General features: G+C 47.7%; 103 protein-coding genes (2 of these 103 cut by a window edge). 31 read left to right on the forward strand and 72 right to left on the reverse strand.

Translation table 11 applies throughout. The features are described from left to right. A protein-coding gene (locus NYE45_RS29055) for an aldo/keto reductase (RefSeq protein ID WP_340014946.1) crosses the window boundary here: on the forward strand, window positions 1-748 show its 3' portion. It extends 227 nt beyond the left edge of the window; only the last 748 of its 975 coding nucleotides appear in the window; its start codon lies off the left edge, out of view; its stop codon occupies window positions 746-748. Window positions 749-892: 144 nt separating this feature from the next. Here the strand turns inward: NYE45_RS29055 and NYE45_RS29060 are convergent, their stop codons facing one another. The 3 genes from NYE45_RS29060 to NYE45_RS29070 all read right to left on the reverse strand — a co-directional run bounded on the left by NYE45_RS29060 (window position 893) and on the right by NYE45_RS29070 (window position 2,556). Beyond that, window positions 893-1,354, reverse strand: coding sequence for a MarR family transcriptional regulator (locus NYE45_RS29060; RefSeq protein WP_062836692.1), 462 nt, complete (start codon window positions 1,352-1,354; stop codon window positions 893-895). A 132-nt stretch (window positions 1,355-1,486) separates the two neighbouring features. Continuing rightward, window positions 1,487-2,164 carry a TIGR00266 family protein gene (locus tag NYE45_RS29065; RefSeq protein ID WP_340014947.1) on the reverse strand — a complete coding sequence of 226 codons (678 nt, stop codon included), beginning with the start codon at window positions 2,162-2,164 and terminating at the stop codon, window positions 1,487-1,489. Then, a complete protein-coding gene (locus tag NYE45_RS29070; RefSeq protein WP_062836690.1) occupies window positions 2,161-2,556 on the reverse strand; it encodes a winged helix-turn-helix transcriptional regulator in 396 nt (131 codons plus the stop codon). The genes NYE45_RS29065 and NYE45_RS29070 overlap by 4 nt, the downstream gene beginning before the upstream one ends. A gap of 164 nt (window positions 2,557-2,720) precedes the next feature. Between NYE45_RS29070 and NYE45_RS29075 the strand changes: the two genes are divergently transcribed. Then, entirely contained in the window at window positions 2,721-3,914 is a 1,194-nt protein-coding gene (locus NYE45_RS29075; protein WP_340014948.1) for an MFS transporter, read from the forward strand. 215 nt (window positions 3,915-4,129) lie between these two features. Beyond that, complete coding sequence (locus NYE45_RS29080; RefSeq protein WP_340014949.1) at window positions 4,130-4,987, forward strand: aldo/keto reductase; 858 nt, start codon at window positions 4,130-4,132, stop codon at window positions 4,985-4,987. 159 nt (window positions 4,988-5,146) lie between these two features. On the opposite strand, the gene NYE45_RS29085 is transcribed toward NYE45_RS29080, so the two are convergent. The 9 genes from NYE45_RS29085 to NYE45_RS29125 form a co-directional block, all read right to left on the reverse strand. Next, window positions 5,147-7,246, reverse strand: a complete 2,100-nt coding sequence (locus tag NYE45_RS29085; protein ID WP_340014950.1) for a glycosyl hydrolase family 18 protein — start codon at window positions 7,244-7,246, stop codon at window positions 5,147-5,149. Next, window positions 7,247-8,824 (reverse strand): glycosyl hydrolase family 18 protein, encoded by a 1,578-nt coding sequence (locus NYE45_RS29090; protein WP_340014951.1) that lies wholly within the window; start codon window positions 8,822-8,824, stop codon window positions 7,247-7,249. Window positions 8,825-9,203: 379 nt separating this feature from the next. Next, entirely contained in the window at window positions 9,204-10,259 is a 1,056-nt protein-coding gene (locus NYE45_RS29095) for a pectinesterase family protein (RefSeq protein WP_340014952.1), read from the reverse strand. Continuing rightward, window positions 10,256-11,368 carry a glycoside hydrolase family 88 protein gene (locus tag NYE45_RS29100; RefSeq protein WP_340014953.1) on the reverse strand — a complete coding sequence of 371 codons (1,113 nt, stop codon included), beginning with the start codon at window positions 11,366-11,368 and terminating at the stop codon, window positions 10,256-10,258. The genes NYE45_RS29095 and NYE45_RS29100 overlap by 4 nt, the downstream gene beginning before the upstream one ends. Window positions 11,369-11,438: 70 nt before the next feature. Then, window positions 11,439-12,404: a LacI family DNA-binding transcriptional regulator gene (locus NYE45_RS29105; RefSeq protein WP_340014954.1), complete on the reverse strand. Its 966-nt coding sequence runs from the start codon at window positions 12,402-12,404 to the stop codon at window positions 11,439-11,441. 32 nt (window positions 12,405-12,436) lie between these two features. Then, the gene (locus NYE45_RS29110; protein WP_340014955.1) at window positions 12,437-14,032 is read right to left on the reverse strand and encodes an extracellular solute-binding protein; all 1,596 of its coding nucleotides are present in this window, start codon (window positions 14,030-14,032) and stop codon (window positions 12,437-12,439) included. A gap of 70 nt (window positions 14,033-14,102) precedes the next feature. After that, window positions 14,103-14,984: a carbohydrate ABC transporter permease gene (locus NYE45_RS29115; RefSeq protein WP_062836682.1), complete on the reverse strand. Its 882-nt coding sequence runs from the start codon at window positions 14,982-14,984 to the stop codon at window positions 14,103-14,105. A 31-nt stretch (window positions 14,985-15,015) separates the two neighbouring features. After that, a complete protein-coding gene (locus tag NYE45_RS29120) occupies window positions 15,016-15,936 on the reverse strand; it encodes an ABC transporter permease subunit (RefSeq protein ID WP_340014956.1) in 921 nt (306 codons plus the stop codon). A 329-nt stretch (window positions 15,937-16,265) separates the two neighbouring features. Continuing rightward, window positions 16,266-17,069: a helix-turn-helix domain-containing protein gene (locus tag NYE45_RS29125; RefSeq protein ID WP_340014957.1), complete on the reverse strand. Its 804-nt coding sequence runs from the start codon at window positions 17,067-17,069 to the stop codon at window positions 16,266-16,268. Window positions 17,070-17,186: 117 nt separating this feature from the next. Here NYE45_RS29125 and NYE45_RS29130 point away from each other — a divergent pair, with 117 nt between their 5' ends. Both NYE45_RS29130 and NYE45_RS29135 read left to right on the forward strand, forming a co-directional pair. Continuing rightward, on the forward strand, window positions 17,187-18,410 hold the full coding sequence (locus tag NYE45_RS29130; protein ID WP_340014958.1) for an MFS transporter: 1,224 nt from the start codon (window positions 17,187-17,189) through the stop codon (window positions 18,408-18,410). Between the two features lie 78 nt (window positions 18,411-18,488). Beyond that, complete coding sequence (locus NYE45_RS29135; protein ID WP_340014959.1) at window positions 18,489-19,271, forward strand: ABC transporter ATP-binding protein; 783 nt, start codon at window positions 18,489-18,491, stop codon at window positions 19,269-19,271. 199 nt (window positions 19,272-19,470) lie between these two features. Here NYE45_RS29135 and NYE45_RS29140 read toward each other — a convergent pair whose 3' ends face one another. The 5 genes from NYE45_RS29140 to NYE45_RS29160 all read right to left on the reverse strand — a co-directional run bounded on the left by NYE45_RS29140 (window position 19,471) and on the right by NYE45_RS29160 (window position 24,439). Then, entirely contained in the window at window positions 19,471-20,199 is a 729-nt protein-coding gene (locus NYE45_RS29140; RefSeq protein WP_340014960.1) for a class I SAM-dependent methyltransferase, read from the reverse strand. Between the two features lie 153 nt (window positions 20,200-20,352). Continuing rightward, entirely contained in the window at window positions 20,353-21,648 is a 1,296-nt protein-coding gene (locus NYE45_RS29145; RefSeq protein ID WP_340014961.1) for a glycosyltransferase, read from the reverse strand. A gap of 155 nt (window positions 21,649-21,803) precedes the next feature. Beyond that, window positions 21,804-22,679 (reverse strand): diguanylate cyclase, encoded by an 876-nt coding sequence (locus tag NYE45_RS29150; protein WP_340014962.1) that lies wholly within the window; start codon window positions 22,677-22,679, stop codon window positions 21,804-21,806. Between the two features lie 128 nt (window positions 22,680-22,807). Continuing rightward, on the reverse strand, window positions 22,808-23,920 hold the full coding sequence (locus NYE45_RS29155; RefSeq protein WP_340014964.1) for a glycosyl hydrolase family 8: 1,113 nt from the start codon (window positions 23,918-23,920) through the stop codon (window positions 22,808-22,810). A 78-nt stretch (window positions 23,921-23,998) separates the two neighbouring features. Continuing rightward, on the reverse strand, window positions 23,999-24,439 hold the full coding sequence (locus NYE45_RS29160; protein ID WP_248278100.1) for a MarR family transcriptional regulator: 441 nt from the start codon (window positions 24,437-24,439) through the stop codon (window positions 23,999-24,001). Between the two features lie 224 nt (window positions 24,440-24,663). On the opposite strand from NYE45_RS29160, the gene NYE45_RS29165 reads away from it, so the two are divergent. Continuing rightward, window positions 24,664-25,104, forward strand: a complete 441-nt coding sequence (locus NYE45_RS29165) for a GNAT family N-acetyltransferase (RefSeq protein WP_340014965.1) — start codon at window positions 24,664-24,666, stop codon at window positions 25,102-25,104. A 164-nt stretch (window positions 25,105-25,268) separates the two neighbouring features. Here the strand turns inward: NYE45_RS29165 and rlmN are convergent, their stop codons facing one another. The 3 genes from rlmN to greA form a co-directional block, all read right to left on the reverse strand. After that, window positions 25,269-26,363, reverse strand: coding sequence for a 23S rRNA (adenine(2503)-C(2))-methyltransferase RlmN (gene rlmN, locus NYE45_RS29170; RefSeq protein WP_340014966.1), 1,095 nt, complete (start codon window positions 26,361-26,363; stop codon window positions 25,269-25,271). 179 nt (window positions 26,364-26,542) lie between these two features. Further along, window positions 26,543-27,898, reverse strand: coding sequence for a sodium-dependent transporter (locus NYE45_RS29175; RefSeq protein ID WP_076332077.1), 1,356 nt, complete (start codon window positions 27,896-27,898; stop codon window positions 26,543-26,545). A gap of 282 nt (window positions 27,899-28,180) precedes the next feature. After that, window positions 28,181-28,657 (reverse strand): transcription elongation factor GreA, encoded by a 477-nt coding sequence (greA, locus tag NYE45_RS29180; protein WP_076332078.1) that lies wholly within the window; start codon window positions 28,655-28,657, stop codon window positions 28,181-28,183. A gap of 287 nt (window positions 28,658-28,944) precedes the next feature. On the opposite strand from greA, the gene NYE45_RS29185 reads away from it, so the two are divergent. Further along, window positions 28,945-29,817, forward strand: a complete 873-nt coding sequence (locus NYE45_RS29185) for an arylamine N-acetyltransferase (protein WP_340014967.1) — start codon at window positions 28,945-28,947, stop codon at window positions 29,815-29,817. Window positions 29,818-29,881: 64 nt separating this feature from the next. Beyond that, the gene (locus NYE45_RS29190; protein WP_340014968.1) at window positions 29,882-30,565 is read left to right on the forward strand and encodes a 4'-phosphopantetheinyl transferase superfamily protein; all 684 of its coding nucleotides are present in this window, start codon (window positions 29,882-29,884) and stop codon (window positions 30,563-30,565) included. A gap of 149 nt (window positions 30,566-30,714) precedes the next feature. On the opposite strand, the gene NYE45_RS29195 is transcribed toward NYE45_RS29190, so the two are convergent. The 12 genes from NYE45_RS29195 to NYE45_RS29250 all read right to left on the reverse strand — a co-directional run bounded on the left by NYE45_RS29195 (window position 30,715) and on the right by NYE45_RS29250 (window position 49,782). Then, window positions 30,715-32,196, reverse strand: coding sequence for an MDR family MFS transporter (locus NYE45_RS29195; protein ID WP_340014969.1), 1,482 nt, complete (start codon window positions 32,194-32,196; stop codon window positions 30,715-30,717). Beyond that, entirely contained in the window at window positions 32,193-32,429 is a 237-nt protein-coding gene (locus tag NYE45_RS29200; RefSeq protein ID WP_062836669.1) for an MbtH family protein, read from the reverse strand. The genes NYE45_RS29195 and NYE45_RS29200 overlap by 4 nt, the downstream gene beginning before the upstream one ends. Before the next feature lie 21 nt (window positions 32,430-32,450). Further along, a complete protein-coding gene (locus tag NYE45_RS29205) occupies window positions 32,451-39,668 on the reverse strand; it encodes an amino acid adenylation domain-containing protein (protein ID WP_340014970.1) in 7,218 nt (2,405 codons plus the stop codon). Window positions 39,669-39,682: 14 nt separating this feature from the next. Then, window positions 39,683-40,681, reverse strand: coding sequence for an isochorismatase family protein (locus tag NYE45_RS29210; RefSeq protein WP_340014971.1), 999 nt, complete (start codon window positions 40,679-40,681; stop codon window positions 39,683-39,685). Between the two features lie 37 nt (window positions 40,682-40,718). Beyond that, window positions 40,719-42,335 carry a (2,3-dihydroxybenzoyl)adenylate synthase gene (locus NYE45_RS29215; protein WP_340014972.1) on the reverse strand — a complete coding sequence of 539 codons (1,617 nt, stop codon included), beginning with the start codon at window positions 42,333-42,335 and terminating at the stop codon, window positions 40,719-40,721. 3 nt (window positions 42,336-42,338) lie between these two features. After that, on the reverse strand, window positions 42,339-43,682 hold the full coding sequence (gene dhbC / locus NYE45_RS29220; protein ID WP_340014973.1) for an isochorismate synthase DhbC: 1,344 nt from the start codon (window positions 43,680-43,682) through the stop codon (window positions 42,339-42,341). 26 nt (window positions 43,683-43,708) lie between these two features. Next, entirely contained in the window at window positions 43,709-44,494 is a 786-nt protein-coding gene (locus NYE45_RS29225) for a 2,3-dihydro-2,3-dihydroxybenzoate dehydrogenase (protein ID WP_340014974.1), read from the reverse strand. A 187-nt stretch (window positions 44,495-44,681) separates the two neighbouring features. After that, window positions 44,682-45,542, reverse strand: a complete 861-nt coding sequence (locus NYE45_RS29230) for an alpha/beta hydrolase-fold protein (RefSeq protein WP_340014975.1) — start codon at window positions 45,540-45,542, stop codon at window positions 44,682-44,684. 274 nt (window positions 45,543-45,816) lie between these two features. After that, window positions 45,817-46,866: an ABC transporter substrate-binding protein gene (locus NYE45_RS29235; protein WP_340014976.1), complete on the reverse strand. Its 1,050-nt coding sequence runs from the start codon at window positions 46,864-46,866 to the stop codon at window positions 45,817-45,819. A 51-nt stretch (window positions 46,867-46,917) separates the two neighbouring features. Further along, on the reverse strand, window positions 46,918-48,132 hold the full coding sequence (locus tag NYE45_RS29240) for an AraC family transcriptional regulator (protein WP_340014977.1): 1,215 nt from the start codon (window positions 48,130-48,132) through the stop codon (window positions 46,918-46,920). Between the two features lie 306 nt (window positions 48,133-48,438). Continuing rightward, window positions 48,439-49,185 carry a Bax inhibitor-1/YccA family protein gene (locus NYE45_RS29245; RefSeq protein ID WP_047841093.1) on the reverse strand — a complete coding sequence of 249 codons (747 nt, stop codon included), beginning with the start codon at window positions 49,183-49,185 and terminating at the stop codon, window positions 48,439-48,441. A gap of 240 nt (window positions 49,186-49,425) precedes the next feature. Continuing rightward, window positions 49,426-49,782, reverse strand: a complete 357-nt coding sequence (locus tag NYE45_RS29250; RefSeq protein WP_062836662.1) for a nucleotide excision repair endonuclease — start codon at window positions 49,780-49,782, stop codon at window positions 49,426-49,428. A gap of 673 nt (window positions 49,783-50,455) precedes the next feature. Between NYE45_RS29250 and NYE45_RS29255 the strand changes: the two genes are divergently transcribed. From NYE45_RS29255 to NYE45_RS29265, 3 genes are read left to right on the forward strand one after another with little or no spacing between them, the layout of a single operon-like run. Then, the gene (locus NYE45_RS29255; RefSeq protein ID WP_340014978.1) at window positions 50,456-51,907 is read left to right on the forward strand and encodes a PLP-dependent aminotransferase family protein; all 1,452 of its coding nucleotides are present in this window, start codon (window positions 50,456-50,458) and stop codon (window positions 51,905-51,907) included. 12 nt (window positions 51,908-51,919) lie between these two features. Next, window positions 51,920-52,840: a D-alanine--D-alanine ligase gene (locus NYE45_RS29260; RefSeq protein WP_340014979.1), complete on the forward strand. Its 921-nt coding sequence runs from the start codon at window positions 51,920-51,922 to the stop codon at window positions 52,838-52,840. Next, entirely contained in the window at window positions 52,837-53,295 is a 459-nt protein-coding gene (locus NYE45_RS29265; protein WP_248278238.1) for a GNAT family N-acetyltransferase, read from the forward strand. The genes NYE45_RS29260 and NYE45_RS29265 overlap by 4 nt, the downstream gene beginning before the upstream one ends. A gap of 143 nt (window positions 53,296-53,438) precedes the next feature. Here the strand turns inward: NYE45_RS29265 and NYE45_RS29270 are convergent, their stop codons facing one another. From NYE45_RS29270 to NYE45_RS29285, 4 genes are all read right to left on the reverse strand, one after another. Beyond that, window positions 53,439-54,902 carry a GNAT family N-acetyltransferase gene (locus NYE45_RS29270; RefSeq protein ID WP_340014980.1) on the reverse strand — a complete coding sequence of 488 codons (1,464 nt, stop codon included), beginning with the start codon at window positions 54,900-54,902 and terminating at the stop codon, window positions 53,439-53,441. A 244-nt stretch (window positions 54,903-55,146) separates the two neighbouring features. Beyond that, window positions 55,147-56,655: a copper amine oxidase N-terminal domain-containing protein gene (locus NYE45_RS29275; RefSeq protein ID WP_340014981.1), complete on the reverse strand. Its 1,509-nt coding sequence runs from the start codon at window positions 56,653-56,655 to the stop codon at window positions 55,147-55,149. Window positions 56,656-56,862: 207 nt separating this feature from the next. Next, on the reverse strand, window positions 56,863-56,991 hold the full coding sequence (locus NYE45_RS29280) for a hypothetical protein (protein ID WP_340014982.1): 129 nt from the start codon (window positions 56,989-56,991) through the stop codon (window positions 56,863-56,865). Between the two features lie 136 nt (window positions 56,992-57,127). After that, window positions 57,128-57,595, reverse strand: coding sequence for a DUF1877 family protein (locus NYE45_RS29285; protein WP_340014983.1), 468 nt, complete (start codon window positions 57,593-57,595; stop codon window positions 57,128-57,130). 95 nt (window positions 57,596-57,690) lie between these two features. On the opposite strand from NYE45_RS29285, the gene NYE45_RS29290 reads away from it, so the two are divergent. Then, entirely contained in the window at window positions 57,691-58,155 is a 465-nt protein-coding gene (locus NYE45_RS29290; protein WP_340014984.1) for a DUF4385 domain-containing protein, read from the forward strand. 140 nt (window positions 58,156-58,295) lie between these two features. Continuing rightward, complete coding sequence (locus NYE45_RS29295; protein WP_340014985.1) at window positions 58,296-59,603, forward strand: VWA domain-containing protein; 1,308 nt, start codon at window positions 58,296-58,298, stop codon at window positions 59,601-59,603. Between the two features lie 22 nt (window positions 59,604-59,625). Here the strand turns inward: NYE45_RS29295 and NYE45_RS29300 are convergent, their stop codons facing one another. After that, complete coding sequence (locus tag NYE45_RS29300; RefSeq protein ID WP_340014986.1) at window positions 59,626-60,441, reverse strand: SDR family oxidoreductase; 816 nt, start codon at window positions 60,439-60,441, stop codon at window positions 59,626-59,628. Window positions 60,442-60,691: 250 nt separating this feature from the next. Here NYE45_RS29300 and NYE45_RS29305 point away from each other — a divergent pair, with 250 nt between their 5' ends. Then, window positions 60,692-61,351 (forward strand): TetR/AcrR family transcriptional regulator, encoded by a 660-nt coding sequence (locus tag NYE45_RS29305; protein ID WP_340014987.1) that lies wholly within the window; start codon window positions 60,692-60,694, stop codon window positions 61,349-61,351. A 137-nt stretch (window positions 61,352-61,488) separates the two neighbouring features. On the opposite strand, the gene NYE45_RS29310 is transcribed toward NYE45_RS29305, so the two are convergent. The 5 genes from NYE45_RS29310 to NYE45_RS29330 form a co-directional block, all read right to left on the reverse strand. Next, entirely contained in the window at window positions 61,489-62,550 is a 1,062-nt protein-coding gene (locus NYE45_RS29310; RefSeq protein ID WP_340014988.1) for an LLM class flavin-dependent oxidoreductase, read from the reverse strand. 154 nt (window positions 62,551-62,704) lie between these two features. Beyond that, on the reverse strand, window positions 62,705-63,091 hold the full coding sequence (locus NYE45_RS29315; RefSeq protein ID WP_340014989.1) for a retropepsin-like aspartic protease: 387 nt from the start codon (window positions 63,089-63,091) through the stop codon (window positions 62,705-62,707). Then, window positions 63,088-63,345: a hypothetical protein gene (locus NYE45_RS29320; RefSeq protein WP_340014990.1), complete on the reverse strand. Its 258-nt coding sequence runs from the start codon at window positions 63,343-63,345 to the stop codon at window positions 63,088-63,090. Before NYE45_RS29320 ends, NYE45_RS29315 begins: the two co-directional genes overlap by 4 nt. Window positions 63,346-63,455: 110 nt before the next feature. Continuing rightward, on the reverse strand, window positions 63,456-64,268 hold the full coding sequence (locus NYE45_RS29325) for a class I SAM-dependent methyltransferase (RefSeq protein ID WP_340014991.1): 813 nt from the start codon (window positions 64,266-64,268) through the stop codon (window positions 63,456-63,458). 149 nt (window positions 64,269-64,417) lie between these two features. Next, the gene (locus NYE45_RS29330) at window positions 64,418-64,759 is read right to left on the reverse strand and encodes a zinc ribbon domain-containing protein YjdM (RefSeq protein ID WP_062836648.1); all 342 of its coding nucleotides are present in this window, start codon (window positions 64,757-64,759) and stop codon (window positions 64,418-64,420) included. Window positions 64,760-64,998: 239 nt separating this feature from the next. Here NYE45_RS29330 and NYE45_RS29335 point away from each other — a divergent pair, with 239 nt between their 5' ends. Continuing rightward, window positions 64,999-66,150, forward strand: coding sequence for a VanZ family protein (locus NYE45_RS29335; RefSeq protein WP_340014992.1), 1,152 nt, complete (start codon window positions 64,999-65,001; stop codon window positions 66,148-66,150). Window positions 66,151-66,321: 171 nt separating this feature from the next. Here the strand turns inward: NYE45_RS29335 and NYE45_RS29340 are convergent, their stop codons facing one another. The 9 genes from NYE45_RS29340 to NYE45_RS29380 all read right to left on the reverse strand — a co-directional run bounded on the left by NYE45_RS29340 (window position 66,322) and on the right by NYE45_RS29380 (window position 74,774). Continuing rightward, window positions 66,322-67,779: a carboxylesterase/lipase family protein gene (locus NYE45_RS29340; protein WP_340014993.1), complete on the reverse strand. Its 1,458-nt coding sequence runs from the start codon at window positions 67,777-67,779 to the stop codon at window positions 66,322-66,324. Between the two features lie 177 nt (window positions 67,780-67,956). Continuing rightward, window positions 67,957-68,616, reverse strand: coding sequence for a type II CAAX endopeptidase family protein (locus tag NYE45_RS29345; RefSeq protein WP_340014994.1), 660 nt, complete (start codon window positions 68,614-68,616; stop codon window positions 67,957-67,959). Between the two features lie 65 nt (window positions 68,617-68,681). Then, window positions 68,682-68,867, reverse strand: a complete 186-nt coding sequence (locus NYE45_RS29350; protein WP_340014995.1) for a hypothetical protein — start codon at window positions 68,865-68,867, stop codon at window positions 68,682-68,684. 364 nt (window positions 68,868-69,231) lie between these two features. Continuing rightward, window positions 69,232-70,326, reverse strand: coding sequence for a metallophosphoesterase family protein (locus NYE45_RS29355; RefSeq protein ID WP_340014996.1), 1,095 nt, complete (start codon window positions 70,324-70,326; stop codon window positions 69,232-69,234). After that, window positions 70,326-70,664, reverse strand: coding sequence for a multidrug efflux SMR transporter (locus NYE45_RS29360; RefSeq protein ID WP_062836644.1), 339 nt, complete (start codon window positions 70,662-70,664; stop codon window positions 70,326-70,328). Before NYE45_RS29360 ends, NYE45_RS29355 begins: the two co-directional genes overlap by 1 nt. Beyond that, window positions 70,661-71,431 carry an HAD family hydrolase gene (locus tag NYE45_RS29365; protein ID WP_340014997.1) on the reverse strand — a complete coding sequence of 257 codons (771 nt, stop codon included), beginning with the start codon at window positions 71,429-71,431 and terminating at the stop codon, window positions 70,661-70,663. The genes NYE45_RS29360 and NYE45_RS29365 overlap by 4 nt, the downstream gene beginning before the upstream one ends. Before the next feature lie 151 nt (window positions 71,432-71,582). After that, window positions 71,583-72,956, reverse strand: a complete 1,374-nt coding sequence (locus tag NYE45_RS29370; RefSeq protein ID WP_340014998.1) for an ABC transporter substrate-binding protein — start codon at window positions 72,954-72,956, stop codon at window positions 71,583-71,585. 37 nt (window positions 72,957-72,993) lie between these two features. After that, window positions 72,994-73,839, reverse strand: a complete 846-nt coding sequence (locus tag NYE45_RS29375) for a carbohydrate ABC transporter permease (protein WP_235599520.1) — start codon at window positions 73,837-73,839, stop codon at window positions 72,994-72,996. Window positions 73,840-73,898: 59 nt separating this feature from the next. Then, entirely contained in the window at window positions 73,899-74,774 is an 876-nt protein-coding gene (locus NYE45_RS29380; RefSeq protein ID WP_340014999.1) for a sugar ABC transporter permease, read from the reverse strand. A gap of 198 nt (window positions 74,775-74,972) precedes the next feature. Between NYE45_RS29380 and NYE45_RS29385 the strand changes: the two genes are divergently transcribed. Further along, on the forward strand, window positions 74,973-75,545 hold the full coding sequence (locus NYE45_RS29385; protein ID WP_340015000.1) for a transcriptional regulator: 573 nt from the start codon (window positions 74,973-74,975) through the stop codon (window positions 75,543-75,545). A 207-nt stretch (window positions 75,546-75,752) separates the two neighbouring features. Here NYE45_RS29385 and NYE45_RS29390 read toward each other — a convergent pair whose 3' ends face one another. After that, window positions 75,753-78,518: a DUF4073 domain-containing protein gene (locus tag NYE45_RS29390; protein ID WP_340015001.1), complete on the reverse strand. Its 2,766-nt coding sequence runs from the start codon at window positions 78,516-78,518 to the stop codon at window positions 75,753-75,755. A 204-nt stretch (window positions 78,519-78,722) separates the two neighbouring features. Beyond that, the gene (locus NYE45_RS29395) at window positions 78,723-79,466 is read right to left on the reverse strand and encodes an SDR family oxidoreductase (RefSeq protein WP_340015002.1); all 744 of its coding nucleotides are present in this window, start codon (window positions 79,464-79,466) and stop codon (window positions 78,723-78,725) included. A 240-nt stretch (window positions 79,467-79,706) separates the two neighbouring features. On the opposite strand from NYE45_RS29395, the gene NYE45_RS29400 reads away from it, so the two are divergent. Together NYE45_RS29400 and NYE45_RS29405 are read left to right on the forward strand one after the other, a co-directional pair. Further along, on the forward strand, window positions 79,707-80,084 hold the full coding sequence (locus NYE45_RS29400) for a helix-turn-helix domain-containing protein (protein WP_340015003.1): 378 nt from the start codon (window positions 79,707-79,709) through the stop codon (window positions 80,082-80,084). Between the two features lie 135 nt (window positions 80,085-80,219). Then, window positions 80,220-81,266, forward strand: a complete 1,047-nt coding sequence (locus tag NYE45_RS29405) for a sugar diacid recognition domain-containing protein (RefSeq protein ID WP_340015004.1) — start codon at window positions 80,220-80,222, stop codon at window positions 81,264-81,266. Window positions 81,267-81,483: 217 nt separating this feature from the next. On the opposite strand, the gene NYE45_RS29410 is transcribed toward NYE45_RS29405, so the two are convergent. From NYE45_RS29410 to NYE45_RS29420, 3 genes are all read right to left on the reverse strand, one after another. Continuing rightward, on the reverse strand, window positions 81,484-82,662 hold the full coding sequence (locus tag NYE45_RS29410; RefSeq protein ID WP_340015005.1) for a glycerate kinase: 1,179 nt from the start codon (window positions 82,660-82,662) through the stop codon (window positions 81,484-81,486). A gap of 30 nt (window positions 82,663-82,692) precedes the next feature. Further along, window positions 82,693-83,988, reverse strand: a complete 1,296-nt coding sequence (locus NYE45_RS29415; protein WP_340015006.1) for an SLC13 family permease — start codon at window positions 83,986-83,988, stop codon at window positions 82,693-82,695. 118 nt (window positions 83,989-84,106) lie between these two features. Then, entirely contained in the window at window positions 84,107-84,541 is a 435-nt protein-coding gene (locus NYE45_RS29420) for an Lrp/AsnC family transcriptional regulator (RefSeq protein WP_340015007.1), read from the reverse strand. A gap of 160 nt (window positions 84,542-84,701) precedes the next feature. On the opposite strand from NYE45_RS29420, the gene NYE45_RS29425 reads away from it, so the two are divergent. Continuing rightward, on the forward strand, window positions 84,702-85,169 hold the full coding sequence (locus tag NYE45_RS29425; RefSeq protein ID WP_340015008.1) for a VOC family protein: 468 nt from the start codon (window positions 84,702-84,704) through the stop codon (window positions 85,167-85,169). A gap of 91 nt (window positions 85,170-85,260) precedes the next feature. On the opposite strand, the gene NYE45_RS29430 is transcribed toward NYE45_RS29425, so the two are convergent. Further along, complete coding sequence (locus tag NYE45_RS29430) at window positions 85,261-85,815, reverse strand: hypothetical protein (protein WP_062836632.1); 555 nt, start codon at window positions 85,813-85,815, stop codon at window positions 85,261-85,263. Between the two features lie 96 nt (window positions 85,816-85,911). Here NYE45_RS29430 and NYE45_RS29435 point away from each other — a divergent pair, with 96 nt between their 5' ends. Next, window positions 85,912-86,829, forward strand: a complete 918-nt coding sequence (locus NYE45_RS29435; RefSeq protein WP_062836631.1) for a phosphatidate cytidylyltransferase — start codon at window positions 85,912-85,914, stop codon at window positions 86,827-86,829. 107 nt (window positions 86,830-86,936) lie between these two features. Here the strand turns inward: NYE45_RS29435 and NYE45_RS29440 are convergent, their stop codons facing one another. Together NYE45_RS29440 and NYE45_RS29445 are read right to left on the reverse strand one after the other, a co-directional pair. After that, window positions 86,937-87,512 carry a hypothetical protein gene (locus NYE45_RS29440; protein ID WP_340015009.1) on the reverse strand — a complete coding sequence of 192 codons (576 nt, stop codon included), beginning with the start codon at window positions 87,510-87,512 and terminating at the stop codon, window positions 86,937-86,939. 370 nt (window positions 87,513-87,882) lie between these two features. Beyond that, entirely contained in the window at window positions 87,883-88,260 is a 378-nt protein-coding gene (locus NYE45_RS29445; RefSeq protein ID WP_340015010.1) for a LysM peptidoglycan-binding domain-containing protein, read from the reverse strand. A gap of 315 nt (window positions 88,261-88,575) precedes the next feature. Here NYE45_RS29445 and NYE45_RS29450 point away from each other — a divergent pair, with 315 nt between their 5' ends. The 3 genes from NYE45_RS29450 to NYE45_RS29460 all read left to right on the forward strand — a co-directional run bounded on the left by NYE45_RS29450 (window position 88,576) and on the right by NYE45_RS29460 (window position 91,048). After that, window positions 88,576-89,628, forward strand: a complete 1,053-nt coding sequence (locus tag NYE45_RS29450; RefSeq protein ID WP_340015011.1) for a trifunctional transcriptional activator/DNA repair protein Ada/methylated-DNA--[protein]-cysteine S-methyltransferase — start codon at window positions 88,576-88,578, stop codon at window positions 89,626-89,628. Between the two features lie 77 nt (window positions 89,629-89,705). Further along, window positions 89,706-90,479 carry an isocitrate lyase/phosphoenolpyruvate mutase family protein gene (locus NYE45_RS29455; RefSeq protein ID WP_340015012.1) on the forward strand — a complete coding sequence of 258 codons (774 nt, stop codon included), beginning with the start codon at window positions 89,706-89,708 and terminating at the stop codon, window positions 90,477-90,479. A 50-nt stretch (window positions 90,480-90,529) separates the two neighbouring features. Then, on the forward strand, window positions 90,530-91,048 hold the full coding sequence (locus NYE45_RS29460; RefSeq protein ID WP_340015013.1) for a hypothetical protein: 519 nt from the start codon (window positions 90,530-90,532) through the stop codon (window positions 91,046-91,048). A gap of 187 nt (window positions 91,049-91,235) precedes the next feature. On the opposite strand, the gene NYE45_RS29465 is transcribed toward NYE45_RS29460, so the two are convergent. The 7 genes from NYE45_RS29465 to NYE45_RS29495 all read right to left on the reverse strand — a co-directional run bounded on the left by NYE45_RS29465 (window position 91,236) and on the right by NYE45_RS29495 (window position 97,306). Then, window positions 91,236-91,934: a hypothetical protein gene (locus NYE45_RS29465; protein ID WP_340015014.1), complete on the reverse strand. Its 699-nt coding sequence runs from the start codon at window positions 91,932-91,934 to the stop codon at window positions 91,236-91,238. Then, the gene (locus NYE45_RS29470; RefSeq protein ID WP_340015015.1) at window positions 91,931-92,806 is read right to left on the reverse strand and encodes an ABC transporter ATP-binding protein; all 876 of its coding nucleotides are present in this window, start codon (window positions 92,804-92,806) and stop codon (window positions 91,931-91,933) included. Before NYE45_RS29470 ends, NYE45_RS29465 begins: the two co-directional genes overlap by 4 nt. Next, window positions 92,803-93,183, reverse strand: a complete 381-nt coding sequence (locus NYE45_RS29475; RefSeq protein ID WP_062837083.1) for a GntR family transcriptional regulator — start codon at window positions 93,181-93,183, stop codon at window positions 92,803-92,805. The genes NYE45_RS29470 and NYE45_RS29475 overlap by 4 nt, the downstream gene beginning before the upstream one ends. Window positions 93,184-93,282: 99 nt before the next feature. Continuing rightward, window positions 93,283-93,453 (reverse strand): aspartyl-phosphate phosphatase Spo0E family protein, encoded by a 171-nt coding sequence (locus NYE45_RS29480; protein WP_340015016.1) that lies wholly within the window; start codon window positions 93,451-93,453, stop codon window positions 93,283-93,285. Between the two features lie 241 nt (window positions 93,454-93,694). Next, the gene (locus tag NYE45_RS29485) at window positions 93,695-95,077 is read right to left on the reverse strand and encodes a transcriptional regulator (protein WP_340015017.1); all 1,383 of its coding nucleotides are present in this window, start codon (window positions 95,075-95,077) and stop codon (window positions 93,695-93,697) included. 273 nt (window positions 95,078-95,350) lie between these two features. After that, window positions 95,351-96,268, reverse strand: a complete 918-nt coding sequence (locus NYE45_RS29490) for an aldo/keto reductase family oxidoreductase (protein WP_076213731.1) — start codon at window positions 96,266-96,268, stop codon at window positions 95,351-95,353. 147 nt (window positions 96,269-96,415) lie between these two features. Next, window positions 96,416-97,306, reverse strand: a complete 891-nt coding sequence (locus NYE45_RS29495) for a diacylglycerol kinase family protein (RefSeq protein WP_340017453.1) — start codon at window positions 97,304-97,306, stop codon at window positions 96,416-96,418. Between the two features lie 363 nt (window positions 97,307-97,669). On the opposite strand from NYE45_RS29495, the gene NYE45_RS29500 reads away from it, so the two are divergent. From NYE45_RS29500 to NYE45_RS29510, 3 genes are all read left to right on the forward strand, one after another. Further along, window positions 97,670-99,178 carry a leucine-rich repeat domain-containing protein gene (locus tag NYE45_RS29500; protein WP_340015018.1) on the forward strand — a complete coding sequence of 503 codons (1,509 nt, stop codon included), beginning with the start codon at window positions 97,670-97,672 and terminating at the stop codon, window positions 99,176-99,178. A 273-nt stretch (window positions 99,179-99,451) separates the two neighbouring features. Then, the gene (locus NYE45_RS29505; protein ID WP_340015019.1) at window positions 99,452-100,792 is read left to right on the forward strand and encodes a glycoside hydrolase family 30 protein; all 1,341 of its coding nucleotides are present in this window, start codon (window positions 99,452-99,454) and stop codon (window positions 100,790-100,792) included. Window positions 100,793-101,103: 311 nt separating this feature from the next. Next, complete coding sequence (locus NYE45_RS29510) at window positions 101,104-102,282, forward strand: MFS transporter (protein WP_340015020.1); 1,179 nt, start codon at window positions 101,104-101,106, stop codon at window positions 102,280-102,282. A 123-nt stretch (window positions 102,283-102,405) separates the two neighbouring features. Here NYE45_RS29510 and NYE45_RS29515 read toward each other — a convergent pair whose 3' ends face one another. After that, a complete protein-coding gene (locus NYE45_RS29515; RefSeq protein WP_340015021.1) occupies window positions 102,406-103,368 on the reverse strand; it encodes an endo-1,4-beta-xylanase in 963 nt (320 codons plus the stop codon). 252 nt (window positions 103,369-103,620) lie between these two features. Between NYE45_RS29515 and NYE45_RS29520 the strand changes: the two genes are divergently transcribed. Further along, window positions 103,621-105,885 (forward strand): 5'-nucleotidase C-terminal domain-containing protein, encoded by a 2,265-nt coding sequence (locus NYE45_RS29520; RefSeq protein WP_340015022.1) that lies wholly within the window; start codon window positions 103,621-103,623, stop codon window positions 105,883-105,885. Between the two features lie 142 nt (window positions 105,886-106,027). Here NYE45_RS29520 and NYE45_RS29525 read toward each other — a convergent pair whose 3' ends face one another. Together NYE45_RS29525 and NYE45_RS29530 are read right to left on the reverse strand one after the other, a co-directional pair. After that, on the reverse strand, window positions 106,028-106,354 hold the full coding sequence (locus NYE45_RS29525) for a hypothetical protein (protein WP_340015023.1): 327 nt from the start codon (window positions 106,352-106,354) through the stop codon (window positions 106,028-106,030). Continuing rightward, the gene (locus NYE45_RS29530) at window positions 106,355-107,287 is read right to left on the reverse strand and encodes a macrolide 2'-phosphotransferase (protein WP_340015024.1); all 933 of its coding nucleotides are present in this window, start codon (window positions 107,285-107,287) and stop codon (window positions 106,355-106,357) included. 429 nt (window positions 107,288-107,716) lie between these two features. Between NYE45_RS29530 and NYE45_RS29535 the strand changes: the two genes are divergently transcribed. Together NYE45_RS29535 and NYE45_RS29540 are read left to right on the forward strand one after the other, a co-directional pair. Further along, complete coding sequence (locus NYE45_RS29535) at window positions 107,717-108,073, forward strand: hypothetical protein (protein WP_340015025.1); 357 nt, start codon at window positions 107,717-107,719, stop codon at window positions 108,071-108,073. A 216-nt stretch (window positions 108,074-108,289) separates the two neighbouring features. Then, entirely contained in the window at window positions 108,290-109,735 is a 1,446-nt protein-coding gene (locus NYE45_RS29540) for a DEAD/DEAH box helicase (RefSeq protein ID WP_340015026.1), read from the forward strand. A 78-nt stretch (window positions 109,736-109,813) separates the two neighbouring features. Here NYE45_RS29540 and NYE45_RS29545 read toward each other — a convergent pair whose 3' ends face one another. Then, the gene (locus tag NYE45_RS29545; protein ID WP_340015027.1) at window positions 109,814-111,226 is read right to left on the reverse strand and encodes a DKNYY domain-containing protein; all 1,413 of its coding nucleotides are present in this window, start codon (window positions 111,224-111,226) and stop codon (window positions 109,814-109,816) included. Between the two features lie 297 nt (window positions 111,227-111,523). Between NYE45_RS29545 and NYE45_RS29550 the strand changes: the two genes are divergently transcribed. After that, a complete protein-coding gene (locus tag NYE45_RS29550; RefSeq protein ID WP_340015028.1) occupies window positions 111,524-113,392 on the forward strand; it encodes an AbfB domain-containing protein in 1,869 nt (622 codons plus the stop codon). A 137-nt stretch (window positions 113,393-113,529) separates the two neighbouring features. Here the strand turns inward: NYE45_RS29550 and NYE45_RS29555 are convergent, their stop codons facing one another. Then, entirely contained in the window at window positions 113,530-114,141 is a 612-nt protein-coding gene (locus NYE45_RS29555) for a flavin reductase family protein (RefSeq protein ID WP_340015029.1), read from the reverse strand. Window positions 114,142-114,290: 149 nt separating this feature from the next. Here NYE45_RS29555 and NYE45_RS29560 point away from each other — a divergent pair, with 149 nt between their 5' ends. After that, window positions 114,291-114,647 carry a helix-turn-helix domain-containing protein gene (locus tag NYE45_RS29560; protein WP_223868866.1) on the forward strand — a complete coding sequence of 119 codons (357 nt, stop codon included), beginning with the start codon at window positions 114,291-114,293 and terminating at the stop codon, window positions 114,645-114,647. 70 nt (window positions 114,648-114,717) lie between these two features. On the opposite strand, the gene NYE45_RS29565 is transcribed toward NYE45_RS29560, so the two are convergent. Further along, window positions 114,718-115,343: the end of an InlB B-repeat-containing protein gene (locus NYE45_RS29565; protein WP_340015030.1), read on the reverse strand. The gene runs 6,442 nt beyond the window's last position; the window shows 626 of its 7,068 coding nt (coding positions 6,443-7,068); the start codon falls outside the window, past its right edge; its stop codon occupies window positions 114,718-114,720.

The raw sequence follows: 115,343 nt of genomic DNA on the forward strand, positions 1-115,343 counted from the left end.
TACCAAAGCCGGACTTCCCCGGCATGATGGTCCCCATGGGCGGGGTTCCTCCCGCTACCATTTGCAACAAGAGCTGGAACATAGCCTGCGGCGTCTGCAAACAGATTATGTGGATCTGTACCAGATCCATACCTTTGATCCGCATACACCGCTGGATGAAACACTGCGCACACTGGACGATATGGTCACTTCCGGCAAAGTCCGTTATATCGGAGCCTCCAACTACGCAGCCTGGGAGCTGATGAAAGCTCTGGGGATCAGTGAACAGAAAGGTTATATGCGCTACATCTCCACCCAAACCAGCTACTCTCTGGCAGACCGTACACCTGAGCTTGAACTGGTTCCGATGTGTCTCGATCAGGGGGTAGGCATTATTCCGTATTTCCCGCTGGCAGGCGGTATTCTGACTGGTAAATATAACGGACAGACCCGTGTGCCTTCCGGTTCCAGAGCAGACACCGATCCGTCCTTCAACCGTTTCCTACTGGAGCATAATATCCAACTAAGTGAACAAGTGAGTGCAAAAGCTGCCTCATATGGCTGCTCCCCGAGTGTGTTGTCGCTCGCATGGCTACTGACACGTCCAGCTGTATCCACAGTGATTGTCGGGGCTACACGCACCGATCAATTGGAACATAATCTCGCTAGTCTGGACATGTCACTGCCCGATGAGCTGTTGGCCGATCTGGATCAGATCAGTGACTCTTTCCGTCGCCGCGAGCCATTTGCATCCTATCGAATCGATTGAAACAACTGAAATAAACCTCCTGACGGATAAAGTCAGGAGGTTTATTTGTATTTTGTAGTGGTGCAATAATTATTAGTAATTAGAAAAACTTCCAGTTCCACTACATAATGTAGTTTAATAAAATAAAAAAAATTATATTATGGATTAACCCTCTGTTTTTTGGCGAAGAAACTCCTGCATGATCTCCAAATACTCTCCCTTACGATCATCCAAAGTTTCGAAGAATGCCTTGTCCGATTCCTCGACAAGATGAATTCCCTCCACAGCCAATCGGGTTCCTTCTTCCGTTGTTGTGATAATATTGGCACGCGTATCCGTCTGATGACGAGCGCGGGTAATTAATCCTCTCTTTTCAAGCGCACGCAGAACCTGAGAAGTCACGTTAACATCCACCTTGGCAAACTGAGCAATCTGAACCTGAGTTACTCCTTTGCCTTCCTCATCGTGTTCATTGAGCCATAAACAGGCGTGCAATAATACAAATTGGGGCTGTGTTAGTTCGAGTGGCTCCAACACCCGACGTACTTCCTTTTGCCACATCGCTGTAACCTGCCATAGCAGGTATCCCGGGCTTTCTTGTGCGTTTTTATACTGTGAGCTTGTCATCTCATACCTCCATGATGTGCGACCTTGTGCAACAGAATATGTATCCATCAGACATTACAGTAAGTCCGTTATTCATATAACGATGATGGAAACACATCCGTTGCAACTCTGTGTGTACTTCTGCAAAAATATTTAGCGCGTAGGGATGAACTGCTTCACCCATTGTCCGAATCCTTGCGGATTGCGGCTCTGTATAAGAATGGTTCCTTCTCCCCGGAACCGACATACCAATCCTTCTCCACTTGTAACACTGGATAACCAGCCCTGTGAAGCTTTCTCAATGCGGTAATCTACATAATGAGGCCATGCCACCAAATGGGCATTATCCACGATCATTTCTTCACCCGCGGCCAGATTGATCGCATGGATTGCACCATAGGAAGACAGAAATACGGTTCCACGCCCACTAATCTCAATAATAAAGAAACCCTCTCCCGAAAAGAGACCTTTCTTCAGGTTTTGCATTTTGGTATTCACCTGAATGCCTTCAGTTCCTGCCAGAAATCCGTCTTTCTGCACATAGAGTGAATAGGAACCGTCCAATTCAACGGCTTCCACATCGCCCATGCTTGAAGGTGAGAGCAGAATCTCTGCCGCTCCGCCTGCAGCCGTCAATTCCTGAAAGAAGAACTTCTCCCCGCTCAGCATCCGACCGAACCCGGCAAACATTCCACCTTCTGCTGAACCCTTCAGTTCAACCGTCGGAGTCATGGATACCATCGCACCACTCTCGGCCTTGAACCGCTCTCCCCGCTGCAAATGTACTTTAAGCATCGCAAAAGCACCATCATATAGAATCTCATAGTTCACGGTTGCACCAGCTCCCTATTGTCTGAGTTAAAATCATTGAGCCCATTGTCCTCCAGCACTGCTGATTTATCTCCGTATTCCTTTACAATATGCTGATCTCCCCAATTACAGAGCGCATTGAGAATCGGTTCCAAACTGCGGCCGTAATCACTCAATTCGTACTCCACTTTGGGAGGGACCTGATTATATACAATCCGGTTCACGATCCCGTCGTTCTCAAGCTCCCTCAGTTGCTGTGTTAACATTTTCTGTGTAATTGCGGGCATAATACGCTTGAGATCACTGGTACGCTTTTTCCCATGTGTCAGGTGACAGAGAATGACGCATTTCCACTTGCCACCGATCACCTCAAGGGTAGCTTCAACCGAGATGTTATATTTTTTTCGAACCATATCTTGCTTCCTCCCTGATGAATTGGATTACATCCGTCGCATGCTGTATAGGCACCAAAAAGTACGTAGGGTACTAAAAAGTACGTACTATTCAATCTATACCGAATAACTCATAATAGCATTTGCCGGTACGTAAATCTACATTCTGGGGAGTTGAGCAAGAAATGTTACAAGATTCAAAACGCAGCACGTGGGCGCTACTAGCGCTGGCCATTAGTGCGTTCGCTATCGGTACCACAGAGTTTATCAGCGTTGGGCTACTGCCCCTTATTGCGGATGATCTCGGCATTTCCGTAACTACAGCGGGACTGACCGTTACTTTATATGCCTTAGGCGTTACCTTTGGGGCTCCTATCCTAACCTCACTGACGTCTACCGTATCACGCAAAACGTTACTGCTTGCCATCATGGTTGTCTTCATTGCCGGTAACACGATGGCTGCACTATCGACGGGTATCACCATGTTACTCATTGCACGAGTGGTATCCGCTCTGGCTCACGGCGTATTCATGTCCATCGGCTCGACTATTGCAGCCGATCTGGTACCTGCCAATCGTAGAGCAAGCGCCATTGCCATCATGTTCTCCGGGCTAACGATCGCCACGGTAACTGGCGTACCTCTCGGTACACTCATCGGTCAACATTGGGGCTGGCGCGCTGCCTTTATCCTCATTGTCGTGGTTGGCATCATTGCGATGATCGGGAACCTGATACTCGTGCCATCCACGTTGAAACGTGGTACACGAACGGCATTTCGGGATCAGCTGAAGCTGGTTACAGGCGGGCGCTTACTGCTTGCTTTTGCCATTACTGCTGTTGGGTACGGAGGAACATTTGTTGTCTTTACGTATCTGTCCCCGTTATTGCATGATATCAGCGGCTATTCCGAGAAAACGGTAGCGTTCATTCTATTGTTGTACGGAATCGCCATTGCAGTCGGTAATATCATCGGCGGCAGAGCAGCCAATCGCAACCCGCTCAAGGCGCTCTTCTACATGTTCATCATTCAGACCATCATTCTGGGCATCATGTACTTTACGGTCCCATTCAAGTTGGCAGCACTGCTCACCATTATGGGCATGGGCCTGCTCGCCTTCATGAATGTTCCTGGTCTTCAGATGTATGTAGTAACCCTGGCTGAACGATATGCACCACAAGCCAAGGATGTAGCCTCAGCCTTTAATATCGCCGCATTTAATGCAGGGATCGCTATAGGTGCCTATTTGGGTGGCGTGATCAATGACTCCATCGGTCTGATTCACACGACATGGGTCGGCGCCTTGATGGTTCTCGTAGCTGTAATCCTGACTGCATGGGCTAAAATGCTGGAAAGCAAGGATCAACAAGTACCAGCCTAAATGGAGAAAGTTTCGTTCTAAGTTTCATTCCGACCACAGGCGCAGCCTTTTGTGTATCGGTTCCAGCCAATGAAGGGAACCGGTTTCAAATCGTATTTTACTATACTATATACGTTGAGCCCTATTTGATCTAGTATGATTTGATTTTGTATGATGAAATAACGGCAATTCAGCTTGAAATGACTGATTTTTACACATTTGAAGGAGGAACTCTCATGACAACAGCTCAAACCGCACAACATTTACAATCTACAGTCACTTTGCATAACGGTGTTCATATGCCTTGGTTTGGACTTGGCGTATTTAAGGTAGAAGAAGGATCTGAATTAATTGAAGCTGTGAAAAATGCGATTAAACATGGCTACCGCAGCATCGATACTGCCGCAATATACGGCAATGAAGCTGGCGTGGGCCAAGCCATCGCCGAAGCTTTGAAAGAAAACAACCTGAAACGTGAAGAGTTGTTCGTGACATCGAAAGTATGGAATGCAGACCTCGGATATGAAGAGACACTTGCCGCTTTTGATACCACATTGAATAAACTGGGACTGGAATACCTGGATCTATATCTGATTCATTGGCCTAAGGCAGGCAAATACAAAGCAGCCTGGAAAGCGATCGAGGAGCTGTATGCAGCCGGCCGCATTAAGGCTATTGGCGTAAGTAACTTCCAGATTCATCATCTCGAAGACCTGATGCAGGATGCCAAAGTGAAGCCGATGATCAATCAGGTGGAATACCACCCTCGCCTGACTCAGGTTGAGCTTAAAGCCTTCTGCGAAAAGCACGGTATTCAGCTTGAAGCTTGGTCACCTCTAATGCAGGGTCAGTTACTGGACAATCCAGTGCTTACGAAGATTGCTTCAGCCAAAGGCAAATCGGTTGCACAAGTCATTTTGCGTTGGGATCTGCAAAATGGGGTCATTACCATTCCGAAGTCGACCAAAGAACCGCGGATTATCGAGAACTCCTCCATCTTCGACTTTGACCTTTCAAATGAAGAGATGGATCAGATCAGCGCCCTGAACGAAGATGTTCGCGTTGGACCTGATCCAGATAATTTCGATTTCTAATAGATAGCCTTTTTGGAGGCTGCTTTGTTTGTCATTGAGATAGCATAGCGAAAACCACCGGAACAGGAGCCGGTGGTTTTTTGTTATATTCTCTTCACTGTAGCCAAGACCCGTTAACACTGCAGGCTTCAATTTAAATTGTTGTAATTCATATTTTAACTATTGGACCTGCCACAATGCAGGAACATTGGATGGTTCCCACCCAGGCAAGGATGTGTGGGATTGCAAGCATTTATACGTCTTTCCGCTATACGTCACCAGCTGTCCAACAGTATAGGCTGTATTGGCCTGCCAGGCGGAAACGCCCGGATTCATCGTTCCGGTTGCCGTTTTTACAGTCACAGCACTACTCGCAGCAGACGTATTTCCCGCCGCATCTTTTGCTTTCACCGTAAATGTGTACGAGGTATCTGCTGCAAGCCCGCTGATCGTTGCCGTCGTTCCGGTCACCGTTGTCGCCAATAGCGTTCCGTTGTATACATCATAACCCGTTACACCCACGTTATCCGTGGATGCCGACCAGCTCAGCGTTATGCTGGATGTCGTTTGCGCGGTGGTCACAAGGTTCGTTGGTGCAGTTGGTGCTTGCGTATCGCCTCCCGGCTGAGTCGTTGTGCTTACGGTTACAGCATTACTGGCTGCAGACAGATTACCTGCAGCATCCTTTGCTTTTACCGTGAAGGTATATGAGGTACCCGCTGTAAGTCCACTAATTGTTGCTGTCGTTCCGGTGACGGATGTCGCAAGATTAGCGCCATTATAGACGTTATAACCGGTAACGCCTACATTATCCGTTGAAGCATTCCAAGCCAGCGTCACCGAGTTAGCCGTCACGCCTGTCGAACGGGCATTTCCTGGAACGCTCGGCGCTGTCACATCTACTGGCGGCAAGGTACCCCCATTGGACAGATCGGATTGCAGCTTGTTTTGGAGTGTTTTGTTACGATCGCCGCTGAGCTCCCAGAACATCGCACCACCGAGTCCTTTGCTCTTGATATAAGCCGTTTTATACCCAATAGACTCTGCATCGTCATAGCTGATAAAGCGCTTGTTGGTTGCATTATAGAGATATGGCACCTTGGCCGTGTCATTCCAGTAACGGGTATACCCGTTTTTGTTGATGTAATTTGCCTCCAGATCGTAGAAATCAAAGGAGCCTGCTTCCCATGTTCCAACGGAAGAACCACCCGTGCACGTCTGATACTGGCCGCTATTTGCCTGTGCGCATCCATCCCAGCCACGTCCATAGAACGGAACACCAAGCACAAGTTTAGCAGCTGGTACGCCTGCATTCAGATGCCCTTGTGCTCCGGCAGCCACATTAAATGTATTGGCATCCGGCACCCCAGCAGTCGAAGCCGCAGGGTCATAGTTCAACGGCGCGTTATGCGCGCTGACTTTTTGCCAAGCCCCGTTAAAATCGTATGTCATAATGTTAATCCAGTCGACGATGGCCGCAATGTTTGCAAGCTCCGTATTGGCAGCATAGGTCGTCGATGCACCGCTTGCAATCGTAAGCAGATACCTCTTGCCGTCTACAGCTCCTGCTGCATCCAGCTTTTCACGGATTTTGCTCAGGAGCAGGGTATAGTTCTGCTTATCCTCAGGACGTTTGCTGTTACCATCCAGCCCACCCGATACCGGATACTCCCAGTCCAGGTCCACTCCGTCAAAATTGTATTTTCGCAGAAAGTCCACGGCAGAGTTCGCAAAGACCTCTCGCGTTGCAGCCGTCGCGGCTACATCGGAGAAGCGGTTGGACCACGTCCATCCTCCCACGGAGATGATTGTCTTCAGATTAGGATTGATTTGTTTTAGCTTGTTCAGCTGATTGATATTGCCTGCGATGGGCTGATCCCACGTATCCCCTGCAAATGTCTTACCCGTATCAATCCATGGATCGCCAAGCACGATTGTTCCGTTGGGTACATTGATCGTCTGACTTTTTTCATTCTGACAGGTCCATGTCACCGGATTTGGCCCCGAAGGGTCCGGATTGCCATGAATGCCGTTCCAGCAAATATCTGCAAAAGCATAGTTGATATGCGTCACTTTGTTCGGATCAATATCGGTTACATTGTAATTTCTCCCGTAAGCGGCCCAGGACGGGTAATAACCAACAATTTTATACGCATCTGCTGCTTCTGCCGTAGCAGGTTGGAGTGTAAATGAGGGAACAATAACAGATAAGAGCAGGGACAGACCTAGGAAAAACGTTGCGGTTTTCTTCAAAATAGTGTGTTTGTTTACATTGGGCATTTAGTACACAACCTCCTTTGTTGTTTGCGTGCTAAAACCATTCAGGAATGAACGATGTGCATTTGAGAACTGGTTGTTTGTATATGCATCCCAGTTGATGGACCAGGTCATAATCCCCTTAAGATCCGTATAACCTGCAGGTTGGCGAAGGGTATAGGAACCGCCGTATGACACACCTTTGATCAAATAATTCAATGCCTTTTGCAGCTCGGCTGGTGTCGTATAACCACCTCCGGCAGCCTGCTGGGAAGCCGGTACACCGATTGCAATCTGATCTGGTCGCAAGGGACTAAAGAATGGGCCTGAGCTTCCGCCTACATGAAAGCCTTGAAGCAGCATTTCAGCCATAGCCACATGAAAATCGGCTGTCCCTTGGGCGTAGGAGCGCCCATCCAGTCCCACCATGGAGCCCGTGTTATAGTGCTGTACATGAAGCAGGGTCAGGTCATTACGCAAGGCATGGATGACTGGTAGGTATGCTCCCCAAGGGCCGCCATAGCTCAGATATCCGCCCTGTACATAGGCCGTCTCCGGTGCTGCCGTCAGAATGAAATTAGTGCCAAAATGAGATTTAACCGCTTTTACGCCATTGATAAGGTTAACGATCTTCGGTGTCGTTGGGCTACGGAAGTCGATATCCCCTGCATTCAGAGACAGGGAACTTCCTTCCAGATCGATATCAAGACCATTGAAACCATAGGTGGAAATAATCGATTTTAACGAGTCCTCGAACTGCTGTCTCTTGGTCGCATCGGTGAGCTCAATGGTGCCATTGGCTCCCCCCATGGAAAGCAGCACTTTTTTTCCTTGGCTTTGAAGGTAGGCGATATCGGATTTGAATTCGGCTACCGTCGCATTATACGGAGTAAAAGCAAGCGTTCCGCTGCCATGTGAAATCGGTTCGGCAAAGGAGACATTAATGACGTCATAAGCTGTTGATACGTTACGAAGTCTGATATTGGTCGAACCATTGTCGAAATTGTGCCAGTAGCCGATCAGCCATTTGCTGCCGGTTGGCCCAGGATTAGAAGATCCGTTGGAAGTCGTTACACTGAGGGAGGTGCTCGCAGCGGATGTATTGCCTGCGGCATCTTTTGCTTTTACCGTAAAAGCATAAGTTGTGCCAGCTGTCAGTCCCGTGACTACAGCCGTTGTAGCTGAGGTGCTTGTCACGAGAACACCGTTTCGATACACCTCATATCCTGTTACGCCCACGTTATCCGTGGATGCATTCCAGGCCAAATTGACTGAGGTGTCCGTGATAAAGGAAGAGTTTAGACCAGCGGGAACAGAAGGGGGTGTCGTATCAGAGCCGGGAGTCTCTCCCCCTCCGCCGGTATTTTCACCGACGTATTTCCACAATGCAGGAACATTGGAAGGCTCCCAACCCGTCAACGCCGTATGGGGCTGAATACACTCATAATCTTTATTTTGATATGTTACTAGATCTCCCTTCTTGTATGCGGTGCCTGCCTGCCATAGGGCAGCGGCGTCAACTCTTGGTGCAAACCACGAAATAATCAGAAGAAATGCCAAAGCGAATGTAATGACCGGGCGGAATTGAACAGCTTTATTCAAGCAAAATCCCTCCTGTACTAGGTTATTCTCACCTTGCAAACAAAGCTTCAATGGTACACTTACATGTGAGCCGCGATCGATTCGTGCCTTATCCAACCGTCTGACGCTGAGTGTCTTCTTCACTCCCTTCCTTACCAGAATGGACCTTCCCTCTCGTTCTTTTTTAATAAACACCATCCAAATTTTACAGGGAATTTACAGATCCTCACCCTGTATTTAATCAGTAAAATGCAAATCAGATAAGGGATAAATTATTTCTATGGGGGGCGAAAAATGTAAGATACCGCACAAAAAAGGCTCTCTACCAAGTCTTTAAGAGACTTGAAAGAGAGCCTTTCATCTTTGATTTTGCACAGTAGATAGCATGACTTTCCCCCGATTAACCCTTCTCCTCACCGAAAGGTTGCCACCCGTCCACACCGGACAGAATAAGAGGTATCGCGTATTCGGCCGCTTCCTGATCACTTAGTGTTTTTGCCCAGGGAACCCGTACCATCGCATTTCCGGCCCCAGGTCCGGCACTGTTATATTCGGCGTACTGAACGGTCTGCTCCGCATCTGCCTTGTTCCAGTTATGCCAGCCCTCCTGTTTCACATGAGCACCGATCCAACAGTTCAAGAAACAGACTTTGGCATGATTACGCCATGGCCTGCCGAGGTATACCGACTGGGGAGGTGCATTGCTGGTGAGATCACAATCGATAAATACATACCCATAACGTACATCCTCGGGTGTAGATGCTGCGGTAATCCAGCCGTTCACTTCGCCGTTCGCAATCGCCGTATCAGACAAACGGTTCTTCGCAAAGATCTCACACCCCTTGAACACCGCCGTAGCCGAGCCAAAAATAAAATCGATGTCGCCCTCAATGTAGCAGTGCTCATAATATTGACGCAGCTTCCGCCGCTCCGCCCCATCCCGTGGCCCGCCAAAGTAGCTGCGATCCAGCGGCTGCTCCGGCAATGGTCCGGTAAAGATCGTATCCTGATGGCCGATGAAGCGACAACTGCGGAACGCTGCCCGATCTCCATCCACGTACACAGCCAACGCCTGACCTACTACCTTGCCCGGCCCAGCTGAGTTAACGAAGGATATTTGCTCTGCTGTAAAATCGTCTGCTCCGATGAAAGCTGTGTAGGAATGAAAGGTATGATACTGCGACCCATCCGGGAACTTCTTGAGCGCATAATCATCATATGTAATGACCGTATGCTCCGCCCCCTCACCGATCAAATGAATCATAGGCTTCTCAATATCCAGCTTCTCGTAATATACGCCAGCCTTAATTCGGATCGTGAAGCTTTCGGTTCTGTCGTCCGGAGCGGCATCAATTGCAGCCTGTATGGTAGCATAATCACCCGTCCCATCCGGAGAAACGGTATAATAACGCATCGATTGACCCAGATTTGGATCTGGTGACACCTGCTTGCTCATGGCAATCGCTCCATTTCCAGCGCAGCCAGCAGTAACGGAGCCGTCCCCATAAAGGAATCGCTTACAATTGCTTCACTCACGTAGTAGCTGTACGATCCGTCCCGGTCCAGACTGAGTCCTGCCCCATGGCAGATTCCATTCAGCTTCACTCCGGCAGCGGTTTCTTCCACCAATCTGGAGGTGAGTCCGTTCCAGCCTTTTTCTGCTGCTTCTCTGAAATGTGGCTCCAGATAACGCAACCGTACACCCTTCGCGAGTGCATACACGAACATGCTAGAGCCGGAAGCTTCCAGATAATTGCCTTTGCGGAAACCCTGATTAAGCACTTGGAACCACAGCCCGCTCTCCTGTTCCTGTACCCGAACCAACGCGTGACACATCCGCTCGAAGATGCCAATAATCGTTCCGCGCTTTGGATGATGCACAGGGAAATGCTCCACGCTGTCTACAATAGCCATCGCATACCAACCCATGGCACGACTCCAGAAATGTGAGGAGCATCCGGTCAACGTATCGGCCCAGACCTGTTCCTTCGATTCATCCCAGCCATGATAAAGCAGTCCGGTGCGTGGATCACGTGTCTTGCGTTCAATCAGCAGAATCTGATGAGCTACCTCATCCCATAATTCAGGTCGGTTGAACTGCTTCGCATACTGAGCCAGAAAAGGCGATGACATATACAATCCGTCCAGCCACATCTGGAAAGGATAGATCTTTTTGTGCCAGAAGCCGCCCTCAGATGTTCGGGGCTGCCCTGCAAGTTGCGCCGCCAGTAGATGTGCGGCTTCCGCGTAACGCTGATCTTCGGTAGTATCCATCAGCCCAAACAGGTTTTTGCCCTGATTGATCTGATCCAGATTGTATTCTTCAAGTGAATACATCGCAATGGAACCCTCTTGCTGCACATACATATCCATATGTCTCTTCATAAAAGCAATATACTCGTCCTTACCGTACTGTTTCCCCGTTTGCGCCATTGCCATTAGTGTCATACCCTGAACATAAGCCCATCGTTCAGAAGGAAACGCATGATACCCGTCCCCATCACATTGCTGGATAATCGTCTCTGCTATTCGCTCAGACCAGGATAATTGCGTCTGTACTTGCATAACGGACACCTCCTTGAATGTTGTATCATCCTTAACGTGCACATGTGCGTCTAATCATTCTTGTTCGTCGTTACTGACACTTCGCCGTTGAATTACGATGATTCAGCTTCGGCTGAATGACCACCGGATAGTCCACCTGTTCATCACGGATCAACGATACAATCAGCTCTGCCGCCTGTGCAGCCAGTTCATCCAGCGGTGGTCCGATGGTTGTCAGTGCGACCTCAGCGTATTGCATATCTGGCAGATCATCGTAACCGATTAATGAGATATCCCCTGGGACGCTGTAACCTGCTTCAAGCAAAGCCCGCAGCGCTCCCCGGGTCACCAAGTTGTTCAATCCGATAAAAGCTGTGGGCGACTCCGGGCCAAATATATGATGACGTATGGCAAAATATCCGTCCTCCCAAGAGGAGTGTGCTGGCAGTACATGGTCTTCGTTGAACATCAGGCCTGTGCGCTGCATAGCCTCCCTGTATCCTTCCAGTTTGATATTTTGCGAGTTGCCAATAAAACCGATTCGGGTATGACCCAGTGATTGCAGGTGCTCGACTGCTTTGAAGATGCCCTCTTTCCGATCAATCTTAATGTATGGGGAGTTCGGCGTTTCATCTGTACCGAGCACGAAACATGGCATGTTGAGCGTCGCAAACTTTTTCCAAAATACATCCCGATTGTCCAAGGCATAATCCCACAGGATACAACCGTCCACGCGCAGCTGGCTGAAGACGTCCACCCCGTCATCGGCGACGACCAGAATCATCTGGTATCCCCGTTTCTTCAGTTCCGCGTGCAGACTGCCAGATATGTTCGAGAACAACGGATTACTCAGCTCATCCAGCACAAAACCGATGATATTACTTCTGCCTGTGGAGAGCTGCCGGGCCAACATGTTTTTCCGATACTGGTGTTTCTCCGCAACGGCGAGCACCTTCTGTTTCGTCGCCGGTTTGATCCGCGGATCATCGTTAAGGGCTTTGGATACCGTGCTATAGCTCACCCCCGCCAATTTGGCAATGTCTTTAATGGTTATCAAAATCAATCAACACCCTTCATACCTTGGGAAACTTATTGCTGTGCAGCTTTATATCGATCATACTGCGCCTGTCTGCCTGCAATAACCTGCTCAATATTCATCTTTTTCAATGTTTCAATATAACTGTCGAACTGATCCAGACTGGCATCTCCGCTAATAAATTTGAAGTTCATCTCTTCCACATAGGTCGTGATGTCAGGCATCGCCATACTCTCTACACTCGCCTCATCCGGAAGCGCGTAGACAAACGGGAATGGTTCACGGATGTACGGCTCCAGCTCCTTGTCGAGCTTGGCATGCCATTCGGCTACGACAGAATCAGCAGAGTCGGTGGATTGAATATTAGGCAGATTAACCGGTCCGATGCCGAGCTTCTGAATGTATTCATTGTCTTTGCCTTTGTCCGTGAAGGTCTTCACGCCGTTCTCTTCCGTATACGTATCATCCTTGATGCCCCATGTATAATACGTCTGCGCTTCCTCACTTACGGCATAGTCCAGGAAACGGAAAGCAAGCTCCGGATTTTTGCTGTCACGTGTAATGCCGAAGATGCCACTTACCGGTGTACGTCCTACATAGAACTGATCGCCATGCGGTCCTTTTAGTGGCAAGATGCCTTTGAAGATGGGCTCTGCCGGATCATAATCCTTGAAGAGCGGGCTGTAGACCATCGACATGTACCAGCTAAAATTAAACGTCGCTCCCGTCACATCCTGAGAGATGCGCGAGGTCACCTGATCACTTGTCGTACTGGCATAATCCACGCCAAGCAGGCCTTCTTTGTACAGTCCGTTTAAATAGGTGAGATATTCCTTATAGGCAGGCTCATAATAGCTGAAATGTACCTTGCCCTGATCGTCTGCATAGAATTGATTGGACAGATCCAGACCAAAGGCAGGGCCAAAGGCCATCGACACAAATTTCGATTCCATGGACAGTGGAATTTCATCAGCCTGCCCGTTGCCATTCGGGTCATCCGTCTTGAATTTGCGCAGCATCGCCGTGAACTCATCCAGTGTGGTTGGTTCGTTCAATCCCAGCTGCTTCAGCCAGCGCTGATTGATCATAAACACTGGCATATAGTTTCGGGTGAGCGTCTGCTGCGGGATATAATACATTTTACCATCTGGCGTCGTTAAACTGGCTTTAACCGAAGGGGACTTTTCATATATTTTTTTGAGATTCACGCCGTACTTATCCACCAGTTCGTTAATCGGGATAAACAGACCACTGTTGATGTATTTCATAAGCTGATCCTGATCCGGCAGATAAACGATATCTGGCAATCCCGTACCCGCAGCCAGCCTCGGATTCACAGCATCCGCGTAATTCTGTGGTGGAATCAGATCCCAATTGACCTCAACACCAGCATTACTCTCGATTTTCTTCACGATTGCGGCGGTAGACAAATCCACATTGGTCGTCCATGCGTTGGTGCCGAGAACAGACAATTTAGCATCCGGCCGATCGGTTACAGGACCTGCACCAGTGTAATTAAATGCTGGTTCCGAGCTGGTTGGGGTACTTCCGGGATCAGTCCCCGCCCCTGTTCCACCGCTACAACCCGCAAGGCTGATTGCCAGTATCGCTGCCATTACACTTTTTCTTCCTGCCCCTTTAAATCTCATCCATCATTCCTCCTTAGGTATGAACAATCCTGAACAACCCTGGTCAATCCTGATGCTCGGGTAAAAAAGGCTATCCTTTCACGGCTCCGAGGGTGATTCCCTTAACGAAGTACCGTTGGATAAATGGGTAGATCGTAACAATCGGCAGAATGCTGACCACAATGGATACATAACGAACCTGAAGAGAGGAGACCGCCAGTGCGCCCGAAGTCATCGTGCCTCCCATCTTCTGCATCACTTCCGGCGAAGCCATGATCAGCACTCTTCGCAGGAACATCTGTAAGGGCTGCATATCCTGTTTGCCCAGATATAGTAGGGCCGAGAAAAAGTTGTTCCAGTGGAATACCGCATAGTACAGCGTAAGTACTGCCAGTGTTGGCTTGATGATCGGAACCGCCAGACGGTACAGCATCGTCAGCTCGTTGGCCCCGTCTATACTGGCACTCTCAAAGATCTCATTCGGAATGCCTTCAAAAGCCGAGCGGCAGATCATGACGTTAAACGTAATGACCAGCACAGGCAGCACCATTACCCAGCGGGTATTGTATAGCCCCAGTGAGGTAATGAGCATATAGACCGGAATGAGTCCCCCCGAGAAATACATCGTGAAGGCGATGAAGAAATTCAGCTTGCGACGTAAGAAAAACTGCTGTCTCGATAACGGAAAGGCGGCGAGGCATGTTGCCACAATGTTCAACAGCGTGCCAACCACGGTGTACCAGACGGTATTGTAGAAAGACACCCACAACTCCTTGTATTGCAGGACCATTTGATAACCTGACAGGGTGAAACCGACAGGCCACAGCACGACTTTTTGTTTGTCGATGGCATCCACCGAGCTGAATGAAATACTGATCACGTACAGGAAGGGATACAACGTAATCACGACCGCCAGTATGGTCAGCAGGTAGACACATCCGTAGAACAACCGGTCACTACTCGATTTTTGCATACAGGATCTCCTTTGGGGTTCGGTTATGGTGTTACCAGAGTGACATCTTGGTCAGGCGTCGGGTCATGGAATTGGCTGCAAAGACAAGCACAAATGTGATAATGGAGTTGAATAAACCGACAGCTGTGGCGAAGCCGTAGTTCTGTCCCTCAATCCCCATCCGGTAGACGTAGGTCGACAATACATCGGCAGTTTCGTAAGTGGCTCCGTTGTAGAGCAGATATACTTTCTCAAAGCCTACACTCATAATGCCGCCAAGCGACAGGAGCAGGAGGATGACGATCGTTGGTTTGATGCTGGGAAGGGTCAGGTGCCAGAGCTCCTGAAACTTGTTGACCCCGTCAATTTTTCCGGAATCATACATCTCGGGATCGATGCCCATAATGGCTGCAATGTAGATGATGGAGCTGAAGCCGAAGCTCTGCCAGATGTCGGAACTGGTGAAGATGGTCCGAAACCAGCCAGCCTCCATCATGAAGTTCACTTTGTCCATCCCGAGCTTGGCGATGAGGGTGTTCACAATGCCATCTGTTGGTGACAGGAAGTTGATAATCATGCCGGCTACAACGACAGTGGAGATGAAGTGAGGAAGGTACGTAACGGTCTGGGCAAATCGCTTGAATGTCCGGTTCTTGATCTCCACGATGCAGACCGCGAAAAGAATAGGGATGGAGAAGCCGAACAAGAGCGGTAGAAAGGCGAGCAAAAACGTGTTGCGCAGCAACCGCCAGAAATAGATGGAATTCACGAACTGCTCAAACCAGCGAAGACCCACCCATTCCCCGCTGAACATGCCCTGCCCAGGCAGAAAATTGCGAAATGCTAACAGCACGCCAGGCATCGGGAGGTACATGAAAATGAGGTAATACAGAAAGATAGGCGAAAACATCAGCAGCAGATATTTATCCCGTCTGATCAGGCTGAACAGCGTGGACATGCGTTTTTTCAACATAAAGCACTCCTCTTCGCTTTATAATTACAACGTTTGAATTTTTAGACGAGCATATCCTACATAATTGGTATATGGATTATAATTATCCTTATATCAATTCTATTGCCATTGATAAAATGCTATTTTTTTATCATTCTTGCTAGAACTGATGTACTTCTTCCGATGGTTAAACCATAATTACAACGTTGTAATTTTATCCTAAATGTATACGCTTACATAAACTTTTTTCCATCTTAGCAAAGTCTCCATCGTTTGGCAACAACAAAAATCAGTGTCATGCTGTAACGTTCTGAATACAGTCCCGCATACGCGAGACTGCCCATTGAATTCTACACCTGATTCCGATATTCCATCGGTGTTACCACATACACTCGCTGAAAAGCTCTGTAAAACTGACTGACGCTGGAAAATCCCAGCTCATAACTGATTGTAGTTACTGAGTCCGTCGTAAGGCGGAGCCTCCTGGACGCTTCTTCTACGCGCAAATTCAGCAGATATTGATACGGTGTTGATCCCGTAAGAGCCTTGAAAGAGCGCATAAAATGGTACCGACTCTGATGCGCAACCATCGCCATCGAATCAATATCCATGGGGCCTGTATAGGCACTGTGAATATAATCCAGCACTCGTTGGATATGAGGATCAATGAATGTACCGGTATCTACAGTTCCTATTCCTTTTTCCTGCCCCGTCAACATCCGTCTGAGATACGTCTCGATCGCCAATTCTGTTTCTTGTACTCGCAGCAAGTCGGGCACGTCATCTAACAAAATAGAATTCCAGCTTCGAAATAGACTGTTGATCTCCGCAGGATCGAAAGTCTGGGTAGGCCGAAACTCAGCTCGTCCCCAACTTAACTCCGCGCCTTCGTAGCTGCCTAATGGCGGTTTACGGAACTTAATCACAATGACCGCCGAATCCGAACCTATTTCAAAATAATGCTCCATCTGAGGATGGGCAATAATCCCCATGCCTGCTTTCAAAGGGTATGCGTGCTGTTCCTGTACCAGATGACATTGTCCTCTGACCGGCAGCGTTAGCTGATACCAGTCATCATGTATATGTGGCTCATTGGCAAATCCTCCAGTAGCTTTCCATAATTCCAACCCGTTTAGCGTCATGTTTAATTCCATCGTTTGCTCACCTGCTGACATTATAGCAAATCGTGCTCACTTTCCAAGCACTTTTCACAAAGACATGATCTGCCCCTATCTTTTATCATAGAAAAAAATAATTCGAGGTGATCTCCCATGGCTCAGGCCACTTTAAGCAAAATGCAAATCAACTCCTCCGCCAATTGGGCGCTTGCCGGAGTCAGCTTCGCCCATCTGCTGAATGATGCGATGCAGACGGTGGTTCCGTCTGCTTTCCCACTATTCCAGCAGACCATGCAGCTCAGTTTCGCCCAGATGGGCTGGATTGCCTTCACCCTGAATATTACCGCATCGGTCCTTCAGCCACTGGTCGGTTATATGTCAGACCGCAGGCCCATGCCGATCCTGCTTCCCGGTGGTATGTTATTCTCCCTGATCGGTGTTCTCGGTTTAGCCTTGTCATCCGAGTTATGGATGCTGCTTGTTTCGGCAGCATTGATTGGCATAGGCTCATCCATCCTCCACCCCGAATCCTCACGTGTGGCCCATATGGCGGCCGGACGTGGACGCGGAATGGCGCAGTCGATCTTCCAGGTGGGAGGCAACACAGGGCAGGCCATTGCTCCATTGCTGGTCGCCTTCATCCTGCTGCCACATGGGCAGCGTAGTTTTCTATGGCTGATGGGCTTTGCCCTGATCGGCATCTTTATTCAGTCTTTTGTCAGTCGTTGGTACAGAGACAAGCTTGCCGAGAATGGCATTCGTCAGCAACGCCCTCTTAAATCAAGCGGCGCAGAACCAGTGACACAGCCTGTGAGCAGGCGATTCATCGCTTTTACAATGGGAATTCTCATCCTGCTGTTATTCTCCAAATTCGTATATATTGCTGGCATGACTGGATACTACGCCTTCTATTACGCCGATGCATATGACTTGCCGCTCTCCCAGGCACAGATCTGTCTATTTGTTCTGCAATTTGCAGGCATGGTCGGAACCTTGCTCGGTGGTCCGCTCGCTGACCGTTATGGACGCAAACCGATGATCTGGTTCTCCATTGCAGGCACTGCACCGTTTTCGCTGTTGCTACCCTATGCAGGACCCATCTTGTCCATGGTATTGTGCGGAATGATTGGACTAATCCTGATGTCTGGCTTCAGCGTCATCATTGTTTATGCACAGGAATTGCTTCCTCGTCATATTGGAACGGTATCCGGATTGTTTTTTGGCCTGTCGTTCGGAATGGCTGGACTTGGCTCGGTTGTGTTAGGTTCCTTAATTGACGTGACCAGCATTTCGTTTGTTATCAAGTTATGTTCGTTTTTGCCACTGCTTGGTGTGTGTGCTGTATTTCTGCGCAAGGACCAACCAAGAACAGCGTAATGACCGTTGAAACCTCACTGATGTTGTGACTACAATACACCTAAGACATTTGAGGATAACAGAAGGAAGGAATAACTTATGATTATTGATGTACAGCATGTCACGTGGAAAAGAGGACCCCTTACCCTGCTGAACGATGTAAGCTGGCAGGTTAATGACGGTGAACACTGGGCGCTGCTTGGCCTGAATGGCTCCGGCAAAACAACACTCCTAAACATGATCACCGGGTATCTGTGGCCGACCGAAGGCAAAATATCCGTACTAGGTCATGAATATGGCGATGTGGATCTGAGGGAGCTCCGCAAATCCATCGGCTGGGTCAGTTCATCTCTGCAAGAGAAATTGTACGGCACAGACCGCACACAGTATGTCGTGATCAGTGGCAAACATGCCACCATTGGCCTGTATGACAAGCTATCAGATGATGATCTGGATCAGGCACAGGAATTGATGCAAACGCTGGGCTGTCAGCATCTGTGGGACCGGGAATATCGCACCTGTTCTCAAGGTGAGAAACAAAAGCTTCTCATTGCCCGAGCACTCATGGCCAATCCCCGCGTACTCATTCTGGACGAGCCTTGTAATGGACTGGATCTGTTCTCAAGAGAGCGATTGCTGGACAGTATTCGTGAATTATCACAGCGTCCAGACACCCCTTCACTCATCTATGTCACCCATCATACCGAGGAAATTTTACCTGTATTTAGTCATAGTCTTCTGCTTCGCCGGGGTGAAATAGTCAATAGTGGATTAACCAGCGAGCTGATGAACACCGAAGTGCTGAGCAACTTCTTCGAGGCACCTGTCGAAGTTGATCGGCACGGGGAACGTGTCTATGTCAGAGCGGCGGCGGATTCATAATCGCGGGGTTATACACAGCAAACGTAGCATAGGTGTAGAAACATAACAGTAAAAGCCCAATATCTTATCCACATGTGGATAGATTTTGGGCTATTTACTCCTATATCTAGTGTTATCCACTTTTTTCTGTGTAGAACTTTCTACTTTTTGAGTATAACTTAGCTGTTTCCATCTATTTATCTAAACGCATTATCACTCTCTACTTCCGGGCACCTAAAAACAGAAACAGCGGAATGCGTTGTCTGCGCAGATAGGTTTCCTCGTTTACAAAATGAGCACGCTGTGGTGCTGACTCACGTAAATGCTCAACACGGAACCCCGCCCGTTGTAACGCCATATAGTACGATTCAATGGAACGATGCATCTTTTTCACAGAACCCCCAAGCCACTGCTGCTCACGAAATCCTTCCACAAAATACTGATCAACTACCCAATCTGTTCGAGTCCCGGAGGGTTGCAGCGTGGACGTGATCACAGGATGTTCTACTGAGAATACCAATGTCCCATTCTCTTTCAACGTATCGTATATGTTGCGGAACAGGCTCTCCACATCCTCAATATAGTGAATAGCCAGTCTCGATATCACCAGATCATACACTCCCGCCGGGTAAGTCCAATCTTCCATGAAAGCTTGCTCAATCCGGGCATTCAATCCTTTTACCGACTCGTTGGCTGCCTGAATCATATTCGCCGAACCTTCAATCCCTGTATACGCTGAACCTTCGCGCTCCTTGCTCAGCAATTCTGCGGCGAACCTTGCATCTCCACAACCGAGATCGAGTATATTCTTGCCAGCAACGTCTCCGATCAACTCCAGCATCACCGGCTTCTCCAATGTATCATTGGCGTTCTCCTGCCACTTGCGACGTTCCATATACTTCTCGAAATTCGCATCATCATCGTAAAAGTCTGATCCTCTGCCCTTCATTGCATAGCCCCCGTTTCTTGTTAAGCATGCTCCTATTTACAGCCTGTAAGAGTATACAGAATATGGATGTGCCTGGCTATAACAAAAAAGACTGTTGCCTGAAATTATCCAGCAAACAGCCTTTTTACCTTACCCTTATTCCCTTATCGTTGCTTAGCCAAAACGTTGCGTCTTGTACCATTTGCTCTCGCGTTTCCGAATCTTGTCCATGAGCAATGAGTAGAATGCCTTGATCGAGATCAGAATGAACAGCTGTGCATACGTGAAGTAGGACACGCAGGCGTAGATGAAATTACGGGTATTACTCTGTCCAATATCTGCGGCAAGCGCCAGATTAATCTGTAACACGTAAATAAAGTACATGAGCGCCCAACCAATGACCAGGAACACATAGGCATCGCCGGCAAACTGGAACGGTGAACTTACCTCCGGTTTGAATATAGCAATGACTCGATAAACCAGATTCACGAGGAATATAATGTCCGATACAATGATCGCAAGCATAAACCAAAAATAACTCACGGCATAATAGATGACCAGCAACTTATTACGCCAACTGGAGCGGTTAAACAGGTTATGGATGTTATCCAGTACAACCTGGTAGTTCCCCTTGGCCCAGCGTTCGCGCTGTTTCATGTATACACTAAGCTGTTCCGGCTCCTGCTGATAGGCTTCCGCTTGCGGCGCAAGCGCCACAAACTGTCCTCGATTCAAAATCTCGAACGACAACGCGGTATCTTCTGTAATGGCTGTGACATCCCAACCACCAATTTCACGGATTAACTCTGTTTTGATAATGTAGTTCGTTCCCGGGATGGAACCAAGCTGGAACAATTCCCACAGACCTGTGTGATACACACGTTGGGAAGTAATAATTTCCAGATTGATGCATTTGGAGAGGAAATTCTGACCTCTGTTGCGTGCTTTGTTTCTGCCAAAAACAACACCATATTGTTCAGGGTTTTCAAGCGATTTTTGCGCCAAAAACATTAGTGAATTCCGCTCAGGTGCGGCATCTGCATCGAAGATACAGATCCAATCGCCTGTCGCTAGCTCCAGTCCGTCATTTAATGCTCCAGACTTGCCGCCTGTTCCCTTCCGCTCCATTACTGTCACATTACGATGCACATAACTGGTCTGACTAAGGAATGATCTCAGTTTCACTGCTGTATCATCTGTGCAGTTATCCGCGATCACGATGACTTGAACCTTATCCTCCGGATAATTCAGGCGCAGGATGTGCTCTACCGTCGCCACAATGACCAGACCCTCGTTGTGTGCAGGAACCATGACCGTGACTGTCGGATAATGATCCATATTGTCAGGGATCTGAATCCCTTTTTTGTCCTGTTTATTAATAAAAAGAATCGCACCTGCCATAATAACAATCGACTCAAATACGGCAATCCAGATACTAAATATCGATAATATTAAAATAAAATCAGCCACTTACCTTCCTCCGATCATACTTGCGAATAACTTTCGATCGAAAACGAAGGGTTGCAATCGTTAACCAAATCGTAAATACCGCGAATAAACAACTGACGGCGATACAGATCGGGATGAACCAGGACATATAGTCCACAGCGCCTCTCTCCTTCCCGTTATATATACTCACCGATGAGATCGGTCTCTGTATTTCGTTCAAGGGCAGCAATAACCGCGTCAATGTCCTCGTACTTGCTGAATTGCTCTTTCTGGAATACCAGAGCGCCGGATCTGATCACCGTCTGCAGCTCATTTCCCTTTTTATCAATCATGTGAAGATCCATGATCGCTTTTTTGATTCGCTCTGTAAGAACGGGAAGGTATTCCACATTCGCCATCGGACATAGGATGACAAATCGTCCGCGATCCACAAAAAATTTATAGTCCTCATATCGAATCTGTTTCTGAATCGTACCCGAGATTTCAAGCAGGAACTGTGCATACCGGACAGAGCCAAGAGATTCCATCACCAGTGGCAAAAATTCAATCTTGAACATGGCAATGCTGAATCCATACTTTTCGGAGTACCGACGAGCAAGGTTACTGTGTTTAATTAACGTATCTGCCAGAGCACCTTTATTACCAAGCGTGGTATCCAGATCGATTTCCGGGTTACGATCCTGCATGTCTTGCAGACGTTCCACTACACGCGCACTGCGCAGCAGGCTTGCCTTGATGAACGCAGCCACAGCAACGTTAGCCGGGATAAGTAACCACCAGGAGAACACGAGCACATTCGCATCAGCGTATGTAACAAGCCATACAAAATAGGAGACCAGGTATACAAATCCCGCCACAACAGATACGCCAACAGGCAGCAAAAGACCAAATACCAATACACCCAGCGACACGATACTAAAAATCACATCCCCTGTGGTATAGCTCTGATCCATGTACACTTTAAGATAAATCAATAGTTGCTGCATTACGGCTAGTCCAATTAAAAGGGCATATCCCCATGCCATACGGCGGGTAGGTGCTTTATTTCTCATAGTTCCTTCTCTCCGTTGAATTTTTAGAACGCTTGTTCAAACTCACTTCTCTTAATTTACAACAATTTATGACATGATTAGACAAAACTATGCTAACACATTGAAGAGTTCATAAAATGACAAAATCATCACTTTTTAATTGTTTTCTGTAAATTAATTTCTCCCAACAAAGGAAAAAGATTGTCGAACAGATGTGTGTTGCCGTCAAATACATATCCACCTGGATAACGAGAGTCCTGACCTCGCAACGTGATCATATGGTTATACAGCTGTTTGGCCCATTTTGGATCACCTGAACGCACAGCAAGCAAGATGGCAAGGCCATATACCGATGAAGATTCATAAGATACGGCAGGTGTGCGTGATTCTCGCTTATACTGTCCGGGCAGCTGATGCCGGGAGTTGAACTCCTTTTTCAAAAAAGCAATAAGCTTGTCCGGTTTGCGGTCGGTCACCGTTAGATGATTCGCCACGATTAACTGGTCGATCAGATTCACGGTATCATCATACGTATAATCTTTACGAACCACATCGAAGGTCTTCGGATAGAACAATCCATCGTCAGGCATCTTCTTCAGCAGCGCTTCGTACCTCGCATAGGTTCCCGGTTCCACCATTTGATGTTTTTCCATCGCTTGCAGTGCAGGCAGATCTACATAGACCAGGCTTAGCGTGTCCGTTGAATGTCCGCCCTCAAAATCGTGAAAATCCACTAAATATCCTTGCTTTTGAGCCGATTGTGTTAAGGCTCGGGAAATGGCTGCTGCCGTCGCCAACTTTGCCTCTCTCCCATGCTCCCACTGATCTGCTGCCTGCAATAAGGCGCCTATAATGCGAAGATCATCGCCCAGTGCATCGGTCGTCACTTGGGATTCACCCTTGGCATCCAGCTTCCAGGCGATATACGGGTCTGGGGGCGTGAGAAAATAAGTCGTCAGTTGCTCGTAGCTCTGCTCAAACATAGCCTGATCATCGCTCGCTACGGCATACTGCATCCACAGACCGATTGACTCCGACAGTGCCTCTTTACCCGCAACGATATCCGCTTCCTCCGAAGCTGCATCCTGTAAGTAGGTAGCCAGTGTCCCGTTAGGGTTGGTCATATTCTTTTCGATAAAAGATACCGTTGGGGATACTTCGTTCATCAGGAACCGCTCCCTTAACAACATCACGCTGGCTGTGGTAATAATGATCAGCATTAGGACCAGCCACGTTCGTTTTTTTCGTAATATGATCTTCACGCCATTCCTCCTGCACGTATACGACTGTGAACCCCTAACCCTTCTTCTCAAGGACTGAGACACATCTAAAGTTCGCATTTATTCGAGGTTATCCATGTAGGGCCGTCGTCCACCCTTTTTGACAAATTTCCAGTCCACTTCTATGTTATGGCGCATCCGTCTGAGAAGATGAATAGCGGTCTCGATCTCTTCCTCCGTCAGACCATCCAGCGTCACCTGATCTGAATGCACGCCTTCTTTTCGAATAAATTCCCACGCTTCAAGCCCAGCTTCGGTGGGATACAACACTTTATTCTTCTTATTACCCATTGCTGGCTGTTTAATAATGAATCCATCCGATTCGAGTTTGCTAATGGCTCTGGCCGCAGTCGTGCGATCCACTTTGATCAGTTCAGCGAGCTGATTCGGAATAATGCCCGGATTCTCACAGATTCGATACAGATATAGATATTGTCCACGAGACAGGTTCAAATGCTGAAACTCAACATTACTGATTGAATCCAGACAGCGGGCAATCATGCCAATTTCACGCAGCACTTCTTTTTTATCAGTCAACACATTCACGCCCCTATTAAATTGTTGCATTCGCAACATAATTGATGGTATAACTACAGTTGAATTGGTTTCAATTTTAAACATTTAGCTCAAACCGTATACATGGAACGAATATCGTTCCACAATCCTGTTATGTACCAGTTTATCACGTCAGGATAACATTACGTTCACCCAAAGGAGAAACATTCATGAATACAACGATTGTTGAAGTTAATAACCAGGAATTGCTTGATGCCTGCTTCGCGATTCGCACAGCTATTTTCGTTGAAGAACAAGGCGTACCTGCTGAAGATGAATTTGATGCGTATGATACATTAGACGCTGAAGCACGCCATATTTTACTCTACGTGGACGGTGTACCTGCCGCTTCCTCCAGGCTGCGTGTGGTGGAACAGGTCGCCAAATTGGAACGAATCTGTGTTATGCTCGATTACCGTAAACACGGCCTGGGCCGTGTGTTGATCGACAAGCTGGAGCAGATGGCTCTCGCTCTGGGGCTTGAGAAGGCCAAGCTGCACGCACAGGTGCAAGCTTCCGGGTTTTACGAGCGCCTCGGATATGCGCCTGCGTCTGACGTATTTATGGAAGACGGCATTCCCCATCTGGTGATGACCAAAAAACTAAAATAAGGACACCCAAAAACGCCTCCGTCATCACTTCTCAGTGATATACAGAGGCGTTTTGTATTCAGGCAACGCATTTGTGATCCAACAACGGTAATGGCATGTACAGAGTACAGGCACTGATTATAGCAACCACGCATCCTACTTATCTGCCAGCCCCGCGTTGTGTCTTATCCCAGTGCCAGACGGTCTGGCTCGGATTCGACAGCGCTGTTCTTCATTTGTTTACTGCGCAACTGCCCACAGGCGGCGTCGATATCCGTACCATGCTCCATACGTACAGTGGAGTTGATGTTGTTCTTTTTAAGCGTATCATAGAAGCCCAGAATGGATTCTTCTGTACTCCGTTGATACTGGCTGTGCTCATCCACCGGGTTGTATGGGATCAGATTCACACTGACCATACTTCTGCGACTGGACAACAGTTCAGCCAGCTCCGCGGCATGCTCACGCTGATCGTTAACATCACGTAGCAGGATGTATTCAAACATGATGCGTTTGTTCGTCGTAGCCAGATAATAATCCACGGCATCCATCAATTGCTCGGTCGGGAAAGCCCGGTTGATCTTCATGATGTGTGTACGCAGTTCATTGTTCGGTGCATGCAGAGAGATCGCCAGATTAACCTGCAAACTGCTGTCTGCAAATTCCTTGATCTTGTCCGGAAGGCCACTTGTGGATACGGTAATCCGTTTCGCTGCAAGTGCCAGTCCTTTGCGATCCTTAATGACTTCAATGAAATTACTCATGTGCTGGAAGTTATCAAACGGTTCACCAATACCCATCACAACCACGTTCGTTACCCGCTCTTCTTGACCTGCTGCATCCAGATGGCGCTGTACGTGCATAATCTGTTCCACAATCTCTCCAGCGGTCAGGTCACGGCTCTTCTTGATCAGACCGCTCGCACAGAAGCTACAGCCAATATTACAACCGACTTGTGTAGTCACACATACGGTAAGTCCGTATTTTTGCCGCATTAATACCGTTTCAATCAGGTTGCCGTCCTGCATCCGAAGCAAAAATTTCACGGTACCATCTGCCGATTCCTGCTTCACATGTTCGCTCAGCGAGTTCATTGTGAAATGTTCGGAGAGAACGTCCAGACATTCCTGACGGACATCAGACATCGCGGGGAAATCGTGTACACGCTCCTGATATAACCATTCCCAGATCCGGGATGCACGGGATTTCTTCTGCCCATGCTCCGGCAACCAGGAACGTAATTGCTCTAATGTTAATCCATATATGGATGATTTGTTCATTGTATAATCCTCTTTTCGCAAAAAAGCATATGGCTTATCGGTCCTACCCCAAAAACCTCTACTCCGTATTGTCCCAAAATTGACGAGGGAAAACAAGGGCTTTTGCATTTCTTCCAAGAGGTTTTATCCATGGTAAATCTGCACAACAGACAACATTTATGCCTATGTGGTCTTCACTTCTAGAAGTGAATGATACCGGATGTGTGCAGTAGAACCAGCAGAACCAGGATTGGTGCCACGTAACGCAGCATGAACAACCACACCCGGAACCATCCGGAACGCAGGCCCGAAGCTTCCGCAGCCGTTTTCCAGAAGTATCCTGCAAAAATCGTCACAAGCAGTCCACCGACAGGCAGCAGGATGTTGGACGCCATAAAGTCCATCCAGTCGAATACACTCTTCGACCCAATCGTCCATTCAGGCAGCAATCCGAGCGATAATACCGAAGGAAGACCCACGATGAAGACCGCGAGCGAAATCACCCATACCGCGCGGTTGCGGCTCCAGGACAACCGTTCCATGAAATATTTCACCGGAACTTCCAGCAAGGATACAGCCGACGTCAATGCCGCGATAGCCAGCAGGATAAAGAACAATCCCGCAAACAGGAATCCAAGTGGCATGGCCGAGAAGGCAGCCGGAAGTGCGATGAAAATCAATGACGGCCCTTGGTCAGGTGCAATACCGAACGAGAAGGTCGTTGGGAAGATAATCAGACCCGCAATGAGCGCATAGATCAGATCACCCGCACCGACGGCAACGGTAGCCGCACCGAGGGATTGATTTTTATCCACATACGAACCGTAGGTTACAAGAATACCCATCCCGAGTGACAGGGAGAAGAAGGCATGTCCGAGCGCAACCAGTGCGGATTCGGTTGTAAGCTGCGAGAAGTCTGGGTTCAGGAAAAACGATACCCCCGCACCTGCACCCGGCAATGTAACTGCACGGATCATCAGGATAATAAGCAGCACCAACATCGCTGGAATCAGTACCTTGTTGAACTTCTCGATTCCGTTAGATACGCCTTTGGCAACAATCCAGCCTGTGATCAGAACCGAAACCAGTTGCCACACGATTGGCATGTAGCCACCTACAAAGGAGTTGAACTGTCCGGCATAATCCGGATTGTTAAACAATGTTCCACTGAAGGAAGTCACTGCATATTGCAATGTCCAGCCCGCAATAATGACATAAAAGGACAGGATGATAAACGGCGTCAATACTTGCAGCAATCCGGCTGCGAGCCAACCCTTATGTCCACCCGCTTTGATAAAAGCTGTAGCTGCACTTCCTCTACCACTGCGACCAATCGCAAGTTCAGCGAGAAGAACTGGCAGACCAATCAGCAGTAAACACACGATGAAGAGCAGGAAAAACGCAGCTCCTCCGTTCTCACCCGTAATGTACGGGAATTTCCACATGTTGCCCAGACCAACCGAACTACCAATGGCTGCCAGGATAAATCCGGCACGCGAGAATCGCTCACCTGTGCCAGCGTTGTTTTGATCCAGATTAGGCTTACTAAAATTCATCGTATCTACTCCATCACTTTAAAGTTTTCCCGTAATTATATACTACTCCACGTGTCAGGTCATTCGAAAATCGAAATTTGTCGAAATGTTATTTATTTACATAAAAATACACACGAAAAACTTCATCCCATAAGTTCCCCTAGAAACAGTATGTGATAAAGTGCGAATGTCCAACCGTATGAAGTTAAAATGACGTAACCATCCCAAAATTCAAGCTCAATACCATTAAAAAGAGGTGTCCCCTCAGCCACTTTCATGACTGCGGAGCACCTCGTTCTCTTATTACACTTTAATTTGAAGCAACTCATATTTGATAACGCCCATCGGAGCATTTACATGAATGACGCTGCCTACTTCTTTGCCCATCAATTCCTTGCCCAGCGGGCTTTCGTACGAGATTTTATTATCCGCAACATCGGCCTCGGCAGGACCAACCAATTTATATTCAATCTTCTCAGCGAATTCGATATCATTGAGCAATACAGTGGAACCTACACCCACTTTGGTAGCATCCATATTCTCGGATGTGATGACTTTGGCGTTTTTCAGCATCTTCTCCACGATCAGAATCCGGGTCTCCATAAAGGCCTGATCATCTTTGGCTGAATGATACTCACTATTTTCCTTCAGGTCACCGTAACTGATCGCGAGTTTCAGACGCTCAGCCAGTTCCTTACGCTTCACTGTCTTCAATTCCCTCAGTTCGTCCTCCAGCTTTTCCAAGCCTTCCTGTGTCAAAATCACTTCTTCATTAGCCATTTTTCCATCTCCTAATCCTGCTATCTATCTATATTCTAACCTATATCCACTCCAAAGGGTTAGCATACCCCAGAAAAAGAAATAGCTCATCCATATATTGTATTTCATTGACATCAATGCCATGTTTATCTCTTGAGATGATTTTCAAAGCTGCACTCATAATTGTACCGTTACAATCTACTCAACTGATGATGTTGTTTTCGTCCGTTCACTTTTACAATGAACTCAGGGCAGCAGAAGTTTATAACCATTACCTGCGGCCCACTATATAACATGAGGTGATCTAGATGAATGAACTTTTGAATCCATCTGAAATACAGGCCTATCTGAAACGGATCGGCATTAATGATATAAAGAAACCTACACTGGAATTCTTAGTTGAACTCCAGCAAGCACATGTGCACTATCTATCCTGGCAAACGGTCGATATTTTTGCAGGTCGTCCTGCGGGAATCGGTCTTCAAGAGTCGATCCAACTTATATTAAAGGGTCGCAGCGGCTACTGCTTTCATCTAAATGGTGCATTTAGTGTTCTTCTCCGCTCTCTCGGTTACACAGTTAACTGGCATCGCGGCGGAGTGCAGCCCCATGGAGAACAACCACGGGTGAACTCGTTCCACCTCGGTCTGTCTATCCTTTTACCGGATGCTGACCCGACAGTTGAGCGCTGGATTGTGGATGTAGGCCTAGGGGGAATGCCCTTCGAACCTCTGCCACTTCGTTATGGAACCTATGGTTCAGCACCGTTCACGTATCAATTGATGCCCTCATCTGTTGCTACTGGGGGATGGCGGCTTGAATACGAGCCGAATGGACCAAGTAAAGGTGCGGACTATGCTCCTGAAGCAATCACCAGTCTGGAAGAGTTCATCCCAAAGCATGAATTCTACAGTCGGGCGGTAGAGTCACCTTGGCATAACGTATTTTTACTTCGTCAGCGGGATGAGAACCGCAGTCATGAACTGCGTGGATGTATGCTCCGAACACATGATATTGAGGGAATCCGAAAAACAGAGGTGCAGACCTACACGGAGTGGCGTGATGTGTTAACTGGAATATTCCATGAACCGTTGGTGAATTACAGTGAACTGGAATGTCAAGACATGTGGGAGCGAGTACAGGCTGCGCATACGGAATGGAAACGAGCACAAGAAGCATGAACTTGATGTTCCATATAAAGGAAAGTTACTGATTCACGACGAATATGTCCTCAGGTGATTAATGATGATAACTATTCGTGTGCTCCAAGTTCCAGAAGTATTGCCCGAGGCGTACTGGAACCACTTTCTGTCGCAAGTCTCTGCCGAGCGACGTGCTCAGGCTTCACGTTTTGTGCGTCAGGCTGACGCGTATCGCTCCGTGCTGGGAGAGATGTTGACTCGTGTGACTTTGAGCAAGTTAACCGGTCGGAGGCCTGCTGATCTTTCTTTTACCCGTAATTCCTACGGCAAACCTTCGCTCATTCACCATTCCAATGTACAGTTCAACGTCTCCCATTCTGGCGATTGGATTGCTCTGATCTCTGGTGGTACAGGTGAACTCGGCGTGGATGTGGAGAAAATAGCACCGATTGACATGCAGATTGCAGAGCGTTTCTTCTCTCCAACTGAAAGCCAGTTCCTGGCTGCACAGCCCGCCGAGATGCAGCGGGAAACCTTCTACCGCCTATGGACGCTGAAGGAAAGCTATATCAAGGCAGTTGGTATGGGCCTGTCCATGCCACTGGATTCCTTCGCCATCCTTCCCGATGAGCGGGAAAATTGGCATTGCGAGCAGGCTGGGGCACATCGTTTTCACAGTCAGCGACTGGATGATGGACATATGCTTGCGGCATGTTCGGCTGAGGGAGAACTCCCGAGCCAGCCGGAATTTGTAACCTTGGAGGATCTGTATACGGAGTTGGTGTAGTTAACCAACTACCTAACCGATCAAAAATAAGAGCGAGTCAATCCGGCGACAAATTTGCCCTTATCCGGTATGACTCGCTCTTATTATATCGAAACCCTTTCAGGTAGCCTCGGCTACTAGACTTTCATTTCTTCCTTCACAACATAATCCTATCCTTCTTGCTTTACCACCGATTCTGAACCCACCGTAGACGAACGTTTCAACTTGCCAAACAATCCTCCAGCCGGGGTCTTCCGTATCGTGGCTGCTGCGTCGGCATCACGGATTTTCAGAGCAAACCACAGCCCGATGAGCAGAAATGCAGCTGCCCCCAGCAAAGCCAAACGGTACGCCAGCATATTCGGCTCCATCGTGCCTGTCGCAGTCACCGTTGTTGTACCCACACCTGCCAGAACAGCAGAGAGTAAAGCCATGCCGATGGCTGACCCCAGACGATTTTGCACCGTGAACCAGGTGGAAGCTCGTCCCATGGATGCAGGCGGAATTTGGGCGAAGGCAGCAATCTGCACTGCACCTACCGTCTGTCCCAGGAAAATTCCTACGCCGAATAATAATGAACGGATGAACCATGGATTCGTATCCACGGTGATCTGACTAAGCGTAATGAAAATAACCGCCGTACAGATCAAGCCCATCGATATCAGCTTCCGCGGGCCCAGCCGCGGATAAGTCCACGGGACAAGCTGAGAGGCAATCATCAGTCCTATCGCTTCCGGAAATGTCGTTAGCCCGGTTTCCAGCGCAGAGGCCTGTAGTACATTTTGGTACATTAACGGAAACACATACAACATACCCAACAGCCCGGCTGCTCCACATACGGATACCAAGCCTGTATAGCGGAACAGGCGGTGCTTCAGCAAACGCAGATCAAGCAACGGCTGCTTGGCGCGCAGCTCCACCACAACGAGCAACGTCAGAAGCAGAACGCCTGCAAAGCCCGCTCCCATAATAAGTGGAGACGTCCAGCCCCGTAGCGGTCCCTGACTGAGCGCATACATCGTCAGTGCGAGTCCCGGCGCAGATAATAACCACCCCGGTAGATCCAGTCGACCTGCTCCCTGTTCTCTGTGCTCCTTCAGATACAGCATGCCGAAGATCACCGCTGGAATACCGACGGGCAAATTCACATAGAAAATCCAGCGCCACGATAGCTGATCCACAATCAATCCGCTCACAATTGGCCCGAGAGCCGGAGCAAGGGCGATTGGCAGCACTAACATGCGAGATACCTTGGCCCGTTCCTGCGGAGGAAAAGTCCGAAACAGCATCGCCATCCCTACAGGTGTGAGCAGACCACCCCCTGCTCCCTGCAAAATACGGAAAAATGTCAATGTGCCTAGATGATCAGCCGTTGCACAAAGCGCAGAGGACACTGTAAACAGTGTCAGCGCCGACAGGAAAACCCGTTTCGTACCCCATCGATCACCAAGCCATCCGGCGACAGGCAGAAATACAGCCAAACTCACCAAATACCCCACATTCAAGGTACCCGCAGCAGCCGGAGGAACCCCCAGTTCTTCACTAATGGTTCGTAGCGCTACGTTCAATACTGTCGCATCCATGGCAACCATAAACATCGCCAGAACATACACAATGCTCACAATTGCCTTTGGATTCAGACGAAACCTCATCTGCCAACCTCATGAATCATGCCGGGCATCCCCGTTTCATCACAGAGACTCAACGGCTTCAGGTCTGTCCATTGCTCCGCAATGTAATCCAGACATACACGTCGTTTGGCCTTCCCCAGCATCTGGGTCCAACCTGCTGGTACCGGAATGGATGCAGGCCACAGCGAATACTGTCCTTCATCATTCATTAACACCAGATAATTGCTGTCTTCATATTCAAAAGGGTTGCTCATCAGCTTATCCTCCTATTTGTGTTAAATGTTACGCTCCTTGTTCAGCATCTCCAGCCGGACGGACAGGGTACGGCAGATTTCCTCCAATGGACCAGGCTGACAGAGGTCTTTGTGACGACAAGCAATATCATGACGTTCCAATTGCCCTCCGATGAATGCATTCCACATCTCCGGTTCGATCGGATCGAACCAGTCGGGAATAATGGTGGATCGGAAGAAGATCAGGTCACCTTCAAATCGGGATGGCGTGTACGCCCCCAAGATCCGGACGGAATTTTCATAGGTTTTCCGCAGCTTCATGATCGTCTCTTCATCCAAACTGGCCAACGCACTGCCTTCACTACGAAGGATACGCATCGCTGTTGCCATATCCAGCGGCCCATCCCCAATACTGTCCGGATCATATCCACCCAGTGCAAGCAATGCCGTCAACGCCTCTTCCTCATCCGGTTCGCCGCGAATAGGCAGATAATGACTCGGATACGCATCCAGCATAGCGAGAAACTCTACTTCTTCTCCTTCGGACTGAAGCTGCACGGCCATCGCCTGAGCCACGTTGCCGCCCAGTGACCAGCCGAGCAAACGATACGGGCCTTCGGGCTGCACAGACCGGACGTGACGGATGTAATCTGCCGTCATATCCTCCAGTGTCGAAGGAAGTACCTCGTACTCTGCGATGCCCCTCGCCTGCAATCCGTACAGCGGATACTCCATGCCCAGGTGTTTCATCAACCCGGCATAACACCAACTAAGTCCTCCGGCCGGATGCACACAGAATACGGGCAGATGCTGACCATGCGTCCGGAGCGGTAACAACACTTGCAGTGAGCTTTTCCCGGAATCTGCGTCCATCTCCAATCGCTCAGCAAGTCCAGCAACCGTAGCCGTTTCGAACAAAATACCGATGCCCGGCTCCTTACCCATCGCTTCACGAATTCGACTCATCAGGCGCACCGCAAGCAGCGAATGCCCCCCCAGTTCGAAGAAGCTGTCATCAATACTCACACTCCGCAATCCCAATACTTCGGCAAACAGATCGCAGAGAATCTGCTCCTGCGGATTGCGCGGTGCTCGGCCATCAGCCGATAATTGCATCTCTGGTGCAGGCAATGCCTTGCGATCCAGCTTGCCATTTGGCGTAAGTGGCAGGACCTCCATCACAACAACCGCAGATGGAACCATATAATCCGGAAGGCTCGCTCCCGCATGTCGGCGTAACGAAGCCGTTTCCAGTGCTGCTTCACTGTCCGGTACAGGAACAATATAAGCGACAAGACGCTTATCCCCTGGCTGGTCTTCACGAACAATAACAGCAGCCTGAGCCACACCCGAATGTTTTGCCAATACAGCCTCAATCTCGCCAAGCTCAATGCGGAACCCGCGGATTTTCACCTGTTGGTCAGCTCGTCCAAGATAATCAAGCGAACCATCGTGCAGGCGCTTTGCCAAGTCTCCCGTACGGTACATTCGTGTACCCGGTGCACCATATGGATCGGCAACGAATCGCTCTGCCGTGAGATCTGGCCTTCCCCAATAGCCACGAGCCAGCCCTGCTCCCGCCACATACATCTCTCCTGTTACACCTGTCGGCACAGGCTTCAGATGATCATCCAGCACATAGACACGCAGGTCTGGAATAGCGCATCCAATCCAACTGCTTGCGCCTTCTGCTGCGCTGCCTGCGTGAAGCTCTTTGTAGCTGACATGAACCGTTGTTTCCGTAATACCATACATATTAATGAGTCTTGGGGCGTCATCCGCATGGCGTTCATACCAGTCATCCAACCGTCCCAGCTCCAGTGCCTCGCCTCCAAAGACCACATAGCGGAGCGCAAGCTGCTGTCCCCAGACCGGATTTTCCCTGTCGGCCTGCATCAGTTGGTAGAACGCAGATGGTGTCTGGTTCAGTACGGTTACTTTTTGCTCGGCGAGCAGCTGCAGGAACGCTCCAGGTGATCGGCTAATCTCATGGGGAACAACAACCAAGCTGCCTCCATACAACAGAGGGCCCCAGATTTCCCACACGGAGAAGTCAAATGCATAGGAATGGAACAACGTCCACACATCGCTCTCGTCAAAATGGAACCAGTGCTGCGTTGCATCCAATAACCGGATGACATTCGCATGTGGAATCACGACACCTTTGGGTTTCCCTGTTGAACCCGAGGTATAGATCATATAAGCCGGACTCAGCGGAGTTACCCGTCCGTTCCGTTCATGGTCTGCCGGGTTTCGTTCATCCATGGATTCCAATTGCCGCAAGGTATGCAGATCGTCCAAGTTAATACATTTAATGTTTTCAACTTGCGGTAGCAGGGCATACACCTCTGTGCTTGTAATCATCACTTTGGGCGCTGCGTCCGTCAGCATATGCGTTAAACGGTCTGCCGGATAGTGCGGGTCCAGTGGCAGATAGGCAGCACCCGTTTTGAGTACAGCAAGAATGGCTACGACCATCTCTACCGAACGAGGTAGGGCTAATGCCACCATCTGTTCCGGCCCGACACCTTCTGCGATCAATAGTCTCGCCAGTCGATTAGCCCGTACATTCAGCTCCCTGTAAGTCACACGGATATCCTCGCAATGGAGGGCTACCGAACCCGCGTAAGCGGCTGCCTGCACTTCAAAACGCTCGGCAATGGTCAGCTGTGGACCTTCATCCGTTGTAGATGTCCACTCCTTTTCAAGCTGGGCATGCTCTGACGGTGTAACCAGATCAAATCTGCTGATGCGTTCGTCCATCTGCTGTACAGCATCCTCAAGCACCTGCATCAACCGAACCACCAGTTCTCCGGCAGTCGATTCACGGTAGAGGTCTGCACTATACTCCAGTACACCTTCAATACCGGCCGGAAATCCGTTCTGTTCCCGTTTCTCCGTCAGTTCAAGCGTAAGGTCGAATTTGGATGAACCTACACTGTGGATGCGAGTCTCTGCTTCAACCCCTGGCAGGTCAAGACGAACATCTGGCGTATTTTGCAGCACCAGCATCACCTGAAAGAGCGGATGTTTGGAACGCGATCGAGGCGGATTCAGCACTTCGACCAGCCGTTCAAACGGTAACTCCTGATGTTCATAAGCAGCAAGATCGGTTTCCCGCACGCGGGCCAACAGCTCTCGGAAGGTCGGATCGCCCGAAGTGTCCGTACGCAGGACAAGCGTATTGATGAACATCCCCACGACATCATCCAGTGCATCGTCACTCCGTCCGGCAATCGGTGTACCTATCGCAATATCTGTGCCTGCACCCATTCGAGTAAGCAACACGGATAAAGCCGAATGCAGAAGCATAAACAGACTGACTTTATGCTCACGGGCAACTGTCGCAAGCTGCTCATGCAAATGTTGACTGATCGTAAATGGCACCGTCCCGCCTCGGTAACTGGACACCACTGGACGGGCATAGTCTGCCGGGAACGTGACTTGTTCTGGCAAGCCTGCGAGCCAGTCAGTCCAGAACGCTAACTGCCTCGCGATCAGACTGTCCTGCCGCTTCTCATCCCCCAGCAGGCTCTCCTGCCACACTGCATAATCTGCATACTGAATGCGTAGCGGCTCCCAAGCCGGTGCAGCTCCACCCTGACGAGCAGTATAAGCCTCCGACAAATCCCGGATAAGCCGTGATAAGGACCAACCATCCCCTGCAATGTGGTGAATCAGCACCAGCAATGTATGTTCGTCCGCATCCGTATGGAACAATTCCGCACGTATGCCCGGCTCTGTACTAAGCTCGAAGCTGTAACGTGACGCTTCTGCCAGCAGCTCGGGCAGCTTCTCAGCAGAAGCCGGGGTGAGCTTCATATTCACTGTTACATCTGCTGCACGGAGGATATGCTGACTCGCCGAACCCAGTTCTGGCGGATACAATGTGCGAAGTGTCTCGTGACGGGCAACAATATCCTCCAGGGCGTTTCGGAGAGCGTCCACATCCAGCTTCCCGGTCAACCGGGCAACCAACGGGATATTGTAGGTGGGATTAGCGCCCTCCAGGCAATAGAGGAACCATAACCGTCGCTGGGCAAAGGAAAGCGGAATCTCACCCGTACGCGGAACAGGCTGAATAACGGGTCTGACGGACTTCGCCTGATCCAGCTTTCTGGCAAGCCCTGCCGCTGTCGGTGATTCAAACACACTGCCGATGTTCAGTTCGGCCCCGAATACATCACGTACTCGGGCTGTAATTCGCCCAGCAAGCAGGGAATGTCCACCCAGTTCGAAGAAATCATCATCAATGCCTACCCGAGCCACACCCAGAATCTCGGCAAACAGGCTGCAAAGAATCTCCTCCTGCGGTGTACGTGCCTCCCTCCCGTTTGCATTAGATGCCAAAGTAGGCACAGGAAGCCGTTTACGGTCGATTTTTTTGTTCGGTGTCAGCGGCATCTCTGGAAGTAGCATAAAGGCAGAGGGCACCATATAATCCGGTAACGCATCAGCTACGTGTGCTCTGATATCAGCCAGATCCATGTCAGCTTGATGATCTTCCGCATCAGCCACGATATATGCCGCTAACCGCTGGTTCCCAGGTTGGTCTTCACGTGCCATGACCGTAACCTGTGTTACACCCGGATATCTGGAGATGACCGACTCAATCTCCCCCAGTTCAATGCGGAAGCCCCTAATTTTGATCTGATGATCTGCCCGTCCCAAATAATCGATGGAACCGTCCGGCAACCATTTGGCCAAGTCTCCTGTCCGGTACATTCGACTGCCCGGTTGTCCAAAGGGACTCGCGACAAAACGTTCTGCGGTCAGATCAGGTCTGCCCAAATATCCCCGTGCAAGTCCCTCTCCCGCGATATACAATTCTCCTGCTACGCCCGGGGGGACAGGCTGCATGCTCTGATCCAGAACATAGAGCTGTGTGTTACGAACCGGACCACCAATGGATGGTTTGCCTGTATGTTCATTCCCCAGCGATGCAGCTGTAGAATAGATGGTTGTCTCCGTTGGCCCGTATTGATTATTGACCTGACAGCCCAACGCCTCCAGCGAAAGCTTCAGTTCTTCGGATAAGGCCTCTCCTCCGGTAATCACCGTTAGCCCATCGAACCTTCCCGGACGGCTCGTCACCAGAGACTGCCATAACGTTGGCGTAGCCTGCATGATTGTTGTCTCTTGCTCTCTCATCTTCCCGGCCAGTGCTACCGGATCAAGAATCGTTTCCTTTTGCGCGATATCCAGTCTTGCTCCAGTCGTCAGTGGCAGGAAGATTTCCAGTACGGAGATGTCAAAAGCAATCGTGGTCACCGACAGCCAGCGATCCTGCGGACCGACCTGCAGTCTTGTCTTCATATCTTCAAGCAGGTTGGCTAATCCCAAATGAGTTACAGCTACACCCTTCGGCTTACCGGTAGAACCGGAAGTATAGATCAGATATGCAGGGTTGAGCAGAGATGCCGTCCCTGACAGATCTTCACCTTCGGGATTGCTTCCCGACTGAGAGATTACTGCCTGTATCATATCCGGTTCATCCATGACCAGAATCGGTATACTGGACGTCTGCGGAATGTGAGAGAAGTTGTTCATTACTGTAACCACACAAGCAGGCTTGGCATCCTCCAGCATGTAGATCAAGCGCTCTTCGGGATAATCCGGATCAAGCGGCAGATAGGCTGCTCCTGTTTTGTGAGCAGCTACAATCGCAATGACCACGTCCAGTGAACGAGGCATCGCAATGCCAACCACCTGCTCCGGTCCTGCTCCGTAAGTCTGTATCAGTTCATGTGCCAGTTGATTCGCACGTTCGTTCAGCTCTGCGTAGGTCAGCGATGTCCCTTCGAATGTCACTGCGGTTGCAAGAGGTGTACGCCGTACCTGCTGTTCAAATAGCGCTGCCGAATTCCACTCAGCGATGGCATGATGCGTCTGATTCCATCCTTCCAGCACTTGTTCGCGTTCGGCAGGAAGCAGAATGTCCATCTGTCCAACCGATATGTCTTCTGTCCCTTCTGACATCAGGCATTGCAGGATTTGCACATAGCGAAGCTGATGATCACGCAATTCCGAGTCCACATAGATTGAAGGGTTCGCATCAAAAGCAATACTCAGTCCATGACCATGTCCCTGGTCCACAATATGAATCGACAGATCATCCACTGGACCCGTGGACAGATTATGGATCATGCCGCGTGCGCCCGCAAAATTCAACTCATGATGGAAGGGCATCACATTGATCATCGGTCCAAACAGACGCCGATTCTCTCCAAGGAGCTTAAGATCACGCCTTAGATCCTGATGCCGATAACGCTGGTGTTTGCGTACGGCCCGAATCTCCTTCACGATCTGTCCCATCAAATCAGACAGATTCATCTGCGAATCCAGGTACAGGCGGAGTGGAAGTACATTCATGACCATGCCTGGAACACGCAGCGATGCTGAACCCAATCGGCACATCACGGGCAAGGCCAGAACAACATCGGCTGCCCCTGTCATCCGGTGCACATAGATCGCTGTTGCCGCTACACACAGATCCGGCCAAGTCGCACCGAATCTACCCGCTGCTGCTTGCAAGTGCTCCCGTTGTGACGGCGTGAGCACCGCACTCTGCCGCAGGAACTCGGTTGAAGTACGCGGAGCACGTTCACCCAGACTGACCACATCCGGTGCGTCCGCGAATCGGTCGATCCAGAACTGTTGATCCTGCTCTCGGTTGGTGGAGGCTGAGTAGGCTTCATCTTCTTCGAGAACGGAAGTCAGTGATCCAAATGTTGCCGTAACCTGTACCTGTACTGCGCCCTCTCCCTGAATGCATGCAGAGTACAAGCTGGCAACCCTGCGTGTGATCAGGGATACGCCGTACCCATCAATCGCAATATGGTGAATGCGTTGGTACCAGTAATACCGATCCTCACTCACCCGGAACAGAGCTTCTGTGAAGAGTGGACCCATTGCCAGATCAACAGGCCGTGCCAGATCCTGCTTCATCCAGTCGAGCGCAGCCGTATGAGGATCAGCCTGATCACGCACATCCATGACATGGAATGTCCAATCATTCATATTGGTGCGCAGAGATTGCCACGGGCCTTGCTCATTTTCGCCATACACCATATTCAGCGATTCGGCCTCCATCACGGTCTGGCGTACACTTTCTTCGAATCGTCCCGTATGGATCTGACCGTCAATAACCACATACTCGGCCGTGTTGTACATCGGGTTGTCCGGATTCAACTGTTGGGCATACCAGATGCCAGACTGTGCAGAAGATAAAGGCCAAGCTGTGTTCCGACGATGCGACATCTGCACCGCCCCGCTCAAAAGTAGTCTCCGTTCGGCAGTACTTTCGGTTGGGCATTATCCAGGAGCCCAGCCCAAGCTGCCAACGTAGGCTGCTCCGCCAGATCAACAAAGGTAACCTCTGCGCCTTCCGCTCGAAAACGTTCAGCCAGACTCATCATGCGAATCGAATCCATTCCCCAGTTCTGAATCAGATCATCATGCTCCCCAATTGAATCGGGCTGCTCCTGTAGCAGATCGGCAACCTGAGCCCGTAACGCTCCCAGCCTTGCTTGATCAACGCCTTCTCGTCCTTCCACGACATACCCAGACTCCACGGTGGATGCCGATTGCTGCTGCGCCTCAGATGTAGCTGCACCTCCAGTTCTGGTTGCGGCTGACGCATTCAACAATGCAATTGAACGTTCGGTCGTTAGTGTTACCGCACATCGTTCTGACGCGTACGTCAGCGCCATGCGATGTTTCTCCGCCGAAAAATCAGCAACTGCATCGGCAACCAGAAACGCCTGAATGTCTCGCATAAATGCCTCACTTGACGTCATCAGACATCCGATATGCGCATATATGCCGCAGACAATCAATTGATCCCGGCCTTGCCGCTCCATCAGTTCAAGTAATTCCGTCTTCTGAAAGGCGCTGTAGCGCCATTTGGTCATGAAGATGTCCTGTGGAGCGGGTGCGAGCGATTCAACAATTTCTTTTTGCACAGGCCCGCCATCGATCCCCGCTCCCCAGAAATCCAACTGTAATCCGCGCTGCTCCGGTGTCTGTCCGCCCGGTTGTGCCGAGTAGACCACGGGAATCCCAAGCTCATGACACGTTGAACGAAGTTGTGCAATATGATCAATCAGTTCGACCACCGGGGATGCTCCCGCCGTAAATGCATTCATAAAATAGTTCTGCATATCGTGGATCAAGAGTACTGCACGCTTCGCATCCGGTGTCCAGGCTACCTTGTTGACCGGAAGCTCCGACGCTACAGGCATTGCATATGGTTGAATCACTGGAAGTGCCATGAATATCCCTCTTTTCAGCTTTATTTATCAAAAATTCTTATTTAGATACAGGTTGCTCGGTGGTCAACATCTCCCGTAGTGCTTTTTTGCTGACCTTGCCCACTTGTGTCTTCGGAAAAGCATCCACCAACTCAATCCGATCCGGGATTTTATAACTGGCCAGGCCACGATTGCGTAGAAAAGACTTGATCTCGGCAACGGCCAGAGCTTCACCGCTTGGCACGATAAAGGCGCAAGAGCGCTCGCCCAGATACTCATCCGGCATGGAGACCAAAGCTGCATCATGCACACCAGGATGGGCCAGCAAATGATTTTCCACTTCCTCTGCAGCCACTTTATCCCCGCCACGGTTAATCTGATCCTTCGCCCGCCCTTCGACAACGAGATATCCGTCAGCCGTCAGACTTGCAATATCGCCTGTGCGATAGAAACCGTCCGTAGTAAACGATCTGGCGTTATGTTCCTCGGCTTTGTAATAACCACGAATGGTATAGGGCCCGCGTGTCAGCAGGTGTCCGGCTTGTCCCTGCTCCACTTCAACATCTTCGTCATCCACAATCCGCACCTCGTCATAGGGAGACATTGGTTTCCCTTGTGTATGGGTAATGACATGCTCGGAATCGTCGAGACGTGTGTAGTTCACCAGCCCTTCGGCCATGCCAAATACCTGCTGTAATGTACAGCCAAGAACCGGTTTGACGCGTGCTGCCACCTCTGCACTGAATTTGGCTCCCCCCACTTGAAGCACCTGGAGCGACGGAAGCTTGGTTCCTCGGGCAGCCGCTGCGTTGAGCCAGACGAGAGCCAGCGGCGGCACCAACGCCGTGATCGTTACCTGATGGCGCATAATCAGCGGAAAGGCTTCATCCGGGCTTGATCCCCGTGACAGCACAATCGTGCCACCTGCGTACAACGTGCCCAGAATGCCAGGTGAGCTCATTGGATAGTTATGTGCTACAGGTAGTGCAGCCAGATAGACGCTTTCGGGACTGAGACCACACACCTCAACGCTTCTTCGTAAACTGTAAATGTAGTCATCATGAGTACGTGGGATCATCTTGGACAACCCGGTACTTCCACCCGACAACTGTAGAAAAGCAACATCCGAAGACATCGGTTCATCCGGCAGTGTGACAGGTTCTGTATAGACATCTTCCAATGCTGTAAACGGCCCGGCCTCTCCCGCCACGAAAATATGTCGAAGTCCCGGAACCTCTGCCTGTACCTCCTCTGCCAACGTGCGATAATCAAATCCTCCATCCTGATCCGGAATCAGATATGCTACGGCCTCGGAGAACCGAGCGAAATATGTGATTTCGCTCTTTCGATGCAAGGGAAGAGCGAATACAGGCAGCGCACCGATGCGGAATAAAGCAAAACATGCTTCAACAAACGCTATAATATTGGGCAGCTGAATAATAACCCGGTCATGCTGCCGTATGCCTTTGGCATATAAACCGGAAGCCAATCGATCTACCCGTTCATCCAGTTCTGCATAAGTGAATTGGTCTTCACCGCTAATAACGGCTACCCGATTGCCATATAGATCAGCTCGCTGGCGAAGCATTTTTCCAAACGTAATTCCTTCCCAGCAACCCTCCTGCCGATAACGCTCTGCAACTTCCTCAGGCCAAGCCTGATATCCTGACAGCATTGCTCATTCCTCCTTCTGACTGGACACAGTCGAATCCAAACCCATCGCGAGCAGCATCGTTCTGAACTTGGCAGCAGTCTCTGCCAGCTCAGCTTCTGCCGTAGAACCTGCTACAATGCCCGCTCCAGCGAACAATTTCACAGCTGTGCCTGCCACTTCAGCACATCGGATCGTTACGGCCCACTCGCCGTCGCCCTCACTGTCGCACCAGCCCACCATTCCCGTAAATAATCCCCGGTCGAACGGCTCCTGTTGCTTAATCGCTACCCGCGCAGCCTGTACAGGCGTTCCACAGATGGCGGGTGTGGGATGAAGAGCCAAAGCGAGCTCCAGTGACGTTGTGGCTGCGTCCGCCAGCTCTCCGTGGATTTCGGTGGATAAATGCCACATCGTGCGCGTCTGAATCAGCGAAGGTTCTGCTGGAACGGATAGTTGGCGGCATAATGGGCGCAGTGCCTCCGCAACTGCTTCAATGACTACGGCGTGTTCATGCCGATCCTTGGCTGAAGCCAGCAGTGCCTCTGCACGGCGGCGATCTTCTGCTGGATCATCACTCCGGGCAGCAGAGCCTGCCAGTGGGTTGGCACGTACTTTTAATCCTTTGCGGGTAACTAATAGTTCTGGACTTGCCCCAATGAAGGTGCGACTCGTTTGGTTGCCAATTTGTTCGTCTATTTTTAAATGTTTTTCCTTCGTTGTTAGAGTACTTTTTGACTGAGTTATACTCTTCATGGGTACAGCAAATGTATATCCATGCGTGTTGTCTCTGAACAGATTACGCAGTAATTGATGCGTGTCCACAATGGTCTGTGATGTCACCTCAAGTGTACGGGATAACACGACTTTGTGGAGATCACCCTGGTTCAGGTCAGCCAATACGTTATCTACACTTTGCTCATATACTGTCCCCGCCGGTGCCTCAACGACCTCACAACCTACAGCTGCCGGCAGCTTCTGAATTAATGCTCGTGATTCCGAGGGTAGCGGTTCAGCCCACTGCACCGTCTCTGGTACATATAGCTCAGCAGAATCGTCTAGCGGATCAAACGGGATGGCGCCAACCACCATCGGGTTCGATTGTCCAGCTTGTTTGGCCTTGTCCATAAGCTGTTGAATACCATCTATATAAAAATGTATCTCTTCCTTATATTTATGTTCAATAAGATCAGCAGAATCGCTGGGATCTGATAGAATTGCGTGCTCCGCATGTAGCGGAGACCAACGAATCCGTTCTCCTTGCGCGAGCAAGGTATGTTGCGGTGAAGACCAGAAAAAGGACGTCCCCTCCCGATATTGCTCCAGAAGGTGTATGGCGGAAATTGCAGTAACCGTACCCGCTTTTGACATGATTCATCATCTCCTTATCTCTTGATTCAGGCACCGAGCGTGGCGCCTCCATCCACACATAGATCATGCATCGTAATATGTCTGGCTTGATCCGAAACCAGATAGGCCACCGCGTCCGCGATATCCTCTGGCAATGCCATCCTGTTCAGCGGAATGCCCAGGCGGAAGGTTTGCGGTGAGCCTGCAATGACTGCCTCTGCGCCATGTTCATCCTGCCACATAGCTCGCTGCATTGGCGTGTCCGTTGAGCCTGGAGAGACAATGTTGCAGCGAATATGTCGATCCGCGTATTCCAGAGCCAAACATTTGGTGAAGATGGTCGATGCGGCTTTGGAAGCCGCGTAAGCAGACATGTGCATTCGCGGAACACCCGCAGCATTCGAACCAACGGTAACTACTGCACCCGTCTGGCGTTCAGCCATATTTCTCACTACCGCACGCGACATATAAAATACACCATGCGTATTCACGTCAAATGTCTTCGTCCATTCTTCATCTGTCAGCTCGCTGACTGCCCCTGTGTGCAGTACCCCCGCAGCATTCACCAGAATGCCAATGGGGCCAACGGTCTCTTCGATCCGTTGAACGGTATCCTCAACCGCTTGACGATTCGATATATCAGCAACGTGGGCTGTTGCCTGATGGCCCTGACTGCGCAGATCGGTGACCAGTTGATTCAGCAAAGACTCCTGTCGATCCACCAGAGCAACGATAGCGCCATTCTGTGCAAGCAATCTCGCCACCGCTTCACCGATCCCCTGCGCAGCACCGGTGACCACGGTCACTTTTCCAGCTATTCCTGTGTAGCTCACCTCGTGTACCTCCCTTACTGCCTTATAGCTGTTTTCTCCCCTGTTGGAGCGATGTGTTGGCTTGGTTCTATCCAGTTGAGTGTGATCATCCGTAAATTCGAAACATAGCTGTCCCTCTGCTCCTGCCGCTCGCTGATCCCTGATTCATATGACTGTCACCTGCAAAACGTCCTTCATTTCATACCTTCTACGACTCTGGACTACAGGCAAAACGCATCGTACGACTAATCAGAAAAGGCAATACCGAGACATGGTTCTCTTCCTCGAACTCGGTGTAGGCGATATTCAGCCCCGGCTGATTTAATGCAGATAAACGTTCTGTAAGACTTGATGCCTTATCATTGTTACGAGCCGGGTGGGTCTTCTCCTGTTCTCCCATACCAATCCACACCTTGACGTTCACCGGATGCTGTTCCAGCCTTGCGACGAATTCCTGCTCCTCCGCCTGCATGACCTTCTGATTCCAGTGCAGCGAGGGACTTCCCGCAATGTAATATCGAAAAGCCTCTGGCTTCGTGAACAACGCATGGATCACGAACAGACCACCAAGCGAGTGACCGAATATAGCCTGTCTATCCCGATCAATCCGAAATTGCTGCTCTATGTCTGGCTTCAGTTCTTCTTCAATAAACCGCAAGAACTCATCCGCCCCTCCTTGTTCCGGCAGAGGTGTACCATCGGATTTTTGGGTATATTCCGTTGTGGCCTTTGGAGTAAAGTCATAGTATCGGTGAGGGGAAAAGGGGCCCGCGATCGGGTACCCAATGCCTACGACAATGGCCGGGACTGCTCCTGTCTTCTCCGGTCTGCGTCCCTGCACACGAACAGCTTCCACCATCGTGCCGAATACGGAATTGGCATCCAGCAGGTAGATTACCGGGTAGCCGGACGGGGGCGGAGGTTCAGCAGGCTTGAATACCATGATCTGATAGGCATGGTGGCCTGAGCGTGATTTCATGGTCCATTGTTCGGCATGTGGAATCTGAACGGTACTGCGTGCGATATGCTCAAGGTTGCCTGGAGCGGTTGGGTTGGGCTGAAACGTCATTACGGATGGGTCCTCCTCGTTGTTCTGCTTATATAAGTTGAATACTGAACTACATTCTGTATATGAGATTGATTCTCATTACCAATTATAAAAGAGTCGATCATGCTGTCCCATGGACGATATCCAGAAATCATTTTGATTATCTCCATATTTCCATATTTATGTCATATAATGTTCACGTTTTTATCGTAAAAAAAAGCTCCCTCACGGGGCACCCGAAACGCTGGACTAACATCCGGTTCCCGGCACTCCAAAGGGAGCTGCGCTATTTCAATTATTGTGTTAACGCTTTGAGCGTATCATCGATGACATGACCGTATGCGATCAGTCCACCGCCCAGCCACGGAGCTGGCTCGACAGCGTACACATGCCCTGCTTTTACCGCCGGCATACTGTTCCATACGTTGGTTTCGGTCATTTCTTTCATGCTTCCTGGACCCTGTTCCACGGTGAAAATAAAGTCGGCATCAATCTCGGGTAATACCTCGGTGGATACAATGGCGCTGTTCTCCGACTCGACCAATTTAGGCTTACCTAGTCCCAATTGTTCATATACGACGTAACCGCTGAAGTAGTTACCACCCATCATACTAATGCCACGCGGGGCAAAACGGATAATGGCTGCTTTTTTGCCTTCAGCTACTTTCGCCAATTCCGCTTTGGCTGACTCAACCTTGGCGTGGTAGGTTTCAATGGCTTGTTCGGCTTCAGCCGTTTTGCCCAATAGATCACCAATAATCTGCAAAGACTTCTCTACATCACCCGAAGCGTTCGTAAATACGTAAGTCGGTGCGATTTTGGAATAACTCTCGTATACCCCATTCTCAGCATATTGGGCCGTATGCAAGATAATAAAATCAGGATTATACGACATCAACGCTTCAGGGGAAGGCAACCCACTGGAGAAATCAAGGGTAGGCACATCACTGAGCTGATCCTGGAGATAGACATGCCCTTTCGTACCACTAGCCCATTGGGCTACCGGCTTCACACCAAGGGTTAACAGGGAATCCTCCAGATATGGTGCAAACACCCGCTCTGTCTTGGCTGGAACAATTACATCATGTCCCAAGTCATCCTTTACGGTGCGTTCACCCGTCGTCTCTTCCGTTTGCTCTTCCTGCACAACCGTCTCGGTTGAAGCCGGGGTTGAAGTCTCCGTTGCCGGCTGCTCCTCCTGGGCCGCTCCTGTATTCTCAGATGCTGTACCACAGGCAGACAACAATCCTGTAACTAACATCAGCAGGATCAGGGCTGAGAGCCGGGCACTGCGGAATTTGCTACCAACGGAACGTTGTCCGATGTTTTTGATATAGTGAAACATGTGTGATATCCCCCTTGATAAACATTCTCATTTAGATACAAGGATTATATGTCACGTCGCCTGGGAATCACCATGGACGTTATCCAGATATATATTTGGACAATATCCCGTGAAGATCAGTAGAGCTTCATCCAGCATGCGCATCACACCTACAGCCGAATAATCAAACCAAGGGTCACCTGTAATCAGATGGACCTGGTACTGACGAATAGCCTTGAGCTGACGCCATGTAACCGAATGCTGCAAGCTCAGCCAATATGCCCTTGAAGCCGCCTCGGGACACACCATAACGAGAATTCGATCAGGGTTCATTGCAGCGAGCTGCTCCAGCGTTAATGGATTATTGGCACTAAGATCAGAGAATGTGTCCAGTTGCAGCGCTCCATACAACACTTCTTCAATACCCGGATTGCTATAAAGGTAGAGATTCTGCCCGTAGATCCGCACGACAATCACTTTCTCCCGACCCACTTCCTGCTGTACCGATTCCCGCGCCTTCTCTGCTCGCTGGTTGTACATGTGAATCCATTGCTCCGCCTGGTCCTCCCTCTCCAGAAATGATCCAATCATGCGTAGCTGTGTTCGCCAATCCGAATGATGTTTGGGGACAAAACAACAAGGTGCAATCTCGGCCAATTGGGCCTGATCCTGTTCACTAATCTGGTCCGTACCTACGATGGCATCAGGGCGAATATGAACCAATCGTTCCACATTGGCCTCAAACCGCCAGCTCGTGTACGGGTCCGTCAATTTCAGGTGAGACTGAATCTCTGTACGATGTGCATTATAATAATACGCGGTCCATTTGGGATCGATAGGTGCAGCCACGGGGATGACATTAAGTGCCAGAAGCTGTCCAATCACACTGGAAGAGCAGGTGGCTATCCGTTTTCTGGCGTTTTTCGCATAATCCGAAGGAGATACGCCAACTTCCTTTTTAAATTTACGACTAAAATAGTACTCGTCACTATATCCCACTCTCAGGGCGATATCGCGAAGCTTGTATGTGGATTCCTTCAGGTATCGCTTGGCGCGGTTAATACGCAGATCCGTAAGATACTCCATTGCGCTCTGTCCGTACGTTTTCTTGAACAGATCCACGAAATATTTCGGACTGATCCCCGCTTCCGAGGCGAGATCTGCAATCGATAGAGGTTGGTCGTAATGTTTGTCCATGTATGTTTTAACGTTGGCAAGATCCGTCTTGGGACTGCGGCCGGTAACGGGCTGGTGCGCAGCAATCTGCGAATCATTTTCCAGTAACATGAGGCCACTCCTTTCGATCTGCTTGATCGGCTTGATATGTAGCTAAAGGTAAAGAGAACTATCCGGCAGCTTATGCAATATTTAAACGAAAATGATAATCATTATCAATAAAATACCATAACCATTTCCAGACCGTCAATCCAAATATGGTAAAATGTACACACCTAACTCCACAATATCCTCTCTACTACTGTTGGCAAAGTTGCTTATAAACTACCTCCAAATATACCAAAAAAGCCAACGACGTGAGTATCACGCGTTAGCTTTAATGAAGTTCATACTGTGATGATGACGTTAAAAGTAGGACTAGTCCCGACTCCGCAATTTGCCAAGCAGACGGATAATTTCAATGTACAACCATACCAGCGTCACCATCAATCCAAATGCACCGTACCACTCCATGTACTTGGGCGCACCACGTTCAGCACCACCCTCGATGAAGTCGAAATCCAGGACCAGATTGAGAGCGGCAACAATGACGATAACGACCGAAATACCGATGCCAATCAAGCTATTATCATGCAGATAAGGAATCGAAATACCGAAGAAACCCAGTACAAAGCTCAACAGATACATGATCATGATGCCGCCAGTTGCAGCAACAACGCCCAACTTGAAGTTCTCCGTAGCTTTGATCAATCTGGTTTTGTATGCCACCAGCAAGGCGATGAATACAGCCATAGTCAACAGGGCTGCCTGCAAGGTAATTCCGTTATACAGGGACTCATAGGTTGCAGAGAGTGCTCCCAGGAACAGACCTTCTGCCACGGCATAGATGGGAACGAGATAAGGTGCCGCTACTGGTTTGAACGAAATGACAAGCGCCAGAATGAAACCAACGATTAATCCGCCATAAGCGAGCGGCATCACTTGTTGTCCGTTAAAGAACATCATCCATGTTGCAAACGCACTTCCCAGCAGGATCACAAGCGTAATAAACGCTTTGTTCACCGTGCCATTGATCGTCATGTAATTCTGATACCGATCTTCTCCATATCCTCTGTTCTCAAACGTGCTGTCTTTAAGTGTAGGGTTACCGCTACGACCGATCAACACAATCACCTCTTCATATGTATTTGATATATCTTTGATGCTACATTCTGTGATGCTTAGTTTAAGCTCTGGCATTTCTACATTTCCAATTCTACAAGCTACTCCCTAGCATTCGTGTTCCAAAAAATTGGGAGGTGCCAGGCGAAGTCGGATGCAATCCTGCGATCACATCCTTCTCCACCGGCAACACACCTAGGACATATGTCCCAAAAATCATGTTCATTGTGTTTTATATGCAATTTATTTGTACAAGACTTTATCTACATTGTATTTCGCACGCATCGTGTTAATAATATAAGTCTCGTAAATTTCACGATCTACCGGATCTTCAACCAGGCATACTTCAATCTTCGTTACTTCCTCGCGATGATTCTTGATTGGTGATACAGTATCTTCGAAATGCTTTTTGATACGGGGTCTTAATTTTCGTGCTTTCCCGACAAATAACAACTCTCCAGCGGCATTGTAAAACATGAAAATCCCGCCTAGTTCCCGGGTAATCAGGTGAAAATCAGTAAATCCATAAATGTGGCTAAGCTGTGGATCAGCCTGCTTCGTGATGGTTACATTGGGTGTTGGCACGGTAATATTAATCAATAGGCTCACTTCCTCATTATCTATAGGTTTACATCCTATCACATATTATAAACAGACACCATTTCATTCTATATGAAGTACAATTCACGCAATTTTCGCTATTACGACAAATATTTCAAAAAAAAGGTTAACTTCCCTGATTCAAAGTGGTACTATAGGGGTATGAGGAAGAAATTGGGCACTAAGACATATGTCTTTATATCTACCTTCGTCTATTGTACCCTATGATTGATCATCTTTTTCATACTGATTTTTGTTACGTGATCACGACAAGAGTACAGTTAGCAAGAACCTTAGCTTATAGATTGTGGATTCATCCTCTATTCGACCTTGCAGCAAGCAAACGTAGAAAGACCTAGATTCATGATTTCACTGTAGATTTTAAGTATCACCTAGAAAGCCTGCAATTATAGCCGTACAGAAGTTAAATAGACACACGTAGAAGGTCAGATAGCTATCGATCCTAGAGAGATAAGTCATGCAATGCAACTGTAGAAAGTCATAGCAGCAGAACTATAGAAATGGATCAAGTTTTACCACGGGTCCTGGCATATTGCCAGGGCTTTTTTGCGTTTACGCGAACCACCAACCACTCCCGCAGGGAAACAGAGGTATCGTGGTTCTTTCTGCTGGGTTTATAATATGGCAAGATACCAGTAGAGGGAGTGATGGGATGTATTCCGATCTACAACTGACGGAGGACCGCCCTGTATATATACAAGTCAAAGATTATATGAAGCGATTGATGCTCAAAGGCGGCCTGCAAGCCAAACAAAAGCTGCCCTCGACCCGTGAACTCAGCACACTTATGAAAGTTAGCCGAAGTACGGTCCTGCTCGCTTATGCCGAGCTTGAAGATGAAGGCCTGATCTATGCAGTCAAAGGAAAGGGTAATTACGTCAGTGCCTCCATCGAAACCCCTGAGGCAACAGCAAGCTGGGAACTGGACTGGACAACGGAGGTAAGCGAGTATGCGATTCAGGCAGAGCAGTACGATCTGATGAAGCATGGCTCCGGAGCAGAGCGCGGCGAGATATCGTTTACCAGCATAGCGCCAGATGAAAAGCTGTTCGATCTGCACAACGTGAAACGGGCTTTTCTGGATCGCATGTCACTTGAAGGCGAAGTACTGCTGAATTACGGATATGCGCAAGGGTACAGACCGCTGATGAAGTATTTACTACGATATATGGAGAACAAAGGGGTTGACCTCCGTGGCAAGGACATTCTGATCACCAACGGATTCACGGAAGGTTTCGATCTGGTACTTGGGGCTTTACGCAAAAAAAGTGGCAAAGCGCTCTGCGAGAATCCAACGCACCACACGGCGATTAAGAATCTAAAATTGCACCAGTTTCACTTGACTGGTGTGAATATGGAGCCGGATGGCCTGAACTTGAAGCAACTGGAACATGAGCTTGAGGCAAGTCCATATGATCTGGCTTATCTCGTTCCCTCCTATCACAATCCAACCGGGATTGTGACGTCCCCTGCGAAACGGGCGGAGATTATCCGGTTGATGAACCAGTACCAGGTACCGATTATTGAGGACGGGTTCAACGAAGAATTGCGATATTCCGGTTCTCATGTCTCTCCCCTGATTGCCAGCATGGGCAAAGGGAACGGACTGGTGTATCTGGGCAGCTTCTCCAAAGTGCTATTTCCGGGCCTGCGCGTTGGTTGGGTTATTGCGGATGCGACCCTGATTGACTATCTGGAGAGTATGAAACGGGCGCGCAGCATTCATACCTCGACGCTGGATCAATCGTTATTGTATCAATATCTGAGCAACGGTAACTTCGAGAAATACTTGAAGCGAGCCCGCACGGAGTATAAGCGAAAATATGAACTGGTTGTGCGATGCCTGAAGCAGCATCTGCCAATGTGCCGGATCTCCGGTGAGGGCGGTCTGCACCTATTCGTGCAGTTCCCGTCCGAATACAGAACCCGTGAACTGCTGGCAGCCTGTAAGGTGAAAGGTGTAACGTTCACACCAGGAGATACTTTTTATCTGGAACCCGGTCAGGGCGTAAACACGATGCGTCTGGGTTTCTCCAGAGTCAGCGATGAACATATACGTAAAGGCATTCGCATCATTGGCGAGACAGCAGCTCAAATGAGATAAGGAGGCTTTCACATGAAGGTTGGCGTGATTATGGGCGGTACATCTTCTGAGCGGGATATTTCCCTGCTCACCGGACAGGAGATGATTGCGAATCTGAATAGAGACAAATACGAGGTAGTGCCCATTGAGCTGAATACCAAGCGGGATCTGATCGACAAATCTGCCGGGATCGATGTGGCACTGCTTGCCCTGCATGGCAAATACGGCGAAGACGGTACTGTCCAAGGCACATTGGAATCCATGGGCATTCCCTACACAGGCTGTGGCGTGCTTGCAAGCAGTGTATGCATGGATAAAGACATGTCCAAACAGCTCATGCAGCATGCGGGTGTGCTTACCGGGGAATGGCTGCGAGTGAGCCATATGGAGGAACTGTCCTCTGTTCCTGTTCAACAATTAACGTACCCCGTGGTAGTCAAACCGAATTCAGGCGGTTCCAGCATCGGTACCCAAGTGGTTCAGGAAGCTTCCGCCCTGCCCGCTGCTGTGGAGGCTGCCCTCGCCTGGGATGATACGGTCATGATTGAACAGTATATCGAAGGTGAGGAAATCACCTGTGCCATTCTGGATGGAAAGATGCTGCCAGTGATCTCCATTCATTCGAACGCTGCGTTTTTCGACTATGCTTCCAAATATGATGACCACGGGGCTGATGAGCAGGTTGTGCAATTGCCTGCGGACCTCCACCATCGCGTTGAAGCCGCGGCATTGGCCTGCTATCAGGTGCTTAAATGCAGCGTCTACGCGCGCGTGGATATGATGATTCGTGAAGGCATGCCTTATGTGCTTGAAGTGAACACGCTGCCGGGACTTACCCGTAACAGTCTGCTGCCCAAAAGTGCAGCCGCTGCAGGTATTTCTTTTGCAGAGCTACTGGACACCATTATTGAACTTTCGTTGAAGGAAAGACCCAAGGAGGATACAACATTATGAGCCTGGATGTGACGATTCGACATAGCTCCACTACCGATCTGCAAGATATGGTCATTCTAATGGACCAACTCGGTTACCCAACCACATACGCGGAGATGGAGGAGCGCTATGCCCATATCTCTGCGGACCCAAACTTCACTACACTGGTGGCTGAAGCACGCGGACGCGTAGTTGGACTGATCGGATTACAGACGTCTTATCTGTATGAAAAGAACGGAAGACACTGCCGTATCATGGCATTGGTTGTGCATGACCAGTTCAGGGGCTCAGGCATCGGCCGTCAGCTCATTCTGGAAGCCGAGCAATGGGCCGCCACGCATGACGTGGACTCTCTATCTCTGAACAGTGGCAATCGCCCGGAACGTGAAGCTGCACATGAATTCTATCGTCAGATGGGCTTTACGGCCGGGAGTACCGGGTTTAGCAAAAAGCCGCAGATTCTACAGCACACTTAACTTGCGGATAAGTTATCCTGAATATCGCATCAAAAAGAACGCCCCACTTAGCACATTGGCCAGTTAAGGGCGTTCTTCAGTATATCTATGTCACATGGATAAAGGGTTTTTCACCGGAAAGCAGGAAGGCAACTAGGAGCCTTTCAGGAATTCATGGCCTCATAAGCCGCAAGCAGTTTCTCTACCTCTACTCCGTTGATCTTCATCCCAGCTACTTGACACCGTTCCAACTGAACTCCCGATAGATTGCAATCAATAAAACGACTTCCCTCAAGATCACAATGCGCCCACTGCATGGGCACACGGTCAGAACCAAGATGTGTATCACGGAATTGAACACCATCCAAAGCACAGAATTCAATCTTGCTATCGGTTAGACGTAAATCAGCTAGCAATATATTGGTCATATTTAGATTGGTGAATTTACTACCACTCAGATTGCAGTCGGTGATCCGACTATTGGTCAGATTACTGCTACTGTACCGAACTGAATCAAGATTAGTTTGAACAAATTCGACCACTGATTCACCCGAATCCGTGGATAATGTCTCATCACATGTTGGATCAAAAGAAGCCACCGATATATTCCTCTCATATCCAAACTCTTCCTCAGATGCATAGATACGAACATACCCCATTTTTTCGTAAAAATGGTGATTATCCAGCTGTCGACCTGAGGTCTCCAGCTTCCAATTTTCAATCTGCGGAAATTCAGCCTCAATAAGTCTCATGACTTGAGATCCCACGCCACGTCCCTGGCATACGGGGTCAATATAGATCTTATCGAGCCTGGCATGTTTCTGTCCGAGCACGTTAATACTCACTCCGCCAATAGCGCATCCATCTGATTCCACAACATAATAATCCCATTCACGGATCACGTAACGATGCATTCGAACTGACGAATAATCAGGCGGACATAGATTGCTATCGATATCCTCTTCACCATCTGACCAGACTTTTATGGCGTGATCAAAAGCACGACTGCAAATCTCTGTAAGTACAACAGCATCTTCTTGCTGTGCTCGTCGTAAACGAATTTCAGAATATACCTGCTTGGCTTGAACTAGATCGGACTTCATGTTGAGCAGTTCAAAATAATCATAGCTCTCCTGGTCCACTAGCTTTCTGCGAGAGATATAACAAAAACCTGTATGCTCCAGAACTTTGCGTGACGGCTGGTCGAACGGCTTCACAATGCCCACGATGCGATCCAGCAAGGTATGCTCAAACAAATATGCTGTTAGGGCTCGAACTGCCTCTGTGATGTATCCTTTATTTCGGTAATCCCGGGAGATGGCGTAGGCCACTTCACGGTCAGCACGATCCAGCATGTCATTTGGAAATACGCCGCACCAACCAATGATACGCTGATCTTCATTGTGTACAACGGCAAGTAGGATACGTACATCTTCCGGATTGAACTGCTCGTAACTGCTCACGACAAATTGTAAGAATTCGTCCAACTGATTCTCGGTCATCTTCCAATCCGGGAGAATATCGGTGATTTCGGGTTGTTGGATTAATACATGCACGGCAGCCTGATCTTCCAGCGTAAATGGACGCAACGTAATCGAGTTTGAATGGATGAACAATTGACTTTTCATATAGAACACCTCTGGGGATTAATTTAGGATGACACGACAAAGAGGAGCGCCTCCAATAGAGGCACTCCTCGATCCGTTTCATCATTTCAGAAACGCCGAAGCTCCTCGTAATGGGTCAAAAGGACACACGTATCCCGTTCATGGTCTAACGGAATTTTTGCGGTGTTCTTTTCACGATCATTACGAGAAATCTGGCATACTCTGAAATCCCCTCTCTTACTAAGGATCACTTATAACGTCTCACTTAAGGACGGTCAATGTAAATCCAGCCTGTTTCTTGTTCTTTATCTACAGTAGCTCCAAGGGATTCAGCCATAAAGCGCAGCGGCACATACGTCTTGCCGTCTTTGCCTACATAAGCGGATTCCACCATAGTCACTTCTTTACCAGCAACCGTTGCTTTCTTGGATCCTACAGTCAGTACAATCTCATCACCAGTGATGTCATCAATGACAACGATCTGGTTCGAGCCTTTGGTCCATTTCACTTCAGCATCCAATTCTTCAGACACGTAACGAAGCGGAACAAATGTTGTATTCTTAACGGTGATCGCTCCAGCGTATTCATCATCCGGGAAGAGCACTACACTTTTACTCGTGATTCCAGCTTCATCTTTCAGCAATTGATATGCCAGTGAATTGGAATCAAAATTGCGCAGCATCTGACCAGGCGTAATATCATCCTTCATCAGATCCATAACGCCACCGGATACATCTACTTCATCGACTGCAACCGTACCACCGATATTCCACTGTTCACTGTCTCCACTTACGGTTACGGAGTTCAGCGGCAGATCTTCGGAAGCAGGCAACGCCACTTTCAGTTCAAAGTTTTGCTTGCGAACGTCCAGCTTGCTGTCGAGATAGAAATCCAATTTCAGTTTGGTTTCTGTGCCAAATACCGTTTTGAATTCAGGAGTCTCATTCAACAGGTTGTTCAGCTCCTGATCATAATTGACCAGCATGCTGTCCAGTCCCACTTTGATGATCGCATACAATGACGCAACAGCTTCATCTTTCGATTCAGGAACGATGGAATTCAGCGTTTCGTCTCCCCCGCCTTCAACCTCATTCACAGCTTCCAATACAGGGTAGAACACATCATACAGATCGCCAATCAGCTCTTTCAGTCCTTGCTCATCCTTCGAAATACTCGTCAGGAATGGTTTAACCATGGCAAGCATCTCTTCACCACTAACTTCCAAATGCAGCTTGGAGAGGCTAAGTGCTTCGCCATTCACGGATTCCTGTACGGGTGTCACGGAGATGTTCTTCGGATTGGACAGATGTTTCAGGACAAAAGAGAACAGTTTCGGGGAAAGTTCCTCGAGTTGCTTCTCCAGAGCTTTCGTATCTACCATCGGAAGCGCTTGTGCATCTTGGAACGTATCCAGAGATATGTACAGCGGTTTCTGGGCTCCATCCAGATCAATGACCAATTGGGACTCATTCATGGACAGGTGGAAAGGTAGCTTCGTTCCCTCCATGCTCAGTGTACCTTTAATCGATGCTGTCTTCGCATCTTTCATTTTGGCTTGATCAATATCCAGGGATATGGAATTAATAAGTTCAATCATTTCAAGGTCTTTCTCTGTCGCAAATTCCGTAGCCGGTTCTATGTTTATATTCATGGATTGTCTGGATTCACCGGACTTGATACTCGCGCCATTTGCCATGGCTTTGCCAACATCTACTCCACCCACAGCCTGACATCCTGTAAGAACAACCATTAATAATACAAGTGGCACTGCCATCCATTGGACTAACTTTCGATTCGTAATATGATCTCCTCCTTAGAAAAATATGGTTCATTCCCATTATGAAGGTACAGGTAATTCTTGTAAACGGATACGCAAAAAATAAACCAAAAGGCCGGAACATGTCCGACCTCTGGTCTATCTATATTTCAGCATATCGTAAGTTTCGATAAAACATCCTGCTTCATTATGCAACGCTGGGAGTTATTCTTGCTCCTTACCTTCTGCCTGATCTTCATCAGATTCTTCATCTTCCGCAGTTACGGGAGTTTCGAATTGATCCGGCTCGTCTTCTTGAATCGCTTTGTTCTCTTCATTCTGATCCTGTGTCATATCGCATTCCCTCTCTTCTACCGGATTGTCATGTCATCAAGGCCTGAGCCTTGTGTCTATCAATAACCCGAATAGGCGAAGTTCAAACCTGCCTCAGCGGCGGTTAACCATTTTCCATCATCATTTCAGTGCTCACTTAGAAAACATAAAAGACGATCCCGTTTCCACTTGCAGCCGTTGCCTGAAATAAAGCCTGGATATCATCCACGGTCTGAACGATCTCCTGAAAGGTCTCTTCCGCATCCCAATCTTCCATGACAGGATAGACGCCTTCAGTGATCATCTGGTCCAGACTGTACCGTTGCTTTAACTCTCCAGGTGTGAGCTGCTCCAGTGCCATGTAGGCCTCCAGCACCTGCTCATTACTAAGCAAAAACAGATCCATGTCCGAATAGTTTCCCAAGTACTGCTCACCTGCGAGCGGCACCACATAACCGAGAGGCGGCTCTCCCTGTACCAGGTTACCGTTTAGCGTGAACTGCAGCATCTGCCACGTTTTATCAATATCCAGATCCACCGCACAATCATGCACACTAACCTCGCCTGACTTGATGGATTCCATGAGCTCTTTCGTTACCACAAGATATCTGCCGGACATTCCCATACCGTATCCCTCCTGTGTAATTCGTTCTATTGTTCCCCATTAACCGTGCATGTTGGATCAGAATCGGGGTAATCCCTATCAAGGAGGGCGTATACATGAAAAAATTTGATTACAGTCTCAATTATGGAGAGCTAGATCTGCGCAAACATCCTGAGCTGTACACCGTAGGCCGGGGAGAGCAGGGTGTTCTGATGGTAGAGCCATACAAAGGCGAGATTCTGCCACACTGGCGGTTCAAGACACCCGAGATTGCGACAGAGTCATCCAAGAAGATCTATGAGCTATTTTTGGAGTATAAGAAAAAGGGAGATTTCGTGGGTATGGATATGGCTCGTAAATTCCTCCAGATGGGCTATACACGGGCCAGACGATATACGAATCACAAAGGAGGACGCAAATATTCGAAGGAGGATGGTTCAATCTTGCCCTATCAGAATGATAAGGTGAAGGCAGAAGCCGCGGCTATTTTCAAAGCACAATGGGAGATTGCGAAGACCGATCCAGACTATGTAAAAATGAAGAAGGAGCATCGGGAAAAGTACGAGTCAGAACAGGCTTAGAAAACCGAGGGCACTGTAATATAGACTCACCGATTGGATCTGTCATCTACCCGTTGACTTATGGAAACATTTGTCTCAGAATCGATCTTGTTACTGTACATTTTCAACCATTATATTGGAGAAGAGAGGCGCATCCGATTATGACAGATTCGCTCGTCCATTTATACACAGGCCAGAATATTAGCATCAACGAATCCGCCCAACTTCAGGTAACCATTCAGAGTACATCATCTCCTTCTCCCTTGGATGTTAGCTGCTTTATGGTCAACGAAGAGGGAAAGGTCCCATCCGACGACTATTTTGTATTTTATAATCAGAAGGCTGATCCCCATCAAAGTGTACTTCTGCAACAGGCAGAGGAACTGAAATCCTCTTTTGTACTGGATACGAATCAATTACGGCAGGCTCCTGTAGAAAAATGTGTGTTTACGGCTACTCTGGATGCGGGAGGCACATTCGCCGATGTTCAGGCATGTCAGGCGATTGTACGGGCTGGTTCCCAGCAAATCACCTATGAGATCACGCAGGTCACTGCGGAAACAGCGCTTATTTTCATTGAAATCTACAAGTATCGTGACGGATTCAAAGTTCGTGCGATTGGACGAGGTTTCTTTGGTGGATTGCAGCCATTGGCAGAGTCATTCGGTGTTGAAATTGAGAGTAACGACACCTCGGAAGCCGAACAGGTTCTTAACACGGCACGTGCTGAAGTTGCAGCCGCCTCTTTAGAAGCCCCGACACCTGTTGCTGCACCGAACACGAATCATGCACCGCTTAACCTGACCAAGATCGATCTCCTCAAACGTAAAGTAACCCTGTCTCTCCAAAAGAAAAAGATTGAACCTATACAGGCACGTGTTGCCGTCGTATTTGACGCATCAGGCTCCATGTACCATCTGTATCGCAAAGGCATCGTGCAAGAAGCCTTCGAACGTATCCTGGCGATTGCATCAGCGTTTGATGATAACGGAGAGTTGGACGTATGGTTCTTCGCCAAAGACTTCTTGCGTGCACCTAGCGTCACCGCCAGGGATTTCGAGAATTATATTGAACGCACATATACGCTGGGAAGCAAAGGCGGTACCAACAATGAACCTCCTGTGATGCAGGATGTCATTCGTAAATACACAATCGAGGAACCTAATGTGAAGATCCCAACGTATATTATCTTTTTTAGCGATGGCGGAGTCAGTCAAAAAGGGAAAATTATGCGGCTTATTACCGAAAGCTCAACCAAAAACCTGTTCTGGCAATTCGTCGGCCTGGGACAAGCCAATTACGGTATTCTGGAGAATCTTGATGATATGACTGGACGTTTCATCGATAATGCTGACTTTTTTGCATTGGACGACATCTCCAAGATCAGCGATGAAGAATTGTACGATCGTCTCCTTACTGAATTTCCAGACTGGATAAAGGAAGCTCGGGCCAAAGGCATTTTGGCCTAAAGCTTTCACCCTATACCCCTAATCAGGCTTGTACTTTTTCTGGTTTAATACCCTCGGAACGTGGACGGAGCATACTTCCTACGATTCGCAACATGGACTTGCGTGGTATGAGGCGGGTGAACTGTGCTGTCCAATAATTCCTGGCCCCCGGCACAGCATAAGGTTTGCCTGACTCCAGTGCCCTCATGGCTACGGCCACGACATGCTCAGGTGTATCACGTTTGCCCACCGAGGCTTCATCAGCACCCACTACATCAAAGAACGAAGTCTCGGTTGAGCCTGGGCATAGTGCCAAAAACTGAACGCCACGCTTCCTGTTTTCTTCATATAACGCCTCTGTAAAAGAAAGTACAAATGCCTTCGTTGCTCCATACACAGCCATATACGGATCAGGTTGAAAGGCAGCGGTCGAAGACACATTAATGACAGCACCATGTTTCTTCTGCAACATGCCTGGCAAGAAAAGATGCGTCATGTTCGTCAAAGCGAGCACGTTCAACATGATCTCCTCCTGCTGCCGGGAACCATCCAGTTGTTCAAAACATCCATGGGTAGCGAATCCCGCATTGTTGATCAGCATATCGATGTGTATTCCCCGATTCCGACATTCCTCATATACGTTCTGAGGTGCCTCTACTTCGGAAAGATCCGATACGATTACCTCAGCCCTTACTTGATATGTACGTTCTATACGTTCTGCCAATTGATTCAGTTTGGACTCTGTTCTGGCCACCAGCACGATATTTTTACCCTTGGAAGCCATTTCGAGTGCAAAAACTTCCCCAATACCTGAAGAAGCACCTGTAATAAGTACCCATTGATGCTGACCCTTTATCATCTCTCATCCATCCTCTAATTGTGATTTTAACACTTGTTTCCATACAGAAACATTGTTTCTGTATAGAATCATCGTAACCAGATTCCATGGATCTGTCAAATTGTATCTGTTGATTTTGCATTTAGATAATGGTGCTTACTTTCTTCATTCGGATTAAATTGACGTTATCCGGCGTAAAACAGTAGAATGACCATAAGAAAAGGAAACGTAGTTTCTGTTCAACAACAATACGGTTACGAGGATGAAATCAATGAAGGATCTTAATTCGGGTTCCACGGAATCTGCACATACGGTAACTACCTTTCAGGAAGCCAGACTCCAGCACTCGGATAATCTGCGGCAAAATATTGTGCATGCTGCTGCTGCTTTACTGCAAGAGCACGGACCAGAAGCCGTCACGGTACGCCGTGTAGCTGAACGTATGGAGTGCTCCACCAAAATCATATATAATCTTTTCGGTAAAAAAGAAGGGTTAGCCAAACATCTGTATTTAGAAGGATGTTCCCTCATGGCCCAGCGTTTTGAAGTTATACCCCGGCAGGCATCGTTCGAACAATATTTCCGTGATCTGGCCTACGTCTACTGGGACTTCGGCATTTCTCAATCCAGCTTCTATCAGCTGATGTTTGGAGGGTCGTTTTCCGAATTCAAACCGGACGGAGAGACCTTGCAGGGAACAGCGACTGCACTGAAGCAAGTATCTGCCTTGGTGGAAATAGCGATTGAACAGGGAATGATTCAGGTGCAAGATCCCCTGCTTGCGGTTAGGATGATCTGGGCTCCCTTACACGGTGTTATTCATCTGTACTTGGGAGGCCATATTGAGAGCGAAGAAGCTGCCAAAACCCTCTATGATCATACGTTGTCGATGGTTATACACTCCCTTGTGAGTACATCTGCGAATGGATAAGCATTACATCTGTGGTGTTTTAGATACTTTTAGAAGATAAACGAAAAAGGAGCAGACCCATTGGCGTAATACGCTTAGGGCATGCTCCTTTTCTTCTTTGTTCGCTCTATTATAGTTCCGTATCGACCTTCAGTCGATTAAAGTGTCTCTTGGTTCTCCGCTTCCCAACGTGCAATTTCCTTGCGCACGATTGGAGCGACTTCTTTACCGAGCAGTTCGATTGCTCTCATAACCTCGTTATGCGGCATGGTGCCGAGTGGAGTGTGTAACATGAAGCGGGTGATCCCGACTTCTTTGCGCAGATAGATAATCTTCTGAGCCACCGTATCCACATCTCCCACGTACAAAGCACCCTCAAGGCTACGCGCCGCATCAAATGTCGCACGGCTGTAGTGTCCCCAACCACGTTCACGGCCCAATATGTTCATGACCGCTTGAGCTGGCGGGAAGAATTTCTCCACAGCTTCGTCTGTTGTATCGGCAATAAAGCCGTGAGAGTGAGAAGCAACGGTCAGCTTGGAAGCATCATGTCCTGCATGTGCAGCTGCTTTCTTGTACAGTTCCACCAGTGGTGCGAATTGTACCGGACGGCCACCAATAATGGCAAGCACCAGTGGCAAACCAAGCAGCCCTGCACGAACGACGGATTCCTGATTACCGCCACTGCCAATCCATACCGGAAGTTTTTCCTGTACCGGGCGTGGGTAGATGCCCAGATTGTTAAAGGAAGGGCGGTGTTTGCCTTCCCAGGTTACCTTTTCCGAATCACGCAGCTTGAGCAGCAAATCCAGTTTCTCGTCGAATAACTCATCGTAGTCGTTCAGATCATAGCCGAACAGTGGGAACGATTCGATAAATGATCCCCGCCCTGCCATAATCTCTGCACGTCCGTTCGAAATGCCGTCCAGTGTCGCAAAATCCTGATATACCCGTACCGGATCATGTGATGACAGCACCGTTACCGCACTCGTCAGGCGAATATTATTGGTCTGTGAAGCTGCGGCCGCCAGAATGACAGCTGGTGATGAAGCAGCGTAGTCAGCACGATGATGCTCCCCCACGCCGTATACATCCAGCCCCACCTGATCTGCCAAAACAATCTCTTCAACAACATCGCGAATGCGCTGCGCATGACTGATAAGCTCTCCTGTTTTTACATCCGGGTTCGTCTCCACAAATGTACTAATTCCGATTTCCATTGTCTGTTCCTCCCTGGTATGAAGCGATCCGTTGTTCATCTAACCTATTGTAAGTAGATCACCTTTTGTTATGTATCTTAATATTGAACTATTTTTGTGAAAAACACAAGTACCCTCTGTTTCCAGAGGGCACTTTTATGATTATTTTCTATAATTATGGCTTGTCTATACTAAGTTCCATGAAGTTGGCATTAATTACAACACCGGCCTGTTTCATAAAATTGAATCCCAAAATTCCGTCAATCTCCAAACCATAATCCATATTTCCTATTTCAATCTGAAAGTTATTGAGCGTTGTTCCATCCACAGTTATAGAATCCAGCGACTTGGTATAAACATACTCTATACCTCCTACGCCTCTAATAATATCAACGAGATCATCCTCTTCAGGAACCATCCCTACTTCTCGAACTGTATCTGCATTTAACAACGTACTAGCTGATCCGGTATCCAAAAGGACCTTTTCTAAATGAAGTACTTCTCCTCTGAACTCAAGCTTTATGCTTATAAAGGGTAGACCGTAAATCTCTGAAATTTTCATCGGAGACCTCTTATGCCAACATATCGTTCTCTTGCAACAACCTTTGGACGTGAAGTGTGAAAGAAGCAGTATTCCCGTCTGGGATCTTCCTGATGTAATTCACCATAACGTTTTAAAGCCTTTGTAGAATCATCAAATGAATCAATCACTGCCATCTCTTCGATATAACGCTGGCCTTCTCTAGAGTACGCCTTGGTTGCCTCAAAAACGACCCATTCATTAGGGAATCGCTCCTGAACTTCCTTCCATTGCATAGTGACACCTCCAGACCATTAGATACAAATATTATATCATGTGCAAACAGTATTTCATGGGCTGACATTCTAAATTACATACATTTTTTAGAGCATTGCTTGTAAATCCATTATTTCTTCCTCCCAATGTACAGCAGGTGCGACGAGATTCCCAATATGGAAGGGTCTTTGGCAGCTTCAATCATATATTGCATGAGTTCATCATACTCGCCACGCTCTTTCCAGTATTGCTGCTGCTCATCCGTGAGCATGGCTCTAAGGCTCGATGACCCAATCAAATCGACAGTTTCGAAGTTGTGCTGTTCCATGAACGGTGTAATGTCCTGAATATTAAAGTAATAAGCACCCGTAAATCTTCCGTGATCCTGATGATCGAATATACCTTTTTCTACAAAAGAACGGATTGCTGCCATGTGATCATTCGGTTTCCAGTTCTTTGGGGATTGCAGCGAATTGATACTCATGCGCATTCGGCTTTGCATCGCTACAAACACCACGCCTCCCCGCTTGGTTACACGATACAACTCTCTTACAGCAGCCGTGCGCTCTTCGTCGGTCTGCAGATGATATAACGGCCCCAGCATGAGGGACGCATCGTACGTCTCGTCAGCCATACCGGAGAGCGAAGTGGCATCAAGAATATGAAATCTATCGAATTGCTGTGTCAGACCGAACTCCTGAGCCTTTTCCCGTGCAGTATCCACGGAGGACGGTGTCAGATCAGATAAAGTGAGTTGGTACCCCAGCTTCGCCAGTTCCATGGCATACTTTCCCGGTCCTGCGCCGTTATCCAGAATACAACCCGTAGCGGGGAGATGCTCCCTGATGTAATGCATGTTAATGATAAACTCGATCGGTTCCCGCTCCAGTCTCCCCCACTCATCAAACCCGGAATAATATTCAATAATGTGATCTCTCTTCATCGCTCTGACACCTGCCTTTTCTTATATGAAGACTACTCATCCATGTTCAAAAAAATAAATTCCAACCAGTATATAACTACTAAATATTTCCTGTCAAACAAAAAAAACGTTCAATTCCCCTTGAAAGCGGGACTGAACGTTTCTCGATCTTATATCTTTTTCACAAACTCAGACTTCAACTTCATCGCACCCAAGCTGTCGATCTTGCAATCAATATCATGATCCCCATCAATCAGGCGGATATTCTTCACCTTGGTGCCCTGTTTGACCACAAGAGAGCTACCTTTTACCTTCAGATCTTTAATGACCGTAACGGTATCGCCATCATTTAGCACATTTCCGTTGGCATCACGGATTACTTTTGTATCCTCTGCGTTCTCATTGTCTGCTTCCAAAGACCATTCATGCGCACACTCTGGGCAGACCAGCAGGTTACCATCCTCGTACGTGTACTCAGAATTACATTTCGGGCAGTTAGGCAAATTAGACATATGTATTAAACTCTCCATTCTACAATTGGCTTTCCCGCAAGTATACGGGATTTCGGGGGTATGTTCCATACGCTTGGTCACTGCATGAATGGATTTAAACCAAATTTAAGGTTCATGCATCCCTCACTTTAAGGGTAACTACTTATGATGTAACTATTGGATACGCGCTACACATTACATGAATCTCTTCTATTTCTCCATGAGAATTACTATATTTACTACCAAAGGAGTGCCCACTCATGTCTTCATATGTTTTCCCTGTGCAAACGGCTTTTTTGATCTTTGTCGTCGCGGCCATGTTTTTGCTGGTGCCGTGGTTGATCTATGGGTATCGCAAAGACGGCTTCTTCAGTTGGTCAAGGTTTGGCGTCAGCTTTTCCTTTATCTTTTATATTCTGGCTGCCTATTGCCTCGTCATTCTCCCGTTTCCGACCACGCGAGATACCTGTGCGCAGCAAGCCGCTGACACGATCTACTACACTCTGGTTCCATTCACTTTTGTCAAAGACATCATGAAAGAAACTCCCATTTTATGGTCCCAGCCATCCACCTATATCGGAATGATTCAGGGCAGAGCCTTTTTGCAAGTGTTGTTTAATGTCCTGCTTCTCATGCCGCTGGGTGTATACATCCGTTATTTTTTTCAAAAAAGATCGTTCTGGACGTATGCCCTGCTTGGCGGATTCGGGCTTTCCTTATTTTTCGAGATCACTCAAATCACCGGATTCTACGGGTATTATAATTGTCCCTACCGCCTCTTCGATGTAGATGATCTGTTGTTGAATACGTCAGGAACCGTACTTGGATTTGTCACAGCTCCCATCCTGCTTGCTTTATTCCCGTCACGTGCAAGCATTCAGGCGAAGAGCGAACAGATTGTGGAGCAAAACCGTGTGTATACTATGCCTCAATTGCTCGCACTGATGATCGATGGCGTCGTTGTTGTCTTCCTTTCGAATCTAATCTCCATCTTCACAGCGTCTGATGCGATCAGTGATGCACTAAGTACATCCATTGCTATGGTCATTGTCCTGTTCTTCATCCCTTGGGTGCGAAATGGGGTAACTCCAGGCTCGGCCATCTTACGATTCCGCTATGTGGATCGTCAGACCGGCACATCTAGCAGTGAGTCGTTATTCAAAAGATTTATCGCACTCTATGTTCCATGGCTACTATTTACGATCATTCGCTTGGTCAACGATTATGCGTTTTCCGGTCATCCGGATGTCATGCTTGAGCCCTATCGCGCATGGATCTCTGTGGGAATGTTTGGTCTATCTATGCTGATTTCCTTCATCTTGTTCGTCCATATCTTGATCGTGCTGTTCTCCGGCGGAAAACGTTCCTTCTACTTCGATGAGGTGTCCCGCACGCGGGCCTCTCGTAAATAATATTTAAAGTGTAACAATGCAATGCATAATGTCCTCCTAACTGGTGCTTACGTTCTGCTTACTCTTCAGCCGGATTACAAAAAGAAGACGTTCATTCCGAGAATGAACGTCCTCTTTTGATTGGACTCATAACAGTTATTCAGAGTATCTATACAAAACAGCCAACCTGAATTATAACCCCAACAGTTCTCGCTTGGCTGCATCCGGATCATGTACGACTTCAATCTCATGGTTGAAGATTAGGGTCGCACGATCCTGCTCATATTCAGGCCAGCTCACACCTGCAACCTCAGGTTTGCCGTTCTTGGCAAACGAAATCCAGGCATCCTGTACTTTGAGCGCCAGTTCCGCTGCGGCCTCATCCGGCTCGGCATTCATATATTTCAATGCAGGCAGTGTATTAAAGACAAAATACATCTCAAGGCTGTGAACCGATTTATGAAGCAACGGATGCTCTGGCATCACCCAATCGAAACGATACATCCACACTGGCGCATGTTGCTGCTGTGCAGACGCATATTGTACCGAAGAACGCCAGAAATATAGATCGGTCATGACCTGCGCTTGACCATCTGCCGTTTTGGGATAGCTGTCTGCAATAGCTGCACGATTCTCCAGATCCGGTGTCATAAAGTCAACGGCTTGCACCATATCGATCTCTGGTGAATACGGAATATGCGGCTGAATAAACAGCGAACCTTCATGCAACGTTGTACCAATTAGCACAGGAATACCCTTTGCGGTACCCTCGCTTACCGCCTGAAGCGGTGTCTGAGGCAAAGTTACTCCATCCAGTACAGGCTGGAATAATAAGGCCATCCCTGCACCGCTCTGCTGTTTGATCGTTTCTGCGGCTGCGATGATCTGCTCTGCCGGAATGGTCTTTAGCTTCTGTAGGTCACCTGGCTCTACGTCCAGAATCTTCAGCATGCCTTCACGTACTGCAGATGCTTGTTCTGCCGGCATGAACTGTGAAGCTCCACTTTGCATAATGACACGTTGGAACAGTCCCTTGGAGGCAGGCATAGCCATTAACGCTGCGATACTCATGCTGCCTGCCGATTCTCCGAATACCGTCACTTGGTTCGCATCACCGCCAAAAGCAGAGATGTTATCTTTCACCCATTGCAGCGCAGCCACCTGATCCAGCAGACCAACATTCGTGGCAAATGATTCGCCAAGCGGTGCCATATGCATGAATCCGAGTGGTCCAAGTCGGTAGTTGATCGTCACGACGATTAAGTCACCTCGAAGGGCCAGCTGTGTACCATCATATACAGGGAAACTTCCGGAGCCGGCTACAAAGGAACCACCGTGAATCCATACCATAACCGGTAGTGGTGCAGCCCCCTTTTCCTCAGGTGCCCAGATGTTCAGATATAGGCTGTCTTCCGACTCATTCGGGGTTCCTGTTACACCTTCTGGTTGATGGTTTCGAGGTTGTATATTCTCAGGTCCAAATTGAGTCGCCTGTCTTATTCCCTCCCATGTCTCGGGTTGAACCGGAGCCTGGAAACGTAACTCGCCTACTGGGGGTTTAGCATAGGGTATACCCTTCCATACGCTCGCACCGTGCAAAAGCTCGCCTTGAACAGTACCGTACTTCGTTGCAACTTGAAGTTCTCTCATGCCGCTTCTACTTCCTCTCCATGAATAGGTTAGACTAGCGATTAATCAGTTAATGTGTACTTATTTGAGTATAGTTTGTACGAACACCCATTTACAACTTTACCCAGAATTATGTGCTCACACTACGTTTCACGTGGAACTTTATTGTCAAAATCCGATCAATTTCTTTCTACATTCTTACATTAACAATACACTTAATGAGTTCCAGATCATATGAATTAACATCCCTGGCAGCAGTGATTTCGTTTTATAGAATATATAGCCCAACACGAGTCCAAATATGGAAGTAGCTAAAAAGACATCACCGTGCAACAAACCGAAAATCACTGAGGAGATCACTAAGGACAGCCATGTTCCGTATTTGTTTGAAAGCGTTGAGAAAAGTAACCCTCTAAACAGTAGTTCCTCGTAGAAGGGAATACCGATACAGATAGCTAAAATGACAAAAATATTTTGAAAAGTCATGATTGAGTCCAGAGCGCCCAAGTTAAAGATTTCTCTCTGACTCTCGTTGGATTCCATCCCCGAACCTAGTATGAAAATACTGGTTAACCCAAATATTACGAGTCCAATTATGATATAAAGGGCGGCTATCCTCATATTTATTTTGTAATACAGTGACTCACGTATGTATTTTCTAAACCTTTTGTTAAGAGCGAGAAACCACGTGTAAGATATCAATTGAAATAACAATATTATAAATGCTTCATTTACATCTTTTACTCCTAACCCCCCAAAAATTAAGGATGCAAGTATAAAAGCAATTGCGGGAAGTATAATTATTAAGCCTGTTTTTATAGCTATCTCTTTCAAATTATAATCACTGTCTAGCGGCATTAGCAGGTTCCACCTCTTATGGTAATGTGCTCGTGGGGACTATCGAAGAAGTTGTGCACTACTTCTCAAACTGCGTTAAAAAAATGTTCAAGAAAGTTTCCTAGCTTTTGTCCCAATCCATAGAATCCTTCTGTAAAGAAAACTGCACCTTTTATGAAAACATTAAATGCATGAAAGATAATGATTGCTAGCATGGGTATAATCAAAGGTAACATCGATTTTCCAAATGAAGTCCAGTTGATCTTTTGCATGGAAAATTACTCCCTTCATTTAAATTGTCTGTCCTTATTCACCTACAAATAAAACGAGATCACACTCAAGCTCATTGCGATTTTTTCCAAACCCAATACAATTTCCTCCTCTTTTTAAAGGAATTTAATATTACCATTCTCTCATATCCAACATGTCAGGAATCAGATAACAAAGGTACATTCTACCAGAACCTAAACAATCTAATCCATAAATTAATTCTAGTACTAGTTTTGTATGGAATCAGAACCATATTATCACTAAAGAGCCACCCATAAGAGTGACTCTTTCTCTCTAAACGAGATTCTTACTGTATGTTCTACTTTGGTAGCCTTTTTTAGGTACCACCCTAGGCACTGTATTTAACTACCCTTCTACAGGATAACTTACCGTAAACGAAGCACCCTCAATCCATTCGCCCGTAACAAAGTTCCGCCCATTTACAACCACTCGATCCTTATAAATCTCCACATGAAGTCCTTCACTGCCTTCCAGATGTTCATCCTGATCCGTCCAGAGATAACCTACAGACGACGCATTGAACATGGTTGGCATGTGGCCTGCACCATCGTACATCGTATGCTGTGCCTCCAATTGCCAATGGGTATGCCCTGAGAAGAGGATCGCTTGCGGGTATTTGGCTAGAACGGCCTTGAGTTCCGCATCTTGATTCACACCATACCATCCCTGTTCCTTCAATGATCCCGCTACCGTATCCATAAGCGGCTGGTGCAAGAACAGGAAGATGGGATGATCTAGTGTTGCACGCTCAGCTAATTTAGCATCCAGCCACGCCAACTGTTCAGCCGACATATCACAATCCTTCGGATGAGGTTGCTCGGTGCCCAGGAAAATATAATGATACCCATCAATCCAATGGTCGTGGTATGCGCCCTTCATGCCTGTTGTCTCTTCAAAATCACTTAATCGACGCTGCCATAACCCTGCGACTGTAATGGGGTCTGCTCCTAAAGAGATCGGTCCCCCGTCTTGGACCTCCTGCTCAGAAGTTACAGCAGACAACGTATAGGTCCCGCCGGATAGTTTCTCAATTAGTGCAGCTGATTCAGCAGCGGTTTGTTTTGTGAGCAGCTCTATATCTGCTTCCTGCTCCAACAACTCGGCTACTTCATCCTCTTTCATCTCAAGCAAAACGATCGGCGGATCTTGCCATACCACGGCTCCAATATCATGGTTACCTACCGTGTAACGGATGTCCGGCAAGTTCTCCGCATGTTGCTTCCATATGCGTTGCAACTCACGATATTCACTCGGCAACCCCCGATCCGTCACATCACCCACATGCATGATTCCGCTGCTCCCCTGACTAAATGTAGCTATGTCAGCTAATGCTTGGTCCAGATGCCGATTATGAATATGGTCTGCCTCGTCCCGTACATGCGTATCTGTAATGACTTGGAAAGTAGCAAGAGGTTGCTCAGGTGTATGTTCATTTCTCATCAAGAATCACTCCATTTCAGTCCAATAATGCCAATCAGAATAAAACCAATCCATACCATCGACGTGAGCCGCAGACGTTCACCGAAATAATAATGGCCTACGACGCCAATGAGCGTGATGCCCACCCCAGACCAGATCGCATAGGCTACAGCCAGCGGCATATACTTCACTGCAAAATTCAGAAACGTAAAGCTTGCGCCATAACATACAAACATCATAATCGAAGGCCATAACCGTGAGAATCCATCGGATACTTTTAGCAAAATAGTAGCACTCAGCTCCAGCCCGATGGCCAGAGCCAACAGAACCCAGCCCAAGTAAGCATGACTGTTCGTCATCGGCCAAGCCCACCATTCAGCAATTCATGGAAAGAATGAATCGTTCTATCCGCCAAGCGGATTTCCCCCGGTTCTCCAATGCCAATCCTGTACCCCGCACCAGCGGTTCGTGCCATCTCCATGTCTCCGTCCGTATCCCCAATGACCACCGTATGCTGTACAGATACACCTAACCGTTCACAAGCAAGCAGAAGCATATCGGGAAAAGGTTTCCCCCGCTCCACCAGATCTGTACCAATCACCACGTCAAAGAAGGAATCCAGCCCCATCCACTGCAAGTGCTTGACTGCACTAGGTGTATCATCTGCCGTCACGACACCCATAACCACGCCTTCGGTACGGCACTGTTCAAGGAATTCTCGAACGCCCGGTAACGGACGTGCCGGACGATGTTTCTCCATCTCTTCCTCTGCTTGCGCCAAACACTCCCGAACCATGATCTTGGCTTCCGCCCAGCTGAGACCCGCACGATATCCATGCCACGTCAGTACGGCGTACACTTCATCCATTGTGCCCATGGCCAGCGGCCCCCGTACGTCATACCCATTCATTCGGCCTTGGTCATCGTGGAAAGTTCCCCAGATCTGCGGAAGTTCATCTGTATTGATACGAAGTCCCCGGTTAGCTAGCTGGTCTCTAAACTCGTTCAACACACAATCGGTCCAGAACCCCCACATGCCCGTAAAATCAAGTAATGTCCCATCCTTATCGAACAAAACCGCTTCAATCGGATTTGGTAATCCGTCCACATACGTCTCATCTTGCATTGGTTAAACTCCTTGTCTTCGATCTTGTATGAACGAAAAGGACGGTACAGCATGTACCGCCCTTTTCGCATGAGTTACTTATAGCAATACGTTTGCTTGTTATTCGAGCTGCTTCTCGACCGAAGCACGTGGAAGCAGTTTATCGATATCGTTATTTCGTTACACGATCCAGTTCTTTCTGCGCTTTCTCTTTCGCTTCCTTCAGCGCCTGTTCAGCTGGTATATTATTGATCTGTACTTTATCAGCTGCATCTTTCAATGCATCGTTGATTTTGCCACCCGTTGGATCCTGGAATGGAGCCGAAGCGTGAGCTGCTTGTTGCAGTGGTACGGTGATCTGTGGATTTTCCTCACTGAATTTCATGAACTCTGGATCTTGTTGAGCCGATTGACGCACTGCAATATATCCGGTATTCATAGACCATGAAGCTGTGTTGGACGTCTCAGAGAAATACGTAAACCATTTATAAGCAGCTTGTTGTTGCTCTGGACTCGCTGCTGCCGGAATACCTGCCAAAATGGCATTCGCTACCGGTTTACCTTCACCAATGCCTTCCCAACCTGGTTGTTGCATCGCAGCGACTACGCTAAAGTCCAAGTCACCTTGGTCACCACTAGATCCGGTGTAACCTGCTGCTTTGTTTTTCATCACATTATCAATTGTTTTGTACCAATATTCCCAACCTTGACCACCATACTCGATGCCCATGATTTTGTCTTCGTTAATCCATTTACGGAACAGGTCCCATGTCTCAATCCACTCTGGGGAGTCAATCATGACGGTTTTGCCATCATCGCTAAGAATCTGACCGCCCTTACCCAATACGGCATCAATCATGTTATCTTTACCCCACATCGGTTGCCAGCCAGAGAACGTTGTCTTGCCATTCTCTTGTTTGCTCATCTTCGCTGCTGCTTCAGCCAACGCTTCCCATGTCGTCAGACTCGCTGGATCGATTCCGTTCTCTTTTAACGTATCCATACGGTAATACATGATTTGGGTTGTTCCATACATAGGTAGGAAGTATTGCTTTCCGTCCACTTCCCCTTGGTTCAGGAACGTTTGAATGAAATCGTCTTTCTTAAAATTCGGGTCCGCCGCGATCATCTCATCCATCGGTGCATAGTATCCTTTGCGCGCCCAGTCTATGTTAGCACTCAGTACAGCGGCCGGAACCTTCTTGGAAGCAATCGCTGCTTGCAGCTTCTGTTCCGTCTCCGTGTAATCTGCTTGTACAATTCCCTTCACAACGACTTCGTCCTGGGAGGCGTTGAACGCATCAATCGTTTTTTTCATGTTATCGCCCAGATTACCGCCCAGACCATACCAGAATTCAATCTCCACCGGATCTTTCGCCTGAGCTTCGGTTCCACTGGCAGCAGCCGTCGTGCTTGATTCTGCGGGTGCTTGTGTTCCACAAGCCGTCAGTAGCGCAAAGCTGGTCGCCAGTACCAGCGACATGCCACCCTTCCAGTTCAACCTCAATCTCTTTTTCCATGTCATGCTTGCCTGACTCCAATTCATTGTCGTTCCTCCCGTTTTAGGTGAATGGTAGTGCATATCAGTTCTTGTTCACACCAGCCGTGATATTCACGCTCTGCATAATGGTCTTCTGGGTGAACAGGAAGAGAATAAGTAGTGGTGCGATAGTGAAGGCACTCGCAGCCATAATCTGTGGCCAAGCCAATCCATATGCCCCGCCTTCTACAAAGAAGCTGCGCAGACCAGCCGATACCAGCTGCAGGTCAGGGTCTTTGGTGATGAGCATAGGCCAGAAATAGTTGTTGTACTGTTCAATGAACGTAATCAGAACCATCACGGCGAAGCTTGAGCGAACAAGCGGCGTGATAATCGTCCAGAGAATCCGGAAGTGTGATGCACCGTCCAGCTGTCCGGCTTCCACCAATTCATGAGATACCTGCATGAACGCCTGCCGGATCAGGAAGATCGAGAACACGCTGACGCAGTTGGATACAATCAAGCCTGTGTAGGAATCTAGCAAGTTAAGTTCGCTAAGCACCAGGTAACTAGGCAGATATACGGCTGTACTCGGTATCATATAACCCACCAGAATCAGGGATGTCAGTACACCTTTGAGACGGAATTTCATATGTGTCAGAGCGTACGCCATCATACTGGAATTGACGATCTGAAATAGACAGATGGCTAATGCTACCCCGGTACTGTTCAGAATGTAACGGGCAAATGGTGCCGCATTCCATGCGTCCACATAGTTGCTCCACAGGAACGTCTCCGGCCAGAAGGTCGGCGGGAACTGCCAGATCTCATCATTGGTTTTGAACCCGCTAATGACCATCCAATAGAAGGGAAAGGCTGTACCCAGCGCGATAACGGCTAACAGAAGGTAGCGGATCAATTTACTTATTTTAAAATTCGGTTGTGACACGTTCTGCAACTCCTTGCGCTTCATCCGTTTAGACTTTTTGTTGGGCAATATCATTGTCATTAGTAGTGCACCAGACGTCTGCCAAGCAGGAAGGATACTCCCGACAGCAACACGCAAATCAGAATAATCACTACGGCGATGGACGAAGCTTCACCTACGTTAAAGGATTCGAACGCAGACTGGTAATACATGTACAGCAACGTTCTTGTTGATCCCGCCGGTCCGCCCTGCGTCATGACATTAATCTGGTCATAGGCTTGCAAGGACTGGATTGTAAGAATAATCGAGAGAAAAAACGTCGTTGGTGAGATCAGTGGCAGTGTGATACTTCTGAACTTGTCCCAACCGTTTGCCCCATCGATCGAGGCTGCTTCGAGTAGATCGGATGGTAGATTTCGTAGTGCAACCAGATAAAATACCATCGCCCACCCAATCGACTTCCAGAGAGTAACGATCAGAACGGCAACCAGTGCCCAGTCCGCGTCACGCAACCAGCCGATCGGAGATACACCAGCCCAGCCCAGCATGAGATTAGCGAGTCCCACTTCGGGCTCGAAGATCCAGGACCACGCAATGGACACCGCAACTGTCGGGGTAACCCAAGGTGAGAAGAGTAACGTCCGGAAGATGCCGGATGATTTGATTTTGCTATTCATGAGCATCGCAAGTGCCAATCCGCCCACAATGGTTGGAATTACACTCCCCAGTCCGAATAACAAGGTGACTTTCAGTGACCGATAGAATTCGGAGTTCGTCAGCAGGTAACTGTAATTGTCCAATCCAACGAACAACTTGTCCGGGCTCATGAAGTCCCAATCGGTGAAACTGAGATACACGATATATCCCAGAGGTCCCAGCCAGAAGATCAGCAATGGGATTAGAGCTGGCAGCGTGAATAGAACCGCTTCAGACTCCCTCCATAGTTTTAAACGCAAATCCCCCACTCCTTACTGTCCAATTTTTCTTTAATGATTGGGAATTTTTGAGTATAATAAGCTTTATATTTCTTCTGTACAAAATTGATTGTACACTCGTATTGAAAATTCTAATTCCGGGTTATGTTAAAATTGGAGCAAGTCATGTAAAATATGAGGCAGCTAGTGGGAACGCTATCATAAACCAGAGGTGACATTGTGGGAAAAGAAACTGCCGGGAACCCGAATCATTCTTCGTTACCTGATCGGCATGCGCTGAGAGAGAGAGTCATTGAGGCAATCGCCAATACGATGGATCTGTATGGAGTTAATCATACGTTTGGCAAATTATACGGCATCATGTATTTTGAAGATCGACCGATGACACTTGAAGAGATGAAGACCTCGATGAATATGAGCAAGAGCAACATGAGCTATGCGGTTCGTTCGCTTACGGAGTCACAGATGATCTATAAACTTGAAGAAAAGAAGGACCGTCAGGATCAGTATCTTGCTGAGACCGACTTTTATCGTACATTTCAGAATTTCTTTGGGGCCAAGCTCCAACGGGAAGTGGATGTCATGTTGGAAGGCATTCGTGAGGTTATTCCTGACCTGTCGGCCATGATCCTTTCGGAACATACCTCTTCCGAAGATCGAGATGATGCACTACGTGATCTGCACAAACTCCAACATGCGGAGCAGTATTACGTCTGGCTTCAAGGATTCGTGGATCAATTGCGGGACGGTAAATTTTACGAGAATGCTGAACACTCACCTAACAAAGACTAGTGCACTGCATGGTGGAATAACGCCGCTATGATTCGTTTGTTGACTCATACTAAACGCAAAAAGGAGCTGTCCCTAGCCAATGTATGGCTTTTGGAACAGCTCTTTTTTTATTCTATCTATTATACTGTCATATCCTATCCATTATTAGGGGTTCTCTTTTCCCATATGCTACTGCCGTATTGACCCCTTTTTCTTCTTTTAAAAATATTACTTTTGCGCTGCAGCTTCAATATCTGCATATGCCCAGTGTGTTGCTGGTACATCACCGAACGTTGGCGTAACGGCACCAGTTAGTGGTGTACGGTTAAACAATACATTCAGTACTTTCACGGCTTCCGCACGCGTCAGCTTGCTGTCTGGTTTAAATGTACCATCGTTGTAACCAACCATTAGACCCGCAGATTGTACGTAAGCAATTGCATCTGCTGCCCACAGGTCTGCGGATACGTCTGTGAAGGACACTGCTGTACCTGTCGTCGTTGCTGTGTTTGCTTGCTGCTTCTGCATCCAGCGGTATGCAATCGTCGCCATTTGAGCACGGGTAATCGAACCTTCCGGTGCAAATTGAGTGTTGCTCATGCCGTTCATGATGCCAGCAGATTGAGCCTTTTGAATCTCACTAGTTGCCCAGTGTGTTGCAGAGACATCCTTGTAGCTAACACTATTGGTGGAACCTGCTGCTGCCGCTTCATTCGAAAGATTACGAGCCAGCATGGCTGCCATTTGGGCACGTGTTACGAATGCTTCTGGGCGGAAATCTGCACCAAAACCTTGGATGTACGGTTGGTGTGTACCTTGTGAAGCCTTCAGTCCATCCACAACCACAAGGGTGAACGTACTGAATTTGGTTACGGTAAATTCGATACCTTCGCTGTTATCCGCGAGTTTCACCAATTTGCCTTGAATCAATTCTTTTGTGCCGTCACTGTGTTCGATATAAATTGCCAAGTTGTCCAATGCCTGCTGACGAGCAGCCGGATCAGTTGGTAGACTATCACGCAGTGGCAACGTGAGTGTCACTTCGCGGCTCTGCATATTCGTGTCAATCTCTACCGGACGAGCCAATACGCGAACATTCGTATTCGGAGCAACCTGTTGAATCAATTGCTCTTTCTTCGCACGCTCTTCAACTTCTTTGCGCTCGGATTCCTTTTTCAGTGGAACCACACGGAAGTACAAATCTTGATCGAATCCAGCGATGGAATTCGTCGGAACGGAGATCACTACATTTTCAGTGGAAATCTCTAGCTTGAGTGAACCATCATTCAATTCTTTCACCGCTGCCTTAGGCAGTTCAATACGTGTCTCGGACACAGTATCTTTGGTGTCTGGGATGACAATACGTGCGGTATTCATGTTTAATTGTTTTGCTTTTGCCACCGATTCCTTGGCGATGGCTTCGGTCATTTTCACCAGATCTTTGATCGTGCCGTTGGTTTCGGTTGTACGGGTGATTGGTGTCTTGGTCAGGTTGGTGCCGTTTGCCCCATTAACGTCAACCACGATCTGTTCCTGTTTCGTAGTTGGTGCAGGTGTAGATGTTACTGGTGTGGTCGTGGACGATCCACCGCCACCTGTGTTTCCACCCGGGTTAGGTGTTGGCGTATTGGATGTAAACGTAAGTGTTGTCCATTTCCATGCCGGTGTGTTGCCTTTGGCTCTTACACGAACCACAATTATTTGGTTGCCCTCAAATCGATCTGTATCGGTGAATTTATTCCAAGTCTCCCCATTATCTTTGGAGTACTCCATCGTTTCATCTGCACCGATAACAACATTAGCTGTATCATCAGCAGTCACTTTAGGCGCTGGGGGAGCAAAGAACAAGTCCATTGTCTTTTGAATATCCTTAACTTTTGGATATCCTCCATCAGGTCGTTCATTTAGCATCCATTGTATAAATTGCTGATGCTCATTTTCATCGGACAGTTCAGCTAATTTTTCCAACTCGAGTGGAAACTTATGAAGCGATGTTTCTGGATTAGCAGCAATATAAGAATCTGATTCCATCTGAATCATGGAGTAGAACATTATAGTCATTGCGATTTCATTAGCTGTTTCCCCTTTGTTAATCAAAGGAAACTGTATAGGCACCATCAACAGAAGACCTACACTGCTATCATTATTTGATTTAACCTGACTAAATTTTGCGAGATAAGCCATTAAGTGCTGATCAGCTTCAGAAGCATTTAGAAAAATCTCGGCAGCCTGCCGAAATGTTTGAAAATCCTCTTGAGAGAATAGATTGATGCCTTCCTGTACGAGTTGAGTGTAAAACTCTCTTAATGAAGGAATCATATCGCGCACATCTGCTTCTCTATATGCTCGTAGGGCCTTCATACTCGCATCTACAATAAATTGAACCTGATCTTTATTGTAAGATCCTGTTCCTGAAGACAATTGAACTAGCATAGCAGCGATTGCCTCTTGTTCCAGACTTCCCAGCACACCAAACAATTCAGGCTGAGCGAGCAGATCTGTGTCTTGAAGAATAGATATGACTTTATCCGCCTTTCTATCAGCGACAGCCTCATTCAACTCACTCAATGGTGTAGATAATTTCTGCATTTGATATGCAACTTTCAAAGGGTACTGATCTTGTACGACTACATTAAAGTAATATGTTTGGTTCACTTTCAAATCCGTGACCACTTGAGAGAATGTACCAGATTCAGGAATATCCTCATTGTTAATCAAAACACCATAAGGAGTACCTGATGAAGTACTGATAGAATTTACATCTGAAATATCGGGTTTTTTAGAGAGATATACTTGATACTTTAAGCTGGAATCTCCACTAGCTTCTTTCCAATTTAATTCAATTGAAGTTTCACTAAGTATTTTTATCGTTATTAGGCCACTATCTCCGGGTACCGGATATGATGCTCCTGCACTAACCTTTCCTGCCGGTGCCAGCCATGGAGCTACCAACACCAAAATAAGCAACATGCTTACTATTTTTCTATACTGCATATTTCTCTTTCCTCCCTAATCTCGCTTCTCTAAGATAGGCCTATTGTAGTACACAACTCTGAACGGATTCTGAACATCGGAGCAAATAAAAGGGAAAAGATCCACCCTGTAGTAAAAAAACAGGATAGATCTCAACTTTTTTCGCCATAATTCATCATTTTATTTTTGAAAAAGTATTATTTAAGACCTATATAACTTCAGCTCTTAAATCAAGGTGTACCCGCCATCCACATACAACGTACTGCCCGTCGTGAACGTATTCGTCATCAGATATGTAACGGTATGTGCAATTTCTTCATTGTAGCCAACCCGCTTGAGCAGGGACAGCTTCTCATAATCTTTAAAATGATCGCCGCGCGGCGTGCCTTCTTGCCCTTCCCGCCAGATGGTCCCGGGGGATACGACATTCACACGAACCGGTGCTAATTCCACCGCGAGTGCTTTACCCAGACTCTCAATTGCACCGTTACATGCAGCATAGGAAGCACCGCCATCTAGCGGACGCTGGCTGAATCCACCAGACATTAACGTGATCGAGCCGGAAGCCGAAAGATGCGGTGCAGCGTACTTAGCCGCAAAGTATTGAGGCCAGAACTTGCCTTTGAAACAGCTCTCTGCCGTCTCCCGATCCGAAGTCAGTGGTCCCCGGGTGTAGGCAGCACCGGGCGTGAACAGATGATCGAAGGTTCCGATCCGAGCAAAAAATGCTTCGAGTTGCTGTTCATCCTGATTGTCCAATATATGAACTTCGACCACCGCTTCTCCATGCTCGCCTTTACCCCCAACCTTCGCAACCTGTTCCCTCGCTTCCTCCAGTCTGGACGCTGATCTGCCTGCTATAATTACATCCGCACCCGCTTCTGCTGCCTGGATTGCCGTAGCCAGTCCGATGCCTGAGCTCCCTCCAATAACAACGACTCGTTTATTCTCCAATGTATAGTGACTCATCTATGATCATCCTCTCATCTCCGGTTATATAAGTGCTGTGCGCTCACGATGAGTTCATTATTCATGAAATGAAGAACGTTGAAAAGTACGCATTTACATCGTACCTAGTACGAATATTCGTACTATTGGGACCGGATCACGACGGTTTCTTCTCTTCTTTTAACAGAAGTGACCGAGCAATGATCGCAAAAATCCGTTATGATGAAGATACATATAGACGTATAAAACGAGGTGATTACTATGGATTTACAAGAACCAAGGTTACAAGGAGTACTGACAACGTTGGAGACCATTAATGGGAAATGGAAACCACTTATCTTGTTTATTTTATTGAAGGAAGGTACGAAACGATTTGGTGAACTACGGCGCATGATTCCTGATGTAGCCCAGGGCACGTTAACGAAACAACTGCGCGAGCTGGAGCAGGATCGAATTATTGTGCGCACGCTTTATGGGGATGTTCCACCGAGGGTAGAGTACAGCTTGTCTGAACACGGCCAGACGATCGGTACGTTATTGGACGGCATGTGTGGCTGGGGCAAAGCACATCTGAACTACCTAAACAGCACACAAGGTGCCATAACGGACAAGGGTAACACGAGCGAAACACACCTTTAATCTGAACTGTCCTGCTTGTGTAAGCCTTACCATTCCTCTATAATTTCGTTCATATGCACAATATGGATATCGGGCGGAATGATCATCAGAGAAAATGCGCATTTAACAAGATGAGATGGAAGGGGAGGGGCTTCGTTGTTGCAGCTTTCGGAAAAACAGGCACAGGATATTGTCGATAAAATGATGCAGGACATTCCATACAACATCAACATTATGAATGAGCACGGCATTATTATGGGGAGCGGGCAGAAGGAACGTGTGGGCACAGTTCATCAGGGAGCTGTCCGGGCGTTGACGACAGGAAGCATGATAGAAGTCTGGCAGGATGGCATACTTGAGAAAATGGGCACCAACGAGCCGATTCTAATCAATCAGCAACATGTCGGAGTCATTGGCATATCCGGTCATCCGGATGAAGTTCGGCCTTTCTGCAACATCGTGCGCACCACCGTATCTCTCCTGATTGAACAGCGTAATCAATTGGAAAGTATGGCCCATGAAGCTTCACGTCAAAAAGCCTTTATCGAACGATTGCTGAACCAATCTGGTTCCTACTCACAAAAGGTCAAAAAGGAAGCCCTGCAATACCGGATTGATCTGCAATTGCCAACCGTTCTTCTATATGTCCAATTCCCCATGAAATCCATGGCCGCTGACACCGAGATCAACCGAATATTGCTCCAAGTTCCTTCATTCTCTGTTGAAGGTAATGGCGATAGGCAGATCATCCTGATCCAGAATGAAGCAGACGTTGATCCGTTGATCCAGCGTTTGAGACAGGTCACACCCGAAGCATTCATCGCGGTCAGCCGAAAAGAAGCGAACATCGCCACCGGTTATGAACAGGCCCGGTCTGTGATGAACATGCTGCTGGCACTTCAACCAGACTCACCGATCATTCGGTATGAGGATGTACCCTTTCTGGTACGATTCAGTGCAGCTGATCTAACACCGCATGCCAACATCGTCAGCAAACTTGAGGATACAGCCGACCTGCTGGATACGTTGCGCAGTTTTATCCATCATAACGGCAGCATGACCACAACAGCGGACCATCTCAATATTCATCGCAATACCCTTCAATATCGACTCAAACGTATACAGACCCTGACGGGCAAAGACCCGCGTAATTGGCTCGAACTCATCGAGCTTACTCACGGATTACTCGCGTTCTATCAGTAGCGTCAGAACAGCTTCGAGCATAGCAAAAAGACGAGACACAGATCACCTGATCTCAGGCATATCCGTATCCCGTCTTTGTCACTACTCGGTCCAATAAGCCCCCGTACGGCCCTTTACGACCTTGTACCGCCTTGTACGATCCGGATTGTTACTGACCTCAGCATTTTGCATAATTCGAATCATACCACTCACGGGTACAAGATGTAGACGAACAGGATCATTTCGATCTATAAGATAGTAGACCCAGTTTCAGCACCCTGGCAATATTCTCTGTTGTACGCTCCACATTCTCCGGGCCTTCTCGCAATAGTCGCTCCAGATCTGCTGCCCCAGGCACAATACCAAATACGGCATCAATGCCTTCCCCGTACAGGGTGTCGATCCCTTCGCCCACGTAGCCTGCAATAGCAATTACAGGTTTACCCGCTTCCTTGGCTGCCCGAGCAACGCCATAGGGGGTCTTGCCGAATTTCGTTTGAAAGTCGATGCCGCCTTCGCCCGTAAATACCACATCTGCAACAATCAATTTTTCACGCAACTCAGTGTATTCAATGACAATTTCAATGCCTTTACGTAGTACAGCTTGTGTAAAAATCAAGAGTCCCGCACCCAATCCGCCAGCCGCTCCGGCACCGGGTATATCACGGATATCTTTGTGCAGCTGCTGCTTTACGACATCTGCATAATGGGACAGGTTCGCATCCAGCTGCTCAACTATCTCTGGGGTAGCCCCTTTTTGCGGCCCAAACACCCTTGATGCACCATGCTCCCCACAGAGCGGATTGGTCACATCACAGGCCACAATGAACTCCACTTCCTGCAAACGCCCATCCAGACCCGACACATCAATCTGGGCCAGTTGATCCAAAGCCCCACCACCCCGCGCAAGCGGCTGACCCTGTGCATCCAAAAATTTCACGCCAAGCGCTTCAGCCATACCGGCACCACCATCGTTAGTCGCACTGCCACCTATGCCGATGATGATTTTGCGTATGCCAAGGTCCAGACACGCTCGAATCAACTCTCCTGTTCCATAGGTTGTCGTCCGTAGCGGATCTCGGGTTTCTTTGGTTACCAGATGTATGCCACTGGCCGATGCCATCTCGATGGCCGCCGTTGTTCCGTCACCCAGAATGCCATACTGGGCAGTCACCGTCTGACCTAATGGTCCGCTCACCTCTTGCTGATGAAGGGAACCACCGGAAGCATCCACAAGGGACTGTACCGTCCCTTCCCCACCATCGGCCATGGGTACATGAATATAACCTGCCGTCGGATATATTTTACGCAATCCTTTTTCCATCGCAATACATACTTCTTTCGCTGTCATGCTTTCTTTAAACGAGTCCGGTGCCAGAACAAATGTCTTCTCTCTAGTCTCTTCAGTTTCTCTCATCTCTCTCACTCCATCCGTTAGATTAAGGAATTAAAGAATAAATCCGTACAGTAACGTCGCAACAATAGCCATCGTGCCACCCACAATCGCCTCATATGGAATAACGCCCATCCGCTGACGAATCGTCATCTTCATGCTGTCAGCCGACACGTGGAAGTAATTGCCCTGAGGCAAGGAATCGATAACGGTTGCCCCCGTGTGCACCATCACGGCAGCTGCGAGGGGCGCTGTGCCCATGTTCAGAATGGCGTCACCGAAAGAGCCTGTTGCCAAAATAACTCCTGTCGACGTCGAAGCCGTTGCTGCCGCCATCAGAATCCCCGCAATCGGTGCGAGGAAAGTACCGGATATTCCGGATGCTTCAATCAGACCCACCACCTGACCTGACAGATCTGAAGCAGAGATGAGTCCTGCGATTCCTCCGGCACCTACCAGAATGAGCACGGTTGCTGTCATTTTATTTAATCCTGCGGTTGAGTATTTCACGATGTTTCTACCTTGTCCCATAGCCAGCATACCGATGATCCCTGCTATTGGAAGAATGTACATCGCATCCACTTTAAAATTAGACAATGCTTCAATACCCGCAATAGAGCCGATTGGATTGATCATCAACAGAATGATCGCAACCAATGGGGCAACAATGGCTTTTCCAAGTGGTGGATACTTCGATGTATCTACATCGCCCTGCTCCGCTTCCTGATCGGAGACCATAACCCCTTTGTTTTTGAGCATTGAAGCTACAATTACAGTTACAATCAACCCGCAGATCGCTGGAATTACGCCTGCCAGCATAACATTGCTCAGATCCAGATCGAATCCTCGCGCTGCTGCAATGGTATTGGGATTCGGGGAGATAATGTTCCCCGCCTTGCCCCCACCGGATAAGGCTAGCAGCAATGCCAATTTGGATATGCCCATTTTATTACCTACAGACAGGGCAATCGGTGCAACGATCAGTACAGCTACCGGGATAAATACCCCAACGGCGGTAATAATCATCGTGGCCAGTGCTAGCGCCAGAATGGCTTTGCTTCCGCCAAATTTACGTACAATCGCCTGCGCTATCGTCTCCGCCGCTCCCGACTCCATCATCACACCCGCAAGCACCCCGGCAGCCAGTACGCGGAGTACGGTCCCCATGACACTTTGTGTGCCATCTACCAGTATATTTACGGTCTCTTCCAGGTTAGCGCCGCCAATTAAAGCGCCTACAATTGCACCCAGAAATAAAGAATAGACCGGGTTCAGCTTTCTCAAAATCAAAATGATGGCAATAGCCAGTCCTGCCAGCGCGCCGATCCAGCTAATTGTTAATGGTTCCATTGTCAATTGCCCCCCATGCACTTGTTGAACACGCTTTCATTATAGTTGCTGGAGGCCAGAATAAATATTGATGAAAGGACGAAATTCATTGTGCATATGCACAACGAAATTCATCACCCTAGAGGAGAACACGGTTTTCCATGATGTTTTTCATGCTGATATGGGATTTGGAGGGTCCCAGCTTCACCAGTGAATCCTGGAACTTGGCCAATTCTTCGATGGACGCCGTCTGTACCTTGATCAAATAGTTATATTCACCGCTAATCCGATAGACGTCCGTGACTTCGATGGCCTGTTCACAGAACTGGACCAAGTCGTCGCAATGCTCTGTTTTGAGCAAAATAAATGTTGTGATGCCACGGTTCAATTGAGCTAGATTGTAGATCGTCGAATATCCCGATATCACACCTCTCTCCTCCAGTTTCAGGATTCTTTCCTTTACCGAAGGCTGGGACATGTTAATTTCTTTGCTAATCTGTGCAATGGGCATACGTGCATGATGTTGCAGCAAGCGCATAATCTGCTGATCAATCTCATCTATCATGTGTTCCATTGGTAAGTCCTCCGAGTCGTCGCCTTATTTAATAAGGTATTCTGTCTAAATAAACTAATAAATTATAGATGTTATCTCATTATATCCTTTGATATCATATGGTTCCAACGCGATATTGTCCCTATACTTTAGAATACAATCTGAAGAGGGAGCGATGAATGTGAGTGTTATAGGACTTGCACATGTGGCTATTCAGGCCCGAAATTATAAAGATACCCTGGCGTTTTACACAAAAGTATTGGGATTCAAGGTCGGTCACTCCTGGAGTTTGCCTTCTTTCCACATTACCGAGGCATGTATGTTGATCTCTCCGGATCAACGTACCTGCATTGAGGTATTTGACCCGAAAGCCGTCATTCCTGCGGAGGGTGAACCTGCCACCTCTCCTGAAGAGGTCCGGCACGGCGCACTATTACATTTCGCCTTTTACGTGCATGATGTAGAAGACATCTATCAGCGAGCGCTCGCATATGGAGCCAAGACCTACGTTGAACCGGATTGGATATCGCTTGGCGAACCTGCACTGCGGGTTAGAAATGCGCTCGTCCACAGTCCGAATGGTGAAGTGATCGAATTCCTCGAAGAGGTTAATTTCGATCGATCCCCATCCTCACCATCATCTATATGAAGTACACAAACAGCCTGCTGTCTCGACATCCGTGGCAGCAGGCTGTTTTATGGTTCGATTTCCTAGGCAAGCATCAGCACACACACCTACCCTATTCCTGCTCTGCATTCCCCAGCGTATACTCGCTTAGCTTCCCTTCATAGACCAGTTGCAATCGTTCACTCTGGCGAAAATCATCGGGGGTCACCAACGCCGGCAGCTTGTTCCATAGCTTGATGCCTGAACGCTGCAGAATCTCGGCTACAAATTGTGAACAGAAGTAGGAGTTGCTGAACTCCACCGGCTCCTTGAGCGTAATGCCAATCACGCCGAGCAGATTGTACATATATTTCTGGCGGCTGCGGATGAAGATGTGCAGCACGCGTTTCATCTTTTCCACTTCACGATCCGTCACCTGAAGCTCATAGATCACACATGTTGTGTTGGGATACTTGCTGTATGTACCTGTCTGAATATCTTCCTTTACAAACCCACCGTTCAGCGGATTGCTCGGATGCTTGCGACCGAAGCTGTACAGCTCGGTTAACTCCCGGTCAAATGAGATCGATGCGTGATTATATGGCGCTCGGGTATAGCTCTGAATAACCTTGGTAAACAGCGTTCCTGTATTCGTAAGCAAGATATAGATGGAGCGTTCATCTGTCATAGCAAAATTTCCCCTTATCAAGTTGGCACTATTCCTTCATAATAACATAGGTACCCTATAATGGAATCTTACTTTGAATAAGCAGGTGATCGGTACGTGAGCAGTTCACTCTTTACACTAACGCTAATCTTCACAGCTTTACTTGTGATACATATCGTGTACAAAGTTATTGCAAAGCTTCAGCCAACCAAAGACTATTCGGGCATCGGCCAAAAAATTAAAACTTGGTGGGGCATGTTCGTAATCTTCTGCCTCGCCACCCTTTTTAACCCCATCGTGTCCCTAATCTCGCTCATGGTGCTTGCATTCTTCTCACTCAAAGAATACTTCTCCATGATTCGCAGTACGCGCAAAGCCGACCGCAGGCTGTTCCTGTGGGCGTATCTGGCGATTCCGGTTCAGTTCTACTGGATCTATATTGGATGGTATGGCATGTTTATCGTGTTTATTCCACTATATGTGTTTCTGGTACTTCCCTTGCCACGCCTGATCAATAAAGGTACGGTCGGTTTCCTGCGCAGTGTCAGCTCCACACAATGGGGATTGATGCTGATGGTATTCGGGCTGAGCCACCTGGCCTATTTCCCATTCGCTACACCGGAGTACGGGTCCAAGCTGGTGTTGTTCCTCGTCGTGTTAACACAGCTTAACGATGTGGTGCACTATCTGGTCTCTCTCTATCTGGGCAAACGAAAAGTGGTGCCCACCGCCAATCCTTTTGTCACCTGGGAAGGGTTCGCGTGTGCATTTATTGTAACGACAGCAACGTCCTACTTCATCCACCCTTACCTGACACCATTTGATTGGAAATTCTCGCTGTTCATCGGGGTGCTGATCAGTTTAGCTGGATTCTTCGGCAGTCTAACGGTGTCCGTACTGAAGCGCGACCTATTAATCGGGGATGATAACAAGTTCGATTCGCTCAAAAAAAGCTACCTAAGCCGGGTCGACAGCCTGACTTACACCTCTCCGGTTATGTTCCACGTGGTCCGCTATTTCTTTGACTTTATGTAGCGACAGATAGATCGGCAATCTTGTAATCATGGATGTCAAAAAAAGCAGCCCAATTGGCTGCTTTTCCTGTTCATCAGGCTCCAGACGGAGCGTTAATGATATGCCTGTTACTTCAACGTAATTTCTTTTTCGGACATGATTTCGTTCCCCTCATCATTCGTGAACACAAACGTGGCTTTACCGCGTTCGCCCTTCATCTCATCCGAATAGATAAATCCGGAGAATTGTCCATTGCCGCTAAAGTAAAACCCCTCTTCACCATTTCCACCATGCTCAATGGCTTCCTGTAGCGAATTTACAATCGTCACCGTGTTAGACGTCCATCTCATCTCTGTTAATGCATAACCCTTCGGAACCTGTTTAATTCCAAAATCAAAGCTATTGCCCTCCATCGGTTTCTCCGATTGGTCGATGACGATATCAATCTGCTCCGACGGTTCAGTGGATTCCGATTGCGCCGTAGGCTTTCCCTCTTCACCACCGGCACTGCCTTGGTCATTGTTATTCTTTGCATCCGCATTGGGAACAGAGCTTTCTCCAGCTTCCTCTATGGGTTGCTTCGACTGCGGATAGGCATGCTCCTGAACGGATTCGTTATTATTTTTAGCACCACAGGCACTGACGAATAGCGAAATACAGAGCACAGACATGCAAAGTGCAGATTTCTTTATATTTATTTTCATCATCTAGTTCTCCCTTCATCTATCTACAGCACATATATCTATATCAGTTGAACTAATCATTTACACGATAACGGAGAGGACAGAAAAAACCTGAAAAAGCGAAGCGTTCGCCTTTATCCCCGGATTTTCCCTTTAAGAAAAGGGAATCAAAAAATCTGGGGATAACAGCGATTGGAAGGTTATTCTGTCATCGTAGTGTCAGTGTAAATATTCTTTAGTTCAACTTATATAGCACACCACTTACTAATCACTACACCATATCGTCCCTCATGAAGCTCCATTATATGTAAATGATTAATAAATTCAGTATGCGAATGTACCTCGATGGATAAACAAAGAACTCTGTTAATGACGTCATGCACCGTTTATTTTATCGATCGAACCCTGGTAAGATTAAAACTTGTCCAATTCGAATGGAGTTGTGCTCCAGTTCATTTACTTTTTTGACCGCTTCTATATATACACGCGTATCCATCTGTTGAGGTTTATGCGCCAAAGAAATACTCCACAGCGTATCTCCCTGAGATACAACGACCTGGTCCCCTGATAACAACTGCTCATCCCCAGCAAATACGGTGAATACAGCACTGCATCCTATGATTATAATTAGGGCTATGATGATCATCTTCGAAAGCCAGGTTGGCATCTTTACACGCTGCATGAATTGCTTTTTGACATACATGGTGCGAGACTCGGACGTTTTTGTATAAACGGGTTCATAAATACTTTTGTACGTGGAATATCTCATTCTTGTCGACCTCCAAACTTTCATTCCGCTAATCTTTAGTTTTTAGTTTTTCATGCTTACCTATGTATTTTTCCTATAACAATGAACCGTCAATAATCATCTTTTTTACCAAATAGGCATCTTTGCCTAAATTCCTCTACTTGGATAGGTCTATATTACCAGTTCACTCTAAACAAATTCTGAACAAAACGAATTCCTTCTCCAATCAGATTCAACATATCGAATATTCATGCCTGATTTTCGGCGATGCTTGCTGTAACACTTTTCTATAATGGGAAAAAGATTAAGATTCTAACGAGGTAAGGACGTGCCCCCATGATTTCTGATGATCTGAAAGAACAATATTACGAGGCGCTTGTAGCCAAGGATTCGGAATACGAAGGTTTATTCTATGTTGGGGTCCGAACCACAGGTGTGTTCTGTCGTCCCACATGCCCGGCGCGGAAGCCTAAATTCGAAAACTGTGAGTTCTATGAGACGGCTCAGCAGGCCCTTCTGGCCTCGTATCGCCCTTGCCAGCGCTGTCGCCCGTTATCTCATCCCAATCAAGTATCGGATGTCGTTCGCATCTTGGTGGAAGCTGTTGAGAAACAACCGGAGAAACGCTGGAAAGAACAGGATTTCAAGGCCCTCTCCATCGATGAATCCACGGCGCGCCGACAGTTCAAGAAGCGTTTCGGCATGACCTTTGTCGAATATGCCCGTGCCCGCCGCATGGGACTCGCCCTGAAAAACATTCGCTCCGGCCGCACCGTGATCGATAGCCAATTATCTACCGGATATGAGTCAAGCAGCGGCTTCCGCGATGCCTTTTCACGGATCATGGGTGCCGCCCCTACACAAGTCGATGAAGGACATATCCTGAAAGCGTCTTGGATTGACACCCGCCTTGGCCCGATGATGGCCATTGCAGATGACGATGCTCTATATTTACTGGAATTTGTGGACCGAAGAGGCTTGGAGCGCGAGGTTGAGCGTCTGCGCAAACGAACCAAATCAGCTATTGTTCCTGGTACTACGGCTCCCATACAGTCTATTGAGCTTGAACTAAACGAGTATTTTCAGGGCGAAAGGACAGCATTCGACACACCGTTGTTCTGTTTAGGAACACCATTTCAAAAACGTGTGTGGGACGAGCTCATAGCCATTCCGGCAGGGGAGACAAGGTCGTATCAGCATATTGCGAATGCACTGGGGAAACCAACTGCGTGTCGAGCCGTGGCACAGGCCAATGGGGCCAATCAGCTTGCGATTGTGATCCCATGTCACCGAGTAATCAATGCCAGTGGTGAACTGGGCGGATACGGCGGGGGATTAACTCGCAAAAACTGGCTTTTGACTCACGAGAAACAGGTACAGGGTAGCTGAAAAACGGAATGAAGTAATGGAGTACGCATCAAAAGTCAAAACGAATGCATGATATAACAAAGGAGAGTCCACATAATATGAGTACCTTAGAAGAAAAAGCTGCGTTGTTCCAACAATACCATGTGAAAGGAAAACCACTTGTTCTGGTCAATGTGTGGGATGCTGGAAGCGCACAAGCCATGCAGTCGGTTGGAGCAACGGCTGTTGCAACCGGAAGCTGGTCCGTTGCTGCGTCCCATGGTGAGCAAGATGGTGAAGCCATGCCATTCCATCTGGTACTTGCCAATCTCGCACGGATTACAGGGAGCGTGGATCTGCCTGTAACGATCGATATAGAGGGAGGGTATGGGAGGTTGGTGTCAGAAGTGAAGCAAAATATCCTGCAAGTCATCGATCATGGTGCTGTAGGAGTCAACATTGAAGATCAACTCCCCGCTGGCTTGGGATTGTACACTGTGGAGGAGCAATGCCCGAGGCTGTCCGCCGCCCGGAAAGCTGCGGAGCAAGCAGGGATACCGTTGTTCATTAACGCCCGCACAGATATTTTTCTACAACACGCACCTGAACACCATAACCCATCTCTCCTAGAGGAAGCACTTATACGTTCGAACCATTATGCAGAGGCAGGAGCCAGCGGTCTGTTCGTACCCGGTTTGCAGGATCACCAACTGATTCAAGACTTGTGTGAGCGTTCGCCGCTGCCAATTAACGTCATGGTTACGTCTTCTGAACCTTCACCCAAACAACTTGCTGCATTGGGTGTAGCACGCGTAAGCTATGGACCTTATCCTTATCTGCAAGCTATGGAACATCTGAAAGAACTGGGGAGAAGTATTTTATCGGGAAATTAACTGGAGGGCATGTTATAATCACCTCTATTGAACATTTACAGGAGGCAATTATGCTTAACGTGGAACAAAAGCTTGAAGTGCTACAATCGTATCCCCAACTGCAACGCAAAGATGTTTCTCTCGGTCGTGTTAATTTCCACTACGAAGAAAGTGCGTATGATAAAAAGATTGTTGCTCTCCATATCCATCCTAACGGTAACGGGTATATCTATGCAGGGTTACTGCCCAACGTTGAGACCGATGCCAAAGGATTCGTCAATATTCGTGATTACTCCGAAGCAGATCTGCGCACATTGTTAGATGAAACAATCCAAGCGATGTCTCACAATCCCAACGCAGTTGAATTCGAGGAGCCAGAACAAGTAAAAACTACTGTCCCTACATTGGCTACAACCTCTACGGGTGGCGGAATATGGGTGGATGAAGATGGACATCAGCTTACTTTAAAATATGAAGATGACATGTGGTACGTGTATTCCGGTGTTAATCTCGATATGGCTTTCGAGACGCGTAGCGAAGCTGGCGAGTATCTAAAAGAGGAAGGCTTCAAACCACAGGCTCAGGCTTAACGGGCATACACATTTAACTTGGATTGCACAAAGATTGTTGAAGGTATATTCAGCGATTTAGGATGATACCAAAAACACGAGGCGTGTTCACACCTCGTGTTTTTCTGATTACAGTGGAGTCTCATTCCTCCGTTATCGTGTAAATGATTAGTTCAACTTATATAGGTTCTTTTATAACCGTTTCCTGTCAGTCTTTTTTGGATTTCATGGTAAGCGGCGCGTTCTTCATCATCGGGTACGTCGACAGAAGTAGTGCACCACCAATGCATCCCAGAACGGTGAACAGCGTCAACTTATTCACACTTGCAAACCACTTCATCCACTCCCCAAAATCTGCGAAGACAACGATCAGAGTGATAATTAGCCCCACCCCAAAGAACATAATGAAGAAGTTACGCATCCCCAATCGCATCCAACAAACCGTTGGGAAGACAGAGATTCCCAGTACGAGAAAGCCACACATCAGATCGATCCACAGGTAGGATAAGAAATGATATTCGCTTGAATACAACATGCCCGGTTGATAAAGGGTTACGTCAACAATTCCTTTTTCCTGAAGCAGGTGTATGAGGAAGTACGCCACATGCAGAATGATCATGGTGCCCGCAACCATCCATACCGAATTCATATAGAAGGATTTCATGAATTGAATTCGTGTACTGCCCATTCCAATCGCAACCGGAAACAGTGTAATAATTCCCCCGATTGCAAACGTACATATCCCTCCGTACATGGGACCAAACAGTTGCGTAGCATACGAGACATCAAATATGAAGCCAATGGCCAGATATACAACGGCGAGCATCAGAGCGATGGATGAAAAAATGCCCAGATACAAACGCATATCATCGCGAATCAGTCGATTCGTACCTTTTACTGCGTTCATGGTTTAACCCCCTCTTGATTACGGGTCCTGTTAACCAAATAATCTTGTAATGTCGCTTTCTCAATGGAAAGCCCCTGCGAATGAGCGATATCCTTCCACATTTTCGAGTAAGGCTCATCAATCATCACTTTTACAGTCGATCCCATCTGGGAAGACTCGATAACTTTAACACCTGCTGTAACTCGGTTAATATCGTCAATTCTCCCTGTTAGAAGAACTCCTTTTTCGCGCATCTCTTCCATCGGTTGATTTAACATCACCTCTCCGGCTTGCAAAACGATAAGGGACTCACATAAGGGCTGAATCTCCTCAATATGATGGCTGGATATCAGGATCAGACGCGGGTTATCTTCATAACTTTCCAGTAGCGCATTGTAGAAGAATTTACGCTTCTCCGCATCGAGTCCATTGGTAGGTTCATCTAGAATTGTTATCTTTGCATTACTGGCAAGACCCAATATAATCTGGGTGGCAGTCTTCATGCCTTTGGAAAATTTAATGATCTTCTTCTTCTCCGGTAGTTCGAACACATTGATTAAACGTTCTGCCAAATCCTGATTCCAATGCGGATGAAAATATTGCCCCATTTGAACCATGTCACTAACTGTCCAGTTTTTCCCCAGGGGATGATTCTCCTGGATGTAGCACAGATGCTCTTGGGCAGCCAGATTATTATAGGGGTCTTGACCCATGATCTGGACGGTTCCACTGTCCGGGCGGTTATGCCCTGCAAGTAAACTCATCAGTGTTGTTTTCCCCGCTCCATTTCTTCCCCAGATCGCACTAATGATCGGCTCACTCTCATGTAGCGTAACCTGGTTCAGAACGGGCGTCTTCTGGTAGCTGTAGTTAACCTGCTCCATATGAATCATAAGTCACTCTCCTTATCCTTCTTGCCGCGAATCAGATCAATAATCATGTCTTCATTCATGTGAATCCGTCTGGCTTCTTCCAGTAAAGGCTTGATGTATTCTTCATAAAAATCCTGCTTCCGTTCCACAAGCAATGCTTCTCTTGCTCCCTTCGCAACAAACATTCCAACACCTCGCTGTTTGTATATAATCCCCTTGTCCACGAGCTCCTGCAGTCCTTTGCGGGCTGTAGCCGGATTGATATTGTAGAAGCGTGACAGCTCGTTGGTTGAGGGAACCTGTTCTTCCACCTTCAATCTGCCCTCCACAATATCGTCCATAATCATCGTGGCAATCTGATGAAAAATAGGCTGAGATTCATCCAAAGTCGATTTCATGTGCTTCCAACTTTCATACGTATTCATTAATTAGTTAGTCGGTTAGTTACTCATGTAACTAACTATAGTATACAAAAACGCAAATGTAAATAGGCGAACCTAATTTATCATTTTCCCTACGTTGGCTCTGTTGTATTGATTAATCAGACCGTCCAGGACTACGGATTGCTGGATCACTTCAGGATGAAGCAGACTGCCGTACTCCATATGCATGCGATATAACAACTGTCTGGCATCTTCAATCCTTGATATCAAATCCAGGCGATCCATAGTATCCCTCCTTTTTGTCATATTTTAGTGTATTATGCCAATCAAAAGCGCGTGTAAGATACGACATACTTATTCTTCCACTTCAATACACAAAAAGAACGCCTCTGAAATAAATCAGAAGCGTCCAGTGGTTCAGGCTTATGTCCCTAAACCGTGATCATTCGTTCGGTAGATTGAAGGGTCTGGACTTCCCACAGTCGGGGCAGGTCCAGTAACAGGGGCTACGATACTCACCACTATACTACATGTAACTATCAGCAAAGCCAGCTTTCTCTTCATTGAGTTTCTGCACCTCACCAATCAAGATTTTGTATTGCTTTATAGCTGTGTCAGACGCATAGTCCCTATATTGTTCAAACAATCCGACACCTCTAAGCATACCTCGTCCATCGCTAATTTCAATAGAAAATCTCAAGCTATGGAGGACAAAATCTAATCCCTCTGCAAACCTGTCTTTTTTAAGATAATATGTTCCTAATCCGGCTAAAAGACGAACGTATCGATCATCGGTAACCTGCTTGCTTACTTTCCCAATCCGATTGCTCTGTTCCTGATAAGTGAAGTAAGACTCATACTGCTCAAGTACATGATCAATATTCATATCATAGCGGTTAGCCGCCGTTACAATATCACAAAGTGCTGGGAAAATCTCATTTTCCTTCGTCGAGATATAGACAAGATAATCAGGTAATACCTCAAACTGTCCGGCCATTAATTGATATATATAACGGTTACCCTCAGCCCATTCCTGAAATTGATGAATGACCAATTTTTCCTCAGGTTCAGGTTCTTTCACCCAACTGTAATCGGTGTACAGTGAAACATACTTCAATGCCATTTCATAGTTGTTCAAGTGGAAATGGGCACTTCCGGATGCTAAGTAAGCATACATAATATAAAAAACGATAGGTCGTTTAGTCTCTTCTTGTTTCCTTCGGCCATTCATCTCATAATGGATGGCTGCTTTCACTTTCAGCTTTTCAGATAGCTCCTGAACTTTGCTCCATCTGTGGAGTGATGCAAAAGCATTAATCAGTTCATTAAGCGCATCCAACTGGTAGCGTTCATCCAGCCGATCCACATAGTATTCGAACCGGGCTGCGATAATCAGATTCCGTTGCTGGTCATTCGTCAGTCCCAACCTGAACAGTCGATATTGACAGAGTGCAAGCCGCTCGGAATGTTGCATTTTCTCACTCTCGGCGATGTTTTCATATAGAAGAATGGCCGGTTTGAATTTACCCGCTTGGTAGAATTCTTCAGCCACTTCAAATAACAAAGGAATATAGGATAGATTATCCATCATCAGACGAATAACCTCTTCAATACAGTTTAACTTGTCCAACTCGGCACAGCGTTGAAGAAAGGGTCCCAGTCTTCGCCAGTCCGGGGTTGCGTGCACGAAACACTCATCTATGTATAACTCATAGAAGTAACCCTCTTCCAGTCTCATGGCGGAAGTGATGCGGTCCAACTGCTGCATGGCAATAGGCCGATTTTTATTCAAAATATTGCTCAGCGTACCCGAATTAATCCCTGATGTCTCTGAAAAATGACTAATGGACATCTGTTCACGCTTCAGATAACTTTCCAAATGATCGCGTATCGTGGTTGTCGGCTCCAAACGAACACCACCCTCCAAAATAAAAACCATAAACAGGATTATCGGTATGCAAAAGTAATTATATGTAATTAGAAAGTAGCGGTCAATATAATAAATTCAACTAATTTGTATTACTACCATTTTAATCCTTTAATTATAACAAAGGTATCTATCCTTATTTTATATCGGATACTCGCCCGACATCAAACCTGATAACAGACAAAAAACACGAGCCATCTACGGGCTCGTGTTCTCAACTGACTCAGTAGTCAGTATGCTCACTATAACTTGGATTTAAGGCAGGATATTGCCTGCCGCACGGTAAATTTCATACCACTCTGGACGAGTGAGATGAACATCTCCCGCTTTCACACAGTCTTGCAGACGCTCAATATTCATCGTGCCTGTCACTGGCTGCATTTGTGCAGGGTGACGAAGCAACCACGCGATTGCAATCGTCGTATTGCTCACGTCATACTTCGCAGCAATCTCGTCGATCTTCGCATTCAATTCCGGGAACTTGTCACTACCCAGGAATACACCTTCGAAGAATCCGTACTGGAACGGAGACCATGGCTGAATCGTGATATCATGCAGACGACAATAATCAAGGATACTGCCGTCACGGTTAACCGCAGCGTCGTTCTCCATGTTCACGTTGATTCCACTGTCAATCATCGTGGTATTGGTAATGCTCATCTGCAACTGGTTGGCTACCAGTGGCTGTTTCACGTATTTTTTCAACAATTCGATCTGGTTCGGATTCTGGTTGGACACCCCGAAGTGACGCACTTTGCCTTCGCGCTCCAATTGATCAAAGGCCTCAGCTACTTCCTCTGGCTCCACCAAAGCATCTGGACGGTGCAGAAGCAGAACGTCAAGATATTCCGTTTTCAGACGTTGCAGGATACCATCCACCGAATTCAGAATGTGCTCTTTGGAGAAATCAAACATGCCTTTGCGGATACCGCATTTGGATTGAAGAATCATATTTTCACGAACTTGGGGATTCATCTGCACCGCTTCGGCGAAGATCTCCTCACATGTTCCTGTACCATATATGTCGGCATGGTCAAAGAAATTCGCGCCAACCTCCATTGCAGAACGAACAAAATGTTCGGCTTCCTTGCCGTCTAGTGAATTAATCCGCATGCAGCCCACGGCCACTACAGGTACTTCTAGTGCGCTGCTGCCCAATTTAATGGTTCTCAAGATGTTTTCCCTCCATATTCGAATATTATCGTGTATCTTACCTTTGATTGTGACACAAATCTGCAATCGGTTTCAATAGATTTATCCTACATTTATATGGAGAAATGATAGGTTCTGAGTCTCAGCCTATCATTACACAGGAGTGAGTTATACGATTTCCGGTACGATAACCTCAATATGCCTTGGCAGGACAGTGATGTGAATCGGCAGGGCAGGGCCCTCTTCACCATCTACATTGGTGCGTATGGCTTCAGATGAGCGAACATGAACTTCTTTTGCCGTAAAATAGTCCACATCTTTATGGTCTTTCAGACTGCCAAATAACAGGGAAGTGCCCAAGGTCAGGCTGTTGAACACACTGATGTTACGAACAACAAAACAATGAATCAGACCATCGTCCACCGCAGCATCCGGTGACAACTTCTCGAATCCTCCGACCGAATTCGTCAGTGCCGCCAGAAAAAGAGGAGATTCTCCCTCCCAAATCTGGCCGTCATATTCAATGGTCAGTTGATTAGCTGGTGTATTCACCAGGTCTTTCAAGCCCTCTTTCAGATATGCGAATGATCCGAGCTTCGACTTCTCTTCCGAGGATACGGAGAACAGGGCTTCTGCCAAAGACCCTGCAGCCACAACGTTGGCAAACAGACGATCATTGATTTTCCCCAGGTCCACAATATGAGTCTGATCCGAACGTAGCTGCCTAATGGCCTCTTCCGGGTCAAGCGAGATATTCAGCGCACGTGCAAAATCATTCACCGTACCCAGCGGTACGACGCCCAGTCGGGGACGATGGTCCTGATCCATCATGCCGTTAATCGTCTCATGCAGCGTACCATCGCCTCCGATGGAAATGACCAGATCACAGCCGTCCTTGCAGGCGTTCAGGCAGTAGTTGGTCGCATCACCTTCTCCGGCTGTCTCGTTAACAACCACCTTATACTGCTGTGACTCCAGAATTTCTCTGACTTGGGACACATACTGCTCGGCCTCTTCCTTACCTGACGATGGATTGCTAATGATCATGGCTTGGCGCATACTCACATCTTCCCCTCCAAATTGGCATCTTTACTTCATCTATACCCGTTTCAAGGGTGGGTTGAATAGGGTCTGCGAGAGATGTGCAATTTTTTTTGATAAAGATGTCTCCGAAGAGTGCAGAGCAGGGTTTGTTTCATATAGAATAGAAGTAGAAGAAATACCTATTACGAAATCTCTTGTTCCTTTTTCCCGTTGACGGGTTAATAACTATAGATGTGCTTTTAGCGGAACCTGCATATGTTAAACTGTTCAATTTACACTGAACACTCCGGGGGCAGAACAACCTTACGATTACTACTGTTCGGAGTATTTTATATTTTTATATCAACGGAATCGGAGGGAATGCATGCAATGAGAAGAATGACTCTACTATTTCTAGTATTCATCCTGAGTCTCGGGGCATCGGGGCAAGCCATGGCTTACACGACTACGGACTTGGGCGAGGGAATCATTGAAGATCCCCTACTTGAAGACGGACTGAAGCTAATTCTGAACAAACCTCTGGATGTTCCACTGACTTCATCTGATCTGGAGCAGCTTGAAGTGGTAGATCTGAGCAATGCAGGTATTCAAAGCCTGTCGGGTCTGGAATATGCAACCAACCTGACTCACCTCCGATTATACGGAAATGAAATTGAGGATCTCACACCCCTGGAGCACCTGACCCAGCTTCGCGAGATCGATGTTCGCAACAATTATATTACATCCATACACGCACTTGCTGAATTGAAAGACTTGGGACGGCTGTATATCAGCAACAATTCCATTTCTTCCATAGAGGTTGTACGTGGGTTCACCCGATTACATACCTTCCACGCGAGTGGCAACCAGATTTCCAGTCTTGCGGCCCTCACGGATGCAGATGCACTGAAGTGGCTTGAGATCTCAAACAATACAATTAACGATCTTACACCGCTCATGAGTAAAAAGCGGCTCCAACAACTCAATGTGGCGAATAACCAGATTCAGACGCTGGATGTACTGGCTGAACTGCCAAATACACTGCGGAATCTGAATGTGGCAGGCAACCAAATCACGGATCTAACACCACTGGAGCACATGACACGGCTGCGGACACTTGATATCTCTGGTAACCAAGTACAGCACCTCAAGGGGCTTGAGGGACTGACTGGGCTAACGGAGCTGAATGCAGAATCCAATCAGATCTACGATCTGGAACCTTTACGTGAGCATTCCAATCTGGACGTATTGAAATTATCCAACAACCGGATATGGGATTTGACACCGATTGAGGGTTTTACGTTTACCCGCGATCAGTCAGCGACGAATGCTATACAGGATATCTCGGCGTCCACCTCGTTATCATCCGGTATTCAGACGTCTATCTCCGAAGTTGAGCCTGCTGGACTCACGGTGCAGAACAACTATCTGGATGTCGCGAGCGGCAGTCATACGATGCAGCTTCTGAACCGGATGAATGTGCGGGAGCAGAAACGAACGCCGCAGGGCAGCTTTCAGCGTCTAATCGAAGGGTCCACCACCGCCTATGTTGGGGATCGTGCTTACACACTGGATGCTGCACCTTTTATCGATGAAGGCCGGACCTATGTGCCTCTGCGCTTTGTCTCGGAGCAGTTGAACGCCAGTGTGAACTGGAACAGCGGTACGCGCGAAGCTGTGATCACACAGAATGACAAGACCATCCGCTGGAGCGTGGGCAACAAGCAAGTCGTCGTGAATGATGCGCTTGCGATCAATGATGCTCCTCTTTTGATGAAAAATGGCAAAGCATTTGTTCCGGTTCGCTTTATTTCGGAGCAATTCAATACCTCTGTTGGTTACATTGGAAGCAGCAAAACGATTCTGATTTTTGAAAATAAACAGCTTGGCGAGAGTGTACAGCCTTAAGAAAAATACAGCGAAAGTCCCCGTCTGAACAATCAGCGGGGATTTTTGTTGAGCCATAATAGTTGTGCTGCGACATTGGATAATGGTATATGGATAGCGTTAATTACAAGTTAATTCGGTATAATATCTGTCTGTATGGATATAAACTCTTGATACTCCATCTTGGATTAGGGTAAATTTCACACGGTTTAGCACATCTTCTTTTGCAGTGGGAGTTGTTATACTGAACGTAATATATATGACAACTGAGGTTCTCGCGAGGAGGAGATTCGCATGACATTCACGCTCACTGGTTATTCCACAACCCAAGACAACCCGTGGAGAGAGCTATCTTTTGTACCAACAAATGAAAACGCTAACTTAAAACTCACAGGCGAGCAGCACCAGCTGGTGGAAGGGTTTGGTGGCTGTTTCAACGAGCTTGGTTATATGGCTCTATCTCACTTAAATGAAGAGCAGCGCCGCGAGGTATTCCATTCTCTCTTCCATCCGGAGGGTGAGCACAAGTTTAACATCTGTCGCTTGCCCATCGGCGCAAGTGATTACGCGGAGCAGTGGTATAGCCACAACGAGGTGGACGGCGACGTGGCCATGGAACATTTTTCTATTGAACGTGATTTCAAATATCTGATTCCTTACATTAAGGAAGCTCTGACTTATAACCCGAACCTGCAGTTCTTCGCCTCCCCATGGAGTCCGCCAACGTGGATGAAGTCACCCAAAGCCTATAACTATGGCACGCTTCGTTGGGAGAAAGATATTCTGGAGGCCTACGCCCTGTACTTCGTAAAATTTGTACAGGCTTACCGTGAAGCAGGCATTACCATCCATCAGGTGCATGTGCAGAACGAAGTGATTGCAGATCAGAAATTCCCTTCTTGCATGTGGACAGGCGAGCAGCTTCGTGAGTTCATCGCCGATTATCTGGGCCCGGCTTTTGACAAACACGGTCTGGATACGGAAATCTGGCTGGGAACGATCAACGCCCCTGATCCATGGGAAGAATTGATCAAGAAAAAAACAAACGACTTCGACGAGTACGCCGGACTTGTCCTGAGTGATCCAAAGGCCTATTCCTATATCAAAGGTGTTGGGTATCAATGGGCCGGTAAAAACGCCATTCAACGTACCTCGGCAAGTTATCCGGAGCTTCGTTATATGCAGACCGAGAATGAATGCGGCGATGGCAACAACTCATGGAACTACGCCAAATATGTATATAACCTCTATCAGCATTACTTCAGCAACGGAGTGAACGCGTACATCTACTGGAACATGGTTCTGGAACCCAAAGGCCGCAGCACATGGGGCTGGGAACAGAACTCCATGATTACGATAGATCCGGACACGACGAAGGTTACTCGGAACCCCGAGTATTATGTGATGAAGCACTTCTCACATCATATTGTTCCTGGTGCTCGAAGAGTCGGCCTGTCAGGCGCGTGGAGCGGGAAATCCGTCGCTTTCCGCAACCCGGATAACAGTCTCGTGATTGTCATCAACAATCCATTCCAGAACCGTCGTGACCTGTATCTAACCCTTGAAGAAGGACAGACCCTTCACATTGAGCTGGAAGCCGATTCGTTCAACAGCATGGTTATTCAACCGAAATAACAACTTAACACATCGTTAAAAAGCGTCGATATCACAAGCGTCAGGCTCAGGAATTCCTTGGGCCGGCGCTATTTTTCATGAGCCAGATCATGCTTATTTGTCACCATTAGTACTCCTGTAGAACACAAGCCGAAGACGACTTAAAGATAAGATGATTCACCTTTTATATTTACAAATCTATAAATCTAGATATAATGTAATCCTGAGAACTTACTCTCAAGTCCATCACATTATAGGAGGCAAGGCAGGCTCATTTCAGAATACTATATCTACTTTTCTGTATATTTAAATTCATTGGAGGTACGCTTTACATGAAATCACAACAGGTTAACCCGCTCCTTATCCTGATTCTGGCACTAGGTGTATTCGGAATCATTACAACAGAAATGGGAATTGTGGGGGTATTGCCTCAAGTTGCGCATAAATTCAACATTACGGCTGCACAGGCGGGATGGCTGGTCAGTATATTTGCGCTGGTCGTAGCCGTTGCGGGCCCTTTTCTCACCTTGCTGGCGTCCGGGATGAATCGCAAAATCATCCTGTTAACCGCTGTGCTGATGTTTGCCATCTCGAACGTCGTCTATGCCTACGCCACAACATTTGATACGATGCTGATCTTCCGTATCATTCCCGCGCTATTCCATCCCGTCTTCTTTTCCGTAGCCCTGGTTACCAGTGCCCAGCTCGTTCCAGCAGAGAAAAGCAGTCAGGCCGTCGCTAAAGTATTCACCGGAGTTACCGCGGGCTTTGCCTTTGGCGTGCCGCTGACATCGTACCTTGCGGAACGCCTATCTCTCGAAATCGCCTTCCTGTTTGGAGCGATGGTCAGTGTGCTCGCTTTGATCGGCATATGGATCTGGTTACCCTCCATGCCCGTGAAGGAAAAGATGTCCTATGGCAAGCAGCTCGGTATTCTGCGCAAACCTGGATTATGGCTGAATGTTGCTGCAGTCATTTTTATATTCGCCGCCATGTTCTCCGTGTACAGTTATTTCGCCGAGTATCTTGGACAGGTCACTCAAATGAGCGGATCATGGATCAGTGTCATGCTTACGGTCTTCGGTGTCGTCATGATTATCGGAAATTTGGGGTTTGGACAGTTTCTGCGTAAGAGCGTGGTCCGTACTGTTCTTATGTTCCCCCTGCTCTATATAGCAGCTTATGCACTCGTCTATTGGGCCGGTCCACACTTCATGTGGATGGTTATTGTAGTCATCATCTGGGCATCCGTGCATTCAGGAGGATTAATTGTAAGCCAAACCTGGTTAACCGCTGAAGCGCAGGACGCGCCTGAATTCGGCAACAGCTTGTATGTATCCTTTTCCAACCTCGGTATTACCTTGGGTACTGCCATCGGCGGATGGTTTATCGCAAACCTGGGAATACATCAATTGATCTGGAGCGGAATGATATTTGCGCTGATCGCTTTGGTCTTGATATGGATTAAAATCAAATGCTTCCCTGCACTAGAAATTGCCGAACACAGTTAAAACAAGCATCCGCACATAAATAGCGCCTTGTCCCAAACTCATGAATAGGAACATGGCGCTATTTGGTATCATATAATATTCATCCAGTTTACAAAGGATGCTCAGACTCATCAATACCCGAGCTTAAGGATTGTTCGCCAGGTAATTTCTCAGCCATTGCATAGCTGGACGCTCTGTGCCGTTGCTATTGACCAGATGGGAGCCGCTCACCCAGGTTTGGTTCTGGTTGTAACCCCACAGCGTTACACCTTTAACAGCTGAATGTTTCCACAGTACAGGAAATTTCTGCTGATAACGCTGCAACTGTGTATTATCGTCACCTGTCATGTCCAGCTCGGATACATAGATCGGCAACCCTGTTGCCGCAAGCTTGTTCAGTACCGTGTTCATTGTGCTCACCGAGACATTGTCCATATTGAAGTAATGCGCTTGGATACCAATACCATCAACCAGTCCTCTGTTTTTCAAAAGGTTAATGATCTGGATATATTGGTCCGCTTTAGCCGGATCACCGATAATGCCATATTCATTGATCAGCAATTTGGCGTTCGGGAAGGCTTGTCTCGCTTGTTCGAATGACCAGATCACCCAATCCCAGCCTGTAGCTCCATCCCCACCGATCGCGTTACGATAAGAAGGCTTGGCATGCAGCGGTTCATTGACGACATCCACAAATGCTGCCTTCGAATACCGCTGTCCTGCGGCTTTAATCCATTGTGTCACTTCAGCCTTCTGGTCTGCAGCTGAGAGACCGTTAATCCATGTTGGCTGCTGATTTCCCCATACGAGCGTATGGAATTTAAACGGAAATCCATTGTTGTTAGCATAATTGTACGCCATGTCGGCCTGCGACCAATTCATCACGTTGCGCGTGCCTTCCACAGCATCCCACTTGGTTGAATTCTCCGGGGTCACCTGATTCCAGTAAGGACTGAAATTAGAGGGTACACTACTTGCGATAATGTTCCCCAGGAATTTGCTACCTTTGGCTAAACCTGCACTTACACTACCAACCGCAACAGAAGCAGCGAGAATCCCTACCAATGCCAGTGAACCAACTGTCTTGAACCATTTGGACTTAATCAATGTATGTCCTCCTTCGTTTCGATTATTTTGTTAAGCGCTTACAATAATCACTTTACTGGATAATTATGGTTTTAAAAACCTGACAAATTATAGTATTTTATACCAATAATAGAATCCGACATTATGTTTTCATTAATTTTTCTACTCAAATCCAACATGATTGTTACATTGGAGTTTACATTCCCCAAATGTTTATCTAGTATGAAATGATACATATCTTTACATACACTAGATAACAAGGGAGATTACAACATGCGCAAAATTTCAACGAAACGTTTCGCCGGATGGCCTCTATCGTTCCTCTTATGTGCCTCCATTTTGTTCGCCCCTTTTGCTTCCACTCCGGTTCAGGCTGCTGAGGCAGACAAGGAAACCAAGATCACGTTGCTGGGTACATCGGATATTCATGGTCGATTCATGCCGTGGGACTATGCTCTGGACGGTCCAAACCCAACCGGAAGCATGACACAGCTATACACAATCGTGAAAAAAGTGCGTGCGGAGAATCCCAATACGATTCTGCTGGATGCAGGAGACATGATTCAGGATAACTCGGCTGAGTTGTTCAATGATCAACCTCAATCTCCCATGATGGTTGCAATGAACGAAATGAAATATGACGCATGGGTTATGGGTAACCATGAGTTTAACTTTGGACTGGACGTACTGGAGAAGATCTCTTCCCAATTCAATGGACAGCCTCTCGTGGGTAACATTTTCAAAGAAAACGGCGACCGCTACATGCCTGCCTATACGATAATTGAGAAAGACGGAATCAAAGTCGGTGTTATTGGAATGAACACACCTATGATTACCGAGTTTGAGAAAGGTACGGATCACCTGGACGGCATCATTGTTAAAGATCCTGTGGAAGAGACCAAGAAGGCCATTGTTGAGCTGAAGGGCAAAGTCGATGTTATGGTTGGACTCATGCATATGGGATTGGATAACGAGAACGGGAACCCAGGAACTGGGGTCACGGATATCGCCAATGCCAACCCGGAGCTGGCTGCCATTTTTGCCGGACACATGCATACCTTGATTGAATCCCAAACGGTTAACGGGGTATTGATCTCCGAACCGAATAAATATGGCTCACATATTTCACGAATCGATCTGACATTTGAAAAAGACGGCGACAAAGTCGTGCTGAAAAGCAAAGAAGCTCAAGCACTCGCTGTAAAAGCCGCTGACGGAACGTATGAAATCTCCGATCCTGCGCTGGAAGAGACATTGCACCCGTTCCACGAGTTCGCTCGTGCCGATGCCAACATCGAAGTGGCTGAACTGAAAGGAACAAACCTGGTGCCTGCGGATGAGATCAAGGGTATTCCTGCGGTTCAGATCCAAGAGACACCTTTGTCTGACTTTTTCACCGAAGTGATGCTTCATTACAGTGACGCCGACGTGGTCGCGCACCAGATTGATAACGACAAGGCCAAGCTGGATGTAGGCCCGATCAAGAAAAAGGATATTGCGTTCAACTACCAATACACCTTTGGTGAAGTGACCGTGTATGAAGTGACCGGACGCGATCTGATGGATTATATGGAGTGGTCTGCGGGGTACTTCAACTCCACACGCCCGGGTGATGTGACGATCAGTTTTGATCCGAAACGACGTGCTTCCAAATACAGCACCGATGATTTCTTCGGCGGCGTAACGTATGAAATTGACCTGACCAAACCATACGGCAGTCGGATTACGAATCTCAAGTACAGCAATGGATCAGTTGTCAAAGAAGACGATACACTGAAGCTCGGTATGAATGCGTACCGAATGGAAGCCCTGATTGCAAAAGGCGGCGCCATGGAAGGACGTAAGTTCAAGCAGCTCTGGTCCTCCAAGGACGCTTCGGCATTTGGCGAGACTCAAGGTACGATTCGTAACCTGTCCATCGCCTATCTGAAAGATGTCATGAAGGGTGTCTACGAACCGAAGATTCAGCACAACTGGAAAATCACCGGTGTAGACCTGGCTGCACCGGAGCGTGCAGATGTGGTGCAGTTAATTAACGATGGCATCATGTCTGTGCCGACAACAGAAGATGGCAAATACACCAACATTGCCTCCATTAACATTTTGGATGCCGTGACCCAGGAAGAGATTGATGCGCTATCTGCCAAAGCAGGTGTGAGTGCAGCACAATTCGCTGGCGTGAAAACCAAGGGAGCGTTCTATCAACAGCTGAACAAAGCTCGCAAAGCAGTAGGTAGTGGTGAGGAAGAAACTACACCCGAGAAGCCTACTACACCTACAGTACCAAAACCAACACCGACTCCAGGCACGTCGAAACCTGGTAAACCAGGAACTGTTACCAAAGGCAAACATGCCAAGGTTACAGCGTCTTACCTGAACGTACGCGCTGGCGCTTCATCCCAAGCCAAAGTTGTTGCTGCGGTACCAAAAGGCACCCTGCTTGAGGTGATCAGTACAGACAAGTATGGCTGGGTTAAAGTGAAGCTGGATGGACGTGTAGCATTCGTATACGGGAAATATGTGAGTATTCTGAAATAGGTAAAATCGTTACGCACCACGCTTAACGAAAAACAAAAAGGGCGATCCCCCATGGAACTCATGGAGGGGATCGCCCTTTGCTATGTTAACGAATGGTTATGCGTATTACCGTTCCTCTATTACTCTGTGGGAATGAAGTCATTTAGCCTTGAGGCAGGTTCTTGATTTTATCCATAAAAGCGTCCAGCTGAATGCCATTGGTTTGCTCCGTAAAATCACGCGATTCCTCCGATTCCCCCTCGTAGGCGGCAAGTACGTACTCACCATCGACAATATAGTATGTGCCGTAGCGGGTGAACGAATATCCTCCCAACTGTTCCCCGGCCGTCCCCTTTTTGACTACAGCAATAATCTTCATACCGGGTTTAAGTTCAGGCTCCATACCTGCGAAGTCAGCATTGTAAAAGAGAAACGTATCCTTTTCTACATCCTCACCTGTTACAACCTTATCCACCTTCAACTGGAGCACCTAATCCCGCCTTACATCCCAGTTTGCCAGCATGCCTCTCGCCATTTCCATCGTCGACTCTTCCCCTGTGGTTAGAGCAAATTTGGCAACCAGTGCCGGGTAAGCAGCCCATTGTTCCCGAATATGTTCAAACATCTGAGGCCATGTCCTTCCCCCTGCCTTCTCGTATCGCTTCAGCAGATCGCGTAGTCCATCATCTTGGAAAAGTCCATAAAGGATTACAAAATCCTTACCCGGATCAGCGATCTCCGATTCCGTCCAGTCGATGAGTCCGGTTACCCGCTGTGTATCATCGACAATGATATGCGGTGGGTGCAGATCCCCGTGATTAAACGTCGAGTGCTTCGGCCAATAGCTACCCACAGACAGCCACACCGTCCAGCGTTCCGCCAGTTGGTCCGGTACCGTAAAATTCTTTTTAATCTCCTCTATATTTGCCGCAAACTCTTTGCGAGCTTCCATAGGCGTCTTGATCCGAACTCCGCCCTTGGCCGCCTCCTCAGGATCAATGTTGTGCAATGCGGCAAGTGTAGCAGCCAGTGAATCCAGGAACTCGTCAGACAAGGTCTCCTGCGGGAAACGCCACGCATATCCTGCGCCAGCAGGATCTACCACTGCAATCGGGTCGCCATCCAATAGTGGATAAGCGATAAGTTCGGGCGTGCAGATTCGCCAGTCCGGTACCTGTGCCGGAACACTCCCCCGGACAACGTCCAGTACTCTACGCTCATTCTCGGCACGCCCCCATACGTCTTCACGCCGCGGCTGACGCAGAACCCACTTTTGTCCATTTATATCAGTGGCAAAGGCTACACGGAAGTCCATCCCGGACTCGTTGATTTCCATTGATTCCTTGCGGATTTGAAGCCCATTTTGTTCAGCCAGCAACCATATATCCTGTGTGAAATCCACTTGTTCATTTGACTTTGTCATATCCAAACCTCTCCTTTTCCTTGGAAAAATAAAAAACACAGACATTCATGCCTGTGCTTTCAATCTCGGAATAGGGTTATACCTATTTTTGCGCATCCCCATAGTGGTACATCAAAGAACCACTCTTATGCAAGAGTGTCCACTACAAATAACGGTATACGTGTAAACAGGCAAACTTCTCCCGATAATCTGCACACAGGCAGTGAAACAGCAAGCGCAAGCAAACGTTCCGCTACTATCTCAATCGAAAAAAATTTACCACACGTATCCCTCCGTTCAATAAGTTACCCATATGCTAACATATTCCAAATTCCAGTTCCAGACTGAATGGAATGATTTAGATTCTTTTTATTGATGTACAGGAACTTCGCCGCCTCAGGTAACGTCCATAGTTATAGATATTAAAAAGGATGAGAGGTGAGTAACCCGGTGTCCATTGTACGAAGAGTATCCTTATTACCAGTCATCATGCTCCTGTTAACCCTTGGATGCGCAGAGAAGTCCGTAGAACAAGGGAAAGAGAAGCCACATGTACGAGGAATTATTACGGATTTTGAGGAAGAAAGAGGTCAGGTACTCATCGACAATAAAGAAGATGGCGGTGTTGAATCAGGACCAATTTGGATTTCGCTCATCACGGATGCCGAACTCATCATTGAAGGAGAGAAGGCCACTGCCGCTTTGAATGAAACACTGGTTGGTCGAAGTGCAGACGTGTGGATCGGTGGATACATTGCTCAGTCCTCCCCTCCCCAAACCACGGCTGTGAAGATGGTCATTCATTAACTTAAAGCAAAATGAGCCGATACATTTCGTTTCACGTGGAACGCTTTGATACACATTCACGTTTCAGAATCCCCTCAAATCAGAAATCATGAAAACAATTTACACACTCGAAGCATTTACTCCGTTAGCCTGCCTGCATATAGAGTATAATGAAGAGGTATACGATAAATGTACGGTGCAATAATTGTACAAAAACTAACGCAAAAGAGGTAAACGATGAGCGAGCAACAATTTAAAGATTATGGACTTGGTGAAGAGATCGTAAAAGCACTGGACAGTCTGGGCTATGAGACACCAACCGAGGTTCAAACTAAAGTTATTCCGGTAGCACTGGAGAATCAGGATCTTGTGGTCAAATCACAGACAGGTAGCGGTAAAACAGCCGCCTACGGTATTCCGCTCTGTGAGCTGGTGGATTGGAATGAGAATAAGCCACAGGCTTTGATTCTTACACCAACCCGGGAACTGGCTTTGCAGGTTAACGAAGATATTACGAATATCGGCCGCTTTAAGCGTATTAAAGCAACCGCACTATACGGACAGTCCCCTTTTCATATCCAAAAAGCCGAGTTAAAACAAAGAACCCATGTGGCTGTTGGTACGCCAGGTCGGGTCCTGGATCATATCGAACGTGGCACGCTGCCACTGGAACGGATCGCCTATCTCGTTATTGACGAGGCGGATGAGATGCTGAATATGGGCTTTATCGAGACGGTACAGTCCATCATTCAGAAATTGCCTCAGGAGCGAGTAACGATGTTGTTCTCCGCTACGTTCCCTGAAGATGTAGCCAAGTTGTCACGCAAATACATGAACAAACCGGTGGAGATCGAGATCAAGGCAAGTGGATTGACAACAGCCACGATTGAACATGCTGTAATTAACGTACCCGAAGTGAACAAAACCGCTTTGCTTCAGGACTTGTTCATTGTGGAAAATCCAGATAGTTGCATCGTGTTCTGCCGTACACAGGAGAATGTGGACAAACTGTTCCGGGTCATGGCTGACCTGGACTACCCAGCAGATCGTATCCACGGTGGTATGGAGCAGGATGAGCGGATCGAAGTGATGAACGCATTCCGGCGGGGACAATTCCGTTATCTGATCGCGACGGATGTAGCCGCACGTGGTATTGATATCACGAATATTACCCATGTCATCAACTACGATATTCCTTTGGAAAAAGAGGGATATGTGCACCGTACAGGGCGTACGGGTCGCGCAGGCAAAACAGGTAAAGCCATTACGTTGATTACACCGAAAGATGGCAGACGTCTGGCTGAGATTGAATCCTATATCGGATTCCAAATCCCTGTCGTGAAAGCACCTTCCGAAGATGCTGTAGATCGCCGCAGAGAAGATTTTGAGAAACGATTGAAGATTGTGCCTGAACGCAAAAAGGACAAGCGGGAACAGCTGAACCAACAGATCATGAAGCTGAACTTCAACGGAGGTAAGAAGAAAAAACTTCGTGCCGTGGACTTTGTGGGTACCATCGCCAAGCTCGAAGGCGTTTCTGCAGATGACATTGGGATCATTACGATTCAGGACAATGTGACGGATGTAGAGATCCTGAACGGCAAAGGCCCACTCGTACTGGAGCTTATGCAGAATACAACGATCAAAAAGATGCAGCTCAAGGTTCGCAAAGGTCATAAATAGTGTAATGAACACAGTCAAATAAATAGGAATTCAAACAGGGATAGTGGACTCTTTTCTAAGTCTGCCATCCCTTTTTGATTACCTCTTCTTTTTCCGCACGGTACCGCCTTCCACCGTATACCGGAATAGCTCATCTTCCGCGCTCCCCATATCATCCGTAACCTGAAACGTCGCTGCATCTCCCGACTTGTATACACTCCCCGTCACAAAGCTGAACACCACATGCTCATCTTTGCCCCAATATGGATTCAGCATGACAAATGTACTGCCGTTAACACCCTTTACTGTGCGTTTGCCATTGGCATTATATAGACCATTCTGATCCATGGCCCAGCTCTGGGGATCGGCATCGAATAGATGTGTAAAACTGGCTCGATCGATATGTTTATTCGGTTTACCCCATAGATACACACGATTGGCATCCACTGCCCAACTCCCGGAAGGTGTTATTAACTCAAACGTTGCTGCGTCTGCCCCCTTAATGATCTGAAGCACATCGTCTGGATGACCAAAAGGCTGACTTGTCCGAACAACCTCGGCACGATACACATGTTGCTGATCCTTGGAAAGTCCCAGATGTTCCGTCCCGGCAAACACTTCAAATTGCCGAGCATCTGCCTCGTCGACACGGTATCCGTTGTAATACACATGATTGCCATCACGACCGAAAGGTCCACCTAGCGGCTGGAACGTATCCGGGTCTGCCCCTTTTATAGTACGCCACTGAAAATAAACCCGTTCCTGGTCCCGTGCAAACTGCTCATCCAGTGGTTCAAAGGTATATCTGTCGGCTCCACGGACAAGGTTGAATACCGCTTTTGCCTCCCGACGATACGTACCGCCCCATTCTGTTCTATAAAAAATAGACGACGCGGTCTCAACCCAATTGCCTCTGAGCTGCGTAGCGCCCTCTGCACTGTAGGCATAATGCGCATGCCACCAGCCAGGTACGTCGGGATGATGTTCTTGCAGCCATGCCCCCACCTCATCCTTTTCCCCATTCGCATAACGAAGAGAACTGGACAGATGGAACAAATGGTCCTTGTCGGTGCAATAGTCGTGATGAGCAATCACAGCATTCGTGTCGATATCCTCAAATAGATGAAAATGCGTGCTACTCTTCACATATAAGTAACGTTTGTCCTGAGCGAAGTAGGGGGTATCCGGCAACAGCCGAAAGCTGTTCGGATCAGAGTTAGGCACGGCCTGATCTTCCAGATAAACGTATTGAGAGTCGCAGCAGTAATCTTCATCGATCACACGGAAAGCTTCCGTATCCCGACTGAACAAACTCGCCTTGTTCTTGCGAGCATTGAACCACCATATCCCCTGATGATCACGCAGATAGGCGAAGGTCAGCCATCCCTTTGTATACGTAGAGATGACTTCAAAATCCTGAGCGGTAATGCCCCCCTTAATCGGAGTGGTCGCTCCATCTTCTTCATTTTGCAATATCACCTGAAGGTCTTCATCTACAATAAACTTGTCCATGACGGTTCACCCTCCAACCCTGTTGTGAAATCAGCCTCTCCTTATTTTAGCGCGTGTATCTGATTCTCTCCACATCATCGCACATGATATTTAAGCATAACTCCCTCGCTCTCACCGCTCACCCCTGTTGAAATGCCGGTTTGTTCAGCAATGGATGGATTGTTCACTTGAAAAAGTGTATGGCCCAACTAAAATATAAATGAAAGAATCAATTTCATAATACCTTTATTTTAGTGAGTTATGAAATCGATTTGAAAGCGCTATAATCAAGTGGATATCTCTCGGGAGGTGTATGTAATGGGTAACAGGAAAGCGGTTTGGTTTCTGGTCTTCGCACTCACGTTCACCCTGTTTGGACTTCATCCTGAACGGACAAGCGCAGCAAGTGTCACGATAACCAACGGTACCGATTGGCTCGATACCGCAGGCAACCCCATCCATGCGAACAGCGGCAACATTCTGCAGGTAGGCTCGACGTATTATCTGTACGGTGAACATGCGGTGGGTGGCAGGTTCGACAGCGTGAACGTCTACACCTCCACCGATCTGAAGAACTGGACTTTCAGCAATGCCATTCTGACGAAAGATTCCGCAACCGAGCTGGCATCCAGCAAGATCGAACGCCCCAAAGTCATCTATAACGCCTCCACCAACCAGTATGTACTCTGGGCACACTATGAGAACGGTACGGACTACAACCTCGGGCGTGTAGCGGTCGCAACAAGCAATACCCCGAATGGCAAATTCACCTATGAGGGCAGCTTCCGCCCACTGAATTATGAATCCCGTGACATGACCGTCTTTGTCGATACAGATGGCACAGGTTATCTCGTTACTGCTTCACGCAAAAATGGCGGTGCCAATGATACAATGGCTATTTTCAAAATGAATGCAAGTTACACCGGAATACAATCCTTCGAGGGCTGGTTGTTCGAGAACGCCTACCGTGAAGCACCTGCTGTTGTGAAAAAAGGCAACCGTTACTACCTCTTCACCTCCCAAGCCGCTGGCTGGTATCCGAATCAGGGCGCTTATGCTACAGCAACTTCCATGACGGGTCCATGGACTGCGCTTACGCCATATGGCAATCCATCTGCCTTCGGTTCGCAGATTCATGATATTGCCACGATTACAGGCAGCAACACCACCTCCTACATCTACATGGCGGATCGCTGGAATCCCATGAGTATCGGAGAGCACAAACATATCTGGCTGCCACTAACCTTAAATGATTCGAACGGAACAGCATCACTGGAGTGGTATACAACGTGGAATATCGATGCAGCAACAGGTACAGTAACACCACCTGCGCTCGTCAATCATGCCCAAGGCAAAACAGCTACCGCCAGCTCTACATCCTCCGGCTCGTCCGCATCCAATGTCAATGATGGCAACTACCAGACTTCATGGGTGGCTTCCTCCAATAGCTGGCCTGCCTGGTGGCAAGTAGACTTCGGTTCACCGAAGACGATCACCGAGATCGACACGTCCTGGTTTATGTATAAAGGTTCCGAAGGATACTACAAATACAAAATTGAAATTAGCAACGATGGTGTCAATTACTCCACTTTGGATCGCACCAACAATCTGACCTACGGTTTTACCACGGATGCTGTGCATTTCACAGCCCGTTATGTGCGGATTAATATGGTAAACGCGGTCTTGTGGAATAATCCGGGGAACTGGTACACCCCAACTCTGCACGAGGTCAAAATGTTGGGTCCTGCAACACCGGAAGCCACAGGTTACAGCCGGTTCAGTTCGCACAACTATCCGGATCGATACATCCGTCATGCCAATTACACGGCTCGCGTGGATGCCAACGTCTCCCCTGTTCTGGATTCACAGTTCCGCGTCGTACCGGGTCTTGCCAGCTCCACAGGAATTTCACTGGAGTCTATTAACTTCCCGGGCTACTTCTTGAAGCGCAACACCAGTAATAAAATTGTACTTGAAGCTTATGCCGACACCTCCGCCTATAAGGGAGATGCTACGTTCCTAAGCAGTCCTGGTTGGGCTGACAGCACCAAAGTATCCCTTCAATCGTACAGTCAGCCCGGATATTACATCCGGCATTATGACTACGTGTTACAGCTCGATGCCATCAACGCATCCAGCAGCTCGACTGTGAAGAGTGATGCCACGTTTGAGCGAACCAATTTCTAAGCAAAATAATTGGAGATGAGGATTAGCCACCTACATCTACAATTTAAATCTCGGGAAAGGCCGTTTTTTCAGGGTTCACAACTGAAGAAGCGGTTCTTTCTGCTGCACCATTTCAGATATAGATGACTAACCCCATCTCAGACTGAAAATGCAGGTTTAATTAGAGCGTAATCGCCAGCCAGACTGGCTAATGGCTGCCACCTCTCGATCGCTATTTTATGATGACCGGCATATGCCTCTGCATCCACCCGTACGTGCTCTACTTTTCCAAGAACCAAATGATCTGTGCCCACCGCAATAATACGATCCAGTGTAAGTTCAAAGGCAATCGGAGATTCGAGCACGGAAGGTACATCTACACGTATGCCCGCTCTGGGTGTAACGCCTGCCAGTTCAAACTCATCTTCTCCCGAAGCTACATCTGCTGACGAACGCTGCATGGACGCTGCAAGTACAGCGGGAACTACATTGATCACAAACTCTCCCGTCTCTCGAATATTGAGGAGTGTATCCTTCACTGTTCCTTCTCTCTCACCTACACCGGGTCCAATGGATAGGAGCAGAGTCGCCGGATTGCGTGAAGCAACGGTAAAAAAACTGAATGGAGCGAGGTTAAGCACACCCTCCTTACTTCGCGTAGAGACCCAAGCAATGGGCCGCGGCACCACGGAACCCGTCATTAATTTATACATTTCATCGACGGTGATATCACCTGTTGCAAATGCATATGTGTTTTTTTCTTCCAACATACTCAACCTTTCTGAAGTGCCCCTGAGTAGGTCCTTCGGTTTACAACGCTCTGTGGGACACATATAGTTGGTATAAGAATATACACTTGTTCACCACAAAAAAAGTACGCACTTTGAAGTGCGTACCTGCATAAAGGAGCTTATTCGTGATGGATAATCCGAGCACAGTCCCAATGGAAACACTAACTCCCTTCGACTACACCCTGTCCATTATCGGCGGAAAGTGGAAGATGAAGATCATGTATCAACTTGCCTTTCATGGAGTCACACGTTACGGCGAACTCAAAAGACGTGTATCCGGGATCACGTACAAGGTATTAACCTCTCAATTGAACGATTTGGAACGTGAAGGTGTGATAAAAAGAGTTGAGTATGATCAGACCCCGCCTAAAGTGGAGTATTCCCTAACGCCCCGAGGCAAGAGTCTGATGCCCATTCTGGAGGAGATCTGCAAATGGGGTGTGCATAACGTGCCGGAGACGCAAACGCTGCATGAATTACAGTAAATTACGGAATATATGCAAAAAAGCCTACTCCGATGGGAGTAGGCTCTTCTGCCAGTCTGATCTATCCAAGTTATTTGAAATTAGGATCAAACTTCATCACGTTCATTTTACCTTGTTCCTTATAACTCACATAGATGTTATCGGTGCTGTCTATGGTGATGTCTAGCTGAAGAACATCACCAGCGGAGAATCCGCCAGACCCTACGGGTCTCCAATCCAAGTTCTCGTATTTCATCACAGTCACCCTGTTGCCATTTGCAGCATCTCGATAAGCAACGTAAGGCGTGCCTTCGCTGTCAAAGGCCATATCCATGCTTCCTTCTTGAGATGAGCCGACCAAGAATTCGGGAGTACTCACCTTCTCCCATGCTGTATCTTCTGACGGAATGGTGTGCGGATATTTCCACATTTCAACAACGTTGGAGCTGCTGAGATAGATCATATAAGGTACGCCAGATGGATCAAGCGCGGATGCAGCATCCATATTCGGAGTTATTTGATATGGATATAATTTAGGATCCAATTGTTTCCATGACCCATCTACCAGGCTATATCCTGTTGCCACAGGGGTACTAGATGACCTGAATGGAGCAAATAAATACATGCCGTTGTTTGGTAATGGTGCGAGGAAGGCTCTTAGACCTGCGTATGCCTGTAATCTCGCTTCTTGTATCCGTCCCCTATCGCTATAATACC

Source organism: Paenibacillus sp. FSL K6-1318 (assembly GCF_037976905.1).
Lineage (GTDB): Bacteria > Bacillota > Bacilli > Paenibacillales > Paenibacillaceae > Paenibacillus > Paenibacillus amylolyticus_A.

Coding starts and splice junctions, on each gene's coding strand:
- NYE45_RS29060 (WP_062836692.1), bottom strand. CDS start 1,354: ATGACAAGCTCACAGTATAAAAACGCACAAGAAAGCCCGGGATACCTG.
- NYE45_RS29070 (WP_062836690.1), bottom strand. CDS start 2,556: ATGGTTCGAAAAAAATATAACATCTCGGTTGAAGCTACCCTTGAGGTG.
- NYE45_RS29075 (WP_340014948.1), top strand. CDS start 2,721: ATGTTACAAGATTCAAAACGCAGCACGTGGGCGCTACTAGCGCTGGCC.
- NYE45_RS29080 (WP_340014949.1), top strand. CDS start 4,130: ATGACAACAGCTCAAACCGCACAACATTTACAATCTACAGTCACTTTG.
- NYE45_RS29085 (WP_340014950.1), bottom strand. CDS start 7,246: ATGCCCAATGTAAACAAACACACTATTTTGAAGAAAACCGCAACGTTT.
- NYE45_RS29095 (WP_340014952.1), bottom strand. CDS start 10,259: ATGAGCAAGCAGGTGTCACCAGATCCAAATCTGGGTCAATCGATGCGT.
- NYE45_RS29100 (WP_340014953.1), bottom strand. CDS start 11,368: ATGCAAGTACAGACGCAATTATCCTGGTCTGAGCGAATAGCAGAGACG.
- NYE45_RS29110 (WP_340014955.1), bottom strand. CDS start 14,032: ATGAGATTTAAAGGGGCAGGAAGAAAAAGTGTAATGGCAGCGATACTG.
- NYE45_RS29115 (WP_062836682.1), bottom strand. CDS start 14,984: ATGCAAAAATCGAGTAGTGACCGGTTGTTCTACGGATGTGTCTACCTG.
- NYE45_RS29120 (WP_340014956.1), bottom strand. CDS start 15,936: ATGTTGAAAAAACGCATGTCCACGCTGTTCAGCCTGATCAGACGGGAT.
- NYE45_RS29125 (WP_340014957.1), bottom strand. CDS start 17,069: ATGGAATTAAACATGACGCTAAACGGGTTGGAATTATGGAAAGCTACT.
- NYE45_RS29130 (WP_340014958.1), top strand. CDS start 17,187: ATGGCTCAGGCCACTTTAAGCAAAATGCAAATCAACTCCTCCGCCAAT.
- NYE45_RS29135 (WP_340014959.1), top strand. CDS start 18,489: ATGATTATTGATGTACAGCATGTCACGTGGAAAAGAGGACCCCTTACC.
- NYE45_RS29140 (WP_340014960.1), bottom strand. CDS start 20,199: ATGAAGGGCAGAGGATCAGACTTTTACGATGATGATGCGAATTTCGAG.
- NYE45_RS29150 (WP_340014962.1), bottom strand. CDS start 22,679: ATGAGAAATAAAGCACCTACCCGCCGTATGGCATGGGGATATGCCCTT.
- NYE45_RS29160 (WP_248278100.1), bottom strand. CDS start 24,439: ATGATTGCCCGCTGTCTGGATTCAATCAGTAATGTTGAGTTTCAGCAT.
- NYE45_RS29165 (WP_340014965.1), top strand. CDS start 24,664: ATGAATACAACGATTGTTGAAGTTAATAACCAGGAATTGCTTGATGCC.
- rlmN (WP_340014966.1), bottom strand. CDS start 26,363: ATGAACAAATCATCCATATATGGATTAACATTAGAGCAATTACGTTCC.
- NYE45_RS29175 (WP_076332077.1), bottom strand. CDS start 27,898: ATGAATTTTAGTAAGCCTAATCTGGATCAAAACAACGCTGGCACAGGT.
- greA (WP_076332078.1), bottom strand. CDS start 28,657: ATGGCTAATGAAGAAGTGATTTTGACACAGGAAGGCTTGGAAAAGCTG.
- NYE45_RS29185 (WP_340014967.1), top strand. CDS start 28,945: ATGAATGAACTTTTGAATCCATCTGAAATACAGGCCTATCTGAAACGG.
- NYE45_RS29190 (WP_340014968.1), top strand. CDS start 29,882: ATGATAACTATTCGTGTGCTCCAAGTTCCAGAAGTATTGCCCGAGGCG.
- NYE45_RS29195 (WP_340014969.1), bottom strand. CDS start 32,196: ATGAGGTTTCGTCTGAATCCAAAGGCAATTGTGAGCATTGTGTATGTT.
- NYE45_RS29200 (WP_062836669.1), bottom strand. CDS start 32,429: ATGAGCAACCCTTTTGAATATGAAGACAGCAATTATCTGGTGTTAATG.
- NYE45_RS29205 (WP_340014970.1), bottom strand. CDS start 39,668: ATGTCGCATCGTCGGAACACAGCTTGGCCTTTATCTTCTGCACAGTCT.
- NYE45_RS29210 (WP_340014971.1), bottom strand. CDS start 40,681: ATGGCACTTCCAGTGATTCAACCATATGCAATGCCTGTAGCGTCGGAG.
- NYE45_RS29215 (WP_340014972.1), bottom strand. CDS start 42,335: ATGCTGTCAGGATATCAGGCTTGGCCTGAGGAAGTTGCAGAGCGTTAT.
- dhbC (WP_340014973.1), bottom strand. CDS start 43,682: ATGTCAAAAGCGGGTACGGTTACTGCAATTTCCGCCATACACCTTCTG.
- NYE45_RS29230 (WP_340014975.1), bottom strand. CDS start 45,542: ATGACGTTTCAGCCCAACCCAACCGCTCCAGGCAACCTTGAGCATATC.
- NYE45_RS29235 (WP_340014976.1), bottom strand. CDS start 46,866: ATGTTTCACTATATCAAAAACATCGGACAACGTTCCGTTGGTAGCAAA.
- NYE45_RS29240 (WP_340014977.1), bottom strand. CDS start 48,132: ATGTTACTGGAAAATGATTCGCAGATTGCTGCGCACCAGCCCGTTACC.
- NYE45_RS29255 (WP_340014978.1), top strand. CDS start 50,456: ATGTATTCCGATCTACAACTGACGGAGGACCGCCCTGTATATATACAA.
- NYE45_RS29260 (WP_340014979.1), top strand. CDS start 51,920: ATGAAGGTTGGCGTGATTATGGGCGGTACATCTTCTGAGCGGGATATT.
- NYE45_RS29265 (WP_248278238.1), top strand. CDS start 52,837: ATGAGCCTGGATGTGACGATTCGACATAGCTCCACTACCGATCTGCAA.
- NYE45_RS29270 (WP_340014980.1), bottom strand. CDS start 54,902: ATGAAAAGTCAATTGTTCATCCATTCAAACTCGATTACGTTGCGTCCA.
- NYE45_RS29275 (WP_340014981.1), bottom strand. CDS start 56,655: ATGGCAGTGCCACTTGTATTATTAATGGTTGTTCTTACAGGATGTCAG.
- NYE45_RS29280 (WP_340014982.1), bottom strand. CDS start 56,991: ATGACACAGGATCAGAATGAAGAGAACAAAGCGATTCAAGAAGACGAG.
- NYE45_RS29285 (WP_340014983.1), bottom strand. CDS start 57,595: ATGGGAATGTCCGGCAGATATCTTGTGGTAACGAAAGAGCTCATGGAA.
- NYE45_RS29290 (WP_340014984.1), top strand. CDS start 57,691: ATGAAAAAATTTGATTACAGTCTCAATTATGGAGAGCTAGATCTGCGC.
- NYE45_RS29295 (WP_340014985.1), top strand. CDS start 58,296: ATGACAGATTCGCTCGTCCATTTATACACAGGCCAGAATATTAGCATC.
- NYE45_RS29300 (WP_340014986.1), bottom strand. CDS start 60,441: ATGATAAAGGGTCAGCATCAATGGGTACTTATTACAGGTGCTTCTTCA.
- NYE45_RS29305 (WP_340014987.1), top strand. CDS start 60,692: ATGAAGGATCTTAATTCGGGTTCCACGGAATCTGCACATACGGTAACT.
- NYE45_RS29310 (WP_340014988.1), bottom strand. CDS start 62,550: ATGGAAATCGGAATTAGTACATTTGTGGAGACGAACCCGGATGTAAAA.
- NYE45_RS29315 (WP_340014989.1), bottom strand. CDS start 63,091: ATGAAAATTTCAGAGATTTACGGTCTACCCTTTATAAGCATAAAGCTT.
- NYE45_RS29320 (WP_340014990.1), bottom strand. CDS start 63,345: ATGCAATGGAAGGAAGTTCAGGAGCGATTCCCTAATGAATGGGTCGTT.
- NYE45_RS29325 (WP_340014991.1), bottom strand. CDS start 64,268: ATGAAGAGAGATCACATTATTGAATATTATTCCGGGTTTGATGAGTGG.
- NYE45_RS29330 (WP_062836648.1), bottom strand. CDS start 64,759: ATGTCTAATTTGCCTAACTGCCCGAAATGTAATTCTGAGTACACGTAC.
- NYE45_RS29335 (WP_340014992.1), top strand. CDS start 64,999: ATGTCTTCATATGTTTTCCCTGTGCAAACGGCTTTTTTGATCTTTGTC.
- NYE45_RS29340 (WP_340014993.1), bottom strand. CDS start 67,779: ATGAGAGAACTTCAAGTTGCAACGAAGTACGGTACTGTTCAAGGCGAG.
- NYE45_RS29345 (WP_340014994.1), bottom strand. CDS start 68,616: ATGCCGCTAGACAGTGATTATAATTTGAAAGAGATAGCTATAAAAACA.
- NYE45_RS29350 (WP_340014995.1), bottom strand. CDS start 68,867: ATGCAAAAGATCAACTGGACTTCATTTGGAAAATCGATGTTACCTTTG.
- NYE45_RS29355 (WP_340014996.1), bottom strand. CDS start 70,326: ATGAGAAATGAACATACACCTGAGCAACCTCTTGCTACTTTCCAAGTC.
- NYE45_RS29360 (WP_062836644.1), bottom strand. CDS start 70,664: ATGACGAACAGTCATGCTTACTTGGGCTGGGTTCTGTTGGCTCTGGCC.
- NYE45_RS29365 (WP_340014997.1), bottom strand. CDS start 71,431: ATGCAAGATGAGACGTATGTGGACGGATTACCAAATCCGATTGAAGCG.
- NYE45_RS29370 (WP_340014998.1), bottom strand. CDS start 72,956: ATGAATTGGAGTCAGGCAAGCATGACATGGAAAAAGAGATTGAGGTTG.
- NYE45_RS29390 (WP_340015001.1), bottom strand. CDS start 78,518: ATGCAGTATAGAAAAATAGTAAGCATGTTGCTTATTTTGGTGTTGGTA.
- NYE45_RS29395 (WP_340015002.1), bottom strand. CDS start 79,466: ATGAGTCACTATACATTGGAGAATAAACGAGTCGTTGTTATTGGAGGG.
- NYE45_RS29400 (WP_340015003.1), top strand. CDS start 79,707: ATGGATTTACAAGAACCAAGGTTACAAGGAGTACTGACAACGTTGGAG.
- NYE45_RS29410 (WP_340015005.1), bottom strand. CDS start 82,662: ATGAGAGAAACTGAAGAGACTAGAGAGAAGACATTTGTTCTGGCACCG.
- NYE45_RS29415 (WP_340015006.1), bottom strand. CDS start 83,988: ATGGAACCATTAACAATTAGCTGGATCGGCGCGCTGGCAGGACTGGCT.
- NYE45_RS29420 (WP_340015007.1), bottom strand. CDS start 84,541: ATGGAACACATGATAGATGAGATTGATCAGCAGATTATGCGCTTGCTG.
- NYE45_RS29430 (WP_062836632.1), bottom strand. CDS start 85,815: ATGACAGATGAACGCTCCATCTATATCTTGCTTACGAATACAGGAACG.
- NYE45_RS29440 (WP_340015009.1), bottom strand. CDS start 87,512: ATGAAAATAAATATAAAGAAATCTGCACTTTGCATGTCTGTGCTCTGT.
- NYE45_RS29445 (WP_340015010.1), bottom strand. CDS start 88,260: ATGAGATATTCCACGTACAAAAGTATTTATGAACCCGTTTATACAAAA.
- NYE45_RS29450 (WP_340015011.1), top strand. CDS start 88,576: ATGATTTCTGATGATCTGAAAGAACAATATTACGAGGCGCTTGTAGCC.
- NYE45_RS29455 (WP_340015012.1), top strand. CDS start 89,706: ATGAGTACCTTAGAAGAAAAAGCTGCGTTGTTCCAACAATACCATGTG.
- NYE45_RS29460 (WP_340015013.1), top strand. CDS start 90,530: ATGCTTAACGTGGAACAAAAGCTTGAAGTGCTACAATCGTATCCCCAA.
- NYE45_RS29465 (WP_340015014.1), bottom strand. CDS start 91,934: ATGAACGCAGTAAAAGGTACGAATCGACTGATTCGCGATGATATGCGT.
- NYE45_RS29470 (WP_340015015.1), bottom strand. CDS start 92,806: ATGATTCATATGGAGCAGGTTAACTACAGCTACCAGAAGACGCCCGTT.
- NYE45_RS29475 (WP_062837083.1), bottom strand. CDS start 93,183: ATGAAATCGACTTTGGATGAATCTCAGCCTATTTTTCATCAGATTGCC.
- NYE45_RS29480 (WP_340015016.1), bottom strand. CDS start 93,453: ATGGATCGCCTGGATTTGATATCAAGGATTGAAGATGCCAGACAGTTG.
- NYE45_RS29495 (WP_340017453.1), bottom strand. CDS start 97,306: ATGCGCCAAGCCATGATCATTAGCAATCCATCGTCAGGTAAGGAAGAG.
- NYE45_RS29500 (WP_340015018.1), top strand. CDS start 97,670: ATGACTCTACTATTTCTAGTATTCATCCTGAGTCTCGGGGCATCGGGG.
- NYE45_RS29505 (WP_340015019.1), top strand. CDS start 99,452: ATGACATTCACGCTCACTGGTTATTCCACAACCCAAGACAACCCGTGG.
- NYE45_RS29510 (WP_340015020.1), top strand. CDS start 101,104: ATGAAATCACAACAGGTTAACCCGCTCCTTATCCTGATTCTGGCACTA.
- NYE45_RS29520 (WP_340015022.1), top strand. CDS start 103,621: ATGCGCAAAATTTCAACGAAACGTTTCGCCGGATGGCCTCTATCGTTC.
- NYE45_RS29530 (WP_340015024.1), bottom strand. CDS start 107,287: ATGACAAAGTCAAATGAACAAGTGGATTTCACACAGGATATATGGTTG.
- NYE45_RS29540 (WP_340015026.1), top strand. CDS start 108,290: ATGAGCGAGCAACAATTTAAAGATTATGGACTTGGTGAAGAGATCGTA.
- NYE45_RS29545 (WP_340015027.1), bottom strand. CDS start 111,226: ATGGACAAGTTTATTGTAGATGAAGACCTTCAGGTGATATTGCAAAAT.
- NYE45_RS29550 (WP_340015028.1), top strand. CDS start 111,524: ATGGGTAACAGGAAAGCGGTTTGGTTTCTGGTCTTCGCACTCACGTTC.
- NYE45_RS29555 (WP_340015029.1), bottom strand. CDS start 114,141: ATGTTGGAAGAAAAAAACACATATGCATTTGCAACAGGTGATATCACC.
- NYE45_RS29560 (WP_223868866.1), top strand. CDS start 114,291: ATGGATAATCCGAGCACAGTCCCAATGGAAACACTAACTCCCTTCGAC.